Annotated in this window: 85 protein-coding genes and 1 pseudogene; 38 read left to right on the plus strand and 48 right to left on the minus strand. The window is 71.0% G+C overall.

Annotated features, from left to right (window positions below; translation table 11 throughout):
• The 5 genes from ABZU46_RS09005 to ABZU46_RS09025 all read right to left on the minus strand — a co-directional run.
• Window positions 1-620 (minus strand): hypothetical protein (locus tag ABZU46_RS09005; RefSeq protein ID WP_354855899.1); only part of this gene is annotated, 620 nt, incomplete at its 3' end.
• A 177-nt stretch (window positions 621-797) separates the two neighbouring features.
• The gene (locus ABZU46_RS09010) at window positions 798-1,448 is read right to left on the minus strand and encodes a GNAT family protein (protein WP_354855900.1); all 651 of its coding nucleotides are present in this window, start codon (window positions 1,446-1,448) and stop codon (window positions 798-800) included.
• A 79-nt stretch (window positions 1,449-1,527) separates the two neighbouring features.
• A complete protein-coding gene (gene glp, locus ABZU46_RS09015) occupies window positions 1,528-2,841 on the minus strand; it encodes a gephyrin-like molybdotransferase Glp (protein WP_139582488.1) in 1,314 nt (437 codons plus the stop codon).
• A complete protein-coding gene (locus tag ABZU46_RS09020) occupies window positions 2,838-3,800 on the minus strand; it encodes a UTP--glucose-1-phosphate uridylyltransferase (RefSeq protein ID WP_354855901.1) in 963 nt (320 codons plus the stop codon). Before ABZU46_RS09020 ends, glp begins: the two co-directional genes overlap by 4 nt.
• Window positions 3,801-3,809: 9 nt before the next feature.
• Window positions 3,810-6,176 (minus strand): diguanylate cyclase, encoded by a 2,367-nt coding sequence (locus ABZU46_RS09025; protein ID WP_354855902.1) that lies wholly within the window; start codon window positions 6,174-6,176, stop codon window positions 3,810-3,812.
• A gap of 85 nt (window positions 6,177-6,261) precedes the next feature.
• Between ABZU46_RS09025 and ABZU46_RS09030 the strand changes: the two genes are divergently transcribed.
• Entirely contained in the window at window positions 6,262-6,939 is a 678-nt protein-coding gene (locus ABZU46_RS09030; RefSeq protein ID WP_354855903.1) for a 5-formyltetrahydrofolate cyclo-ligase, read from the plus strand.
• Between the two features lie 63 nt (window positions 6,940-7,002).
• Window positions 7,003-7,143 (plus strand): annotated as a pseudogene (locus tag ABZU46_RS09035) (FmdB family zinc ribbon protein); the annotation flags it as partial.
• Between the two features lie 14 nt (window positions 7,144-7,157).
• On the opposite strand, the gene ABZU46_RS09040 reads toward ABZU46_RS09035, so the two are convergent.
• Entirely contained in the window at window positions 7,158-7,400 is a 243-nt protein-coding gene (locus tag ABZU46_RS09040) for a hypothetical protein (RefSeq protein WP_354855976.1), read from the minus strand.
• A 644-nt stretch (window positions 7,401-8,044) separates the two neighbouring features.
• Window positions 8,045-8,227, minus strand: a complete 183-nt coding sequence (locus ABZU46_RS09045; protein WP_354855904.1) for a hypothetical protein — start codon at window positions 8,225-8,227, stop codon at window positions 8,045-8,047.
• 95 nt (window positions 8,228-8,322) lie between these two features.
• Here ABZU46_RS09045 and ABZU46_RS09050 point away from each other — a divergent pair, with 95 nt between their 5' ends.
• Window positions 8,323-8,652: a hypothetical protein gene (locus tag ABZU46_RS09050; protein ID WP_354855905.1), complete on the plus strand. Its 330-nt coding sequence runs from the start codon at window positions 8,323-8,325 to the stop codon at window positions 8,650-8,652.
• Window positions 8,653-8,685: 33 nt separating this feature from the next.
• On the opposite strand, the gene ABZU46_RS09055 is transcribed toward ABZU46_RS09050, so the two are convergent.
• Window positions 8,686-9,168, minus strand: coding sequence for a DUF2231 domain-containing protein (locus ABZU46_RS09055; RefSeq protein WP_354855970.1), 483 nt, complete (start codon window positions 9,166-9,168; stop codon window positions 8,686-8,688).
• Window positions 9,169-9,371: 203 nt separating this feature from the next.
• On the opposite strand from ABZU46_RS09055, the gene ABZU46_RS09060 reads away from it, so the two are divergent.
• Window positions 9,372-9,800, plus strand: coding sequence for a Fur family transcriptional regulator (locus ABZU46_RS09060; protein WP_354855906.1), 429 nt, complete (start codon window positions 9,372-9,374; stop codon window positions 9,798-9,800).
• A 50-nt stretch (window positions 9,801-9,850) separates the two neighbouring features.
• Window positions 9,851-10,714 (plus strand): oxygenase MpaB family protein, encoded by an 864-nt coding sequence (locus ABZU46_RS09065; protein WP_354855907.1) that lies wholly within the window; start codon window positions 9,851-9,853, stop codon window positions 10,712-10,714.
• A 95-nt stretch (window positions 10,715-10,809) separates the two neighbouring features.
• Here the strand turns inward: ABZU46_RS09065 and ABZU46_RS09070 are convergent, their stop codons facing one another.
• The 11 genes from ABZU46_RS09070 to ABZU46_RS09120 form a co-directional block, all read right to left on the minus strand.
• Window positions 10,810-11,637: a PD-(D/E)XK nuclease family protein gene (locus ABZU46_RS09070; protein ID WP_354855971.1), complete on the minus strand. Its 828-nt coding sequence runs from the start codon at window positions 11,635-11,637 to the stop codon at window positions 10,810-10,812.
• A gap of 137 nt (window positions 11,638-11,774) precedes the next feature.
• Complete coding sequence (locus tag ABZU46_RS09075) at window positions 11,775-12,389, minus strand: MarC family protein (RefSeq protein ID WP_354855908.1); 615 nt, start codon at window positions 12,387-12,389, stop codon at window positions 11,775-11,777.
• Between the two features lie 41 nt (window positions 12,390-12,430).
• Entirely contained in the window at window positions 12,431-13,303 is an 873-nt protein-coding gene (locus tag ABZU46_RS09080) for a PHP domain-containing protein (protein WP_354855909.1), read from the minus strand.
• 242 nt (window positions 13,304-13,545) lie between these two features.
• On the minus strand, window positions 13,546-14,748 hold the full coding sequence (locus ABZU46_RS09085) for a hypothetical protein (protein WP_354855910.1): 1,203 nt from the start codon (window positions 14,746-14,748) through the stop codon (window positions 13,546-13,548).
• A 56-nt stretch (window positions 14,749-14,804) separates the two neighbouring features.
• Window positions 14,805-15,536, minus strand: coding sequence for a SigE family RNA polymerase sigma factor (locus ABZU46_RS09090; protein ID WP_354855911.1), 732 nt, complete (start codon window positions 15,534-15,536; stop codon window positions 14,805-14,807).
• Between the two features lie 103 nt (window positions 15,537-15,639).
• Window positions 15,640-16,515 (minus strand): PH domain-containing protein, encoded by an 876-nt coding sequence (locus tag ABZU46_RS09095; RefSeq protein ID WP_354855912.1) that lies wholly within the window; start codon window positions 16,513-16,515, stop codon window positions 15,640-15,642.
• A 6-nt stretch (window positions 16,516-16,521) separates the two neighbouring features.
• On the minus strand, window positions 16,522-16,680 hold the full coding sequence (locus ABZU46_RS09100) for a hypothetical protein (protein ID WP_007455302.1): 159 nt from the start codon (window positions 16,678-16,680) through the stop codon (window positions 16,522-16,524).
• A 116-nt stretch (window positions 16,681-16,796) separates the two neighbouring features.
• Window positions 16,797-17,507, minus strand: a complete 711-nt coding sequence (locus ABZU46_RS09105; protein ID WP_354855913.1) for a DUF6758 family protein — start codon at window positions 17,505-17,507, stop codon at window positions 16,797-16,799.
• A 49-nt stretch (window positions 17,508-17,556) separates the two neighbouring features.
• Window positions 17,557-18,180, minus strand: coding sequence for an RNA methyltransferase (locus tag ABZU46_RS09110; RefSeq protein ID WP_354855972.1), 624 nt, complete (start codon window positions 18,178-18,180; stop codon window positions 17,557-17,559).
• Between the two features lie 53 nt (window positions 18,181-18,233).
• Window positions 18,234-18,758 carry a hypothetical protein gene (locus ABZU46_RS09115; protein ID WP_354855914.1) on the minus strand — a complete coding sequence of 175 codons (525 nt, stop codon included), beginning with the start codon at window positions 18,756-18,758 and terminating at the stop codon, window positions 18,234-18,236.
• 104 nt (window positions 18,759-18,862) lie between these two features.
• Window positions 18,863-19,378, minus strand: a complete 516-nt coding sequence (locus tag ABZU46_RS09120; protein WP_354855915.1) for a MaoC family dehydratase — start codon at window positions 19,376-19,378, stop codon at window positions 18,863-18,865.
• A gap of 548 nt (window positions 19,379-19,926) precedes the next feature.
• Here ABZU46_RS09120 and trxA point away from each other — a divergent pair.
• The 3 genes from trxA to ABZU46_RS09135 all read left to right on the plus strand — a co-directional run bounded on the left by trxA (window position 19,927) and on the right by ABZU46_RS09135 (window position 21,852).
• Window positions 19,927-20,289: a thioredoxin gene (gene trxA / locus ABZU46_RS09125; protein WP_030329190.1), complete on the plus strand. Its 363-nt coding sequence runs from the start codon at window positions 19,927-19,929 to the stop codon at window positions 20,287-20,289.
• A 154-nt stretch (window positions 20,290-20,443) separates the two neighbouring features.
• Entirely contained in the window at window positions 20,444-20,884 is a 441-nt protein-coding gene (locus ABZU46_RS09130) for a hypothetical protein (RefSeq protein WP_354855916.1), read from the plus strand.
• The gene (locus ABZU46_RS09135) at window positions 20,881-21,852 is read left to right on the plus strand and encodes an MFS transporter permease (protein ID WP_354855917.1); all 972 of its coding nucleotides are present in this window, start codon (window positions 20,881-20,883) and stop codon (window positions 21,850-21,852) included. Before ABZU46_RS09130 ends, ABZU46_RS09135 begins: the two co-directional genes overlap by 4 nt.
• Here the strand turns inward: ABZU46_RS09135 and ABZU46_RS09140 are convergent.
• The gene (locus ABZU46_RS09140; protein ID WP_354855918.1) at window positions 21,816-22,235 is read right to left on the minus strand and encodes a DUF393 domain-containing protein; all 420 of its coding nucleotides are present in this window, start codon (window positions 22,233-22,235) and stop codon (window positions 21,816-21,818) included. The genes ABZU46_RS09135 and ABZU46_RS09140 overlap by 37 nt on opposite strands.
• Window positions 22,236-22,327: 92 nt before the next feature.
• Between ABZU46_RS09140 and ABZU46_RS09145 the strand changes: the two genes are divergently transcribed.
• The 3 genes from ABZU46_RS09145 to ABZU46_RS09155 all read left to right on the plus strand — a co-directional run bounded on the left by ABZU46_RS09145 (window position 22,328) and on the right by ABZU46_RS09155 (window position 25,735).
• A complete protein-coding gene (locus ABZU46_RS09145) occupies window positions 22,328-24,394 on the plus strand; it encodes an intein-containing Rv2578c family radical SAM protein (protein ID WP_354855919.1) in 2,067 nt (688 codons plus the stop codon).
• Window positions 24,395-24,420: 26 nt separating this feature from the next.
• Window positions 24,421-24,828: a CoA-binding protein gene (locus tag ABZU46_RS09150; protein WP_354855920.1), complete on the plus strand. Its 408-nt coding sequence runs from the start codon at window positions 24,421-24,423 to the stop codon at window positions 24,826-24,828.
• Between the two features lie 166 nt (window positions 24,829-24,994).
• Complete coding sequence (locus ABZU46_RS09155; RefSeq protein WP_354855921.1) at window positions 24,995-25,735, plus strand: hypothetical protein; 741 nt, start codon at window positions 24,995-24,997, stop codon at window positions 25,733-25,735.
• On the opposite strand, the gene ABZU46_RS09160 is transcribed toward ABZU46_RS09155, so the two are convergent.
• Window positions 25,716-26,912: an acyl-CoA dehydrogenase family protein gene (locus ABZU46_RS09160; RefSeq protein WP_354855922.1), complete on the minus strand. Its 1,197-nt coding sequence runs from the start codon at window positions 26,910-26,912 to the stop codon at window positions 25,716-25,718. The two genes, ABZU46_RS09155 and ABZU46_RS09160, sit on opposite strands and share 20 nt — an antisense overlap.
• 176 nt (window positions 26,913-27,088) lie before the next feature.
• Between ABZU46_RS09160 and ABZU46_RS09165 the strand changes: the two genes are divergently transcribed.
• Complete coding sequence (locus ABZU46_RS09165) at window positions 27,089-27,628, plus strand: DUF4190 domain-containing protein (RefSeq protein ID WP_354855923.1); 540 nt, start codon at window positions 27,089-27,091, stop codon at window positions 27,626-27,628.
• A 13-nt stretch (window positions 27,629-27,641) separates the two neighbouring features.
• On the opposite strand, the gene ABZU46_RS09170 is transcribed toward ABZU46_RS09165, so the two are convergent.
• The gene (locus tag ABZU46_RS09170; protein WP_354855924.1) at window positions 27,642-28,547 is read right to left on the minus strand and encodes an SDR family NAD(P)-dependent oxidoreductase; all 906 of its coding nucleotides are present in this window, start codon (window positions 28,545-28,547) and stop codon (window positions 27,642-27,644) included.
• 117 nt (window positions 28,548-28,664) lie between these two features.
• On the opposite strand from ABZU46_RS09170, the gene ABZU46_RS09175 reads away from it, so the two are divergent.
• Window positions 28,665-29,162, plus strand: coding sequence for a DUF4190 domain-containing protein (locus tag ABZU46_RS09175; protein WP_354855925.1), 498 nt, complete (start codon window positions 28,665-28,667; stop codon window positions 29,160-29,162).
• 76 nt (window positions 29,163-29,238) lie between these two features.
• Here the strand turns inward: ABZU46_RS09175 and ABZU46_RS09180 are convergent, their stop codons facing one another.
• Window positions 29,239-30,195, minus strand: a complete 957-nt coding sequence (locus ABZU46_RS09180; protein ID WP_354855926.1) for a CoA ester lyase — start codon at window positions 30,193-30,195, stop codon at window positions 29,239-29,241.
• Window positions 30,196-30,322: 127 nt separating this feature from the next.
• On the opposite strand from ABZU46_RS09180, the gene ABZU46_RS09185 reads away from it, so the two are divergent.
• Both ABZU46_RS09185 and ABZU46_RS09190 read left to right on the plus strand, forming a co-directional pair.
• Window positions 30,323-31,147: an SDR family NAD(P)-dependent oxidoreductase gene (locus ABZU46_RS09185; RefSeq protein ID WP_354855973.1), complete on the plus strand. Its 825-nt coding sequence runs from the start codon at window positions 30,323-30,325 to the stop codon at window positions 31,145-31,147.
• A gap of 9 nt (window positions 31,148-31,156) precedes the next feature.
• Window positions 31,157-31,432 carry a hypothetical protein gene (locus ABZU46_RS09190; protein WP_354855927.1) on the plus strand — a complete coding sequence of 92 codons (276 nt, stop codon included), beginning with the start codon at window positions 31,157-31,159 and terminating at the stop codon, window positions 31,430-31,432.
• Here the strand turns inward: ABZU46_RS09190 and ABZU46_RS09195 are convergent.
• Window positions 31,410-32,801: a hypothetical protein gene (locus tag ABZU46_RS09195; protein WP_354855928.1), complete on the minus strand. Its 1,392-nt coding sequence runs from the start codon at window positions 32,799-32,801 to the stop codon at window positions 31,410-31,412. The genes ABZU46_RS09190 and ABZU46_RS09195 overlap by 23 nt on opposite strands.
• 178 nt (window positions 32,802-32,979) lie before the next feature.
• On the opposite strand from ABZU46_RS09195, the gene ABZU46_RS09200 reads away from it, so the two are divergent.
• The 7 genes from ABZU46_RS09200 (at window position 32,980) to ABZU46_RS09230 (ending at window position 43,252) form a co-directional block, all read left to right on the plus strand.
• Window positions 32,980-34,029, plus strand: a complete 1,050-nt coding sequence (locus ABZU46_RS09200; protein WP_354855929.1) for an MBL fold metallo-hydrolase — start codon at window positions 32,980-32,982, stop codon at window positions 34,027-34,029.
• Window positions 34,019-34,789, plus strand: a complete 771-nt coding sequence (locus tag ABZU46_RS09205) for a hypothetical protein (RefSeq protein WP_354855930.1) — start codon at window positions 34,019-34,021, stop codon at window positions 34,787-34,789. The genes ABZU46_RS09200 and ABZU46_RS09205 overlap by 11 nt, the downstream gene beginning before the upstream one ends.
• 217 nt (window positions 34,790-35,006) lie before the next feature.
• A complete protein-coding gene (locus tag ABZU46_RS09210; RefSeq protein WP_354855931.1) occupies window positions 35,007-37,394 on the plus strand; it encodes a class I SAM-dependent DNA methyltransferase in 2,388 nt (795 codons plus the stop codon).
• Between the two features lie 10 nt (window positions 37,395-37,404).
• Window positions 37,405-38,619 carry a restriction endonuclease subunit S gene (locus tag ABZU46_RS09215; protein ID WP_354855974.1) on the plus strand — a complete coding sequence of 405 codons (1,215 nt, stop codon included), beginning with the start codon at window positions 37,405-37,407 and terminating at the stop codon, window positions 38,617-38,619.
• The gene (locus tag ABZU46_RS09220; protein WP_354855932.1) at window positions 38,616-41,876 is read left to right on the plus strand and encodes an HsdR family type I site-specific deoxyribonuclease; all 3,261 of its coding nucleotides are present in this window, start codon (window positions 38,616-38,618) and stop codon (window positions 41,874-41,876) included. Before ABZU46_RS09215 ends, ABZU46_RS09220 begins: the two co-directional genes overlap by 4 nt.
• Complete coding sequence (locus tag ABZU46_RS09225; RefSeq protein WP_354855933.1) at window positions 41,873-42,589, plus strand: SprT family zinc-dependent metalloprotease; 717 nt, start codon at window positions 41,873-41,875, stop codon at window positions 42,587-42,589. Before ABZU46_RS09220 ends, ABZU46_RS09225 begins: the two co-directional genes overlap by 4 nt.
• A 216-nt stretch (window positions 42,590-42,805) precedes the next feature.
• Window positions 42,806-43,252, plus strand: coding sequence for an NUDIX hydrolase (locus ABZU46_RS09230; protein WP_354855934.1), 447 nt, complete (start codon window positions 42,806-42,808; stop codon window positions 43,250-43,252).
• Here the strand turns inward: ABZU46_RS09230 and ABZU46_RS09235 are convergent.
• The 11 genes from ABZU46_RS09235 to ABZU46_RS09285 are packed head-to-tail and all read right to left on the minus strand — an operon-like array spanning window position 43,235 to window position 53,605.
• Window positions 43,235-43,822, minus strand: a complete 588-nt coding sequence (locus tag ABZU46_RS09235) for a histidine phosphatase family protein (protein WP_354855935.1) — start codon at window positions 43,820-43,822, stop codon at window positions 43,235-43,237. The two genes, ABZU46_RS09230 and ABZU46_RS09235, sit on opposite strands and share 18 nt — an antisense overlap.
• Window positions 43,819-44,565, minus strand: a complete 747-nt coding sequence (locus ABZU46_RS09240) for an SDR family oxidoreductase (RefSeq protein ID WP_354855936.1) — start codon at window positions 44,563-44,565, stop codon at window positions 43,819-43,821. The genes ABZU46_RS09235 and ABZU46_RS09240 overlap by 4 nt, the downstream gene beginning before the upstream one ends.
• On the minus strand, window positions 44,562-45,695 hold the full coding sequence (locus ABZU46_RS09245; RefSeq protein WP_354855937.1) for a hypothetical protein: 1,134 nt from the start codon (window positions 45,693-45,695) through the stop codon (window positions 44,562-44,564). The genes ABZU46_RS09240 and ABZU46_RS09245 overlap by 4 nt, the downstream gene beginning before the upstream one ends.
• A complete protein-coding gene (locus ABZU46_RS09250; protein ID WP_354855938.1) occupies window positions 45,692-46,768 on the minus strand; it encodes a glycosyltransferase family 9 protein in 1,077 nt (358 codons plus the stop codon). Before ABZU46_RS09250 ends, ABZU46_RS09245 begins: the two co-directional genes overlap by 4 nt.
• The gene (locus tag ABZU46_RS09255; RefSeq protein WP_354855939.1) at window positions 46,765-47,319 is read right to left on the minus strand and encodes a phosphoribosyltransferase; all 555 of its coding nucleotides are present in this window, start codon (window positions 47,317-47,319) and stop codon (window positions 46,765-46,767) included. Before ABZU46_RS09255 ends, ABZU46_RS09250 begins: the two co-directional genes overlap by 4 nt.
• On the minus strand, window positions 47,316-49,223 hold the full coding sequence (locus tag ABZU46_RS09260) for a hypothetical protein (protein ID WP_354855940.1): 1,908 nt from the start codon (window positions 49,221-49,223) through the stop codon (window positions 47,316-47,318). Before ABZU46_RS09260 ends, ABZU46_RS09255 begins: the two co-directional genes overlap by 4 nt.
• The gene (locus ABZU46_RS09265; protein WP_354855941.1) at window positions 49,220-49,789 is read right to left on the minus strand and encodes a DUF4254 domain-containing protein; all 570 of its coding nucleotides are present in this window, start codon (window positions 49,787-49,789) and stop codon (window positions 49,220-49,222) included. The genes ABZU46_RS09260 and ABZU46_RS09265 overlap by 4 nt, the downstream gene beginning before the upstream one ends.
• Window positions 49,790-49,822: 33 nt before the next feature.
• Window positions 49,823-50,476: an N-acetyltransferase gene (locus tag ABZU46_RS09270; protein WP_354855942.1), complete on the minus strand. Its 654-nt coding sequence runs from the start codon at window positions 50,474-50,476 to the stop codon at window positions 49,823-49,825.
• Between the two features lie 22 nt (window positions 50,477-50,498).
• Window positions 50,499-51,179, minus strand: a complete 681-nt coding sequence (locus tag ABZU46_RS09275; protein ID WP_124771930.1) for a GPP34 family phosphoprotein — start codon at window positions 51,177-51,179, stop codon at window positions 50,499-50,501.
• 9 nt (window positions 51,180-51,188) lie between these two features.
• Entirely contained in the window at window positions 51,189-52,202 is a 1,014-nt protein-coding gene (locus ABZU46_RS09280; protein ID WP_354855943.1) for an acetamidase/formamidase family protein, read from the minus strand.
• Window positions 52,199-53,605: an APC family permease gene (locus ABZU46_RS09285; RefSeq protein ID WP_354855944.1), complete on the minus strand. Its 1,407-nt coding sequence runs from the start codon at window positions 53,603-53,605 to the stop codon at window positions 52,199-52,201. The genes ABZU46_RS09280 and ABZU46_RS09285 overlap by 4 nt, the downstream gene beginning before the upstream one ends.
• A 373-nt stretch (window positions 53,606-53,978) precedes the next feature.
• Here ABZU46_RS09285 and ABZU46_RS09290 point away from each other — a divergent pair, with 373 nt between their 5' ends.
• Together ABZU46_RS09290 and ABZU46_RS09295 are read left to right on the plus strand one after the other, a co-directional pair.
• Window positions 53,979-55,448, plus strand: a complete 1,470-nt coding sequence (locus tag ABZU46_RS09290) for a helix-turn-helix transcriptional regulator (protein WP_354855945.1) — start codon at window positions 53,979-53,981, stop codon at window positions 55,446-55,448.
• 14 nt (window positions 55,449-55,462) lie between these two features.
• Complete coding sequence (locus ABZU46_RS09295; RefSeq protein WP_354855946.1) at window positions 55,463-56,095, plus strand: 2'-5' RNA ligase family protein; 633 nt, start codon at window positions 55,463-55,465, stop codon at window positions 56,093-56,095.
• 555 nt (window positions 56,096-56,650) lie between these two features.
• Here ABZU46_RS09295 and ABZU46_RS09300 read toward each other — a convergent pair.
• Window positions 56,651-57,433: a sigma factor gene (locus tag ABZU46_RS09300; protein ID WP_354855947.1), complete on the minus strand. Its 783-nt coding sequence runs from the start codon at window positions 57,431-57,433 to the stop codon at window positions 56,651-56,653.
• Between the two features lie 97 nt (window positions 57,434-57,530).
• The gene (locus ABZU46_RS09305; RefSeq protein ID WP_354855948.1) at window positions 57,531-58,472 is read right to left on the minus strand and encodes a DMT family transporter; all 942 of its coding nucleotides are present in this window, start codon (window positions 58,470-58,472) and stop codon (window positions 57,531-57,533) included.
• A gap of 106 nt (window positions 58,473-58,578) precedes the next feature.
• On the opposite strand from ABZU46_RS09305, the gene ABZU46_RS09310 reads away from it, so the two are divergent.
• Entirely contained in the window at window positions 58,579-59,304 is a 726-nt protein-coding gene (locus ABZU46_RS09310; RefSeq protein WP_354855949.1) for an HAD-IA family hydrolase, read from the plus strand.
• Between the two features lie 15 nt (window positions 59,305-59,319).
• Here ABZU46_RS09310 and ABZU46_RS09315 read toward each other — a convergent pair whose 3' ends face one another.
• Window positions 59,320-59,850 (minus strand): hypothetical protein, encoded by a 531-nt coding sequence (locus tag ABZU46_RS09315; protein WP_354855950.1) that lies wholly within the window; start codon window positions 59,848-59,850, stop codon window positions 59,320-59,322.
• Window positions 59,851-59,862: 12 nt separating this feature from the next.
• Window positions 59,863-60,738, minus strand: a complete 876-nt coding sequence (locus tag ABZU46_RS09320; RefSeq protein WP_354855951.1) for a PhzF family phenazine biosynthesis protein — start codon at window positions 60,736-60,738, stop codon at window positions 59,863-59,865.
• A gap of 33 nt (window positions 60,739-60,771) precedes the next feature.
• Between ABZU46_RS09320 and ABZU46_RS09325 the strand changes: the two genes are divergently transcribed.
• From ABZU46_RS09325 to ABZU46_RS09335, 3 genes are all read left to right on the plus strand, one after another.
• Window positions 60,772-62,058 carry a CBS domain-containing protein gene (locus ABZU46_RS09325; RefSeq protein WP_354855952.1) on the plus strand — a complete coding sequence of 429 codons (1,287 nt, stop codon included), beginning with the start codon at window positions 60,772-60,774 and terminating at the stop codon, window positions 62,056-62,058.
• Window positions 62,051-62,677, plus strand: a complete 627-nt coding sequence (locus ABZU46_RS09330; RefSeq protein ID WP_234584336.1) for a DUF1003 domain-containing protein — start codon at window positions 62,051-62,053, stop codon at window positions 62,675-62,677. The genes ABZU46_RS09325 and ABZU46_RS09330 overlap by 8 nt, the downstream gene beginning before the upstream one ends.
• Before the next feature lie 87 nt (window positions 62,678-62,764).
• Complete coding sequence (locus tag ABZU46_RS09335) at window positions 62,765-63,913, plus strand: Mrp/NBP35 family ATP-binding protein (RefSeq protein ID WP_354855953.1); 1,149 nt, start codon at window positions 62,765-62,767, stop codon at window positions 63,911-63,913.
• 71 nt (window positions 63,914-63,984) lie between these two features.
• On the opposite strand, the gene ABZU46_RS09340 is transcribed toward ABZU46_RS09335, so the two are convergent.
• Both ABZU46_RS09340 and ABZU46_RS09345 read right to left on the minus strand, forming a co-directional pair.
• On the minus strand, window positions 63,985-64,407 hold the full coding sequence (locus ABZU46_RS09340) for a preprotein translocase subunit TatB (RefSeq protein WP_354855954.1): 423 nt from the start codon (window positions 64,405-64,407) through the stop codon (window positions 63,985-63,987).
• A gap of 76 nt (window positions 64,408-64,483) precedes the next feature.
• Window positions 64,484-65,830, minus strand: coding sequence for a trypsin-like peptidase domain-containing protein (locus ABZU46_RS09345; RefSeq protein ID WP_354855975.1), 1,347 nt, complete (start codon window positions 65,828-65,830; stop codon window positions 64,484-64,486).
• Between the two features lie 281 nt (window positions 65,831-66,111).
• Between ABZU46_RS09345 and ABZU46_RS09350 the strand changes: the two genes are divergently transcribed.
• The gene (locus ABZU46_RS09350) at window positions 66,112-66,699 is read left to right on the plus strand and encodes an O-methyltransferase (protein ID WP_354855955.1); all 588 of its coding nucleotides are present in this window, start codon (window positions 66,112-66,114) and stop codon (window positions 66,697-66,699) included.
• A gap of 3 nt (window positions 66,700-66,702) precedes the next feature.
• On the opposite strand, the gene ABZU46_RS09355 is transcribed toward ABZU46_RS09350, so the two are convergent.
• Entirely contained in the window at window positions 66,703-68,190 is a 1,488-nt protein-coding gene (locus ABZU46_RS09355) for a leucyl aminopeptidase family protein (protein ID WP_354855956.1), read from the minus strand.
• Between the two features lie 148 nt (window positions 68,191-68,338).
• Window positions 68,339-68,506, minus strand: a complete 168-nt coding sequence (locus tag ABZU46_RS09360) for a DUF3117 domain-containing protein (RefSeq protein ID WP_007455245.1) — start codon at window positions 68,504-68,506, stop codon at window positions 68,339-68,341.
• A 190-nt stretch (window positions 68,507-68,696) separates the two neighbouring features.
• Between ABZU46_RS09360 and ABZU46_RS09365 the strand changes: the two genes are divergently transcribed.
• Genes ABZU46_RS09365 through ABZU46_RS09380 form a run of 4 tightly spaced genes read left to right on the plus strand, consistent with a single transcriptional unit; the run spans window position 68,697 to window position 72,927 of the window.
• A complete protein-coding gene (locus tag ABZU46_RS09365; protein ID WP_007455243.1) occupies window positions 68,697-69,515 on the plus strand; it encodes a PaaX family transcriptional regulator C-terminal domain-containing protein in 819 nt (272 codons plus the stop codon).
• 4 nt (window positions 69,516-69,519) lie between these two features.
• Window positions 69,520-70,311, plus strand: coding sequence for an enoyl-CoA hydratase-related protein (locus ABZU46_RS09370; RefSeq protein WP_354855957.1), 792 nt, complete (start codon window positions 69,520-69,522; stop codon window positions 70,309-70,311).
• A 59-nt stretch (window positions 70,312-70,370) separates the two neighbouring features.
• On the plus strand, window positions 70,371-71,669 hold the full coding sequence (locus ABZU46_RS09375) for a DUF1800 domain-containing protein (RefSeq protein WP_354855958.1): 1,299 nt from the start codon (window positions 70,371-70,373) through the stop codon (window positions 71,667-71,669).
• 16 nt (window positions 71,670-71,685) lie between these two features.
• Entirely contained in the window at window positions 71,686-72,927 is a 1,242-nt protein-coding gene (locus ABZU46_RS09380; RefSeq protein ID WP_354855959.1) for a DUF1501 domain-containing protein, read from the plus strand.
• On the opposite strand, the gene ABZU46_RS09385 is transcribed toward ABZU46_RS09380, so the two are convergent.
• Together ABZU46_RS09385 and ABZU46_RS09390 are read right to left on the minus strand one after the other, a co-directional pair.
• Complete coding sequence (locus ABZU46_RS09385) at window positions 72,924-73,547, minus strand: hypothetical protein (RefSeq protein WP_354855960.1); 624 nt, start codon at window positions 73,545-73,547, stop codon at window positions 72,924-72,926. The two genes, ABZU46_RS09380 and ABZU46_RS09385, sit on opposite strands and share 4 nt — an antisense overlap.
• Window positions 73,548-73,572: 25 nt before the next feature.
• Window positions 73,573-74,142, minus strand: a complete 570-nt coding sequence (locus ABZU46_RS09390; RefSeq protein WP_354855961.1) for a DNA-3-methyladenine glycosylase I — start codon at window positions 74,140-74,142, stop codon at window positions 73,573-73,575.
• Between the two features lie 138 nt (window positions 74,143-74,280).
• Here ABZU46_RS09390 and ABZU46_RS09395 point away from each other — a divergent pair, with 138 nt between their 5' ends.
• Window positions 74,281-75,174, plus strand: a complete 894-nt coding sequence (locus ABZU46_RS09395; RefSeq protein WP_354855962.1) for a sterol desaturase family protein — start codon at window positions 74,281-74,283, stop codon at window positions 75,172-75,174.
• Here ABZU46_RS09395 and ABZU46_RS09400 read toward each other — a convergent pair.
• Both ABZU46_RS09400 and ABZU46_RS09405 read right to left on the minus strand, forming a co-directional pair.
• On the minus strand, window positions 75,119-75,616 hold the full coding sequence (locus ABZU46_RS09400; protein WP_354855963.1) for an SRPBCC family protein: 498 nt from the start codon (window positions 75,614-75,616) through the stop codon (window positions 75,119-75,121). The two genes, ABZU46_RS09395 and ABZU46_RS09400, sit on opposite strands and share 56 nt — an antisense overlap.
• A complete protein-coding gene (locus tag ABZU46_RS09405) occupies window positions 75,613-76,290 on the minus strand; it encodes a DivIVA domain-containing protein (RefSeq protein ID WP_354855964.1) in 678 nt (225 codons plus the stop codon). The genes ABZU46_RS09400 and ABZU46_RS09405 overlap by 4 nt, the downstream gene beginning before the upstream one ends.
• Window positions 76,291-76,441: 151 nt before the next feature.
• On the opposite strand from ABZU46_RS09405, the gene folP reads away from it, so the two are divergent.
• On the plus strand, window positions 76,442-77,311 hold the full coding sequence (folP, locus tag ABZU46_RS09410) for a dihydropteroate synthase (protein WP_354855965.1): 870 nt from the start codon (window positions 76,442-76,444) through the stop codon (window positions 77,309-77,311).
• A 70-nt stretch (window positions 77,312-77,381) separates the two neighbouring features.
• Here folP and ndhC read toward each other — a convergent pair whose 3' ends face one another.
• A complete protein-coding gene (gene ndhC, locus ABZU46_RS09415; RefSeq protein WP_354855966.1) occupies window positions 77,382-77,759 on the minus strand; it encodes an NADH-quinone oxidoreductase subunit A in 378 nt (125 codons plus the stop codon).
• A 127-nt stretch (window positions 77,760-77,886) separates the two neighbouring features.
• Between ndhC and ABZU46_RS09420 the strand changes: the two genes are divergently transcribed.
• The 3 genes from ABZU46_RS09420 (at window position 77,887) to ABZU46_RS09430 (ending at window position 82,529) form a co-directional block, all read left to right on the plus strand.
• A complete protein-coding gene (locus ABZU46_RS09420; RefSeq protein ID WP_354855967.1) occupies window positions 77,887-79,341 on the plus strand; it encodes a hypothetical protein in 1,455 nt (484 codons plus the stop codon).
• A 313-nt stretch (window positions 79,342-79,654) separates the two neighbouring features.
• Window positions 79,655-81,502 carry a 2-oxoacid:acceptor oxidoreductase subunit alpha gene (locus ABZU46_RS09425; protein ID WP_354855968.1) on the plus strand — a complete coding sequence of 616 codons (1,848 nt, stop codon included), beginning with the start codon at window positions 79,655-79,657 and terminating at the stop codon, window positions 81,500-81,502.
• The gene (locus ABZU46_RS09430) at window positions 81,495-82,529 is read left to right on the plus strand and encodes a 2-oxoacid:ferredoxin oxidoreductase subunit beta (RefSeq protein WP_354855969.1); all 1,035 of its coding nucleotides are present in this window, start codon (window positions 81,495-81,497) and stop codon (window positions 82,527-82,529) included. The genes ABZU46_RS09425 and ABZU46_RS09430 overlap by 8 nt, the downstream gene beginning before the upstream one ends.
• The last annotated feature ends 38 nt before the right edge of the window (window positions 82,530-82,567 follow it).

Raw genomic sequence — 82,567 nt, forward strand, 5'->3', positions numbered from 1 at the left:
GCCGCGCGGCGGCCCGCCGCGCGGCGGGCCTGTTCGCGGCGGACCTCGGCCTGGCGGGCGGCCAGCCACGCCGCCTCCCGGGCGTGGGCGCGGCGTCGACGCCGGCCGGCGAGGGCACGCCCGCGCAGGTGTACGACGTACAGGGCCAGCAGCAGGAAGGTGACCGAGAAGCCGATCCAGAAGCCGGGGCTGACGAACAGCACGCCGATCAACTCGACGACGTTGAGCAGTAGCAGCGCGGCGAGCACCCGGCGTCGGCGGTACACGGCGGGGGTGTGCTGCCGGCGCGGCGGACGACGGCGGGAGCGCTTCGGTGCCGGCGGTACGGCGCGCAGCCGGCCGGAGCGGCGTGCCGCCGGGGGCGCGGAGACCGGCGCAGCCAGCCTTCCTGTAGTCGCATCTTCACTGAGGGTGACGACGAGGGAGCGGGGCGGGTGCACGGGCTGCCGTCCTGGCACAGTGCGGCGCCGTCGACGGCGCTGGAGCACCCGCGCCGTCGACTGCGCCCGCTCCGCCACCAGCCGCTCGGTGGCGTCGTACCGACGAACCAGCGCCGGGGCCAGGGCGAGCAGGCCGGCGGCGGCGAGGACGGCGAGGAGCACCGAGGTCGGCACCCTCACCCCTCCCGTCACCGAATTCGGAGCAAACGCTGCCCGACCGCAGGATCTTCCACCGATCGTGCCTGGGTGCGTAGATCGTCCGGGCGGTGAGCGCTTGCCGCAGCTTGCAGTTACTTGAGGTTACGGCGCACCGACCGTGATGCCGCCGCGCCGCGCCGATCCCGTGCGTGGGACGGCTCACCGCGCGGTGGCGCGTACCCGGTGCCAGCGGGCCAGCAGACCGCCCTCGGCGGCGACCTCTTCGCTCGTCATCGCGTATCCGATGTGGTCCCGCCAGGCGCCGTCGATGTGCATGTAGCGCACGTGGTACGACTCCTCGCGGAAGCCCAGCTTCTCCACCACCCGCCGCGACGGTCGGTTCTCCGGCCGGATGTTGACCTCCACCCGGTGCAGCCCACCCCGGCCGAACGCGTGGTCCACGGCGAGCGCGAGCGCCGTCGGGATCACGCCCTGTCCGGCGACCCGGGCGTCGACCCAGTAGCCGACGTAGCCGGAGCAGAAGGCGCGGCGCACGATGCTGCCGACGTTGAGGTGCCCGACCAACCGGTCCCGGTCGGCCTCCCGCAGGCAGACCGCGAACGGCATACCCTCGCCCTCGCGGGCGGAACGCCGCTGGTCACGGTGCACCCAGCGGAACGCGGCCGGCGAGTTCAGCTCGTCCCAGCTGCCCGGCAGCGACGACTCCCACGGTGCCAGCCAGGCCCGGTTGGCCCGGCGCACCTCCGACCACGCCGCCGCGTCGGAGCGCCGGTAGGGCCGTAGCAGCACCGGGCCGTCGACAAGCACCGCCGGCCAGCCGGGGGCTCGCGCGGGTCCGAAGAGGCTCACCCGCACAGTCTCCCGCGCGGGACCGGATCGTGCGCAAGTGGACCCACCACGCGCACCGTCGAAGAACAGCCGAGCGCACTCACCGGCGCCGGTCGAGCAGCAGGACGTCCACGGTGGAGCCGGCGGCGGCGGTGGTGACCCGCTCGCCGAGCACCAGCAGCCCGTTCGCCTCGGCCAGGCCGGAGAGGGTGAACGGGCCGCCGCGCAGCGGCTGCACGGTGTAACCGCCGCCGCGCCGCTCCGCGACGTGCGCGGGCCGGAACTCCCGCAACCCGCCGGGGGACGACACGGTCTCCAGCAGGTGCGCCCGGACGCTGGGCCGGAACACCGGCTCGGCGCCGGCGAGCAGTTGAATGGCGGGGCGGGCCAGCACCTCGAAACCGATCAGTGCGGCCCCCGGGTCACCGGGCAGGCAGACCACCGGCACCTCCTCGGCGCCGACGGTGCCGAACCCGAGCGCGGTGCCGGGATAGAGCGCGACGTCGGTGAAGGTCACCGGCCCGGCGCGGCCACCCTCGCGGCGGGACAGGATCCGCCGCACCATGTCCCCGGGGCCGGTGCCGGTCCCCCCGGTGGTGATGATCAGGTCGGCGCGCAGGGTCTGGTCCTCCAGCAGCCCGCGCAGCCCTTCCGGGTCGTCGTCGCAGATACCGACCCGGTACGCCAGCGCGCCCACCTCGGCGGCGGCGGCGGTCAGCGCGTGCGAGTTCGCGTCCACCACCTGACCGGGCTGGCTGCCCCGGCCCACGTCGACCAACTCGTCGCCGGTGGCCACGATGACCACCCGAGGGCTGGGCCGGACCACCACGTGCCCGATGCCGGTGGCGGCGAAGACCGCGACGAGCGCCGGCGAGACGTACGTGCCGGCGCGGGCGAGCAGGGTGCCGGCCGGCAGTTCCTCACCGGCGCGGCGTACCCCGTACCCCCGTTTGGGGGTGCGGAAGATCTCCACGGCGGCCATGCCCTGGTCGGTCCACTCCACCGGGACCACGACGTCGGCGGCGACGGGCAGCGGCGCCCCGGCGGCCACCGAGAAGCACGAGCCCGGGGTGAGCCGCACCGGCCGCCAGCTCGCCGCGCCGAGGTCGCCGACCACGTTGAGCCGGATGGTCCGGCCGCCGGGCGTGCCGGAGGGGGCCGGGACGTAGCTCGGGCCCCGGCCCCCTCCGGAAATGTCCTCCCACCGGGCCGCGTACCCGTCCACGGCCGCCTGGTCGAAGGCCGGGAAGGCGTGCGGCGCGACGACGTCCTCGGCGAGGACGTTGCCGTGCGCCTGGGTGAGGTCGAGGTCGAGTGGCGGCAGCGCTCGTAACCTGCGCAGCACGCTGCCCAGGTAGTCGGCGAGCGGCGTCAACTCGTTCGCGGCCGCCTCGGCGTCGGCCGTCGCGGTCATGTACCAGATCCGCCTGCCGCGTCGGCCTTGACGAACTCGGCCAGCCAGGAGCGGAACTCGCTGCCGAGGTCCTCGCGCTCGGCGGCGATCTGCACGACGGTCTGGAGGTAGCCCAGCGGCATGCCGGTGTCGTAGCGGGTGCCGCGGTAGACGATCGCGTGCACCGGTGTGCCCTCGGTGCGCAGCAGCTCCATGGCGTCGGTCAGCTGGATCTCGCCGCCGCTGCCCGGCTTGGTCCGGCGGATCGCGTCGAAGATCTTGCCGGGCAGCACGTACCGACCCAGCACCGCGAGGTTGCTCGGCGCGTCCTCCGGCTGCGGCTTCTCCACCATGCCGGTGACCTTGACGACCTCACCGATGTCGGTCAGCTCCGCCTCGGCCGGCTCGACCGAGGCGATGCCGTAGCGCTTGGTGTCGGCCGGGTCCACCTCGAAGAAGGCGAGCACCACGCCGCCGGTGCGGGCCTGCAGCTCCAGCATCGCCGGCAGCAGCGGCTCGGACGGCTTGACGAACTCGTCGCCGAGCAGCACCGCGAAGGGCTGGTCGCCGACGTGGGACTCGGCGTACCCGACGGCGTGGCCCAGCCCGAGCTGCTCCGGCTGCCGGACGGTGTAGATCTCGGCCAGCTCACTGGGCCGGCGCACGGCGGCCAGCCGCTCGGCGTCGCCCTTCTCCTCCAGCCTGGTCTCCAGGTCGGGGCGTCGATCGAAGTGGTCCACCATCGACGTCTTACCCCGGCCGGTGATCAGCAACACGTCGCCGATGCCGGCCTGGGTGGCCTCCTCGACGATGTACTGCAGCACCGGCCGGTCCACCACCGGCAACAGTTCCTTCGGCACCGCCTTGGTGGCCGGCAGGAAGCGGGTGGCCAGTCCGGCGGCCGGGATAACGGCCTTGACCGCCACGGGACGGCCGGTTGCGGCGACCGTCGATGAGGGGTTCGCTGAGTGCTCCGACATGCCGCGAGACTATCGGCCACGGCTCTGCCGCGGCGGGTGTGGCCCAGAAGACGCGCCGCCGCCCGACCCCGGCCGGGTGACGTCGGGGCCGGCCCGCGCGGCGTCCGCGGCGGAGGCCGCCGGCTCGTCCGCCGGATCCGGGCCGGCGTGCGCGGGCCCCGACCGGTTCGATTCCGGTACGCCAGCAGTCGACTCCGACCGGGCGTGCCCGCCCGGCTCCCGGGGCGCCTGCACGGGCCGGCCGGCACGTGGCAGCCCGTCGGGTGGGCTGACGGCGCAAGCGGGCACCGGTATCTCCCGCGTCGGCACGTCGGGGCGGGCCTCGGCCACGCGATAGGTGTCCCGGCCGGCCGCCTTGGCCGCGTAGAGGGCGTCGTCGGCGGCTTCCAGCACCTCCCGTCCGGTGCTGCCGTGGTCCGGGTAGACGGCGATGCCCACCGACACGGTGACCACGATCGGCCCCGCGTACGCCTCGACCGCGATCGGGGTCTCGCGCACCGCCGCGCCCAGCCGCTCCGCGACGATCGCCGCACCCCGGGCGTCGGTCTCCGGCAGGAGCAGCACGAACTCCTCGCCGCCCTGCCGGAAGGCCAGGTCGACCTCGCGGATCTCACCGCGTACCCGCCGGGCGAACTCGGCCAGCACGGTGTCCCCCGCCGCGTGCCCGTACGTGTCGTTGACGTCCTTGAAGCGGTCCAGGTCGAGGGCGAGGACGCTGAGCATCCGGCCGAACCGGCTGGCCCGCTCCACCTCCCGCCGGATCGACTCGCGCAGGTAGCGGTAGTTCCACAGCCCGGTGAGCGGGTCGGTGAGCGAGAGCCGCTGCGCCTCCTCGTGCACCCGGACGTTCTCCACCGCCACGGCCGCGTGGCTGGCGAAGGTGCGCAGGTTGACCAGGTCGTCGTCGTCGAACTCGTCCGCGCCCACCCGGTCGTAGAGCGCCAGCACACCGAGCGCGGCCGCAGCGGCGCCGGCCTCGTCGGGACTCCTCTCGCCGCCCGCGACGGTCGTTGTCGCGCCGCCCGGTGTGCTCGCGCCGCCCGCTGTGCTCGCGCCGCCCGGGGTGGCGAAGGGGACCGCGACGTAGGTGCGGCAGCGGGGCTCGCCGGTCGGGACCTCGGTCGGTTCCACCCGGCCCCGCTGCGGCTCGCCGGTCGCGGCCACCGCGCCGACCACACCGACGCCCACGGGCACCCGCAGTCCCTGCGACCCGTCCTGGTCCCCCGCCGGCCAGCGCCCGTCCAACCCCTCGCTGCACTGCGCGACGAGCACCCCGCCGGCCTCCACCAGCAGCACCGCGCCGGCCCGCGCCCCGGTGGCCGCGATGGCGCTGTGCAGGATCACCCGCAGGATGCGTTGCAGGTCGTGGGTGCTGGCCAGGGTGTCGCCGAGCACCGCGAGGTGCCCGCGTAGCTGGTCGCGGCTGCTGGTCAGCGCCGCGACGTACGACCCGGTCTCGCGGGTCATCCGGTTGAACGCGGCCGCAAGCCGTCCCAGCTCGTCGCGGCTGCGCACCGGCACCCGGGCGGTCAGGTCGCCGTGCGCCACCCGGTCGACCGCTCCGGCCAGCTCCACCAGTGGCCGGGTGGTCACCCGGGCCAGACGCCAGGCGGTGAACACGGCGAGCAGCCCGGCCAGCACAACCACGCCGGCAAGCGTGACGTGCAGCCCGGGCGGCCGCTCGCTCGGCACCGACAACACCAGCGGCAGCGGCTGGCCCGCGGACGGCCCGATCCGGCGCACGTACCGACCCTTGGTGCTCTCGGTGACGCGCTCACCGCTGGTGGCCCCGGCGGCGGCCAGCACCGCGTCGCGTACCTCCCGGGACTCGGTGGTGTGGGTGACGCGGGCGGCGCTCGCGCCGCTGTCGAGCAGGGTGACCGCGACCCCGGTCACCGCCGCCAGCCGGGCCACGAAGGCCGGGTCGACCAGGTGCGCGGCGGCCACCGTGCCCAGTAGCGCGCCGGCCGGGTCGCGGCGGTCCACCCGGGCGGCCAGCGCGCGGACCGGGCCGGACGACGCGGTGGCCGGCTCGGAGCAGTCCCGCCAGGGGGTCGACGGAGCGCCGGGCGAGGCGTACGTGACGCGTCCGTTCACGTCGGTGACCAGCACCGCTGCGGCCAGCCCACGGCCGACGAGCTGGCCGGCGGCGACGGCCGGGTCACCGGTGAGGGCGACCGCGTCGGCGGCGGCGCGCAGCTGCTGGCAGAGCGCGTCGACCGAGGTACGCACCGTGGAGGCCGCCACCGCGAGGCGCTCGGTGGACCGGCTGCGGTCGACGGCCGTGACGGTGGAGGCCACGAAGAACGCCCCGAGCAGGACCGGGCCGAGCACCACCACGAGGAAGGCTGCCGTCAACCGCCCGCGTAGCGTCACTCGGTCCCCCCGGAAGTTCCGCCTCCGTTGCTTGCGATGCTGACACAGAGCAACCGTGGGAGTGGCGTTGCGTCAGGAGTGTTGCGTGCCGGAATTTTCTGATGAAGCGGAAGTGACCCGAGTGGCGAAGCGGGACACCCGCGTCGACCTGCTCGCCCGCCGTCGGGCCCTGACCGCTCCGGCGCGGGCCGAGGCCGCCGGGCGCGTCCAGGCCGAGCTGGTCGCCCTGGTACGCCGGCTGCGCCCGCGCCGGATGACGGCGTACGTCCCGGTCGGCTCCGAGCCGGGCGGGGCCGACCTGCCGGAGGTGTTGCGGTCGGCGCTGCCGCCCGACGCCGAGTTGCTGCTGCCGGTGCTCCTCCCCGACCTGGACCTGGACTGGGCCGCGTACTCCGGACCCGATGCTCTAAGCGCGGCCGGTCGGGGTATGCGGGAGCCGACCGGCCCCCGCCTCGGCGTGGCCGCGGTCACCGGAGCGGAGCTGGTGGTCGTGCCGGCGCTCGCCGTCGACCGACGCGGCCGACGGCTGGGCCGGGGCGGCGGCTCGTACGACCGGGCGTTGGCACGGGTGCCCACGGCGGCCCTGACCGTGGTCCCGCTGCACGACGGGGAGCTGGTCGAGGCGCTGCCGGCGGAGCCGCACGACCGTCCGGTCCGCGCGGTCGTCACCCCCACCGACGGGATGCGTACGCTTGACGACGGCCCGGGTGCGGCGCAGGGTGTCGCGCCCCACACGTCCGCTGGACGAACCCGGGGCGAATGACGCACCATTGGCACTCGAATACGTCGAGTGCCAACTGGCCGAGCTCAGATACCGGAGGAGAACGTGCCCACGTACCAGTACGCCTGCACCGCGTGCGGTCACCAGCTCGAGGCGGTGCAGTCCTTCTCGGACGAGCCGCTGACCGAGTGCCCGGCGTGTCAGGGGCGGCTGCGCAAGGTCTTCAACTCGGTCGGCATCGTCTTCAAGGGCTCGGGCTTCTACCGCACCGACTCCCGCGCGTCCGTCTCCGAGACCTCCGCTGGAGGCACGCCGAGCAAGCCGGCCAAGTCCGAGTCGTCCTCGTCGTCCTCGTCGTCCTCGTCCTCGGCTGGGGATTCCGGATCGTCGTCTTCGTCCTCGTCGTCCGGGTCGTCGTCCGGTGGGTCGTCCGGGTCGTCGTCGTCCGGTGGATCCTCGACCGGTGGGTCGGGCGGCGGCAAGGCTCCGGCAGCCAGCTCCACGTCCTGACCTCAGCCTTCCCCAAGCTCGCTGACAGCGCCGCCCGCGATCGCCCGGGCGGCGCTGTCCATCCTTGATCCACTCGGGTTCCCGAAAGTCGGCCGGGCCGGGTCGATCGCCCGGATTCCCTTTCCGTGCCATAGCGGGTCCCGCCGGGTGCGATAGCAGATCCAGCCGGTAGATGGGCGTTATCCACAGGCCGGTCAGTTGTCCACAGGCGGGGACGAGGGGTCCGCAGCGCCGGCCGTTGCCGGCCTAACGTGCCGCTCTACGGGTGTCACCACGACGGCACCCGGGACGGAGGCGGCAGATGATCACCCGCAAGTTGGACTCCGCGCGGGCGTTGCGCCCGCTGCGCCGGCCGGCCCTGCCCGGCGGTCGCACCCTGCTGCGGGCCGGGCTGGTCGCCGCGCTGCTCGGCCTCGCCGCCGCGATTCTGCACACCCCAACCGGGATGGACACCCCGTCCGGCCAGCACACCGCGACCGGCTGCCCGGCGACCAACGGCGCGGCCGGGGCGCCGGTCCGGCTAGCCCGACCCGCCGTGCTGACGGTTGTCCGCCCTAGAGTCGCGGTCGGGGTGTGGGCCTGGCTTGCCCGACCCGCCGCGCTGCCGGTGGCCCGCCCCGCAGGCGCGGCGTCGGGGTCAGTCCCAGTGTGGGGGGCGTTGGGCGAGGAGCCAGTCGTCGTTGCCGCTGCTCCGCTCGCCCCAGCCGTGGTCGGTGTCGTCCGTGGTCTGCTCGGGCAGCACCACGAAGTCGTCGCTCAGGTCGACGGTGCGGTCATCATCGCCGCGCGCGCCCTGCGTGCCGGGGTCCTCGGTGCTCACGAGCGGCAAGACTAGCGCAGGCGACCGCTCGCCGACGGTTGGCACATCGACCAGAAGCGACCGGGCCGCCGGCTCCGTTGGTAGCGTCGGACGCCGTGACGACCCCCAGCGGTGGCAGCACCCCGGACGACGACTACTGGCGCCGGCCCGGGACCGGCGACGGCGGGATGGCGGACCAACCCCCACCCGCCACCCCACCCACGAGCGGGTACGCGGGGCCACCCCCGAGCGTGCCGCCCCCGGCCGGCTGGCGTCCCCCGGTGCACCTGGAACCGGCCCCGCCCCGACAGCTTCCGCCACAGGACATGGCCGTCCTGGATGCGGCCGAGCAGCGTTCCCAGCGGGTCACCTACGGCTTCGGCGCCGCAGCCGCCGTGGTGCTGGTGGCTCTTGTCTGCCTGCTCTGCTCGCGCCTCATCTTCTGAGCGGCGTCGGTGGCGCCCACCCCGACCGGCCGCTCAGAGGGTGGTGCCCCAGACGGCCTCGGCGCCGGAGTGACCGGTCAGGTAGACGTAGATCAGGGCGGCGATGGCCAGCGCGACGGTCGCCACCGCGAGCACCGGCGTCACCAGTGCCGGCAGCCGCGGCACCCGCGGGTGCCCACTGGTCGCCACGAGCAGCGCGATGGCCACGATCCCCAGGGGCACCACGATCCGGAACAGGATGTCGCCGTAGCGGGAGTGCTCGAAGATCTGGTCGAGGATCTGGCCCTGGTAGCCGCTGGCGACCAGGGCGTCGGTGAAGGCTTCACCGGATTCCACGGCCACGAACGCGGTCACCGGCGCGACCACGGCGAGGATGGCCAGCGCCCAGTCCAGTCGGTGCCGCCAGCGCGGCAGCCCCACGTATCCGATGGCCAGCACCGCCAGCAGTGGGACCATGACGACCACCGCGTGGACCACGAGGACGTGTACCGGTAGACCCAGGATCTCCTCGAACATCGACACCTCCAGGTGGATCACGGTGAGGGATCGCCAGCGTACGGGCCGCCGGTCGTCCCCGAGCTCTCGCTCGGAGACACGCGCGCGTCGGCGATCAGGTTCAGCACGGCGCGACCCCGCAGGTCGGTCCTGCGGGCTGTGTCCGTGGCCACCCCCAGCGGGCGACGGTTGTCGCTGCTGGTCGTACGTGCTGTCATTGGCGCATGTCCGGTGGCGAGGAGCTGTTGCGGTCGAGGGGCCTGCGCGTCACCCGACCGCGCCTCGCGGTGCTCGACGTTCTCGCCGACGGCGGTCACCTGGAGGTCGACGAGATCACCCGCAGGGTCCGCGAACGCCTCGACTCGGTCTCCACGCAGGCGATCTACGACGTGCTGGGGGCGTTGAGCCGGGCCGGCTTGTCCCGCCGGATCGAGCCGGCCGGCAGTCCCGCCCGGTACGAGGCGCGCGCCGGCGACAACCACCACCACGTGGTCTGCCGGGGCTGCGGCGAGATCGCCGACGTCGACTGCACCGTCGGCAGTGCCCCGTGCCTGGAACCGGGCACCGCGCACGGCTTCGAGGTGGACGAGGCAGAGGTGACCTTCTGGGGCCTCTGCCCGAGCTGCCAGTCGCGCCGCGCCGCCGACAGCTGACCCGGCCCGCACCACCGGCACCGACCGGTGGGCCGTGGCACGCTTGGTCGGTGGACTCCGATGACCTCGGCCTCTTCGGTCCGGGTTCGGTCACGTGGAAGGTGCACGAGGAGCCGATCCTGATCGTCGCGGGCCTGCGCTCGCTCTACCTCCAGGCGTTGCACCCCCGGGCCATGGCCGGGGTCGCGCAGAACAGCAACTACCGCACCGACGCGTGGGGACGGCTGGTGCGCACCGCCACCTACGTGGCGACCACCGTCTACGGCACCACGGCTGAAGCCGAGCAGGCCGGGGCGCGACTGCGTCGCCTGCACGCCCGGCTGCGGGCCACCGACCCCGACACCGGCGAGGACTTCCGGATCGACGACCCGGACCTGCTGCGCTGGGTGCACGTCACCGAGGTCGAATCGTTCCTCAGCACGGCCCGGCGGGCGGGTCTGCCGCTCACCGACGACGAGGTGGACGGCTACTACACCGAGCAGCGTCGGTCGGCCGGCCTCGTCGGGCTGGACCCGGCCACGGTGCCGGGCACCGCCGCCGAGGTGGCGGCGTACTACCGCGCGGTGCGGCCGGAGCTGCGGATGACCCGGGAGGCCGCCGAGACGGCGATCTTCCTCACCGCCCCACCGCTGCCGTGGAAGCTCAGCCTGCCGGCTCGGCTGGGCCTCACCCTCGGCCCGCCGCGCTGGGCGTACCTGGGCATCGCCGGCACCGCGCTCGCGCTGCTGCCTCCGTGGGCCCGACGGATGTACGGCGGGTTGGGGCTGCCCACCACCGAGCTGTCGGCGGACCTCACCGTGCGCGCCCTGCGCCTGGCGCTCGCCGCGGTACCGCGCCGCTATCGGGAGGGGCCGTTGATGCAGGCCGCCAAGGAGCGGGCCGAACGTCACACGGCGACCCCGCTGGCCGGCTGACCAGCCGGACCCCCTCGGGGCGAGGTGCGGACACGCCGCACAGTGTCAGCTGCGGACAGGCCGCACGGAGTCAGGTGCGGGCAGGCCGCACGGGGTCAGGCGTCGGCGGACCGGTCCACGGCCGCCCACGGCTCCTTGCCCGGCGTCTGTGCCCCGGTCGGGCAGTGCCGCCGGAAGTCGCACCAACCGCACCGCGGGCCGGGCGCCACCGGGAACGCCTCGTCGGCATCGCCGCCGTCGGCGACGGCCCGCTCGGCGGCCATGATGTCGCGGGCCGTGTCCTCGGCCCGGGTCAACTGGCGGTTCAGCGACTCGACGGTGTGGTCGTGGCCGGCGACCGTGCCCGTCGGCAGGTGGTGCAGCTCCACCCGGCGACACGGCCGACGGAACACCCGCTCGGCCGCGTACGCGTAGAGCGCCAGCGCCTGCGAGCCCCGAGCGTCGTCGGTGTCCAGCCCGGTGCGACCCGTCTTGTAGTCGACGATGACCAGCTCCGGGCCCTCCGGCCCGGGGCGCGAGTCGATGCGGTCGGCCCGGCCGTTGAAGGCCAGCACCGCGGTCTTGACCGCCACCACCCGCTCGACACCGAGCGGGTCGGACTCCGGATCCAGCGTCTCGACGTACGCCTCCAGCCAGCTCAACGCTCGCCGGTAGGCGGCCCGCTCCTGCTCGTCGTCGCGGTAGCCCTCACGGACCCAGGTGCCCTTGAGCAGGGTGGCCAGCGCCTCGGGGCGGCGTCGGTCGGCGGGCAGCGCGTACCAATTCTTGAGGGCGGTGTGCACGCTGGCGCCGAGCGAGTTGTGTGCCCACGGCGGGCCCTTCGGCGGTGCGGGCCGGTCGACGTAGGAGTAGCGGTAGCGGCGGGGGCAGTCCGCGTACGCGCCGAGCTTGCTCGGGGTGCAGACGAACAGCCGTTCCGGCATCCCCTCGAAGCCGAGCTGCTCGGCGCCACCGGGGCGCTGCTGAGGGGCCCGACCGCCTGCGGCGGGTCGTCCGGCTGAAGAGGCTCGTCGCACGCCTGCGATCCTGCCATCCACCGCCGACATTCCGGGTGTGCCGGTCAGGCCATGTTCACGTACTGGGTCACGAAGGCCGCCACCGCGTCGGCGATGAGCTGTACGGCGATCGCGGCCAGGAGCAGGCCGGCGATCCGGGTCAACACCTCGATGCCGCCGGGGCGCAGGATCTTCACGATGCCGCCGGAGAAGCGCAGCACGATCCAGACCGCGACCATGACGGCGAGGATGGCCGCGGCGATGGCGGTGAAGTCACCCAGCCCGTCGGCCTGCTGGACGAAGAGCATGGTCGCCACGATGGCGCCCGGACCGGCCAGCAACGGGGTGCCCAGCGGCACCAGCGCGATGTTCGAGGTGACCTGCTGGCTGGGATCGTCGGCCTTGCCGGTCAGCAGCTCCAGGGCGACGAGGACGAGCAGCAGGCCGCCGGCGGCCTGCAACGCGGGCAGGTCGACGTGCAGGTAGTCGAGCAGGGTCTGCCCGGCCACCGCGAAGATCACGATTACGCCGAGAGCCAGCGCGACGGCCTGCCAGGCCGCCCGGTTGCGGTCCCGTGCGGGCAACGGCCCGGTCAGCGCCAGGAAGATCGGCATCATGCCCGGCGGGTCGGTGATCACCAGCAGGGTCACGAAAACCTCGCCGAACAGCTTCAGATCCACGTGATCAACCTAGCCGCGCCCTGGTGGGCGAAATACCCGGATCAGCCCGAAGCGACCTCGGTCACCCCGGCGGCGACGATCCGCTCGTACGCCTCGACGCCGGTGGTGAACGCGCCGAGCTGGACGCTCTTGTGGGTGCCGTGAAAGTCGGAGGAGCCGGTGACCAGCAGGCCCAACTCGGCGGCGAGCGCGCGTACGTGGGCCTGCTCGGCCGGGCTGTGGTCCTCGTGGTCGGCCTCCAGGCCGGCCAGCCCGGCGGCGGCCAGCTCGGCGATCAGCTCGTCGGGCACCACCCGGCCGCGTCGGGTGGCGCGGGGATGGGCGAAGACCGGTACGCCCCCGGCGGCCCGGACCAGCCGGACCGCACGGAAGACGTCGATGTCGTCCTTCGGCAGCCGGTACCGCTCGCCCAGCCAGTCCGGGCCGAACGCCTCCCGGGTGCTGGCGACCAGACCGGCGCGGATCAGCGCCTGCGCGATGTGCGGGCGACCCACCGTGCCGCCGCCCGCCCCGGAGAGGATGTCCGGCCAGTTCACGTCGATGTCGTCGGCGCGCAGCAGCGCCACGATCCGTTCGCCGCGTGCCTCGCGGGCGGCCCGCACCCGGGTCAGCTCGGCGACCAGCTCCGGGTGGTCCGGGTCGAACAGGTACGCCAGCAGGTGCAGCGGCACCGGCGGCTGCGCGCCCGACCAGTGGCAGGACAGCTCGGCGCCTCGGATCAGGCGCAGACCGGGCGGCAGCGCCCGTACGGCCGGCGCCCAACCGGCGGTGGTGTCGTGGTCGGTGATGGCCAGCACGTCCAGACCCGCGTCGGTGCCGGCGCGGACCAGGTCGGCCGGGCTCAGCGTGCCGTCGCTGGCGGTCGAGTGGGCGTGCAGGTCGATCCGCGGCGCGGGGCCGGTACGCGAGGTCACCTCCCGACGCTACCCAGCAGACCCGAATCCGGCTCGCGTAGGTGCCGGCCAGCCGTAGAGCGCGGCCCTCAGCGCGCGCCGGCCCGTGCGCCAGGCCGTGGGCCCGCCCGTGCGCCAGGCCGTGGGCCCGCCCGTGCGCCAGGCCCCCGCGGCGCAGGGACGGGAACGCCGGCCAGCGAGCCGAGGCGATCGATCGCAGCGCGGGACGCCGCGACCACTCCGGGGAGCGACCCGGGTGCGGATCAGGAGCCGGTGACCAGGACCGGCCGGTCACCGGGCTGGAGGCCGGCCACGGGCACCGGCTCGGCCGGTTGCCCGGCACGCACCCGTTCGACGTCGACCTGAACCAGCTTGCCGGCGCTGTCGACGTAGGAGACGTCCGTCCGGGTCGTCCAGGCGACAGCGCCACTCAGCGCCGGGCCGGCCGGCATGGCGTTCAGCGTCGTCCCGAGCCGCTGCAGATCGACCAGGAGGGCCCGGTCGCTCGCGCCGACCTTCCCGTTCACCAGAAGCCACCGCCCGTCGTCGGACACGCCGCCCGCGCCGTCCAGGCTCAACTGTGCGCCGCAGGCGGTGCGTACCGGTTTCAGAGCCCGCTTCGGGTCGAGCGCCGCCAGGCAGGTCCCACCCGGCCCGCTCGCGGACACCTGACCGATCAGCCGCCCGTCGGGCAGCGCACCGTAGACGTTCAGGGTGCCCCGCTCGGACACCGCGGTCAGCTCCCCCGTGCCGGGCCGCCACAGGGCGTGGGCCGGCCCGTCCCGGTCGAGCCGGACCAGCACGCTGTTTCCGACGAACCGGACGGGTTCCGCGCCGTCCGGGACCGGAATGCGTACCGTGCCGATGAGCTGGCTCCCGACCACTCCCGCCACGAGCAGGTCCTTGCCGTCGCGCCAGGCGACCTGGCTGGCGTCCGGCGCGAGAACGATCTGGCCCGCGCCGGCCAGCAGCACCTGCACCAGGCCGTCGTCCTGCGCGACCCAGAGGGAACGGCCGGCGGTGGTCGGGGCACCGACCACCAGCAGACCGGCGCCGCTGGGCAGGCTGTGGGCGCGCTCGGCGGGGCCGACGCTGGGCAGCGCCAGCCGCTTGCCGTCGGCGTTGATCAGGGTGCCGTCGAGGAGCAGACCGGCGGGCGTTCCGGGCGACGGCGCGGGTGGGGCGACGGCGGCCGAGGGGAGCGGCCGGACCGACAGATCCGGATCGCCGATCACGACGATGGGCGGGCCCTGCCGGCCGGTCTCGTCGGCGAGCTGCGTCATGCCGGCGCCGATCAGCACGGTGGTGACCATTCCGAGCGCGACACCGACACCGGCACGCCGCCGTCGGATCCGCTTGGCCCGGCGGATGGCCTGACCGGCCGGGTCGGCGGTCAGTGGACGGGCGACGGCGACCTGGTGCGAGAGAGTCTCCCGCACCGCACCTTCCAGCTGGTCACGTCGCACCTGGTTAGGACGCTGCGGACCGCCCGTCAGGTTGTCGGGCCGCCGGGGGAATGCGCTCACTGCTGGTCCCCGGCGCCGGTGCCGACGGGCACGGCCGCCGGAGCGGTGGGCAGCTCGACCGCCGGTGCGATCGGGCGGGGCACGGACGGGCGGGGTGCGACCGCGCCCGGCCCGGCCCGGCCGGCCGCCGGACGCGGCGTCAATGCGGCACGGCCCCCCGCATCCCTCCCGTCCGGACCAGGTCGGGCAGCGTCGGCACCTCGGCCAGCTCGCGCGGCGTCGCCCAGGTCCGGGGTGGCGGCGCCCATCCGTCGGCGCAGCGTGGCCAGTGCCCGGGAGGCCTGGCTCTTCACCGTGCCCGGCGAGATGTCCAGCAGCGCTGCCGTCTGTGCTTCCGACATGTCCTCGTAGTAGCGCAGGACGAGCACCGCCCGTTGCCGGTTGGGCAGCTCCCTGAGGTGCCGCCAGAGCAGGTCGCGGTCGAGCTGCTGCTCGATCTCGTCGACACCGGGCCGTTCGGGCAGCACCTCGGTGGGGCGCTCACCGTGCCAGCGTCGCCGCCACCAGCTCGTCGAGGTGTTGACCATGACACGACGGGCGTACGGCTCGACCGCCTCGATCCCGCCGAGCCGCTTCCAGGCGAGGTAGGTCTTGGTCAGCGCCGTCTGGAGCAGATCCTCGGCTGTCGCCCAGTCGCCGGCGAGCAGATAGGCGGTACGGAGCAGAGCGGCGGAGCGAGCCGCGACGAACTCGCGAAACTCCTCCTCCAACGGGTCCCTGCTCGCCACCGCACACCTCCGCACCCACACCGTCCTGGCAGAGTGCCACGTCAGAGGCGTGTCGGTCCATGACGAAAGGTGCGCACTTGCTCCGATGTTCGGACGAAAACTTTCACGCCCCGTCGTCGGCCTTGGCCTCGTCGGCCTCCTTGCCCAACCGCGCCTCGACCGCCTGCGGCTCGTACATCTCTTCCACGACTCGCAGGTACAGCTCGTTCGGGTTGGGCAGGTTCTTGATCTCGCGCAGCGCCTGCTCCTGGCCGGCGGACTCCAGCACGAAGGTGCCGTAGTTGAGTGCGCGGCCGGTCGGCGTCTGCTCGTACTTCATGTCGGTGACCCGGACCAGGGGCATCATGGCCACCTTGCGGGTGACGATGCCGTTGACCACCATGACCCGCTTGTTGGTCAGGATGAACCGGTCATACCACCAGTCGGCGACTCTCCAGGCCACCCAGCCCATGACGGCGAACCAGAGCAGCACCGCGATGGTCGTCAGCGCGCCCACGTTGTTGCCGGCGAGGAAACCGGACAGGTAGCCGAGCACGAACGTCGCCGCGATGCCGATCAGGATCGGGTTGGTGAGGTGGATCCAGTGCCGCTTCCACTCGCCCCGGTAGCGCTCGGTGGGGAAGAGGTAGCGGGCGACCAGCGAGCTGGGCTCGTCTTCCAACGGAAGCACCCGCCGGGGAGTCGCCCCCGTCGCGTCGGCACGCAGCCCCGCGAGCTCGTCCTCGGAGATCTGCGGTGGCTGGTAGGCGGCCTCGGGATCACGGATCCAGCCCCGGCCGGACCGCCCTTCGCCGGCGTAGCCGGGCCCTTCGCCGTAGCCGACGTCGTCCGAAAGGGACGGCCCGTCGGACAGGCCGGGACCGGCTCCGTAGCCCGGGCCGTCATCCGGCCCGATCCGCGGTATCGGCTCGGTGTCGCGCTCGCGACGTTCCCGGTCGGGGTCGTCCGGGTCGAAGGGTGGACCGGAGGGGCTGCCCATCGACGGTTAGGCGACGAGGCTGGTGAAGAAGTCGCCGAACCCCTGGGCGATGTCCATGATCCCGCCGCCCAGCGACTTGAAAACATCAGCCGCAGAGTTTGGCCGATAGGCGACGAAGAAGATCAAGAATGCGATTCCGGCCCAGGTGAGGACCTTCTTGACCATGGCGGGCCATCCTCTCGCGCGGCGCCGGGTCCCATTACCGCAGCGGCACCCAGAGTATCAGTGTGGTGTCGTACAGTGAAGATCTGCGTCCGTTCTCCGTCAAACCCGGAAGGTTGTCAAGCCCTCCCGGACAGGTACGGGGATGGTGCGCCGTACACGAGCTCGGGCGGAGTCCACTCGGTGAGGTCGTGCAACACGACGTCTTCCGCGAGGAGGTGACCCGCACTCGCCGGCCAGGCTATCGCATGCAGCCACATTCCCCGAGCCTCGCCGGCGTACGCGCTTCGATCCGTCGGAGAATTCACCAGCCACAGTGGAGTCGGGTGCCCGCCGACGCGGATCCTGGCCTGCCCCACGTGCTCCGGATGCCCCGGTCCGGGGTCGGTCAGCGCGTCGACGAGTTCCGGTCCGGGATCCGGGCCGGCCAGGCCGGCGAGCCGGGTGCCCAGGCCGACGCCCGGCTCCTCGGCCACGAAGACCAGATCCGCCGGACCGTCGTCGAGCGGCGCCGGCCCCGCGCAGGCCACCGCGGTCGCCCGCACCCCGGTGCGGTCGTCACCGGCGTACGCCACGCCGGTGAGGGTCCAACCTGGTGGCAGCGGCCACGGGCACCACAGCGGCGTCCCCGGTGGACCCGCGGTCGCGGCGATCCGCTCCACCACGCTCGCGACGATCTCCGCTCCGATGTGTTCGGGCACGTGCAGCGGCGGCACGGGACCGCAGCGCAGGCACCTCGACTCGGTGTGCATCAGATCCGGCGCCCGTACCGGGCCCCCGCATCTCGGACAACTCACCGCGACACTCACAACCCCACCGTCACCCGGCATCGCTGGCACGTCAAGCCGGAAACGCCCGATTGCGCCGACGGGGCGAGGGTCAGTCCGGTGGCGGGCCGGCGTGCGTGCGGATCCACGCGTGCATGGCGATGCCGCTGGCCACACCCGCGTTGATGGACCGGGTGGAGCCGTACTGGGCGATGGAGTAGAGCGCAGCGCAGGCAGCGCGCGCGGGCTCGGACAGGCCGGGCCCCTCCTGGCCGAAGAGCAGCACGCAGTCCCGCGGCAGGACGCCGGTCTCCAGCGGGCGGGAGCCGGGCAGGTTGTCGATGCCGAGCACGGGCAGCCGCCGCCCCGCCGCCCAGTCGACGAACTCCTCGATCGTCGCGTGGTGCCGGACGTGCTGGTAGCGGTCGGTGACCATCGCGCCGCGCCGGTTCCACCGTCGCCGTCCGACGATGTGCACCTCGGCGGCGTTGAAGGCGTTGGCGTTGCGCACCACCGTGCCGATGTTGAAATCGTGCTGCCAGTTCTCGATGGCGACGTGGAAGCCGTGCCGGCGTCGGTCCAGGTCGGCGACGATCGCGTCGTGTCGCCAGTAGCGGTAGCGGTCGACCACGTTGCGCCGGTCCCCCTCGGCCAGCAACTCCGGGTCGTAGCGCGGGTCCTCGGGCGGGTCCCCCGGCCAGGGGCCCACGCCCACCTCAAGCTGGTCGTCGGTCACGGTCATCAGAGGGTACGGGCCACCTCGGCGTCCGCCGCGACGGCCCGCCGACCTCAGCCGAGGCCGAGCGCGTCACCCAGCCGGTCCAGGAACCGTTGGTCGGCGGGGCTGGCCGGACGTCCGCCGGGGCCGGGCACCGCCCGGCAGACGCGGGCCGCGACCGACTGCACCCACTGGCGGTACGCGGCCGAGTCGGCGGGATCAGCGCGCCGGCGCAGGACCCGAACCGCCGCCCGGCACGCAACCAGCAGGTCCACCAGGTCGGTGAGTCGCTCGACGGGCGCCGGGGCGCCGTCGTGGCGGGCGTAGATCGCGGCGACCACGGCACGGACCAGATCACTGTCGAACCCGCGGCCGGCAGCCACCGCGTCCAGACCCGCGAGGCCCGCCATCACCCCCCGCTCCGGGCGGCCGGCGCCTGGCGCTGCGGCGGCCACGAGCACCCGAGCGGGCAGGCTGGTGAGCAGGTCCCACTCGGCGGCGGAGTAGACGGCGGTGGTCAAGGGTGCGGCGCGGCGGCCGGCAGAGGGCGGCTCTCCGGCGACGGAGTGGCTCATCGGAACCTCCGGCGCCAGCATAAGCCCCGAAACGGGCGACGGGCCCCCTCCCCGACAGAACCTGCTGTGCGGGATGGAGGCCCGTGCCTCGGCGGCGGCGACTCCTGCTCAGCGCCGCCGGGGGTTCAGCGCGGGTTCGGGAAGCTGGGCCGCTCCGGGTCCACTCCCTCGGCGACGGCGTCGGCCGCGTACTCCCGCTTGGGGACCATGACCTTGCGGCGGAACACGCAGACCATGGTGCCGTCCTGGTTGTAGCCCCGGGTCTCCACGGACACGACGCCCCGGTCTGGCTTGGAGCCGGACTCGCGCTTGTCCAGCACCGTCGTCTCGCCGTAGATGGTGTCGCCGTGGAAGGTGGGCGCCACGTGCCGCAGCGACTCGACCTCCAGGTTGGCGATGGCCTTGCCGCTGACGTCCGGCACCGACATGCCGAGCAGCAGCGAGTAGATGTAGTTGCCGACCACCACGTTGCGCTTGAACTGGCTGGCCGTCGCGGCGTAGTGCGCGTCCATGTGCAGCGGGTGGTGGTTCATGGTGAGCAGGCAGAAGAGGTGGTCGTCGTACTCGGTGACGGTCTTACCCGGCCAGTGCCGGTAGACCGCGCCGACCTCGAACTCCTCGTAGTAGCGGCCGAACTGCATCCTGGTCCCCTTCGACGGGCGGCGATGGAGTTCGGCACAGCATGCCTTACCGATGGTTAAGGCGACGGTCGGGGCCGGACCCCGGCGGAAATGTCACACCGGTCACTCACCCGAGGGGAGACGCAATGAGCGGCGGGGCCCTCCCCGGCACCCGCCGCCCACGCTCTGATGTGAGGAATTCTGCCCTACGACGGCGTAGGTTCGACAGAGATCGAGGTCACATTTATCTTTTTGTAACACTACTCTGTGTGACGGAGAGCGGGGTGATCAGCGATCTCCGCAGGCCGGATACCTCCTCGTCAGGGCTCAAGTTACCGATTCGTAGCGCTCGATCGGGTGGATCTCCTTGGAACCGCTCCCATCACCGCAGGTCACGCAAGTGCGTCATGCACTTGCGTTCCGCAGGACGGGATGAACTGACGCAGTTCGATGGCCGCCGAGGGCCCCGGGCAGCCCTGCGCACGTTTCGTGCTGGACGGCCCGGGAATTCGATACGGTCAGCCCTGGTTCTACGGGACGCAGACAAACCGCGGTGATCGGAGAGTGCAATGGCAACCGTTGAGCTGACCTCGGCGAACTTCGACGAGGTGACCGGCAACGACGGCATCGTCCTGGTCGACTTCTGGGCCGACTGGTGTGGTCCGTGCAAGCGGTTCGCCCCGGTCTACGAGCGCTCCTCGGAGAAGCACCAGAACATCGTCTTCGGCAAGGTCGACACCGAGGCCCAGCAGGAGCTGGGTGCGAAGTTCGACATCCGGTCGATCCCGACGATCATGGCGATCCGCGACGGCGTCATCGTCTTCGCCCAGCCGGGCGCGCTTCCCGAGTCCGCGCTGGAGAACCTGATCGAGCAGGTCGAGGCGCTGGACATGGACGACGTCCGCAAGCAGCTGGCCGAGCACAACCACTGAGCCGTCCCCGTGACGGCGCGCGAGGGCCGGGCCCGGTTCGGGTCCGGCCCTTCGTCGTACCCGGGCACCGGCGCGTGATCATCGACCTGGGCAGGCGGAACTGGCCATCGGTGGGACCCCGCACGGCCGGTACATCCCGTATCGTCACGACCCGATGGAGACCCTGACCACCCGCGGGCGCGCGACCCGGCTGGGCGCGACCGCCCTCGGTCTCGTCCTGCTGCTGCTCGGCACCTTCTGGGGCAGCGACGACGACTTCCCGTTCGGCCCGTTCCGGATGTACGCCACCTCCAACCCGCCGAACGCCCCCGCCCCGGACACCCGCGTGGAGGGGGTGAACAGCGCCGGCGCGGTGGTCGACCTCGACCAGGGCGCCACCGGCATCCGCCGCGCCGAGATCGAGGGCCAGCAGGACCGGTACGCAGCCGACCCGACGCTGCTCGCCGAGGTGGCCGACGCGTACGCCGAACGCCACCCGGACGCCCCGGCGCTGGTCGAGGTTCGCATCGTCATCCGCTGGCACGGCATCCGCGCCGGCCGACCCACCGGGCAGCACACCGACGAGACCGTGGTCCGCTGGCAGGTCTCCCGATGAGCGGCTGGCTGACCGAGGCGGTGCCGCGCGGCCGGATCGCCGCCTTCCGCACCCTGATCTACCTCTTCGTCGCCGCCGACCTGGTGGTCTTCACCCCATGGGTACGCACCAGGGCCAGCGTGCCCGGTGAGCTGTACCAGCCCCTGCTGATCGGCCGGCTGCTCCCGCTGCCGACGCCGACGCCGACGGTGGTGGCGGTGATCTTCTGGGCGCTGCTGCTGCTCACCCTGCTCGCCGCGACCGGCCGGGCGCCCCGGCTGCTCGGCTGGTCGGTCTGCGCGCTCTACCTCGAGTGGATGATCATCGCGATGAGCTACGGAAAGGTCGACCACGACCGGTTCGGGCTCCTCGTCGCACTGGCCGTGCTGCCCACCGCCGGCCGGGCCCGCCACGGCGACACCACCCGCACCGAGGCCGGCGGCTGGGCGCTGCGGGTCACCCAGATCGCGGTGATCTGCACGTACTTCCTGGCGGCCTGGGCCAAGCTGCGCTTCGGCGGCCTGGACTGGCTGACCGGCTCGGTGCTGGCGCGGGCCATCATCCGACGTGGCACCGACCTGGCGGACCTCATCGCCCAGGTGCCGTACCTGCTGATCGTCGCCCAGTTCGGCATCGTGGCCTTCGAACTGTTCAGCCCCGTGGTGTTCCTGCTGCCGGCCCGCTGGCGACTGGCCATGGTCGGCTTCTTCTACTCGTTCCACGTGGTGACCATCGCGACCATCACGATCTCGTTCGCACCCCACCTCGCCGCGATGACGAGCTTCCTGCCGCTGGAGCGGGTCCGCCCGCTGGTCTGGGCCCGCCGGTTGACCGGCCGCGAGACCCCCGGCGCACCTACGGACGCGCCGGAGCCGGCCCCACCGAACGCCGACCCCGAACCACGCGATCAGGCCCCGGCGGACGCCGGCACGGAGCCGGCGCGGCTCGGGGATCAGGCCCCGGCGCTCGGGCGGCCGGCCGGCCCGTAGAGCCGCTCCCGGGCCTCCTGCGGCAGCGAGCACGCCGCCGTGCCGCCCGGGAGCCGGTGCCGGTTGCGCGCCACCCAGCGGTACGCGGGCCAGGCCACGGCGCGTGCCGGCGGAAACCGCAGCCCCGCTCCGGCGACCCGCCAGAGCGGACCACTCGCGGCGAGCAGCTTCGCGATGGCGTCCGGCCCGGCGGCGCGTGAGCCATCCGCGCCGACCCACTGCACGGCCTCCTCGCACTGGGCGGCCGTGAGGCCGAGCGCGTCCAGATCGGCGAACTGCCAGGGCACCACCCGGGCGGCGGTGGGGATGCGGCGTTCGATGAACTCCGCGCAACTCGTGCAGAACGCGCAGTCCCCGTCGTAGACGAAGGTCGACCTCTCCATGGCGTCCATCCTCCCCCGCGCGACCGCCCGGTGGGCTCCGGTGTCCGGCGAGTCACTTGCGCGGGCCTCGTACACGTGTTCGAATAGTGGCCATGCGCTGGGACAACCTCACCGCTCCCCCGGTTGAGGGAGACCCCGAGCGGGCAGCGCCAGCGACGCCACCCCTGCCGCTGGCGCTGCCCGGCGCCATCGTGCGCACCTTCGACACCCCCGAGTTCGCCGGGATGACCTTTCACGAGGTGCAGGCCAAGTCCATCCTCAACCGGGTGCCCGGCCAGTCCCGCGTGCCCTTCGAGTGGACGATCAACCCGTACCGAGGATGCAGTCATGCTTGTGTTTACTGCGTATCGGGCGACACCCCCATTCTGATGGCGGACGGACGCACAAAACCGATCAGCGAGCTGGCGTCGGGCGACCGCATCTACGGGACCGAGCGACGCGGCGCCTACCGCCGATACGTCGTCACCACCGTCCTCGACAAGTGGTCCACCGTGAAACCGGCTTATCGCGTCACCCTGGAGGACGGCACGACGCTCGTCGCCAGCGGGGACCACCGCTTCCTGACGGAGCGAGGCTGGAAACACATCACCGGCGGCATGTTCGGCACCGATCAACGGCCCTACCTCACCACCAACAATCGCCTGATCGGCACTGGGGCGTTCGAGACAACTCCGAAGGCCTCCCACGACTACCGTCGCGGCTATCTCTGCGGCATGGTGCGCGGCGACGGAACCATAGGCACCTACGCCACAGGCAGGAGCTGGAGTCACCAGTTCCGCTTGGCGCTCGCGGACAGCGAGGCCCTCGATCGTACCGAGCGGTATCTGAAGGAAGAGGGCGTCGACACAAGCCGCACCTCCTTTGGCCAGGCCAGGCCCGACCGGCGGCCGATGGAGGCGATCCGCGCCTCGGGAAAGCAGAAGGTCGATGCAATCAGGGAGATCGTCCAATGGCCGCAGCATTCGACTCCTGACTGGCAACGAGGGTTCCTTGCTGGCATCTTCGATGCCGAAGGCAGTTGCAGCCAGGGCATCCTGAGAATCGCCAACTGCGACGATCAGGTCCTCAGCCACACGACGGAAGCACTGCGCGCCTTTGGATTCGCCACCGTCCTCGAGGACCGGAGGCGGACGAACCGCCTGCGCTATGTACGGCTGACCGGCGGTCTCCCGGCGCGGTTGCGCTTCTTCCACCTGACCGACCCGGCCATCACTCGCAAGCGTTCGATCGCGGGTGCCGCTCTGAAATGCAAGGCCGCACTCAGGGTTGTCGACATTCAAGCGCTCGGGCTGGAGTTGCCGCTGTGGGACATCACCACCGGCACCGGCGACTTCATCGCCGACGGAGTCGTGAGCCACAACTGCTTCGCCAGAAACACCCACACCTATCTCGATCTTGATGCCGGTGCGGACTTCGACCGGCAGGTGATCGTGAAGGTCAACGCCGGTGAGCTGGTACGGCGGGAGCTGGCCGCGCCGAAGTGGCGGGGCGCGCACGTGGCCATGGGCACCAACGTGGACTGCTACCAGAGGGCCGAGGGGCGTTACCGGCTGATGCCGCAGATCATCGCGGCCCTGCGCGACTTCGCCAACCCGTTCTCGATCCTGACCAAGGGCACGCTGATCCTGCGAGACCTGCCGCTGCTGCGCCAGGCCGCCGAGGTGACCAGAGTCGGCATCTCCTACTCGGTGGGCTTCGTCGACGAGCAGCTCTGGCGTGGCGTCGAGCCGGGCACGCCGCACCCGAGCCGCCGGCTCGACGCGGTCCGCCGACTCACCGACGCCGGCTTCGAGGTCGGGGTGCTGATGGCGCCGATCCTGCCCGGGCTGAGCGACGGCGACGAGTCGATCGACGCCACCGTGTCGGCGATCGCGGCCGCCGGGGCGACCAGCGTGACTCCACTGGCGCTGCACCTGCGCCCGGGCGCCCGGGAGTGGTACGCGCAGTGGCTCGCTCGGGAGCACCCGCACCTCGCGCCCCGCTACCGCGAGCTCTACCGGGCCGGCGCGTACGCCCCGCAGGCGTACCAGCGGGAGCTGACCGCCCGGGTGCGGATCGCGGCCCGCCGCCACGGGCTGCACCGGGGCGAAGTGGGTGACAACCGTCGGCTGCCCGAGCCGCCCCCACCGCCGGCCGCCGAGCAGCTGACCCTGCTCTAGCCAGCAGGCGGCGCTACAGTCGGCGGGTGCGCACCGCTCAGCAGATCCTCGCCGACTCCGCCGTCATCGCCGTCGTCGGCGCGTCGCGCGACCCGCGCAAGGCCGCGCACGGCGTGCCGTTGCAGATGCAGCAGTACGGCTGGCGGATCATCCCGGTCAACCCGACAGTCGACGAACTCTTCGGCGAGCGGGCGTACCCGACGCTGGCCGACATCCCGCACCCGGTGGATCTGGTGGACGTGTTCCGGCCGGCGGCCGACGCCGTGCAGGTCGTGCGGGACGCGGCGGCGATCGGCGCTCCGGCCGTCTGGCTGCAACTGGGCATCGTCTCGGCCGAGGCGCGACGGATCGCCGAGGCGGCCGGGATGGACTACGTCGAGGACCGCTGCCTCATCGTCGAGCGCGCCGCCGGAAACCTGACCCGCCTCGGCTGATCGCGCGTCGGTCCGACGGGCTGGCCGACGGCCGGACGGACCGGAAGCCGTCGACAGGCCGGTGGGCACGACGTGAGCGGCCGGCATTGGCACGAACATCTCGTCGTCGAGCGCGCCGCCGGCCTGACCCGCTTCACTGGTTTCCCGGTGGTCGTACGCTGCGGGCATGGTCATCCCGCGGCGCGGCCGCGTACCGGCGCTGGGCGACGGGCTCTGGCCGCGCCGGATCCTGGCTCTGACGGCCGGGTTGGTGGTGACGGCCGGGGTCGCCGGTGGGCTGCTTGCGCTCCCTCGGATCAACCCGTCCACCGCCAGCCTGGCGGTCTGGTCGGCCATCGGCATGCGGTGGCTGACCGGGCGGTGGTGGCCACGGCGGACCGGGCATCTGCGCTGGCGGGAGCGTGTCTCCGGCCTGGACGCCGTCGAACCGGGCCTGGTGGCACGCCGGTCGCTCGCCGGGTGGGTCGACCTGGCGGCCGGTGCGACCACGCTGCTCGCGATCGGAGGGTGGCTGATCGCCAGCCTGCCCCCGCACGGCCGGTGGGTCGAACTGACGCGGCCGGTGCTCGCCGTCGGGGTCGCGGCCTGGCTCGGTCGTGGGGTCTACGAGGAGACGCGCTTCACCGGAAGGCTGGCGCTGACCGCCAGCGAGATCCGGCACGGCCGCCAGATCGTGGACTGGACGAACATCGACCGGGTCAGCCCGCACCGGCGCGACGGCCGGCTGAACGGGGTGCGGCTGCGGCCGGCGGTCTGGCAGTCGCTGCGGCCGGCGCCGGTGGTCGGCGGCCGGGACACGGCGGTGCCGGAGGACCGGCTGATCGCCGCGCTCGAGGACTACCGGTTCCGGCCGAGGGAGTTGGCCATCGAGCCGGACCAGGGGCAGCTCAGAGCTTGTACTCCTTGAGCAGGCCGCGGGAGATGATGGTCTTCTGGATCTCCGAGGTGCCCTCGCCGATGAGCAGGAACGGGGCCTCGCGCATCAGCCGCTCGATCTCGTACTCCTTGGAGTAGCCGTAGCCGCCGTGGATGCGGAACGCCTCCTGCACGACCTCCGCGCAGTATTCCGAAGCGAGCAGCTTGGCCATCCCGGCCTCGACGTCGTTGCGCTGGCCGGCGTCCTTGAGGCGGGCGGCGTTGACCATGAGGGCGTGCGCGGCCTCGATCTTCGTGCCCATCTCGGCGAGCTTGAACGCGATCGCCTGGTGCCTGGCGAGCGGCTGGCCGAAGGTCTTGCGCTGCTGGGCGTACGCGACGGCCAACTCGAAGGCGCGGATGGAGATGCCGCAGGCGCGGGCGGCCACGTTGACGCGGCCCACCTCGATGCCGTCCATCATCTGGTAGAAGCCGCGGCCCACCTTGTCGGCGCCGCCGAGGATGGCCGAGTCGGGCACGGTCACCCCGTCGAGCACCATCTCGGTGGTCTCGACGCCCTTGTAACCCATTTTCTCGATCTTGCCGGGGATGGTGAGGCCGGGCGCGGTCTCGCCGAAGCCCGGCTCCTTCTCCAGCAGGAAGGTGCTCATGTTGCCGTACACCGACTCAGCGCCGGTGTCGGTCTTGACCAGGGTGGCCACCACCGAGGAGTACGCCCCGTTGGTCAGCCACATCTTCTGCCCGTTGAGCACGTAGCTGTCGCCGTCGCGGACGGCCCGGGACTTGATCGCCGAGACGTCGGAGCCGGTCTCCGGCTCGGACATCGAGAACGCGCCGCGCACCTCGCCGGTGGCCATCTTCGGCAGCAGGCGGGCCTTCTGCTCGGCCGAGCCGTGCTGGGAGATCAGGTACGCCACGATGAAGTGGGTGTTGACGATGCCGGAGATCGACATCCAGCCCCGGGACAGCTGCTCCACCACGAGGGCGTACGTGAGCAGCGACTCGCCGAGCCCGCCGTACTCCTCGTCGATGGTGAGGCCGAACAGCCCCATCTCGCGCATCCCGTCGAGGATGTCGGTGGGGTACTCGTCGGCGTGCTCCAGCCGCTGGGCGTGCGGGATGATCTCCTTGTCGGCGAACTCCCGGACGGTCTCCAGGATCGATCGCTGCACATCGGTCAGGCCGGGCGTCTGGGCGAGTCGGGCCATCTCAGCCTCCGGGGATCAGCGCACTACTCATGGGTAACTGAACGCTCGGTCAGTATCGGCCTCCGGGTCGGCAAGGCCAAGGTGACCAGTCCACACAACCGCTGTGAAAAGGTTCACCGCTGCGGGTACCGTCCGGCAAGAAGGACTTTTCCGGCACCGGCAGGAGGAGGACAGCCGTGAGCTACCCGCCACCGTCGGGCCCCCCGGGGGACGAGCCGCCGCCGTCACCCTACGAGCCACCCCGGGACCAGTCGCCGTACGCGCCACCGCCGGCCGGCCAGTCGCCGTACCCGCCGCCGCCGGACCAGTCGTCGTTCGGGTCGCCGGAACGCTCGCCGTACGGGCCCCCCGCCGACGAGCCGTCGCCGTACGAGCAGCAGAAGCCGCACCAGCCGGCGCACTGGGGGCAGCAGCCGCCGTACCCGCCGCAGGGCCCCTACGGCCAGTACGGCCCGCCGCCGTCCGGCGGCCCGGGTCGGGGCACCAACGTGCTGGCGATCCTGTCGCTGGTGTTCGCCTTCGTGTTCCCCCCGGCGGGCGCCGTGCTCGGCCACGTGGCCAAGCGACAGATCCGCACCAGCGGTGAGGACGGCGACCAGCTCGCCACCTGGGGGCTGATCCTCGGCTACGCCTTCACCGCGCTGACCCTGCTGGCCTGCTGCGGCTGGCTGGCGCTGGTCATTTTCAGCAACACGGGCGACAGCGGCGGCTACTGACCCGCCCGGCCGATCAGCGGAAGCGCGCCTCCCGGACGCTGTTGCCGCCGTCCACCACAAGCATCTGGCCGGTGATGTACGAGGCCGCCGGCGAGCAGAGGAAGCTGATGGCCGCGGCTACCTCGTCCGGGGTGCCCGGTCGACCGACCGGTGTGCCCAGGCCCTGCTTGATCTCGGCCATCGTGGACGCCGCCGTGTAGATGGTGCCGGGCGCCACCGCGTTCACGGTCACCCCGTCGGCGATCATCTCCATGGCCAGCGCACGGGTCAGCCCGACGACGCCGGCCTTCGCGGCGGCGTACGCGGCCTCGGTGGGCAGGGCGTTGACCGGCCCGGCGGTGGCCGCCAGGTTGACGATCCGCCCCCAGCCCCGCTCGGCCATCCCGCCGATGAACGCGCGACTGCACAGGAACGCGGTGGACAGGTTGCGGTCGATCTCGCCGCGCCACTCGTCGTAGGTCAGCTGCGCGACGGGACGCAGCACCCCCTGGCTGGCCCGGCTGGCCAGACCGGCGTTGTTGACCAGCACCTCGACGTCACCCAACTGCTCGGCGACCGCGTCCGCCAGCGCGCCGACCTCGGACTCGTCGGTCAGGTCCGCGACGAACCCGGTCGCCCCCAGCTCACCGGCCCGCTCGTGGATGCGCCGGGTGGTGCTGACGATGGCCACCCGCGCCCCCAGGTCGGCCAGCCGCCGGGCGGTGGCGTAGCCGATGCCGTCCGGGCTGCCGGCCCCGGTCACCAGGGCGACCCGACCGTCGAGCCGCATGGTCACCGGGTCCGTGAGTGCGACCGGTTCGTCGGGGCCGGGTGCGCCGGCCGGCGTGGCCGCCCGACCGCGGCGGCCCGCACCCGGACGGCTCACGTCCCGTCGCGGTCGGCTGCCGGAACGGTCCGCGGCGCGCGCGTCTATTGCCATGCCAGGGATCCTGCCCGTTACGACCGGCCCGAGCAACGCGGCACCCGGGAGCGGGGCCATCGGGTTTAGGCACCCCTGGCTACTCTGACGGCGCACCCGAGCCGACGGAGAGTTCGCATGACCAATCCCCCACCCCCCGGCGGTTGGACCGACCCCACCTGGTCGGCTCAACCGTCGAGCGCGCCGCCGGACCCGACCCTGGTGGCCGGCCAGCCGATACCGACCCAACCCGGCCCCGCAAACCCGTACGCGCCGGTCGACCCGTACGCGGGTGGGCAGCTGCCGCCGGGCGCGTACGCGCCGCCCGGCTACCCGCCGCACCCCGGTTACGGGTACCCGCCACCGCCGAAGACCAACGGGCTGGCCATCGCGGCGCTCGTGCTGGCCCTGGCCGGCCTGACCACCTGCGGCATCACCGCGCCGATCGGGGCGATCCTCGGCCATGTGGCGCAGAAGCAGATCCGGGTCAGCGGCGAGGGCGGCGAGGGAATGGCGAAGGCCGGCATCATCGTCGGCTGGATCGTCACCGCGCTGATGGTGCTGGCGATCGCGTTCTACGTCGTCGCGATCGTCTTCGCGGTCACGACGGGCGCCGGCAGCGACAGCAGCTACTGACTCGGTCGTCGGGTCCGCGTACCGCCGGCTGGTAGGCCGGGTCGGCAGCCGGCGGCGACCGACCCGGCCCGAGGCGTCACTGCGCCGGTGGGGTGAACGACGAGGTACGGCTCATCCCGGCGGCGCGGCCCTTGGCGGCGATGACCAACGCCATCTTGCGGGACGCTTCGTCGATCATCTCGTCGCCGAGCATCACCGCACCGAGCTTGCCGCCGGCCTCCGAGGTGTAGTGCTCGTACGCGTCGAGGATCAGCTCGGCGTGGTCGTAGTCGGCCTGGGCCGGCTGGTAGATCTCGTTGGCGGCGTCGATCTGGCCCGGGTGCAGCACCCACTTGCCGTCGAAGCCCAGCGCCGCCGAGCGCTTGGCCACCTCGCGGAACGCGTCGACGTCGCGGATCTGCAGGAAGGGGCCGTCGATGGCCTGCTTGTCGTGCATCCGCGCGGCCATCAGGATCCGCATGAGGATGTAGTGGTACGGGTCGCCCGGGTAGTCCGGGATCAGGCCGCCGACCACCAGCGACCTCATGTTGATCGACGCCATGAAGTCGGCCGGGCCGAAAATGATGGTCTCCACGCGCGGCGAGGCGGCCGCGATGGCGTCCACGTTGACCAGACCCGCCGCGTTCTCGATCTGCGCCTCGATGCCGATCCGGCCGACCTCAAGGCCGATTGTCTTCTCGATCTGGGTGAGCGTCAGGTCCAGCCACTGCACCTGGGCGGCGTTCTGCACCTTCGGCAGCATGATGCAGTCCAGGTTCGCGCCGGCGCCCTCGACCACCTCGATGACGTCCCGGTAGGTCCACGGGGTCGTCAGGTCGTTGACCCGGACCACCCGGGTCTTGCCGGCCCAGTCACCGTCGTTGAGGGCGGCCACGATGTTCTTGCGCGCATCCGGCTTGGCCAGCGGCGCCACGGCGTCCTCCAGATCGAGGAAGACCTGGTCGGCGGGGAGACCCTGCGCCTTGCCGAGCATCTTGACGCTGGAACCCGGCACGGCGAGGCAGGACCGGCGGGGACGACCGACTGCGGCCATGAATGCGCTCCTCTTCCAGCGATCGGCGAGCACGCCGACGCCACCTGACTCCGAAGAAAACTTAACGATCCCAAAGGGCGTGGTGACGTCACGGTAACCTCGCGCCATGACCGGGGTGAATGGACCTGTGGAAGATCTCACTGGGCGTCGGCTGGTGGTGGTGACCGGAGCCAGCTCCGGCATCGGGTTGGCCGCCGCGGTGAGCTTCGCGTGCCGCGGAGACCAGGTGGTGCTGGTCGGACGGGATCCGGCCCGCCTGCAGGCCGCGGCGGAACGGGTACGGGAGACCTCGGGCGAGCGTCCCGAGCTGTTCCGGGCCGACTTCGCGGTGCTCGACGACGTACGCGGGCTCGCCGAGCGGCTGCGCGACGCTTACGACCGGATCGACGTGCTGGCCAACAACGCCGGGGCCATCGCGCTCCAACCGCTCACCACCGTCGACGGCTTCGAGCTGTCGATCCAGGCCAACCACCTGGCCCCCTTCCTGCTGACCAACCTGCTCGCCGACCGGGTGGGCCGGATAGTGGTGACCGCCTCGGGCGCGCACCGCTACGGCGGGCTCGACCCGGCCGACCTCAACAAGCCGCTGCGCCGTTACCGGTCGATGGCCGCGTACGGCACCAGCAAGCAGGCCAACATTCTGTTCGCCGCCGAGGCGGCCCGCCGCTGGCCGCACATCCCCACGCACAGCTTCCACCCCGGCGTGGTGCGTACGCGGTTCGCCAACGACAGTGCGATGGTCGCGTTCGGTATGCGGTTCCTGCCGTTCCGCAGCCCCGAGAAGGGCGCCGAAACGCTCGTCTGGCTGGCCAACCAGGATCCGGCCCGGCTCATCAACGGGGCGTACTACTACAACCGCCGGCCACGCCGGCCGTACCGCAAGGCAGCCGACCCGCGGCTCGCGGCCCGGCTCTGGGAAGCCAGCGCCACGGCCGTCGGCATCGACCGATAGCGTGGCGTCATGCTGACCCTTGTCGCAGTCGTCGAGTATCCGGCCGGGGCCGAGGCCGCCGGGCAGCGCTACGAGGACACCGTGCTGGCGCTGCTCGACCGGCACGGTGGCCGGCTGGAACGACGGCTGCGCGGCACGGACGGGCGGGCCGAGGTGCACGTGATCACCTTCGACGGGCGGGCCGGCTACGAGTCGTTCCTGGTCGACCCGGAGCGGGCGGCCCTGCGCACCGCCCTCGGCGAGGCCGCCCCGACCACCCGCGTCATCGAGGTGCACGAGGGCTAGGCCGGCGACGGCGGCCGCGCCACCGCCGCAGCCACCCCAGCACGGGCAGCGCCACCAGGACCACCAGCACGAACCCCGCCGCGAGCGCCCAGAACGGCAGCGGCCCGTAGTCGGGGCGACCGGATTCGCGTACCGCCCCGTCGATCGCCAGGTCGGCGGCGACCGACAGCTCAGTGATGCCCTCCGGGGTGCGGAAGAGCACCTCCGGCGCGAGCGCGCCCCGGCGCAGCGCCACGAGTTCCACCGCCTCCGTTCCGGGCTCGTGATACGGCTCCCAGGCCACGTCGTGGTCGTCCGGGCGGTCCACCGCCGCCGGCCCCGGCACCCCGACCAACGCGACCGCCTCCTCGGCCGAGCGCCAGCCGAGCAGTTGCACGAACGTGCGGGAAGGCAGCGGGGGGAACGCGGCACCGGCCACGGGCGAACCGTCGACGGTGGATCGCAACGCCAGCGTCCAGGTGCGCCGGAAGGACGGCACCGGGCAGTCGTCGCAGGTGGACCGATCCAGGACCGCCACCGATCCGCCGTCCGGCGACCAGGACCCGGCCCCGGCGAGCCGGCCGCCGGCGAGCGGCAGCTTCCGGTACGGCTCGGCGACCCGATCGGCGCCCGCGTCGGCCACCCGAGTGAGCCAGACCTCGTCGCGGACCTGGAGGGCCAACTCCCCGCCGTCGGGCGAGAGCGCGGCCGTGCGTCCGGGCGGAATCCAGGCCGTCCCGACCCGCACCCGCAGCACATCCGCGCCGAGTTTGCGGTCGTGGACACCGACGTACGGGGTGCCGTAGCTGTTGGGCGGGGTGAACGTCGTGTCGTCCTCGGCGTAGACGAGACGCTCCCCGTTCGGCGCGAACGCGAGCGGGTAGCCGCCCGTGCGATCCGGGGTGAGCTTCCCGGTCCGCAGGTCGAGCAGTGTCGCACCGATCGAGGCGTACCGGCCGTCCTGGGACAGCATCGCCTCGAAGCCCGCGACGGCCGAACCGGCGTCCAGCACCCGATAGCGGTCGGCGTCCGCGGCGAGCACACCCATCCGGGTCTCGAACCAATCGGTGCGCACGGCGGGACCGCCGAAGAGCATCGCCGCCGAGCCAGGTGCCGAGGCCCGCACCGAGGCGGTTCGCAGCGGCGGGTCGACGAGTCTGGTGGGCAGGCCAGGGGCGTCGTGCCTCGGGCCGGCGGGGATCGGCAGGGCGACCGGGCGCAGCGCGTACCCGGTGCCCAGGAGCAGGACCAGGACGGCGAGCGCTCCCGCGACGGCGGCCCGGCGACGGCGGTACCGTGCCACCTCCTGCGGGTCACGGCCGACAAGTTCGGCCAGTTCGGGGGCGAGTACGCGGAGTCGGCCGAGGGCGTGGCGGGTCTGGCTCTTCACGGTAGTCAAGTGTCGTAAGAAGCCAACCGATGCCACCTCAACATCTAACGAGCAACAGGTCGGACGGGTGACGAGCAGAAGATGTCTCTCACAATGACCGACGTCCATGAGGACCGAGGCGTACAGTCCAGCGAGGTTCGATCATGTGTACGACACATCTCGTGGGATTGAGAGAACGATGTTCGAGGTGGACTTTCTGCCGGTGGAGAACCGGGACCAGGACGGCGGCAAGAGTGGCGACGCCATTGCGATCAATTTCACGTGGCACGCCGAGCAGCGCCAGGCCGTTGTGGTGATCGACGGCGGCTTCAAGGACACCGCCGACTCACTGGTCAGCCACATCAGGGAGTATTACGGCACGAACGTGGTGGACTTGATGATCTCCACCCATCCCGATGCGGACCACCTGAATGGACTGGCAGGCGTCGTGGACGCCCTCGATGTGCAGGAGCTGATGGTCCACCAGCCCCGCGCATACGCCCGTGACGTGTCCGACTTCAGCAATCTCGAGGCCCTGGACGAACTCCTGGATAGGGCCAAAGCCCGGAACGTGGTGGTGAGCGAGCCCTTCACCGGAGAGTCGCGGTTCGGTGGTCAGCTGACAGTGCTGGGGCCGACGACCAGCTACTACGAGACCCTGCTGGCGCAGCAGTTGTGGGAAGCCAAGCACTTGGCCGCGTCGGCGACGTCCGCCAGAGGCTGGTGGCAGCGAGGGGTCAACCTCCTCGAACGAGCAGTCGACTGGCTGCCGCTGGAGACGCTGACCGATGACGGCGAGACCAGCCACCGGAACAACTCCTCGGTGATCACGTTGCTGACCCTGGACGGACAGCGAATGTTGTTCACCGGAGACGCCGGCATCCCCGCCATGACGGCCGCCGCCGATCACTACGAAAACACATACGGATCTTTCGCGGCATCCCCGCTGTCCTTCATGCAGGCACCGCACCACGGGAGCAAGCGCAACCTGGGGCCCACCCTCCTGAACCGCATTCTCGGCATGCCCGACTCGCCGCACGCGCCCTCGACGATCGCCTTCATCAGCTCCGCCAAGGCAGCTCCGAAGCATCCCTCACCGAAGGTGGTCAACGCCCTGAAGCGTCGAGGTTGCTTCGTGGGAGCCACCGAGGGGAACCCCATCTGCCATAACTCGGGAACGCTGACGCGTCCGGGATGGGGCACCTTGCAGCCACTCCCGGCGCTGGTCGAGGACGACGATGAAGCTTAGTGAGGCGGTCAGCGGCTTTGACTCCTACAGCCGGCGGGCTCGCATCTATCCAGCGATGCTCGCCGTGCTACCCATCGCGCTGATCTCGGCGTTACTCACGAACAACAAACCGCTCGTAGCGCTGAGCCCGATCTTGTTGAGCGCAGGAACATTGTTCCTTGCCAGCAACATCGTGCGCGTACTCGGCCAACGCACGCAGCAACGTCTGATCGTGACGTGGGACGGTATGCCCACGACCAAGCTGCTCCGATTCCGCGAGGCTCAGAACAGCGTCATGTTGCAGCGGCGTCGACAAGCCTTGGAAGCGCTGTTCGGCGCTCCACTACCCACCCGTCGGCAAGAAGCCGTCAACCCCCAAAAGGCAGACGAAGCCTACATCGCAGCAACCCGCTGCCTGATCACTCACGTGCGTTCGCGACGTGGCCAGTTTCCCCTCATCGATCACGAAAACGCCACCTACGGCTTTGCCCGCAATCTGCTTGGAGTCAAACCGCTCGCGCTCGTCGTGCTCACCGCGTCAGTTGCGGCCGACGCCGTCATCTACCTGCGCGACGGGCTGACGAGTCCGCTCGTCGTAGTCGGCGGACTGCACTTGGGCCTCGCCGCCGTCTGGCTGTCCTTCATCCGTCCCGCGTGGGTCCGCCAGGCCGCCGACACCTATGCCGAGCGGCTTCTCGAAGCCCTGGACCTGCCGCCCGAACCGGCAACAAACGAGCAGAACGGGAGCGCAGGCCAGACACCCAGTCTGTCGGGGGAGTAATTGCGCTGTCCGATAGGGCACGTCTTTATTGCCCGGCATGACCCACCACGTGCACCAGCCACCAGGCACATCCCTGGGTTACCTACTCAAACGATCTATCACGATCGGCACCCTGAAACCCTGCGCGACGCGCGGGTGATCCGCGCGCGGGCGGCGGCCTGCGCGGGCCTAGGCTGAGCGGTTGCACGACCACGGGCGATCGCAGAGGGTGGAGCGGGTGCGGAAGTTGACGTTGCCGCAGTTGGAGCGGCATCTGTTCGCGGCGGCGGACATCCTGCGGGGCAAGATGGATGCCTCGGAGTTCAAGGAGTACATCTTCGGGATGCTGTTCCTGAAGCGCGCGTCGGACATGTTCGACGCCGAACGGGAACGGGTCCTGGCCCGCTACGCCGACCGGGGCCCGCAGGAGGCCGAGCACCGCGCGGAGCAGCCGGAGTCGTACCGGGAGGCGTTCTTCGTCCCGAAAAACGCCCGCTGGGGCCACCTCCGACGGCTCCACGACAACGTCGGCGACGGCGTCAACAAGGCGTTGTCTGCCCTGGAGGACGCCAACCCGGACTCGCTGGAGGGAGTCGTTCAGCACATCGACTTCAACCGGCAGGTCGGCAACTCACGCATCTCGGACAAAAAGCTGCGGGACCTGATCGCACACTTCGGCCGGCACCGGCTGCGCACCGAGGACTTTGAGTTCCCGGATCTCCTGGGCGCCGCGTACGAGTATCTGATCAAGGAGTTCGCTGACACGGCCGGAAAAAAGGGCGGCGAGTTCTACACCCCCCGGGCAGTGGTCCGGATGATGGTTCGGCTAGTTAAGCCGGCCGAAGGTATGAGCGTGTACGACCCGTGCTCGGGTTCCGGCGGCATGCTGATCCACGCCAAAGAGCACGTCGAGGAGCACGGCGGCAACCCGCTCAACCTGGTGCTAGCCGGGCAGGAGAACGCCGGTAGCGTCTGGTCTATCTCCAAAATGAACCTGCTGTTGCACGGTATCCCCGATGCAAAGATCGAGAACGACGACACCCTGGCCAACCCGCGCCACGCCCAGGGCGGCCAGCTCGACCTGTTCGACCGGGTGCTGTCCAACCCGCCGTTCTCGCTGAACTACTCCAGCGACGGCATGCGCTACAGCAACCGCTTCCGCTGGGGCTGGGCACCGGAGGGCGGCAAGAAAGCCGACCTGATGTTCGTCCAGCACATGGTTGCGGTGCTCAGGGCCAACGGCGTCGCGGCCACTGTCATGCCGCACGGCGCGCTGTTCCGCGGTGGCGCCGAGCGCGAGATTCGCACCAACCTCCTGAACGACGATGTCATCGAGGCCGTCATCGGCCTGGCTCCGAACCTGTTCTACGGCACTGGCATCCCCGCCTGCGTGCTGGTGCTGCGCGCGCCCGAATCTAAGCCGCCAGAGCGGGCCGGTCGAGTGCTGTTCATCAACGCCGACCACGAGTACGCCGCCGGACGCGCCCAGAACTACTTGCTGCCCGAGCACATTGAAAAGATTGTGTACGCGTATGAGGCGTTCAGAGACATTCCCGGCTACGCGCGCATTGTGACCCGCGAGGAACTGCGGAAGAACGACGACAATCTCAATATCCGACGGTACGCCGACAACGCCCTGCCGCCCGAGCCGCACGACGTGCGCGCCCACCTCCACGGCGGCGTACCGAGGGCCGAGGTCGCCGATAAGGCGGACCTGTTCGCCGCGCACGGCTTCACCACCGACGCCGTGTTCGTGGAGCGAGACGACGCCTACTACGACTTTGCACCGGGTGTTGACGGCGCCGCGCTCCGCGCCTTGGTCACCGACCATGCCGGGGTACGCGCCCGCGAGGCGACGCTGGCCGCCGCCCAGCGCGACTGGTGGAACGAGCACCGCAAGCTGGTCGTCGAGCTGCCCTCGACGAAGCGGCTAATGGCCGCCCGCACCGAGCTGATCGACTCATTCACTACCGCCCTGCTGCCCGTCGGGCTACTCGACCGATTTCAGATTGCGGGCGTGATTGTGCGCTGGTGGGATGCCAACCAGTTCGACCTGCGAACCTTGGCCACGCACGGCTTCGGCGGCGTGATCGACGGTTGGGTCACGACGATCGGCACCGCTCTAGAAGACGAGAAGTCCCGAACCGATCCGCTGGAGCACCGCCTCGTCCCGAGGCTGGTCCCGGAGTACTTGGACGAGTTGGCGAAAGTGGAGGCCGAGCGCGCCGAACTCGACGCCCAAGTCAAGGCGGCCACCACCACCGCGAGCGAGGACGACGAATCAACCGACGATGCCGTTAGTCCTGCCGAGCTGAGGCGGTTCAAGGCCGAACTAGTCAAAGCCAAGAAACGGCAGCGCGAGCTAAAGACACAGTTCATCGCCACCCTCGACAAGGCGCGTGCAGCGCTGACAGGTGCGCAGGAACAGGATCTAGTGATGGCTATCTGGCACGAGGGCCTGACCGCCCAACTCGACGGCTACGCCAGCACCCACCGGCGTCAGCTCGTCATCGCCTTGGAGATCTGGTGGGACAAGTACGCTGCCTCCCATGCCTCTATCCAAGCTCAGCGCGAAGCCGCAATTGTTCGACTTAATGGCAGCCTTAGGGAGCTCGGCTATGCGTGAGCCGATCCCTATGTGGCGCCACTCCAGCATTGGTCAAGAGTTTGACATTAAGGCGGGAATCACTCTCGGGCCCCATAGGGCACCACGGGCGGGTGCTGCGCCTTACCTCCGGGTGGCGAACGTTCAGCGTGGATACATTAATCTTAGCGACGTCTCCCACCTGCAGGCTTCGAAGTCCGAGATCGTACAGTATGCCACCCAGATCGACGATCTATTGATCGTAGAAGGACACGCGAACCCCCGCGAGATCGGAAGATGCTCGATCGTTGGACCGTCGAGCGCCGGCCTGCTATTCCAAAACCATCTTTTTAGGCTGCGATCCAAGTCACTGCACCCGAAATTCGCCCTTGCCTGGCTAAATTCTGAAATTACAAAAGCTTATTGGCGGCGGATGTGCGCAACGAGTTCCGGCCTCTACACGATCAACTCCCGACAGCTGAACGCCATGCCGATCCCCGTGCCGCCTCGGCGAGAGCAGTTCAGGATTGCTGAAATATTGGATTCCGCAGACGCGTCGATTAGCACCACCGAGCGCCTTATTGAGAACCAGACAGCAACCTTCGAAGCTGTTCACAACGATCTTCTCGCTCGGGGATTCGAGGTGGACCAGCTTGCCAATCGCCTCGCATTGAGCCCCGGAGCGGTCGTACAGACGGGACCCTTTGGCAGTCAGCTTCACGCACATGAGTACGTCAGGCATGGCGTACCTGTCGTCATGCCGCAGGACATCGCCGGCGGGCGCATCGACGACAGCGGCGCTGCCCGTGTCACTGAGGCGCGCGCGTCCATGCTGAGCAGGCACCGGCTGCGCGCGGGTGATGTCGTGCTTGCGCGACGAGGTGATCTCACTAAGTGTGCGGTGGTCTCACCAGGGCAGCAAGGATGGCTTTGTGGTACGGGCTGCCTGCTGCTGCGCCCGGGAGTAGCGGTAAATTCCGACTGGTTGGCGGCGATGTATAGGCATGACATCTGCCAACGACAAATTGCTGCAGTCGCTGTGGGATCAACAATGGTCAACCTTAACACTGGGATCCTGTTGTCACTGAAGATTCCTTGGCCATCGCGGCAGGAACAGGACCGGATCGCCGACGCCCTGCGCACACACGAACAATCAATCGACCGGACACGGTGCGAACGTGACAAGCTTAGGCACCTAAAGCAAGGGCTAATGGAAGACCTGTTGACGGGGCGGGTGCGCAGCGTTGGGGAGGATGTGGCGTCGTGACATCCGGGCCGGAGTATAAGCGGGTAGAGCTGCCTTTGGTTAGGCAACTCACGGCGATGGGATGGCAGCACATTGAACCGACGAGATCCGATCCGCCGTCGGTGACCGGGCGGGAGAGCTTCCGGGAGGTACTACTGCTCGACAGGCTCCGGGCCGCTATGCGCCGGGTCAACCTGGACGACGACGGTAACGAGTGGCTCGACGACGGCCGGATTAGCCAGGCGATCTCTCAGCTCACCCGGCCCCAGGCGACATCCCTGCTTGAGATCAACGAGGAGTTGACCGAGCGGCTGCTGCTCGGCGCCACCGTTGATGGCGTGGACGGCTGGGACGGCGGCCGGGTCCGTACCGTCCGCTTCATCGACTGGACTAGCCCCGATCCGCTTGCCAGTAACGACTTCTTTGTGGTCAACCAGTTCCGGGTGGATACGCCCGGCGGGCGGGCGTCCATCTGGCCGGACGCGGTGCTGTTCGTGAATGGGATCCCGCTCGTAGTGGTCGAGGCCAAGTCGCCGATGAAGCCGGATCCGGTCGGTGAGGCGGTCGAGCAGCTTCGCCGGTATGCCAATCAGCGGGAGTCGGTGGAGCCGGAGGGCAGCGAGCAACTGTTCCACACCAATCAGTTCGTGGTGGCGACGTGCTTCGAGGAGGCGAAGGCCGGTACATTCACCGGGCTGGTGGAGCACTACGCCGAGTGGAAGACCACGGCGCCGGTACCCGAGAAGGATGTTAAGGCCCGCCTCGGTGTAGCGCGGCTGTCTTCGCAGCAGCGCTTGGTCGCAGGGATGCTGCATCCGGCCCGGCTGCTGGACCTGGTGCGGCACTTCACGCTGTTCATGCAGCCGGAGGATCGCAAGATCAAGGTTGTCGCGCGGTACCAGCAGTACCGCGCGGTCTCGACGACGATTGAGCGGCTGCTGACCGGCCCGACCCGGGCGCAGGACGGCGAGCACGATAGGCGCGGCGGGATCATCTGGCATACCCAGGGATCGGGCAAGAGCCTGACCATGGTGTTCCTGGTTCGGGCCATGCGATCGCACCCAGCGCTGGTCGGGTTCAAGGTCGTAGTGGTGACCGACCGCAAGGATCTGCAGAAGCAGCTCGCCGACACAGCGGAGCTGACAGGGGAAACGGTCCATACGGCGACCAAGGTGGCCAAGGCCAAGGAACTGCTTGCTATCCCAGGCAAGGCACTGACATTCGTGATGGTGCAGAAGTACCGCAACCCTCAGGCGAAGAAGACCGACGACGCTGCACTGAAGAACATTGGCGAGCTGGACAAGTCCCCCGAGGTGCTGGTGTTGGTCGACGAGGCGCACCGGTCACACTCGAACACGCTGCACGCGGCGTTGCAGAAGGCGCTGCCCAACGCGGCCAGGGTTGGGTTCACCGGAACGCCGATCATCATGGGCGCAAAGAAGAAGACCCATACGATCTTCGGTGAGTACCTGGACCGGTACGACATCCGCCAGTCCGAGGCCGACGGGGCGACCGTGCCAATCCTGTACGAGGGCCGTACCACCCGTGGCGGTATCAAAGACGCTGACGACATCGACGAGTTTATTGACCTCTACGGGCTCACACAGGAGCAGACCGAGGAGCTGAAGAAGCGGTACGCCACCAAGCGGCACGTCGCCGAGGCCGAGCAGCTCGTCGCCGCAAAGGCGGCGAACATGCTGCGCCACTATGTCGAGGTGGTGCTGCCGAACGGCTTCAAGGCGCAGGTGGTCGCCACCAGCCGACTCGCCACCGTCCGCTACCGGACCGCGTTCCTGGCTGCCCGGGACGCCCTGACCGCTGAGCTGGATGCACTCGATCCGGCGTGGAAGACCCCAGACGCCCTGGAGCGGATCGATCGGCTGGCCGCCAAGCGTGCCCTACTGGTGCGGGCGTGGCCTTATCGGGACGTCATCGCGCAGCTCGACTTCGTACCGGTGATCTCTGGCACGCAGAACGACAAGGCACCCATCGTGGAGTGGACCAGCGGGTACGAGCAGGTAGTCGACGACTTCAAACAGAAGAAGCTGCCCATGCCGGGCGTACCCGCCGACCAGACCAGCCCGGTGGCGATGCTAATCGTCAACGCCATGCTGCTGACCGGCTTCGACGCACCTCGCGAGCAGGTGCTCTACCTGGATAAGGCGATTCGAGAGGCGGACCTGCTACAGGCCATCGCACGGGTCAACCGCACCACCTCGGGCAAGAGCGTCGGCTACATCGTGGACTACTACGGCGTCGCGCACCACCTTGCGCAGGCGTTGGAAGCGTATGCAGACGACGACATCGACGGCGCGCTGACCAGCCTCAACGACGAGGTGCCGCGGCTGGCCGCCGCGCACGCCGCGGTGCGTCAGCTCTTCGCGGGCATCAGCGATTTCAGCACTGTGGCGGCGCAGGACGCCTGCGTGGAGGCGCTGGCCGAGGAGCGGCTGCGGGCCAGGTTCGAGGCAGCACTCAAGGCGTTCAACCGCAGCATGGAGATCGTTTTGCCGTCGGATAAGGCCCTGCCGTATGTGGCCGACGCGAAGGCGTTCGGCACGATCGCGCTGCTGGCCCGCCGCCGCTACCGCGACCACACGCTGTTCGACGTTCGGGTCTACGGCGAGAAGGTCCGAGCGCTGATCGACGCGCACGTCCAGTCCCTGGGCATCAGCCAGAAGATCCCTCCGATCTCCATCACCTCGGCCGACTACGCGGAGAAGGTCAGCGGACTGACCAGCCCGCGGGCCAAGGCATCGGAGATGGAGCATGCCATCCGGCACCACATTGGCGAGCGCATGGACACCGACCCGGCTCACTACCAGCGGCTGTCCGAGCACCTGGAGCAGATCATCAGCCAGCTGCGGGACCAGTGGGAGCAGCTCGCGCTGGTGCTGGCCGACTTTCTACCGGTGGTGACTTCTGGGCGAACCGAGGACAGCAACGGACTCGACCCGGGTATCGAGGCACCGTTCCACGACCTCATCGCTCAAGAGTTGGCCGACTACGGCCGACCGGTCGCCGCCGAGATCACCGGACCATTACGGCAGGCCACCATCGATGTCGTACACCTCATCCGCGACGACATACGCCTGGTCGGCTTCTGGGACAACCCGCACAAGCGCGAACAGCTCCGCCGGGCGATCATCGCGCGACTGGACGACAGCCGGCTGGAGGACGGCAGCGACCTGTTCAAGTACGCCATGCTGCGACCGCTCGCCGACCGGCTGCTCGAGCTAGCCAAGCACAACCACCACCGGCTGGCGTCGTCGCCATGAGCGTGGCCGAAGCGCTACCCGACACGATGCTCATCGGTGACCTGCACTTCGCGGTCCGCGAGTCGCCGCGCCGCGCCACCGTCGGCATCACCGTCGACCGGGACGGGTCGCTGTACCTGCAGGCACCTACCGGATGCCCACCTGATGCGTTGGCCGCATGGGCGTACTCCAAACGGATGTGGGTCTACCGCAAGCTGGCCGAGAAGGACCTCCTGCTATCCGCCCGGCCAGCAAAGGAGTTTGTCAGCGGGGAGGGGTTCGGCTACCTGGGTCGTAGCCACCGCCTGCTCCTCGCAGACACCGATGAGGTACGGATGGAGCGCGGTCGGCTGCTTCTTCCCCGAAAGGCGGCGGCCGGCCCAGACCCGAGCGGATATCTGGTCCGCTGGTATCGCGCTCGGGGCCGCCAGTGGTTGCCGGGCCGGATCCGTCCGTGGACCGACCGGATGGGGTTGTTTCCGACCGGGCTGGACGTGCGGGACCTCGGCTATCGGTGGGGATCCTTGAGCGCCAATGGTCGGCTCAACATCCACTGGGCAACTTTGCAGCTACTGCCGTCGCTGATCGACTACGTGCTAGTGCACGAACTCGCGCACGTGGCGCACCCGCAGCACACGCCCGCGTTCTGGGCGATGGTGGAACGGGCTATGCCCGACTACGAACGCCGCAAGTCCGATCTGCTCGGCGCCGGTGCCCGACTATGGATGGGTTGACGTTCGATGAGCATTACTTGGCGAGAGTCACTGCCATCTGCAGCTATGGTCGTCGCACGGGAACTGTTCATCCTCGCCTGAATCGGGTCGTCTGCCCCGCCACTCTCGAGACCAGGTCACGCTCACGGTACGCAATCTGAGCATTTTGTGCTTGCACTACGTCACGGTGTAACTTCAGATCGCCCGCGCCTTGAGCAAGTGCTGATAGGGGTCTACATGCGTGAGGTCGTACGTCGGTCGGTACGGGCGATCCTGTGGGACGAACGCAATCAGCTCGTGTTGATCAAGAGGACGAAGCCTGGCCAAGCTCCTTACTGGACTGCGCCCGGTGGCGGCCTTGAACCGACTGACGCATCCCTCGATGCAGCCCTGCAACGTGAGCTGCGGGAGGAACTGGGCGCGGAGGCAGAGCGGCTTAGCCAGGTGTTCTTGTTCAGCTCGCCGTCGGGCGAGGGAGTGTCCGTACAACACTTCGTTTCCTGCCGGCTCACCCTGGTAGACGAGAGTGCCCGTACGGGTGCGGAGTTCACTGATCCGGGCCGTGGTGGCTATGCACTGGACCGGGTGGCCGTCGACCGCCTCCCTGAGGTGGACCTGAAGCCTGAAGCCCTGAAGGAGTTCATCCTCGCGAACGCCGATGCCTTGCTATCGGAGTTCAGCTAAGGCGGGCCAGATCCCAGCCGGTGCGAGCGTGAAGCGGCAGGCGGCTTGGAATACATCCTGAGGGTCGCTCGCTCCTGCGGTGATCGCCGCGACGGCGCCGATGAGCACTCGGTGCGAGACGATCAATGCTGTGATTCCCTCACTCGCGTGTCCGAGGATCGCCGAGGCAGCCGTCGCCCGTTGGTAAAGCGCTGTAAGGCTTTCGCCGCCGATCAGGGTTGAGTCCGGGTCGCGGAGCCGGTGCGTGCGCCAGGTCCGGTACTCGGGTGGGTAGTCGTCAGGTTCTTTACCGAGGACGCAGTCGGGGGCCCGCCACTCGGCGTACAGCGGGTTCGGCGCGGCGAGCGGCACGCCGAGCAGCGCAGCCAGGATTTCCGCGCTAGTGGTAGCGCGCGGATGCGGGCTGGTCAACACGATCGCAGGCCGGATACCGCAGTCACGAAGTGCGTGGGCGGTGGCGGCGATCTGTGCCGCGCCGCGCGCGGTGAGCGGCGTGTCGGGTCGGGCATGGGCGTGGGGTCGGGTGATTCCGTCGAGGCTGCTTCCGTGGCGGATCCAGAGGGTGGTCATGACAGGTGCCAGCCGCCGTCGACGTTGATCGCTTGGCCGGTGATGAACCCCGCTTCCGCGGTGGTCAGAAAGGCGATGGCGGCGGCGACATCTGAGGGTTGACCCCGTCGTTTGATGCACTGTCGGTCGAACTGGCGTCGGACCATGGCGGCGTGATCGGTTACGACGTGGTGTTCTGCGGGGACCTCAATCGAGCCGGGCCGCACGGTGTTGACGGTGATGCTGTGGGGGCCGAGTTCGCGGGCGAGCGCGCGGACAAGTCCTTCCAGGCCGCTTTTCGCGGCGATGTAGCCAGCGAGGTCGACGCGTCCGAGCTGGGTCATGACTGAGGAGACGGCGACAATGCGCCCGTAGTTATTGCTGATGAAGACGGGCGTGGCGGCGCGGATCACGGCGGCGTGCGTGACGAGGTTGAGTTCGAGCTGGTCGCGGAGGACGTCGGGGTCCGTCCGGCTCCATGGGATGCGGGGGTACGCTCCGGCGTTGCTGATCAGGGCCGTGAGTTGGGTGGCATGTTGCTCGATGGTGGCGCGGAGTGCGGTCTGGGTGTCGGCGACGGTCAGATCGCCGGTGACGGTGTGGGCCTGTGCGCCGTGACGGCGGGCGGCCTCGACGACCGCAGCGAGGTCGGTGTCGTCGTGGCGGTGGGTCAGGACGAGGTCGAAGTCGGCGGACAGCCGGGTGGCGGTGGCCGCTCCGATGCCTGTGCCTGCTCCGGTGATGACGGCGATGGGGCGGCTCATGAGGGCGGCTCCGTTGGCATCTGAGTGGTGAGCCCGAGGATCTGCTCCAGGTCGGCGTCGGGTGCGTAGAGGTCGGCGAGCAGGCTCAGCGACAGAGCGGCGTCGCGGGGTTCCAGGAGCTGTAGTGGGTAGACGGCGAGGATCCGCATGGCGAGGTATGGGCGTATCCAGGTGAGTAGGTCGGTGGCGGCGGAGAGTGCGAGCGGCCGGGCGAGCGTCGTGAGGTATCGGGTGATGGTTTGCTGCCGGGCCGACGATGGTTGGTGCTGGTAGTCGATGCCGACCGATCGCCGGGAGAGTCTCTTGAGCCGCACGGTGGGCGCGACAGCTTCGGCGAGTGCCATCGTGTGGTCGGCGTAGGCGCCGGTGTTGTAGTGAGGGACGAGCCAAGCGCCGTGCAATCTCTGGTACCAGAGGAAGCAGGCGATCTCGCCGGGCAGCGCGTTGAGGCCTGCGGTGTCGTAGTCGAACCAGACGGGCCTGCTGTCGGCGTCGAGGCCGATGTTGAAGTCGGTGGGGTCGCCCTGGGTTATCGCGGCCCAGACCTGCTCGTCGGGGTGGAAGTCGTCGCGTAGCTCGCTGACGAGGGCAGGAAAGTCGAGCCGTCGAGGCTGTCCGTTGACCACGAGGGTGGTCTCCCGCAGCTCGGAGGGTCGGAGACCGTCGGCGTCGGCCAGTTTGAGCACGATCGGGTCGTGGCCGTAGTAGTGGTCCAGCCTTCCGCCTGGCTGGGCCCGGTCGCGGTAGAGCTTGCCGTTGGTGCGCGAGGCGGGGACGCGGCAGATTGTCGCGTCGATGGTGCGGCGGTAATGCCGGAGGATTGCGTCGAGCCCGCGATCGAGGTTGGCCGTGCTGTCTGCATCGGTCGATGTGAAAGCGTCGAGGAGCAGGCCCGTGTCCGGAAGGTCGGGTTGGTGGCGGTCGTACAGGGTGATGGTCCACTGGCCGAAGCGGTGTTGGGAGTGCAGCCTCGGGACCCGGTAGTGGTGGCGGATTCGTTGGTATCCGGCGGCTTCGGCGGCGGCCTCCACCAGGTTCGGGTTCACCTTGGCGAAGAGGCGGTGTGAGCCGATGTCGAGGTGGAACGTGCGGTTCATGGTGAATCGGCGGTAGCGGGCGACCCGGATCATCGTTGCCACCACCCGGCGCACTGCCCCGCGAAGTCGGCAATGTCCTTGGCGGGAATGGCCCGAAGGTCGCTCGCGGTGGACCAGACGGTGTCGTCGTAGCGGTCCCGCACGGGACACGCGTCGGCGAGCGACATCAGGTGCGAGAACGGGGTGGCCACCGCGTGGTGGTGTGGCGATCCGGTGATCCACTTGGCGTAGCCGTGTCGTCCGTAGAGGCCGACCACATGCGGCTGGGTGCCGTCCGCTCGGAGAGTGAGCGCGGCGAGATGGGTCAGGCCGGTGTCGTTGCCGATGACCAGCTCGGCGGTGGCGAAGAGGTCAATGCAGTCGACCGCCGTTGGTGAATGAAGTACCTCAATCCGCCCTACGGATGCCGGAGGCTGGTGGCCCGGTGGTGTCACCAGCCTGAAGCGCCAAGCGCCCGAGTGGCGGGCCGACAGGTGTTCGGCGATGGAGCCGAAGTTGTCGATGCCGTAGTCCTTGCGGTCGGGGCGACTCGTCGTGGCCACGAAGACCACGTGGAATGCTTCTGGCGCTGTGACGGTCGACCGGAACCTGGGGCACGGGTCATCGGATGCGGGGAGCCTGACGCCGAGGGTTTGCTCGATGTCGAGGTAGTAGCGCATCGGCAGGGCGGCATGGACCTCGACCATGTCGGCGTCGACGAGGTCGAGCAGTGTTGGAGGCGATTCCGGGACCGCGTCGAACTCCAAGGCGTTGTCGCTTCCGAGCGTGCCCAGTTGGTGCCCGTTGCCGTCCGTGACCGTGACTGGAAGGGTGCACCGGGCGATCAGGTCCGCCCGGCTGCCCGCGTACTCCAGGGTTTCGAACTGATCGTGTGTGGCGTCGTGAAGCGCCTGTGCAATGGCGAGGCCGAGTAGCAGATCGCCGAGTCCGCGAGAGCCGAAGTCGACGCGCCACCCGTTCTCACGTACCGCGTCGAGGCATGCCCGTCGGGGCGGGGTCTCTCCGTTGGCCCTTCGGTACGGCAGGAGCCGGCCGAGCGGTGCCTGTTCACGTCGGACGAGGTACCGCCCGCCGCGGTGGCGCACCGGTTCCTCGACGAGGGTCACAGCGTGGTCAGTACGCACAGCGGGACCCCGTTGCCTTCGAGTAGCTGTCGGCCCTCACCAGCGGTGTCTTCGACGAGGCAGAGCGCGCCGGTGATGTCGGCGCCGGCCGCGCGAAGCGCCTTGACGAGGTTGGCCAGAGTGAGTCCGGTGGTGATCTCGTCGTCCACGATGAGGACGCGTAGTCCTGTGAAGTCGCCGTAGGCGAAGACCTCAAGACGCCGGGCATGCGGCTCGTGGAACACGAGCTTCCCGGGTAGGTCGAGGTTGACTTTCCAGGCGAGCCGATACTGGCTACCGCTGGCCCAGGCCAGCGCGATCGTCGGCACGATGCCGCCGGCGTCGAGGCCCAGGAGAAGATCGTGCGGCCGGTACGCCGGGTGCTCGCACCATCGCTTCCACAAGCTGCGCCCCGTCGCAAGTACCTGATCCGCGGCCACGTCGGTGCGGATGCCATCGAGACCGTGGACGACGCGGACCGGACGAGTGGTGTCTCCCACCCCGAGCCGGGTCACTCGCTCGGCGTGCAGAACGTTGTCGAAGGCGGTGGTCATTGAAGATCTGATCCTTCCGTTTGGGGCGTGTTGGGCGCGACCGAGCAGCCGAGCACGTCGTGGTAGGCGAGGATTTTGGCGGCGGCTCCACGGACCCGATAGGAGAGGGTTTCGTCCTGTCGCCACCGGTCGCCGCTGACCTCAGCCACTGCCGGGAGCTCGACGTCGGCGTCCGGATGGCTGGTGGCGAAGGCGAGGCGGACCTCCTCGCTGCCGTCGAGGTCCAGCCCGTCGGCGCGCAGGATGATCTTCATGATCAGCACGACGTGCTTGTAGACAGCGCGGACATCGGGTTCGGGGTTCGCGGCGAGTCGCCGCAGTACCATCGCCACGAGCGGCAGTTCACCTCGTGAGGCGCGGTCGTCGGCTGGTGCGTCGAAGGCGTTGAGTACGAGGCCGCTTCGGCGGTAGAGCACGCCGCAGCCGTCGTGGGCTATCTGCCGCACAGCGTGCAGTACTCGGGGTGGGACCGATCCGGTGAGCATCTCCCGGGTGGTGAACGACGACAATGCGATCTTCTCCCCCGCCGGTCCGCTCTGGGGTATGCGCCTGGTCTGGAGCCAGTCCAGCGGCAGCGTGTCGCGTACGACAAGGAGGTCAATGTCGCTCCATCCCGATTGCCAGCCCTGATGGGCGAGGCTCCCGGTGGCGGCGACGAGCGCGGTCTCAGAATCGGTCAGTCTGGCGACGCAGTCCGCGAGTACCGGTTGCAGGGACTCAGGGATCGCCGCGTCCGAGTGCGGCGGATCGATGGCCCCGGACCTGCGGTGAACAACTTCCGTGACTGCCCTCTTCAGCGCGGCCAGGCTGCGGCCGTTGTCGATGACCGTGTCGGCGATCAACGCGATCCGGTCTCCGCCCCGGCTTTGCTTGATCGCGTCGCGGGCGGAGAGCGACTCCATGGTCTCGGTGGCGCGCTGCGCGCGAAGCCCGTCCGGAAGGCGAAGGAACAGGATCTCGCAGCGCTGGCCCCAGATCCTGCGGAGGTGTGCTGTGGCGTCGAAGCGGTGGGCACTCTCCAGACTGATCCGGTGTGAACCCGGGTTCAGCGCGGCGAACCGCAGGATCTCTTCTGTGAGAATCTGCGCCTGGGTCGGCTCGTCCCATTCGCGATACGGATCTGCCCTACCGAGCCGATCGGCGGCAAGCTGCATGAGGTAGCCGATCTTCAGGCGGGTGGCCGTGTGCTCCGTGCGGAGCAACTCGCCGACAGTGCTCTTGCCGCTCTCGGACATGCCAGCGAGCACCCATAGGTGCTCGATCCGGTCCGGTGGGAGCGGGGCGACGGGCACGTCGAGTTGCGCCACGGCCTCGCGGATCTCACGCTGCACATCAAGGAGCGGGCGGTCCCCGCGCACCACGATGGCCTGGTACTCCCCGCCATCGACTTGAAGATCAATCGCCTCGGCCAGCCGCCGCTGATACTCGACGTAGCGCTCGGTGGTCGGCACAGGCTCACGCGCCACGGCGTGGTGCGCCTCGGCTACCGCCTGGTCGCTGTGGCGCAGCAGCAGGTGCAGCTCGCGGCGCGGCGTAGGGGCGTAGCGACGTGCTTTGGTCTCGACCTGCGCGAGCGCCTCGGCGGTGGATATGCCGTCCTTGACGGCCGCCGTCGCCGCGCAGGTCGCCACAAGCATCGGCCAACCGCGGTCCTCCAACGCCAAGGGACCACCACCGGCGCACCGCGCGGCATGGGAGCTGAACACCAGGTCGATGTGTTCGTCGGTGGTGCTGTCGACGAACCACCACTGACTGAAGTCTCGTCGGGACACCTCGGCCCATCGCCGGTCCCACCGATCGACTGTCCCGGTGAACTCGACGTCCGGCAGCGCCGAGGCCAACCAGCGGGCGTTCGTGGTTTTGCCGACGTTGTCGGCGCCGTTGAGGGTGACGGCGATCCTCATCGCGGCTCCCGATAGCTCTTCAGCGTCCGCCAGGGAGGAACTCGGCGGCGGCCTTCATGGATGTCGAGCACAAGGGTGTCGAAGGCCTCGGTGAGTTCGGTGAACTGCTGGAGCGCCAGCGGAGGATCGACGTCGCGCAGGCCCAGGTGGGCGGTCTCCGAGAATCTCCTCCACCGAACCCAGGCGATGGCCAGGCGGTCGATCACGGAGCCGATCGTCTCGGTGTGCAACGGTGCCCCGCGCGGAGGCTGGATCACCTGCTCGACCCATGAGTCGATCTCACCAATGAGAGCGATGCGGGTGGCGTTGAGGCGGTCGATCGACCTTTTGGCGTCAGCCACTGCGTGATCGTCAGCGGATGGGTCGCGGGAGATCGTCTCCGCCGCCCATTGTTCGCGATGGTGTGAGGCGAGCCGGGATGCCACATGAAGGGGTACCGCCCAAACCTTTGGCGGAACCTCTGGGCGGCCATCGAACGTACTGATGATCAGGTCTGAGCCGGGCAGCATTGGACAACACTGCTGGTCAGGGGCGCTTGGTAAGTCACCGACGGAATGGAGGGACATGGTTGAGCCTCTGTCCGTTGAGGGGTGGACGGGTTAGGCGTGCTGGTCTTGCCAGCGGTTGCCCACCGGTCGCGTGGGATTGATCGGCGTCGGGCTGCTGGCTTGGTGAAGGTTCCGGCGCATGGGGCGCAGGCTCGGCCCGTCCGGCACGGTGAGGGGCGGGCGGGGTGTGTACCCGTAGCGGGTGAGCAGGTGCTCCGCGTCTGCGGTGACGGCGGTCCAGGACGGCAGGCCGATGCGGTCGAGGCGGGCGCGGTGGTGAGCCAGCAGGGCACCGCCGCGACCGGTCTGCTGATGGGTTGGGGATGCGGCGAGGAACGCCAAGTGGTAGTGCGGCTCGGTGGGCTGCTGCTGCGCGAGTAGGCCCTCAAGGGCGATGAAGCGGTCAGCATGTGATCCGGCGGCCTTCACGAGGCGGGTCGTGTAGTTGGCCGGCGGCGGGATCGGCCGGTAGCGGTGGAATCCGACGATGGCGGCGGTGAGGTCGTCGGCGAGGTGTACGTCGCCGAAGAACATGGCGTGCTCTACCCATACCGCCAGGACGTCGGTCAGCACTTGGCGGCGCTGCGCCGTGTCGGGGACCAGCCAGGCGGCGAGCGGGCTGGGGTGTAGGGCGTCGGCGATCAGTGCGGCGACGGTCTGCCTGTCTGGCCAGCGGGCGGCACGGATACGAAGGCTGGGGTCCACGGTGGTGTTGTCTCCTCGGCGGTCATCGGTAGGTGGCGGTGGCGAGGTCACCGACTGCTGCGTCGACGGCGGCGGTGATTTCCCGGATGGGTCGGTGGTGTTGGGCGGCGATGGTCTTCAGGTGCGCGGTCACTGTGGTGGTGTCGTCGTCGAGGTAGAGGTGGTCGGCCAGGCCGAGGACGGCGACGAGTCCGGCGAGGGCGGCGGTGTGGTTGTCGGGAGGTTCGCGGCCGGCGGCGAGGTAGCGCAGGCGGGAGCGGGCGACGACGGCCCATTTGGTGTCGGTGGCGAGGTAGGCGTCGGCACGGACCAGGCCGCCGAGGCGGCGGCGGGCGGTGTGGTGCAGGATCCCGGCGGCGACGAGTCCGGCGCGGGTGCGCTCGTACAGGTCGTCGGCGAAGCTGCGCAGGAACGCCTTCATGGTCGGGGTGGCGCGCGAGTAGTGGATCGCGGCGAGGGCGGTGTCGGCGATCAGGTCGCCGACCGGCTGCTCGGAGTTGAGGCGTAGCCACCGGTCCGCGGCCGGGCGGTCGGCGTAGGAATCGAGGGTGATACGCCCGGCGAGGAACAGGTCGATCAGAACGCCGCCGGCCATGCCCAGGGCCAGCGCTTGGCGGTGGAGGTGGGGTTGGCCGGTGTCGTCGTGGTGTCCGAGTAGGAACAGCTCATCCCGCAGCGGCAGTTGGGGTATCGAGGCGGTCATCAGATGTCCCTACTCCCGAGCGCCGGCAAGGTTCCGCAGCCGGGCGTGTGCGTCGCGGTAGGCGGGCAGCGATTGCGGGATCAGGGCTTTGTCGACGGCGGCGAGGACGGTGTAGTTGGGGTCGCAGACGTTGCCGATGGGCGCCCGCCCGGCTTGGGAGATGAGTTGGTAGGCGTCCAGGGTCTGTAGGCCGCACAGGTCGACGGTCCAGGCGGTGAGGTCCTGGTGGGCGATGCGGTAGGCGTCCTCCAGGGGCCTCGCGCAGCCGACCGACATGATCGCTGTGTCCGTTTCCAGGCGTGGCCAGGCGGTGTCGGCACCTTTGATGACCTCGACCGCCAGGGTCGTCATGGTGGCGATCTCCACGCCGACGCCGCACGCCTCTCCCTGGCCCTGTCGGGCGTGTCCGTCGCCGAGGGCCAGCATCGCGCCGTGCACGTTGACCCCGAGGTACAGGGTGGTGCCGGCACGCAGTTCGGGGGTGTCGAGGTTCCCGCCGTAGTGGTCGGGGACGATCGTGGACCGGGACTCCATGCCACCTGGGGCGACGCCGATGGTGCCGATCATTGGATCCAGCGGCAGGTCGACAGTGTGCTCGCTCGCGGTGGCGTGATAGCGGACCACCCCCGCAGCACGGTCGATGTCGTACACCCACACCCGCTCATCCAGCGGCGGTTGCAGGGTGGCCGTGTGCGAAGTCGAGGTCAGCGCCCCGAAGTAGGGGAACGTCGCCGACACGCCCCAGTCCCTCGCGGGGACGATGGAGGCGATGTGCACGGCGAGGGTGTCGCCGGGTTCGGCATCCTCGACGAAGAACGGCCCCGACACCGGGTTCAGGTACGGCATGCGGCACACCTGCGATGGCAGGTCCGCAGGTCCCCGTACGAGGCCGCCGAAGCAGTCCTCGGTGTGCACCTGCAGGATGTCCCCGGAGTGGACGTGCGCGACCGGGAGACGCCCGCCGAAGGTGTAGGCCAGCTCGTCGCGGGCGGGCCGGTAGGTGAACTGGTCCATCGCGATCACACCCGCGCCATGTCGCGCCCGGCGGCCTCAGTGGCTGCCATGCCGGACAGCACGGGCCGCCGACCGGTCAGGTAGAGGCCGGCGAGGACCAGCACGCCGAGGGCGAGCCAGGCCAAGCCGAGACGCTGGGCGGCGATGTTGGCGTTCACCACCACGTACGCCAAGATGGCGAACCCGATGCCGGGCATGACCAGGTGCGCCCACCAGTTGCCGCTGCGCTGGCGGATCAGATGGTGCACGACCACGGAGACGTGCAGGACGAGGAAGGCGACCATCGCCCCGAAGTTGATCAGCGACGACAGCAGCGTGATCCCGTCCGCCCGGGTCGCCAGGTACAGGCCGAGGGCGAGGGACACGGCGCCGGTCAGCAAAGTGGCGTTGATCGGCACGCTGCGGCGCACCGACACCCTCGCCAGAAAGGCCGGGAGTTGTCGGTCGCGGGCCATCGCGTACAACAGCCTGGACGTGGCGACCTGAGCGACCATCGAATTCGGCAACCCCCACGCGACCGCCGTCGCAACAGCGCACAAGGTGGCCAGCCACCCTCCGCCGGCTACCGCGGCGGCGTCGTAGAAGGCAGTGCCGTTCACATCACCCTCAGCTAGCAGCGCGTCGGAGGCGGGGACGAGCATCGCCGCGAGCCAGGTCTGCGCGATGAACAGCACTCCGGCCAGGATCAGGACGCCGGCCATCGCACGACCCACCTGCCGGGACCCGCCCTTGGCCTCCTCGGCCAGCATGCTGATGCCGTCGAAGCCGAGGAACGACAGCACCGCGATCGACACCGCCCCCGCGACGAGAGACCAGGTAAAGGTGTCGGAGTTGTAGAAGGCGTCCCAGCTGAACCGGCCCTTGCCGGAGGCAAGAGCCCAGCCGGCGACAGCGAGGAAGACCGCCAGGACGATCAACTCGCCGACCAGCATCACCCGGGTCACCATCGCGGTCAGCCGGATCCCGACCGAGTTGATAATCGTGTTGACCGCGACGAACCCGAGCAGCCAGACCCACACCGGCACCGCCGGCACGGTGGCGTGCATCGCCACCGACGCCACCAGGTACAACAGCCCCGGCACGAGCACGTAGTCGAGCAGGATCACCCAGCCGGCCAGGAAACCCAGCGGTGGGCTGATGCCCCGGCCGGCGTAGTTGTAGACGCTGCCCGACATCGGGAACGCCTTCACCATCTGTGCGTAGGAGAAGGCGGTGAACACCAACGCCACCACACCCACCGCGTACGCAAGAGCGACCATGCCCCCGGAGCCGGCGTACACGCTGCCGAAGATCGCCATCGGCGCGATCGGCACCATGTACACCAGTCCGTACGCCACCAGGTCCCGCGATCGGAGCTGGCGGCTGAGTTCCTGTCGATAGCCGTAGCGGGTCAGATCATTCGAAGTTGTCATTGAGGATCCTCACGAGGGTGAGAAGCACGAGCGGGGAGCGGAGGGACGCCTGCCGGTGGTCGAGAGAAACCTGACGGCAGCGGCGCTCCGATTGACGGTGCTTGGCAGCGACTTGATGTAGTCACCGGTGGTGGCTACGTCCGGACCGACGGTGATCCGGTGCGGCAAGCTTGCCAAGCGCATCCACGCAGATGGATCCCCACGAGTGGCGAGAATTTCCCCCACCCGGCCGCGCCTGCGACCTGCACGAATATTGATCAACTGAGGTGGATCTACCCAGCCGAGGGCCGTTGGCCTCGCCAGGACCCGTACCGGACCTGGCCAGAGCGGCGATACCGTGCGACGGGAGGCCACACGGAGGAGGTGTCCGACGATGGCGAGGACGACTGGCACCAAGGCACAGCGCGATCACGTCCGCCAGACACTGGCCGGATTCGGCGCGACGCCGACCGCCATCGCGGCCGAGCTGCAGCGACGCTTTGGACTGCGTCCTCGGGATGCCTTTCGACAGGCTCACGGTTGGACCCAGGACGCGGTGGCAGAGAAGCTGAACACCAATGGAACCGGTTCGGCGACGTTCACCGGGGCACGGATCAGCGATTACGAGCGGTGGCCCTTCGGCGGTCGTCGACCCACCTTGGCCGCCTTGAACGCCCTGGCCTATGTCTTCGGGACCGAACCGAGCTGTCTGGTCGACCTCGACGACTTGGCCGCTATGCCGGACGCGGACCGAGAGGTTCTGAGCGGCCGGAACGCCGCCCCGATGCCCAATCGATCCGTCGCAGCCTCAGCACCACGTGGCGCGATGACTGAGCCTCTGCGGTGGGACCTCGGCGCTCTGCAGGACGAGACGGAATTGGTGATAGCAGTGTCAGAACGTACGGCCAGCTTCGGAGAATGGGCGCAAGCCTCCAACGTCGGGCCCTTCACCCTTGACGATGTCGCCGCTTCCACCCGCAGAATCGCTGTCGACTATCTGAATGAGCCACCCGTCATCGTCTACGCCCGAGCGGGTCTCCTGGCGGATCGCGTGTTTCGCCTCTTGCAGACCGGGCGTCAGGATCCCGACCAGACTCGGGAGCTCTACACCTGGGCGGGTTACCTGTGCACATTGCTCGCCTGGATGGCCGGCGACCTCGGTCACCCAGCCGCTGCCGAGTCCCAGGCCCGCACCGCCTGGATGTGCGCTGAAACCGTCCGCGACAACACGCTCCGCGCCTGGGTCCTGTCGACAATCAGCAAGATTCACCTGTGGGAGCAGCGGTTCGAGGACGCGGCCAACGCCGCCGTACGCGGCTTAGGCCACGCCGCCGAGGGAAGCGCGGCGGTCATGCTGGCTTGCCAGGAAGCCGACGCGTGGGCGGAGATCGGCGCTGCCGAGCCGGCCCGAGCGGCACTGCAACGGGCTGAGGAGGCCCGCCAACATGCCAGCCGCGACCCGGTAGGTGGCCTCCTAGCTTGCGGCACGGTGCGCCAACACAACTACGCCGGTTCAGTGCTGCTTCGCATCGGCGATGCCGCCAACGCCATCGAGCACGCCCAGCACGCCCTCACGGAAGCCGCCGCCGATCCCTCGGTCGCGTACGGCACACTGGCGCAAATCCGCATCTGGGCCGCCGCAGCGCACCTCAAAGCCGGCAGCCTCGACGGCGCGGTGTCGGTCCTGTCTCCGGTGCTCGCTCTGCCACCCGAACAGCGACTCGACCCGCTGGTGCACCGCCTGCGCGGCGTCGGCCGAAGTCTCGCCGGCGACCCGTCGCTGCGCACGAGCATCGAGGCCCGCAGTGTCCACGCAGCCATCACCGAGTTCTGCGCCACCGGCGCCGCCCGCCAACTTCCGTGATACCTGGAGAACCCATGGCAGTCCCGCACGCCACCGACGTCCGCAACCACTGGTACTGGCGACCCGGTTGGGGAATCGGCTCCCGCTTCTACACCTGGCACATCACCTTCGACGGGCAGCCCGAGGTCGAAGAACTCGCCGACCAGTACCGGTCCCTGCTGTCCTCGCAGCCCAGCCTTGATGTCATCCCGAACCAATGGCTGCACCTCACCATGCAGGGCATCGGCTTCGTTCAAGACGTCGCTATCGACGACGTCGACGCCATCGTGGCTGCCGCCAAGAACCGCTGCGCGCGTCTGGCACCCTTCAAGCTCACCATCGGCACCCCCCACATCGATCCCGAGTCCATCCAGATCGCCGTCGACCCGGTCGAGCCCGTGCGGCAGCTACGCGCCGCCATCCGCACCGCCATCGCGGACGTCTGGGGACAAGATCGAGTACCCGAGCCGGCCGAGCCTTACAACCCTCACCTCAGCCTGGCCTACACCAACACCGACGGCCCTGCGGCACCGCTCATCGAGGCTCTCTCCTCCGCTCCGAACCTCAGCGCGAACGCAATGATCAACTCCTGCCAGCTCATCGTCCTCAACCGCGACGAGGGGATGTACGTGTGGGAGCCGTACGCGACCATCGATCTTGGATCCTGAGGCCGATCTCCAGCGCCCCCTGCCGCGCTAGCTGGTCGCCGCTGGCAGTGTGGAGGTTGACGATGTTGCAGCCGGGGCGGGGCCGGCCGAAGACTTGCTTCGGCGCGGTCTTCTGGTCACGCAGCTTGGGCGACAGGTGGTAGGCGTTCCCGCGTCGGCGTGGGGCGTCCGGGACTCGCATAGTGGTGTGGCCGCGACGCGGGGGTCGCCCTCTGCCGCGCGATGTGGACGGGACCAGCGTTCGGGGTGAGGCGAGCTGCGCCCGCCCCTACGGGGGCGGGCGCAGCTCACGCGGCGCGTGGCGGTGCGGGTTGGTGCAGGCGCAGCAGGCGGGCGAGAGTGGCGGCTTGGTCGACGGTGGGAAGGCCGGCTTCGGCGGCCAGTGCTTGAATCTCGGTTTCGGTGTCGGGATCGGTCAGGTAGCGGGCTATCGACAGCGTCCCCGGGAGAACGGCAGGTTCGGAGTCGGGGTTCGCGGTCGGGGCCTTGGCGTCGGCTGTCCGCGTGGGCGGGGTCGGCGGCGACGGGTGGCGTGTGTTCGCACGTGATCTCTGGTCACGGCGTGTGGCCATATGTCCCTCCCAGGACGGCTCGTGGCGTGAGGTCAACGTGTGGGGCCATGGGCATCTCCTTCGTTTTGGCTGTAGGACTCGCTGGGAATCGATCGCGGGATTCCGTCGGCCGGAGTCGGCGGCGGCTCCGACGTGTGTGAAGGGCTGCGGACGGTACCTCTGGTGGCCACGGAAGTGAAGATGTTCGCCACTCACCGCGACTCATAGCGGCGGGCCGCTGGTGTGAGTGCGAGCGCGAACGCTGCGCCGCACGGCGCGGCAGACAGACTCTGACAGCTCCCGTCCGACGCGCGCGCAGTCCGCTCCGGTCGCCTCGGTGCATGCCCTCACGGTGGGCGACGGCACCGCCCGGCGGGGAGTTTGCGCGTGCGGGCGGGGTTCGGTGGCGTGTGCGGCCTTCAGGCCGCCGCACACGCCACGTGTCCCGCTTCCACTCATCAGGCGGACCGCTCATCCGGGGCGGGCTGGTCGTGGGTGGGGTATTCGTCGTCGTGGTCGGCGTCGCGCCCCGCCCAGCCGCTCCGCCGGACGGGCCCGCCGCCAGCGCCACCAACTGGCGGGCCTGGGTGCAGAGCACCCGGCGCAGATAGGCGGGAGGATCCTCGATCCGCTCCCAGCGCACCGCGGCGCGAGCCAGCGCCACCTGGACCAGGTCCTCCGCATGGTGCCGGTCACCGGTCAGCAGGTATGCGAACCGGGTCAGCCCGGCGGTCTCGGCCCGGACGAAGTCGGCGAAGCCGTCCCGGGCGCGGTCCCCAGTCGTCAACGGATCGCCCTCCTCACCCGGACAGACGCCGGGCGACCCCGCCGCGGAGGGAACCCGTGTCCATGTTCCTCACGTCGTCGCGGCACGGTGTCGGGGATCAGTCGGCCAGCGGTGTCGGGTCGGCCGGCAGCGCGGTGGGTTCGCTGCGCCGGCCGCCGAGCACCACCGCGACCCCGACCAGCAGCAGCGCCATCCCGAGCAGCGCGTACGGGCGGGGCAGTTGACCCAGCCAGGCCCATCCGAGCAGGGCCGCGCCGGGCGCCTCCAGCAGGATCAGCACGCTCACCGTGGTCGCCGGGATCTTCTGCAGGGCGTAGTTGAACATCGAGTGCCCGAGCAGTTGGGCGCCGGCCACCAGGGCCAGGATGGCCAACCACGTACGCCCGTCGAACCCGGTCAGCCGGACGCCGCCGACCAGGCAGATGGCCAGCAGGATCAGCGCGCAGATCCCGTAGCAGATGGTGGTGTAGGTGGTGGTGCTGATGCTGGTCCGCGCGCGCTCGCCGAAGGCGGTGTAGACGGCGGCGAACAGGGCGCCGACCAACGCCAACACGTCGCCGAGGACGGCCCGGCCGGAGACGCCCACGTCCACCCCGGTGGCGACCGCCGCGCCGCCGACCGCCACCGCGATGCCGATCCAGACCACCCGGGGCAGCGGACGCCCCTGAGCGCGGGCGATCAGCCCCTGCCAGACCGGCTGGGTGGCGACCAGGGCGGTGGACGTGGCGACCGAGGTGAGCTGGGCGCTCGGCACCCAGGTCGCGAAGTGCCCGGCCAACGCGACCCCGGACAGTACGCAGAACAGCCCCTCCCGCCGGCCCGCGCCCACGGTCAGCCTGCGGAACTCGGCGCGCCGCCGGGCCAGCGAGAAGGGGCTCAGCACGGCCACCGCGAGCAGGTTGCGCCAGAACGCGATGGCCAACGCGGGAGCGGCGGCGTACGCGATCAGCGGCGCGGACGACGACACGGCGACCACGGCCAGCCCGACCGCGCCGGTGGTCAGCGGATCCAGGGTCGGCCGATGTGAAGGTGGGGGCACGGGACGTAATCCTCACACGTATGACGGTCAGCACCGAGGGTCATCACTCCGTTACGATCACGCGGTTCCGCGCCGGCGAACCTCGACCGCCCGGAGGCGTTCCCCCATGTCCAGCTACCAGGCGGTGCTGTTCGACTTCTTCGGCACCCTGACCCGTTCGGTACAGCGCGGTGCCGCGCACCTCGGCACCGCGGAACTGCTCGGCTGCCCCACCGAGACACTGACCGAGGTGTTGAATCGCACCTACTACGAACGGGCCAGCGGCCGACTCGGCAACGCGGAGGCGACCCTGCGGTGGGTGTGCGCCCAGGCCGGCGTACACCCCAGTGACCGTGCGCTGCGGGCGGCGGTGGCGTCCCGGCACCGGGCGATCCGCGCGGACACCCGGCTGCGGGCCGACGCGGTGCCCGTCCTGGCGGCGCTGCGCCAGCGCGGCCTGCGCACCGGCGTGGTCAGCGACTGTACGCACGAACTGCCGGCCTTCCTGCCGCAGCTCGCGATCGCGCCCCTGCTCGACGTGCGGGTCTTCTCCGTGCAGGTCGGACGCTGCAAGCCGGACGCGGCGCTCTACCTGACGGCGTGCCGTCGGCTGGGGCTCGCGCCGGACGAGTGCCTGTACGTCGGCGACGGCGGCAGCCAGGAGCTGACCGGCGCCGAACGGGCCGGGATGACCGCCGTGCGGCTGGCCGCGCCCGACCTGGCCGAGCACATGGTGTTCAACGCGGACCGGGACTGGCGCGGCCGCACGCTCGGCACCCTGCGCGAGGTGCTCGACCTCGCGGGCACCGCCGTGGGGGTCGCTGCCGTCGGGGTGGGTGGTCCGACGGGCTGACCGGCCGGGCGGCGGTCAGCGGCGGCGGACCCGGTGCAGGCGGAACGGCTTGCGGGTGGCGCGGACCGCCGGTGTCTCCCGAGGCTGCTCGGCCTGCGCGTCGGACGGCAGGCCGGCGCCGGTCAGCGGCTCGCCGGCCTGCACGAGTCGGTTCACCGCACAACCCTCGGCGGCCCAGCGGGCCACCAGATCGGCGGTCGGGCCGGGCGCGTTCAGGCGCTTGGCCGCCACCAGCGGCGCGGTGGTGTCCCACGCGTCGGTGCCCGGTGCCAGCCGGGTCACCCGGGCCGGCCAGGTGACGATCCGTCCTCCGTGGTCGCCGCGCAGGGTGACCTGCGCCTCGGTCGCGTCGGCCAGCCCCGGCGCGGCCTGCTCGCCCGGCCCGCTCACCACGAAGAGCGCGCCCTCCAGCGGCGCGCACCAGAGCGCGAGCGCCGGGCCACCGGACACGCTGACCCAGGCCACCGCGGCCTTCTTCATCGCCTCGTCGACCAGCGGCGTGCCACCGGAGGCATCCTCGTCCGTCACACCCGCATTCTCCCGCATCGGCACCGTCACTCAGCCCACGAACGGCGGCACGGCGATCTCGCCCCGGGCCACCGGCATCACCTGACCGGCGACTGTCGCGCCGACGGCCACACCGTTCGCCGCGGTCACCGTGCAGGCGAGCGCGGATGGGCGGTTCATCTCGATGCCCTGGCGCACCGCGTAGTGCGCCAGACCCTCGCCCGGCAGCAGGCCGGTCGCCACCAGCCAGACTCCGAGCCCGAGCGCCGCCGAGCCGGTCGCCGGGTCCTCCGGAACGCCGAGCCCCGGCACGAAGACCCGGGCGTGCGCGGTTTGCGTGCCGGCGTCCCAGGAGAAGACGCTGACGTGCGCCACCCCGTACCGTTCCGCTGCCGCCGGGTTCACCCGCGCCCTGGCCACCGCATCCGGACGGACCGGCAGGTAGGGAAACTCCAGCCCGCAGCCGGCCACCCGAGGGGCGGGCCCGGCATGGTCATGGTCGTCCGCGACCAGCCCGGCGATCTCCAGCAACGGCTCCGGGTCCAGCTCGGGGCCGAGGGTGGGGCTGCCTCCGGTGAGCGTCGCCCCGGTCGCGGTCACCTCGACCGGCAGCACACCCGCGCCGCACTCCTGGGTGACCTGCCCCACACCGAACAATCCGCGCCGACTCGCGGTGACCGCCGCGCCGACACTCGGGTGCCCGGCGAACGGCAACTCTTCGGCCGGAGTGAAGATGCGGGCCCGATAGGTGGCCCCCACCTGGGTCGGTGGCAGCACGAACACCGTCTCGGAGAGGTTGAACTCCAGCGCGAGCGTCTGCATCTGCTCGGTGGCCAATGCCTCCGCGCCGAACACCACGGCCAGCGGGTTGCCGGCGAACGGGCGGTCGGTGAAGACGTCCACGATCTCGTAGGCCAAGGTCGACATGTTGATAAACACTAGGCGCTTAGGCTGGTGCCCGTGAGCACGCCGACCCGGGTCTACATCGCCCGCCTCGCCGGAGTCGCCGTCTTCGATCCGAACGGCGACCAGGTGGGGCGGGTCCGTGACGCCGTGGCACGGCTGCGGGCGACCAAGCGGCCCCCCGAGGTGGTGGGTCTGGTCGCCGAGATGCCGATGCGCCGACGGATCTTCCTGTCCATCAACCGCATCACCTCGATCGACGCGGACGCGGTGGTCCTCGGCTCCGGCACCCTCAACCTGCGGCGCTTCGAGAAGCGCCCGAACGAGCTGCTGGTGCTCCAGGAGCTGCTGGACCGGCGCGTACAGCTCGAACCGGGCGGCCAGCCCGGCTCGGTGGTGGACGTCGCGATGGAGTGCACGCGCGGCGGCGAATGGTCGCTCAGCCGGGTCGCGGTCCGCGAGCAGACCGGCCGGCTCACCCGCCGCGGCCACCTGCACCAGGTCGAGTGGGACCGGGTGCGCGGGCTCAGCGGCATCGCCGACAACCGGGGTACGGCGAACCTGCTCGCCGTCCTGGAGGACATGCGCCCGGCCGACCTGGCCAACGCGCTACAGGACCTGCCCGACGCGCGGCGCAACGAGGTCGCGGCGGCGTTGAACGACGAGCGGCTGGCCGACGTGCTCAGCGAGCTGCCGGAGCACGACCAGGTCGAGATCCTCGCCGCGCTGGACCGGGAACGGGCCGCGGACGTGCTGGAGGAGATGGATCCGGACGACGCGGCGGACCTGCTCAACGAGCTGCCCCCACCGGAGCAGGACGTGCTGCTGGACCTGATGGAGCCGGACGAGGCCGACCCGGTACGGCAGCTGCTCAAGTACACTCCGGGCACGGCGGGCAGCGTGATGACCTCGGAGCCGGTCATCCTGCCGCCGGACGCCACCGTCGCCGAGGCGCTGGCGCGGATCCGGGAACCGCAGCTCTCCCCCGCCGTCGCCGCCCAGGTCTTCGTGACCCGGGCCCCGCAGAACACCCCGACCGGCCGCTACCTGGGCATGGTGCACTTCCAGGCGTTGCTGCGTGAACCGCCGGCCGACCTGCTGGGCAAGGTGGTGGTCAACGACATCGACCCGCTGCGTCCCACCACCCCACTACCGGAGATCACCCGCCGGATGGCCACCTACGACCTGGTCGCCATGCCGGTGATCGACCGCAGCAACCGGCTGGTCGGCGCCGTGACGGTCGACGACGTACTGGACCACTCGCTGCCCCGGGACTGGCGCGACCGGGACGCCCTGGCCGCCCCGGGCACCTCCGACGCGGCGCTGGACGGCGACGGTGGCTGAGCAGCGGCGCACGGAGCGGCTCGACCAGCCCCGCGAGCCCCGGGGCATCAAACTCCCCCGGTTCGACGCGGAGGCGTTCGGTCGCTGGTCGGAGGGCATCGCCCGGGGCATGGGCACCGCGAACTTCATCGTCGTCATGACGGTGGTGATCGCGATCTGGTTCGGCTGGAACACCCTCGCCCCGGCCGAGCTGCGCTTCGACCCGTACACCTTCACGTTTCTCACGCTGGTGTTGTCGTTGCAGGCCAGCTACGCCGCGCCGCTGATCCTGCTGGCCCAGAACCGGCAGGCCGACCGGGACCGGTTGGCGCTGGAGGAGGACCGGCGGCGGGCCACCGCCCAGAAGGCGGACACCGAGTACCTGGCACGGGAGATCGCCGCGCTGCGGATCGCCCTCGGCGAGGTGGCCACCCGCGACTTCCTCCGTTCCGAGCTGACCCGGCTGGCCGAGGAGCTGGACGAGGCGGGGCAGCGCCGGCAACGCCTGGAGCGCCGGCAGCAGGAGAAGGACAGCCAGCAGGAGCGGCGCGCGCAGCGGGCGACCGACGGCCTGGGTCTGGACGAGCCGCGCGACGACCTGGACGGGGACTTCGCCCGCGACGCCCGGCCCGACCGCTGATCAGCGGTTCGGGTTCGCTCATCGTTTGGCTCACACCACTGTCGGCCAGCGGTCGGAGCGGATGCCCCGCGACGTAGCATTGCGGGCATGTCAGCACCCGTGAGCACGGTCGAGGACGCGATCCAGGCCGCCCTGGCCACCGTCAACGACCCGGAGATCCGCCGGCCCATCACCGAGCTGGGCATGGTCCGCTCCGCCACGATCGGCGCCGACGGCGTCGTACGCGTCGAGCTGCTGCTCACCGTCGCCGGCTGCCCGCTCAAGGACAAGCTGCGCACGGACATCACCGCTGCCGTCGCGGCGGTGCCCAGCGTGACCGGCGTGGAGATCGACTTCGGTGTGATGAGCCCCGAGCAGCGGCAGTCGCTGCAGTCGCAGCTGCGCGGCGGTGGCGCCAGCGAGGAGCCGGTGATCCCGTTCGCCCAGCCCGGCTCGCGCACCCGGGTGTACGCGGTGGCCAGCGGCAAGGGTGGTGTCGGCAAGTCCAGCGTGACGGTCAACCTGGCGGCGGCGCTCGCCGCCCGTGGGCTCTCCGTGGGCGTGGTCGACGCGGACATCTACGGCCACTCGGTGCCCCGGATGCTCGGCGCGGACGGCCGACCGACCCGCGTCGAAGACATGATCATGCCGCCGCAGTCGCACGGCGTGAAGGTCATCTCGATCGGCATGTTCACCTCGGGCAACGCGGCCGTGGTGTGGCGCGGCCCGATGCTGCACCGGGCGTTGCAGCAGTTCCTGGCCGACGTCTACTGGGGCGACCTGGACGTGCTCCTGCTCGACCTGCCCCCGGGCACCGGCGACGTGGCCATCTCGCTGGCCCAGTTGCTGCCCAACTCGGAGATCCTGATCGTGACCACCCCGCAGACCGCCGCCGCCGAGGTGGCGGAACGAGCGGGTGCGATCGCCCTGCAGACCCACCAGCGGGTGGTTGGCGTCATCGAGAACATGTCCTGGCTGGAGCTGCCGGACGGCTCCCGGATGGAGATCTTCGGCGCCGGCGGTGGCACGGCTGTCGCCGAGTCGCTGAGCCGGACCATCGGCGCCCAGGTGCCGCTGCTCGGTCAGATCCCGCTGGACACCCGGGTCCGCGAGGCCGGCGACGCTGGCACCCCGATCGTGCTGGCCGAGCCGGAGTCCCCGGCCGCGCAGGCGCTCGGCACGATCGCCGACCGGCTCGCGCTGCGCCGCGAGTCGCTGCTCGGCAAGCCGCTCGGCCTCAAGCCGGCCGGGCGCTGACCCCCCGATCGACGACGCCCCGCCGGCCCACTCGGGCCTGCGGGGCGCTTTCGTCTCGGTGCCGTACCCGCTCAGGTGGCGTCGTCGTAGCTGGCCCGCGGAGCCGGTGCCGGCGAGGCGCCGGTGGCCGTGCCGGACCGGGAACCGTTCGACCGCGGGTCCGCGGCGTTGGCCACGTCCTTCAGCTCGTCGTGCACGCCGCTGACGTCCGCGCGCAGGTTGTCGTAGACGCCCTGCATGGGCTTGCGGATCGCCGCCTCGTCCTCCTCGCTGAGGAGGTGCTTGCGGATGAAGGCCTTCGGGTGCAGATCCTCGAGCTGGATGTCGGTGCCCAGCTCGCGACTGAGGTCGCCGGTGGCGTTGCGGGCCATGTTGCGCAGATTGCGCACCATCCGCAGGCCGTCGTTGATCACGGCAGGCAGCCGGTCACCAAAGATCAACAGCGCCAGGAGCAGCAGCGCCCCGACTTCCCACATGTTCAGGTTCTCGAACATCCCGCGGGCCTCCTCTCGGCGTCAGCAGCAAGACTACGCACGTCGGACGGTTTTCCGGCAGGGGGTGACCCGCTGTTCACTTGGCATCCGCGGCGAGGGTCACCGACGTGTTCTGCCGAGCGGCCCCCCGCCGGAACTCGACGGTCACCACCGAACCCGGAGCGAACTTGCGGACCAGGGCGATCAGGTCGGTCGGCTCGGTCATCGGCCGGCCGTTGAGCTTCAGGATCACGTCGCCGACCTTCAGCCCCGCCCCGGCCGCCGGCCCGGAGGGCTCCACGGCGGCCAGCCGTACGCCGCCGTTGGCACCCGCGCCCGGGCCGCCGACCTGGGCGCCGATGACCGTACGCCGGGCCTTGCCGGTGCCGATGATGTCCTGGGTGACCCGCTTGGCCTGGTTGATCGGGATGGCGAAGGCGAGCCCGATGTTGCCGGCCTCCTGCCCCTCGGCCACCAGCGACTTGATGGTGGAGTTGACCCCGACCACCCGCCCGGCGCCGTCGACCAGCGGGCCGCCGGAGTTGCCGTGGTTGACCGCGGCGTCGGTCTGGATGGCCGCGTAGTAGCGCACCGGGCCACCCGGCTCGCCGGCCTGCATCGTCCGGTCCAGGGCGCTCACGATGCCGGCGGTGACCGTGTTGGCCAGCGACAGGGGTGAGCCGATAGCGAGCACCGGGTCGCCGACGGCCAGCGCGTCGGAGTCGCCGAACTCCACCGGTCGCAGCCCCGTCCGGTTCACCTTGATCACCGCGATGTCGGACTCCGGGTCCTGACCGACGACGGTCGCCGGAGCGGAGGTGCCGTCGTTGAAGATCACCGACGCCTTGCCGTTGCTGCCGGCCACCACGTGGTCATTGGTGATCACGTGACCGTCGGCGCTGGCGATGAAGCCGGAGCCCTCGCTGGTCCCGCCCAGGCTGCTCACCCGGACGGTGACCACGCTGGGCAGGACACGTTCGGCGACTCCGGCCAGTGACTCCGGCTTGCGCTGGGCCAGCACCGGCGGCTCCGCGGCCTGCGCGCCGAGCACCGTGCCGGCGGCGCCACCACGCACCGCGAACGCGTAGCCCAGCGCGCCACCGAGGGTGCCCGCCAGCAGCGCGGTGATCACCGGAATGAGCAGCAGGTGACGCAGCGTCGGTCGGCCCGGCGCGTCCGGGTCGGTGACCGGCTCGGGCTCGGTGCCGGCCGCCACCACCCCGGGCACCACCACCGCGGCGGGCGCCGCCGGGTCACGCCACGGGTCGCCGAGCGCGTCGGACCACCAGGGCGACGCACCGGCCGCAGCCGCGGGCGCGGTGTCGCTCCCCGGCGTGGTCGGCGGCCCCGTCGGTGGGGCCCCTGCCCCGGGCGGGCTCGCCGGAGCCGGAGTCTCACCGCCCCGGCGCCAATCCCAGCCGTCGGTCACGTCGGTGCCTCCCAGTCCGTCCCCGGATCCCGCGCGGCGTCGCCCGGCCACGGTTCGGCGCGGTCGAGGCTGACGGAATACCGCTTCCAGGATTGCACGGATGCGCGCGGTGGAGTCAGCGGTTGCCTCCGGCGATCGCGAGGGGACGGAGGCGCGGCTGCGCCTCCCGCCGGTCGCCTCTACGCTCACAGTGCCAACCCGCCCCCGCACCACGCACCGCCCGGAGGTGCCCCATCGCCACGGTCGCCGGTTCCGGCAGTTCGACGACCCAGGCTCAGCAGTTCGCCGAGTCGTACGTGACCGAGGATCTCGTCCTACGGACCGCCCGCAGCCTGGCCCACGAGGTGGGCCTCGACGCGGTCACCCCCGGAGCGGGTGCGGCGCTGCGGCTGCTGGCCGCGGCCGGTAACGCCCGCGCGGTGGTGGAGATCGGCACCGGCACGGGCGTGAGCGGTGTCTGGCTGCTGCGAGGCATGCGCGCCGACGGCGTGCTCACCACCATCGACGTGGAGGTGGAGCACCAGCGGATCGCCCGGCGGATCTTCACCGAGGCGGGCTTCGCCGCCGGCCGTACCCGGATCATCACCGGTCGTGCCCTGGACGTGCTGCCGCGGCTCGCCGACGGGGCGTACGACCTGGTCTTCGTCGACGCCGAGGCGACCGGGTTCCACGCCTGCGTGGAAGCGGCGCTGCGGTTGCTGCGCCCGGGCGGCGTGCTCGCGCTCAACGGCATGCTGGCGCACGGTCGGATCGCTGACCCATCCGCCCGGGACGCGGAAACGGTGACGGTCCGCGAAACGATCAAGGCGGTCCGGGAGTCGGAGCATTGGATTCCCGCGCTGCTCCCGGTCGGGCACGGGGTGCTCGCCGCCGTGAAGTGCTGATGGTCAGTCGACGCCGGCCAGCCAGCGCAGCAGGGAGCGGACACCCCAGCCGGTCGCACCGCGGGTGAGCTCGGCCTGGTCGCCATCCGCCCAGGACGGGGCGGACATGTCCAGGTGCAGCCAGCGATCCCGGAGGTCGCCGGTGAACTCGCGCAGGTAGAGCGCGGCCGTCACCGATCCGGCGCCCTGCGCGGGCGCGCTGTAGAGGTCGGCGATCTCGCTGCCCAGGTACTCGACGTAGTCGGTGTGCAGCGGCATCCGCCAGGCCGCCTCGCCGGCCGCCCCGATCGCGTTCAGCAGGTCGGCGGCCAGGTCGTCGTTCTCGCTGTAGAGGGCCGCGGTGCGCTTGCCCAGCGCCACGGCGTTGGCACCGGTGAGGGTGGCCAGGTCGATCAGCAGATCGGGCTTGAGCTGCCGCACCGCGTACGCCAGGGCGTCGGCGAGGACCAGCCGGCCCTCAGCGTCGGAGTTGGTCGTCTCGCTGGTCGTCCCGCCGTAGTGCCGGATGACATCGCCGGGGCGGAACGCCGAGCCGCTGACCATGTTCTCGGCGAGCGGGGCCAGGGTGGTGACGCGGACCGGCAGGCGCAGCGCCGCCGCGCCGAGGGTGGCGGCGACGACCGCCGCGGCGCCGGCCATGTCCTTGCGCATCAGCTTCATCGCCGGCACCGGTTTGATCGAGATGCCGCCGGTGTCGAAGGTGATGCCCTTGCCGATCAGCACCACGTGGGTGCGCGCGTTCGCGGGATGCCAGTCCACCTCGACCAACCGGGGGCCACTGGCCGATCCGCCGCCCACGGCGAGGATCCCACCGAAGCCCTCCGCGGCCAGCTCGGCCGGGCCACGCACCGTCAGGCGCAGGTCCGGCAGGTCGGCGGCGGCGGAGGCCACCTGGTCGGCGAACCACTGCGGGGTCTTCACCGAGGAGGGGGTGTTGGTCAGATCGCGGGCGAGGCGGGTCATCGCGGCGGTGGTCCGCGCCGTGGCCACGGTGCTCTCGTACGCCGTCGGATCGGCGAGCAGCAGATCGACGCCGGCGAGCGCGGGCGGGTCGTCGGCGTCGGTCAGCCGGAACCGGTACGAGGCGAGCAGGAGCCCCTCGGTCAACCCACGGACCGCGTCGGGGGTCACCTCGGCCGGCAGCGCGATAGTGATCTGCGTCTCATCTGCCGCCGAGCGGGCCAGAGCAGCGCCGGCAGCCCGCCAGGACGACTCCCCGCCGTCGCCGATACCGAGCAGCACCAGCCGACCAGGGCTGCGCCCGGGACGCAGGTGGGTACGGATCTCGCCGGCCCGGCCGCTCAGTCGGGCGACCGGCACCAGCGCGGCAGCCTCCTCGGCGGTGCCGTCCGGCGGCCTCACGGCGGTGGGCGCCAGCTCCGCCGGGGCGTCACCTCCCGCCGCACCTCCCGCCGCCGGATCGGTGGGGCGGACGGGCAGGACGAGGACGTCGAGCCTGTCGGGCTCGGCGAGCGGACGGATGGCGAGCACGCGGAACCGTACCTCCAGGAAATGTCGCAGAGTGGGACCGAGCCATCGCCCGCCCACGCCGATGAAGACCCTGAGCCACCGGCGAATCCGGTGGCTCAGGGTCCAAGAAACGCTCCGAGCGGCGTACGCCGTCCGGGTCGCTCCTCACTCAGCCGGCGGCTGCCTTCAACGCGTCACCGAGCGCGTTGGCCTCGTCGGGAGTCATCTCGACGACGAGCCGGCCACCGCCCTCCAGCGGGACCCGCATGACGATGCCCCGACCCTCCTTGGTGACTTCCAGCGGACCGTCGCCCGTCCGCGGCTTCATCGCCGCCATGTTGTCTCCCCTCAGACCTACACCAGGGTCGGTGGGTTGCCCCACAGCCACTTCGTCACGACCTCCCGCAACTCTCGCGGGGGTGTCGACAGACGATTTTCCCTGATGAACACCGCCGGACCCAAACCGGAGCAGCATTGATGTAACAGCATCTAGCTTATCTTGAGAAGGCCTGTCACAATGTGCGGTCATGCAGGCACGGTCGGCTCTCTTCGACCTGTACGGCGACCACCTCCGACCGAGGGGTGGCCGGGCACCGGTCGCCGCCCTGGTCAAGCTACTGGCGCCGTTGGGAATCGCGCCGCCCGCCGTTCGCACCGCCGTGTCCCGGATGGTGCGTCAAGGCTGGCTCGACCCGCTCCGGCTGGCCTCCGGACCGGGATATTCGATCACACCAAAAGCCGCCCGACGACTCGACGAGGCGGCGGCCCGGATCTACCGAACCGGTCGGGTCACCTGGGACGGCCGGTTCGATCTGCTCGTGCTCGACGCCCCGGGTTCCCGGCGGGACCGGCAGCGACTCGCCGCCACCCTCAGCTTCCTCGGCTACGGCACGCTCGACGAGCAGACCTGGGTGGCGACCCGGCCCGCCGAGGACGTCGACCTGTTGCTGGCCGAGGCCGGCATCCGGTTCGAGCGGTTCACGGCCTCGCACTTCTCCGGCACCCCCGGCGCGATGGGCGTCGTCCGCCGCGCCTGGGACCTGGCCGAGATCGGCCGCGCGTACGAGCGGTTCGTCGCCGACCAGCGCCCCCTCCTCGGCGCGGTCACCGTGCGCAGCAGCGACGAGGAGGCGTACGCGGCCCGCTTCCGGCTGGTGCACGCGTGGCGTACCTTCCTGTTCCGGGACCCGCAGCTGCCCCCGGCGCTGCTGCCCGAGCGCTGGCCCGGCACCGCCGCCGCCAGCTTCTTCGACCGGCACGCGGCCCGCCTGCGTCCGGCCGCCGACCGGTACGTCGAGCAGTGCCTCGACGCCGGCAACCGCATCGTTCGACAGAAGGGTCGTTAGACACGTGACCGAGCCGTTGCTCGTCGACCGGACCGACGCCGTCGTCACCCTCACCCTGAACCGGCCGCAGGCGATGAACGCGCTCGACCTGGCGCTGAAGGAGGCGCTGCGGGACACGCTGGCCGAGCTGGAGACCGACCGGTCCTGCCGGGCGGTCGTGCTGGCCGGGGCCGGTGGAGCGTTCAGCGCCGGGCAGGACCTGCGCGAGCACGTGGCCACCCTGGGCAACTCCTCCGCGCCGCCGCTGGACACCGTGCGGGCGCACTACAACCCGATCGCCGCCCGGCTGGCCAACCTGCCCAAGCCGGTGGTGGCCGCGGTTCGCGGGATGGCCGCCGGCGCCGGCGCGTCGCTGTCCTTCCTCGCCGACATCCGGATCGGCGGCCCGAGCACCAGCTTCCTGATGGCCTTCGCCAAGGTCGGCCTCGCCGCCGACACCGGCGCCTCCTGGACGCTGCCCCGACTGGTCGGCCACGCCAAGGCCGTGGAGCTGCTGATGCTGGCCGAGCCGGTCCGCGCCGAGGAGGCCTGCCGGCTGGGGCTGATCACCCGCCTGACGGACGACGACGAGCAGGTGCTGCCTGTCGCGCAGGACCTGGCGGCCCGGCTCGCCGCCGGCCCCACCGTCGCGTACGGGGCCATCAAGCGGCAGCTCTCGATCGCCGACGCCGGCACGCTCGCCGACGCTCTCTCGGCCGAGGCGCAGGCTCAGGCGATCTGCGGCGCCACCGCCGACCACCGGGCGGCCACCCTCGCGTTCGTCGCCAAGCAGAAACCGGTCTTCGAGGGACACTGAACGCGATTCGCACCCCGCCCTTACCGTCCTCGTACGCGGGCCGCCTAGCGTCGGACCGCATGAGCGATCGTGAAGCGGTGGCGCACCTGCTGCGTCGGGCCACCTTCGGGCCGACCGCCGACGAGGTGGACGCGGCCGAGCGGGCCGGGCCGGCGGCGACCCTGGACAACCTGCTCGCCCCCGGGCGAGCCGACCGGGGCGCCGCGGCCACCCCGCCGCCGACGCTGCCGGCGGACCCGTACGCCGCGCTGACCAAGGAATCCACTCGCGAGCAGCGGCAGAAGGCCAACGCCCAGCGCCGGGAGCAGCTCCAGCAGCTGACCCTCTGGTGGCTGGACCGGATGGTCGCCGCCGAGGACGGGCTGACCGAGAAGCTGCTCTTCTTCTGGCACGGGCACTGGGCGACCAGCGCGCAGAAGGTCAAGTCGGCGCGGGTGATGCTGGGCCAGTTGGAGACACTGCGCCGCCACGGGCGCGGGCCGCTGGCCCCGCTGGTCGCCGCGATGGTGCGCGACCCGGCCCTGATCATCTGGCTGGACGGGCAGAAGAACACCCGCAAGGCGCCGAACGAGAACCTGGCGCGCGAGCTGATGGAGCTGTTCACCCTCGGCATCGGCGCCTACACCGAGGCCGACGTGAAGGCCGGCGCGCGGGCGTTGACCGGCTGGGTGGTGGACCGGCGCACCGGCGTCGCCCGTCTCGAGGCCAAACGGCACGACCCCGGGGAGAAGACGATCCTGGGACAGACCGGCCGCTTCGACGCCGAGGCGTACGCCGGGCTGCTGGCCGCCCAGCCGGCGGCGGCGACGTTCGTGGCCGGGCGGCTCTGGTTCCGCTACGCCGGCACCGACGTCCCGGCCCCGGACGGCCTGGCCGGCGCGGACACCGTCGCCACCCTGCGCACGCTGTTCTCGTCGCCGGCCTTCGCCCAGACCCGGGGCACCCTCGTGAAGCAGCCGGTGGAGTGGATGGTCGGCGCGCTGCGACAGCTCGGCGTCCGGCCCTCCGCCCTGCCGGAGCAGCAGCGCAAACAACTGCTCTCCGGCCTGAACGCGCTGGACCAGGTGCCGCTGCGGCCGCCCAGCGTGGGCGGCTGGCCGGCCGGCGCCGCGTGGCTGACCACCTCGTCGTTGCAGGCCCGGCTCCGGATGGCCGGGATGCTGGCCACCGCGGCCACCCCGGCGGTGCTGGCCCGGCTGACCGCCGCGCCCGTCGCCGGCCGGCCGGACGCTCTGGCCCGGCTGCTGGTCGTCGACGGCTGGGGCGCCCGGACCCGGGCCGCCCTCACACCGTTGGCCGGCGAGCCGCGCAAGCTGCTGGCCGCCGGCCTGGTCAGCCCCGAATACACCGTCAGCTGAGCGGAGGAGTCGAGAAGTGGACACCCTGACCCGACGCAAGTTCCTGCTCACCAGCGGGGTGGTCGGCGCGGGCGCGCTGGCCGCCGGCGCCGGCGCGTACGGCCTGCGGGACCTGCTGGACACCGCCGGGGACCGTGACCCGCAGTCGCGCACGCTGGTGCTGGTCACCCTCTACGGCGGCAACGACGGCCTGAACACCGTCATCCCGTACGGCGACCCGGCCTACCGGGCGGCCCGCCCGGAGCTGGCGTACCCCGACGGCGAAGTGCGGCGGCTGGACGACGATTTCGCCCTCAACCCGGCGCTGGCCGGGCTGCACCAGCGCTGGTCGGGCGGCGGGCTCGCGATCGTGCGCGGGGTCGGCTACCCGAAGCCGGACCGCAGCCACTTCCGGTCGATGGACATCTGGCACACGGCGCAGCCGGACCGGCCGGGCAACACCGGTTGGCTCGGCCGCTGGCTGGACGGGGCGGGCGGCGACCCCCGGCTGGCCGTCTCGTTCGAGCCGGCGCTGCCGCCGCTGCTGGCCGGGGCGCACAGCGCGGGCGCCGCCGTGCCGGTGACCGACCGCAAGGCCGCCAAGGGGCTGTCGGCGGAGACGCTGAAGGCGTTCTCCGCCGCCGAGGCGGGCGAGTCGGCGGCCCGGGGCCGTGCCGCCGCCTGCTTCGCCGACCTGCGGTCGGTGGACGAGATGATCCGCCAGGTACGCGACTCCGCCGCCGCGGAGGCGGACGACCCGGACGGCGAGCAGGCGCCCGCCACGGCCACCGGCGGGGCACGAACCCCGCTGGACGCGCAACTGGACCTGGTCGCGCAGTGTGTGGAGGCGAACGTGTCCACCCGGGTCTTCTCGGTGTCGCTGGGCGGCTTCGACACGCACGCCGACGAGAAGCAGTTGCAGGCCGTCCTGCTGGGGCAGCTGGACCGGGCGTTGACCGCGTTCGCCGACCGGATGAGTCGCAGCGAGGCGGGCCGGAAGGTGGTGGTGGCGGTCTACTCCGAGTTCGGCCGTCGGGTCCGGGCCAACGCCTCGGACGGCACCGACCACGGCACCGCCTCCGACATGTTGCTGCTCGGCGCGGGGGTGCGCGGCGGCTGGCACGGGGACGCGCCCAGCCTCACCGACCTCGACGACGGCGACCTGAAATACACCACCGACTTCCGGGACGTCTACGCCACGCTGCTGGAGCGGGTGTTGGACACCGACCCGGGCCCGGTGCTGGCCGACTGGCGGGGGCGACTCGACAAGCTGGTCTAATCGTCCTCTTCCGGGTCCTGGTTGGCCTCCGCGCCCAGCACGAACGCCTGCATGGCCAGTTCGTCGCCGGCCGGTGACACGAAGGCCGGCAGCTCGCGCGGCCCCAACTCCTGCACGTACGACCAGAACAGGCGCACCGCCTCGGCCGGTGTGCCGGCCTCGATCGGCAGGTCGAGGCTGACCAGCCAGGTGCGCCGCGCCGGGGGCGGGCCGAGCTGGTCGGCCAACGCCCGGAAGGCGGCCGGCTCCAGTGCGGTGACCGGCCCGTCGAGGGTGAGCAGGTCGGTCGGCACCGGCTCGTCGAAGGCCCGCCGGGTGTACGTCACGACGAGCGTTTCCGGCTCGACGTCGGACTGCGGATCGTCCGGATCCTCGGAGTGCCGCTGCGTCGGCGCGGTGACCCGGCCGAGGGCCACCAGTCGCGGCGGCGCGTCGGCCAGCACCGCCACCCGGTCACCGGGGCCGGGCCGCCCGACGTCGGTCAGCCCGGTCAGCTCCAGGGAGTCGTGGTGCACGAGCCGCTCGGCCTCGTAACGCTCCGGGGGCAGCAGCACGGCCCAGGTGCCCGGCCCGTCGGCGTTGCCGGCCGCACCGGCCCGGTACGCGGTCTCGGTCGTCATGCCTGCCATCCCATCACGCCGCCGTTCAGCGGGTGACGTGACAGCCGACGATGTGATCGTCGACCATCCCGGTGGCCTGCATGAGGGCGTACGCGGTGGTCGGGCCGACGAACCGGAAGCCGCGCTTCTTGAGTGCCTTGGCCATCGCCGTCGACTCCCCGGTGATCGGCGCCAGCTCGGCGAACGAGGCGGGGCGGGCCGGCCGGCGCTCCGGCGCGAATGACCAGAGCAGCGTGGAGAGCCCCTCGGGCAGCTCCAGCGCGGCGCGGGCGTTGGCAATCGCGGCCTCGATCTTGGCCCGGTTGCGGACGATGCCGGCGTCGGCGAGCAGCCGGGTCACGTCGGCCTCGCCGTAGTCGGCCACGGCCGCGATGTGGAACTCGTCGAAGGCCAACCGGAACGCCGGGCGTTTGCGCAGGATGGTCAGCCAGGACAGGCCTGACTGGAACGCCTCCAGGGTCATCCGCTCGTAGAGCGCGTCGTCGCCGCGCAGCGGCCGCCCCCACTCGGTGTCGTGGTAGACGACGTAGTCCGGGGTGCTCGCCCCCCAGGCGCAGCGGGCCAGCCCGTCGGCGCCGATCACCAGGTCACTCACGTCGCACACGCTAGGCCATCGCACCGACAGCCCATTGCCACCGGCCACTTCGCTGCCTATCGTGCTTGTTACCGACCGGTAGGTCAGGGTCACCCAGCGGGGCGTCCCCGGCCGACGACGGCGAGTGGAGGCGGCGCGATGAAGGAATTTCCGGACGTCATCGCCTGGTCGATCCCGGCCTTCCTGCTGCTCATCGTGCTGGAACGGGTCTCCTACCTGCTGCACCGCGACGACGACGAGGTCGGCTACGGCGGCGCGGACACCGCGACGAGCCTGGCGATGGGGCTCGGCAGCGTCTTCACGGACCTGCTCTGGAAGGTGCCGATCGCCGCCGCGTACGCGCTGCTCTACGCGCTCACCCCGCTGCGGATCGCCGCCCTCTGGTGGAGTTGGCCGCTGATCCTGCTGGCGCAGGACTTCTGCTACTACTGGTCACACCGGGGCCACCACGTCATCCGGATCCTCTGGGCCTCGCACGTGGTGCACCACTCGTCGCAGCGGTTCAACCTCTCCACCGCGCTCCGCCAGCCGTGGACCGGGCTGACCAGCTGGGTCTTCTACATCCCGCTGGTCCTGGCCGGCGTACACCCGGCGGTCGTCGCGTTCTGCGGCTCGGTCAACCTGCTCTACCAGTTCTGGATCCACACCGAGCGCATCGAGAAGATGCCGCGCTGGTACGAGTTCGTCTTCAACACCCCGTCGCACCATCGGGTCCACCACGCTTCCCAGGGCAGCTACCTGGACCGCAACTTCGGGGGCATCCTGATCGTCTGGGACCGGCTGTTCGGCTCGTTCGCGGCCGAACGGGAGCGCTGCGTCTACGGTCTGACCAAGAACGTGGGCAGCTACAACCCGGTGCGGGTGGCCTTCCACGAGTACCTCTCGATCGCCCGGGACCTGCGCGCCGCCGTGACGTGGCGGCACCGCGTGGGGCATCTCCTCCGAGCGCCGGGCTGGCAGCCGGCGCCGGGCGTGGTCAGGGCAGTCGGCCCTGCTCGACCAGACGGCCGAACCTCTTCAGCGCCTGGGTGAGACCCAGCTTGGAGCCGGGCCAGAGCACCGGCCACGCCAGCCGGCCGGCCCGGCCGCCCGGCAGATGGAACCACTCGTGCCAGACGACCTGGGTGCGAGCCTGGCCGAGTGCGGTGCAGCGCAGGACACCCGGGCCGCGCAGCACCTGGCCGTGGTGCACCACGCCGATCTCGTACGGCTCGTCGACCCGGACCACCCGCATCTCGTCGCGCAGCGTCGCCCGGCCGAGCGCGGTCACCGCCTCGATCCGGCTGCCCTCGCGCCCGTCGCCCTCGACGACCCGCACCTGGGTGAACGGGATCCAGTCCGACTGCCGTTCCCAGGCGAGCAACGCGGCGAAGACCCGGGCCGCCGGGGCGTTGACGATGACCGTGGCGGTCACCTCACCGGCGCCGGGTTGCGCCGCCTCCTGAAGATCGTCGGCGCCCTCCGGACCGGTCACGCCGACTCCGACCGGACCACCGCGCCGTGCTGCCCGACCCCACCAGCCGGCTCGTCCTCGGCCGGCTCGTCAGCCGTCCGATCGCCGTCGGTCGGCGTGCGGTCGCTCGAATCGCCGTCTACCGGCTTGTGCGCGGTCGGCTCGCTGTCGGCCGGTCCGTGGGCCGGCTCGCTGTCGGTCGGCTTGTGGGCGGTCGGCTCGCCGTTGGCCGGTGCCACGCCGTCGGCGTCGGCCGCCGAGGAGGTGGGAGCGGGCAGGTCGTCGGCCGGCGACACCTCCGCATCCGACTCCGCCGTGGTCGCGCCCGGCACCGCCCCGGCGGCTTGCTCGCGGGCCTGGCGCAGCACGTCCGCGTCGTCGGTGCGGCCCTCGCGCAACGCGATGACCTCCGCCTCCAGGACGCCGATCAGCTCGGACTTGTAGCCGATGTCGTAGGCCGCACGGCGCATCGCCTGGTCGACCTGGGCCATCCGGTACCCGCGCAACCCGGTGTCGAAACGGACCGCGCCCACATCGGATTCCCGCAGTGGCCGGGTGCCCGGCAGCGGGATGGCCTGCGAATCCGGTTCGGTCGGCGCGAGGCCGGGATCCCGGCCACTGACCAACACCGTCACGCCGAAAACCACCGCCGCGACGGTCAACGCCACGACCAGGAGGAGCAGAAGCTGACCCATGCACTGATCGTGGCACGACAGCCGGCTGGGAGCGACCCCACCACCCCGATCGCGATCCACGCCCACGCCCGCCCCGCGCGTCGGCCGACCGACCGGCTAGCGTCGGTAGCGGCCGGAGCGGCGGCGACGGTGCGGACAGTCGGGAGGCGTCATGGCCGGGGCACTTCGGCTTGGTGGGCGGACGTTCGCCCCGGGTGAGCTGGTGGTGATGGCCATCGTCAACCGCACACCGGACTCGTTCTTCGACCGGGGCGCCACCTTCGCCGCCGACAGCGCGCTGCGCGCCGTCGAGCGGGCGGTAGACGAGGGCGCGGCGATCATCGACATCGGCGGGGTCAAGGCGGGGCCGGGCACCGAGGTGGACGTGGCCGAGGAGATCCGGCGCACGGTGGACACCATCGCCGCCGTACGGGCCGCGTTCCCGGAGGTGGTGATCTCCATCGACACCTGGCGTGCCGAGGTGGCGACGGAGGCCGTGGCGGCGGGTGCGGACCTGCTCAACGACACCTGGTCGGGCGCCGACCCGGCGCTCGCCCGGGTCGCGGCGAGCACCGGCGCCGGCCTGGTCTGCTCGCACGCCGGCGGGCTGGTCCCCCGGACCCGGCCGCACCGGGCAGCCTTCGACGACGTGGTCGCCGACGTGGTCGAGACGGTGACCGGGCTCGCCGAGCGCGCGGTGGCGGCCGGGGTACGCCCCGACGGCATCCTCATCGACCCGGCGCACGACTTCGGCAAGAACACCCGGCACTCCCTGGAGATCACCCGCCGGCTGGACGAGCTGACCGCGACCGGCTGGCCGGTGCTGGTGGCGCTCTCCAACAAGGACTTCGTCGGCGAGACGCTGGACCTGCCGGTGGCCGAGCGGCTGGAGGGCACGCTCGCCGCGACGGCGGTCTCCGCCTGGTTGGGCGCTCGGGTGTTCCGGGCCCACCAGGTCGGGCCCACGCGTCGGGTGCTGGACATGGTCGCCTCGATCCGCGGCGACCGTCCGCCCGCGGCGACCCGGCGGGGTCTGGCCTGAGTCGCCCGGTCGGTGCGGCAACCGACGTGAACGGTCGGCGGAGCGGCACGATCGCCGGAGGTCGGGGCGCTCAGGTCCAGCGCAGGATGTTCCTACGCCAGGCGTAGAGGATGCCGAGGGCGAGCACCGCCACGAACACCGCCATCTCCACCACCGTGACCAGGCCGAAGCCCGGTCGGTCGAAGACCACCGCCCACGGGAAGAGGAACACCGCCTCGACCGCGAACAGTACGTACAGATAGGCGTACACGTAGTAGCGGATCTGCATCTGCGCCCAGTCGGCGCCGACCGGGTCGAGCCCGCACTCGTAGCTGGTCCGCTTGCCGAACGGCTCAGCCGGACGGGCGGGACGTAACACCCGGTTGGCCGAGAACGCCGTCACAAAGAACAGGACACTGGCGAGCAGCAGGAGCCCGAGCGTCGCGTACGAGCCCAGGTAACCGGTCACACCGGGAGCCTACCGCCCACCCGGACAGGCCGTCCCAAACACGTTACGGATTTGTTTCCAGGTGGGACTAGTGCACTGTGGCAACTGTTACCAACATTGGACTTCCACCCATGGCACCGGAGGACAGATGGCCCGCGTGAAGGTATCGCCCGAACGCCGGGCTGTGGGGCGGCCTCCCACGCCCCTGCTGGCGGCCTCGCTCGCGCTCGGGCTGCTCGCGGCGCTCGCGGCCGCTCCGGCCCTCGCCAGCGCGGCGGTGCCGCGCATCCACCCGATCGCCGCCGTGACGGAGTCGGCGCCCGAACCCGATCCGGACCCGGAGACCACTCCGGCCCAGGAGCCCACCCCGACCCAGGATCCGGGCGGCGATCCCGTGCCGACCAACCCGGCCCCGGAGACCACCGCGCCACCGCCGGCGACGACGCCGCCGGCGCCTCCGCAGACCACCGCGCCGAACGTGCCGCCGCCGCCGACCACCACCGCTCCCGCGCCGGGGGGCAGCACCCGGCCGCCGACGCCCGGGCCGCCGGCTCCCCCGGTGCCCCCGGTTCGCCCGCCCGCGCCGGGTGGCACCCCGCCGGCGGCGCCGAGCCCGCTCGGCGTGCAGGTGACCACCGAGGACGTCACCCTGCCCGAGGCGTACTGGAACGCCGCCAGCACCACCACCACGCTGCGGGTCACCGTGGCGAACACCGGCACCGCCGCGCAGCGGGTCCGGCTCTCGTACACCCTGCCGGCCGGGCTGACCGACGCCGGGACGAAGGGGTGCGTCGCCGCGGGCGGTGGCGCGTACCACTGCGGGGCCTGGACGGCCGAGGCGGGCGTCCGGTTCAGCAGCCTGATCCGGCTACGGGTCGCCGGCAACGCCTGGGAGCGGATGCCGCTCAGCGGCTCCGTGCAGGTCGTCGCGGACGCGCCGGGGGTGTCCGGCGAGGTGGCCGACGACCAGGGCTTCGCGGTGCTGTTCCCGCCCGGCCCGCCGGTGCCCGGGATCTCGCTGGCCGCCGACGAGGTCGCGTTCGACATCAGCGGCGCGGCGAGCACCCTCGCGGTGCGGCTGGTCAACACCGGCACGGTGGACGCCGCCGGCCTGGTGGAGGTGATCCTGCCGGCCGGGGTGAGCGTGCCGACCCCACCGACGGGTTGCCTGCCGGTCGAGGCGTCCCGCACCCGGTGCGACGGGGGTCTGCTGTCGGCCGGCGAGACCCGCGAGCTGCGGCTGCCGGTGGAGGCGACCCCGCAGGCCCAGCGGGAGGCGCCGCTGTCCGGAGCGGTGATCGGTCAACTCGACCCGCGCAACGGCGCGACCCGGCGGGTGCAGATGAGCTTCCGCATCACCGCTGCGGCCGCGCTGGCCACGCCGGTCGTCTCGCCGCCCGCGCCGACCGGCTCCCAGGGCGTACTCCCGGCGGGCGCCACCACCGACGACGACGGCGGCATGACCTCGGTGCAGCGCACCGCGGTCATCCTGATCGCGGTCTCCGCGCTGCTGGTGGTGCTGGCCCTCACGCTGGCGACCACCTCGCTGCGCCGCCGCCTCGGCGAGCCGACGGCCGAGCCCACGGCTCCGCCCACCGACTGACCGATCGACGACCCTGGCCGTCCCCGACCGGGGTCGCGGCCGGCCGGGGACGGTGATCTGAATTACGGCGGGCGGGGCGAAACCCCGCAATCACGGGCGAATATCACGTTGATCGGGTCTCAGTCGGCGGACCTCCGGGGAGGGTCGGGGGTCCGTTCGACGTAGGCTCTCGGTGAGGAACGACAGCGGACCGGACCAGCCTGGGGCGGTGCGGTGCAGCGTTGCGTCAAGGAGGTCCCGTGGCCGGGCAAGGCGAGGTCACCATGATGTTCAGCCGGCCGCGCGACCGCGCGCAGCGAACGAAGGTGGCACAGTGACCAAGCAGATCCGTCAACTCGACCGGGTGGTCATCCGGTTCGCCGGTGACTCCGGCGACGGCATGCAGTTGACCGGCGACCGGTTCACCTCGGAGACGGCGCAGCTCGGCAACGACATCTCCACGCTGCCGAACTTCCCCGCCGAGATCCGGGCTCCCGCCGGCACCCTGCCCGGTGTGTCGAGCTTCCAGGTGCACTTCGCCGACTACGACATCCTCACGCCGGGCGACGCGCCCAACGTGCTGGTGGCGATGAACCCGGCCGCGCTCAAGGCCAACCTGGCCGACCTGCCGCGCGGCGCGGACATCATCGTCAACACCGACGAGTTCACCCGGCGCAACCTGGCCAAGGTCGGCTACCAGACCAGCCCGCTGGACGACGACTCGTTGGCCGGCTACGTGGTGCACCCGGTGGCGCTGACGTCGATGACGGTCGGGGCGCTCGCCGCGCACGAGGTGTCCAAGAAGGACGCCGAGCGTTCGAAGAACATGTTCGCCCTCGGTCTGCTCTCCTGGATGTACTCCCGGCCGTACGAGTCGACCCTGCGCTTCCTGGAGCGCAAGTTCGCGGCCCGCCCCGAGCTGGTGGCCGCGAACGTGGCCGCCTTCAAGGCCGGCTGGAACTTCGGCGAGACCACCGAGGATTTCGCGGTCCGCTACGAGGTCAAGCCGGCGAAGATGCAGCCGGGCACGTACCGCAACATCACCGGCAACGCCGCGCTCTCGCTGGGCCTGGTCGCCGCCGGGGTCCGCTCCGGGCTGCCGGTCTTCCTCGGGGCGTACCCGATCACTCCGGCGTCGGACATCCTGCACGAGCTGAGCAAGCACAAGCGCTTCGGCGTGCTGACCATGCAGGCGGAGGACGAGATCGCGGCGGTCGGCGCGGCGCTGGGCGCGTCGTACGGTGGGTCGCTGGGCGTCACCACCACCAGCGGTCCGGGTGTGGCGCTCAAGAGCGAGACGATCTCCCTGGCGGTGGCGCTGGAGCTGCCGTTGGTGATCGTGGACGTGCAGCGGGCCGGGCCGTCGACGGGCATGCCGACCAAGACCGAACAGGCCGACCTCAACATGGCGTTGTTCGGTCGGCACGGCGAGGCGCCGGTCGCGGTGATCGCGCCGAAGTCGCCGTCGGACTGTTTCTTCGCGGCGTTGGAGGCGGCGCGGATCGCGTTGACCTACCGCACGCCGGTGATCCTGTTGTCGGACAACTACGTGGCCAACGGCTCCGAGCCGTGGCTGCTGCCCGACGTCGAGTCGCTGCCCGACCTGCGGGTCGAGTTCGCCACCAAGCCCAACGGCGAGGACGGCATCACCTTCCTGCCGTACCTGCGCGATCCGGAGACCCTGGCCCGGCCGTGGGCGATTCCCGGCACTGCGGGGCTGGAGCACCGCATCGGTGGGCTGGAGAAGGCCGACAAGACCGGTGACATCTCGTACGACCCGGCGAACCACGACTTCATGGTGCGCACCCGGGCGGCCCGCATCGAGACGATCCCGGTGCCGGACATCGAGGTGGAGGACCCGGACGGTGACGCCCGGGTGCTGGTGCTGGGCTGGGGCTCGACGTACGGCCCGATCGGCGCCGCCTGCCGCGGGGTGCGCCAGCGCGGGCTGTCCATCGCCCAGGCGCACCTGCGGCACCTCGCCCCGATGCCGGCCAACCTCGGCGAGGTGCTGCGCTCCTACGACAAGGTCGTCATCCCGGAGATGAACCTGGGTCAGCTGGCCCACGTCATCCGGGCCCGCTACCTGGTCGACGCGATCAGCTACAACCAGGTCCGCGGTCTGCCGTTCACGGCCGCCGAGCTGGAGACGACGCTGGAAGAGGTCCTGAAGAATGTCTGAGCCTGTCGCCCTGAAGCTCACCGCGAAGGACTTCAAGTCCGACCAGGAGGTGCGCTGGTGCCCCGGGTGTGGTGACTACGCGATCCTGGCGGCCATCCAGCAGTTCATGCCGGAGTTGAACATCCCTCGCGAGCGGACCGTGTTCGTCTCGGGGATCGGCTGCTCGTCGCGTTTCCCGTACTACATGAACACCTACGGGATGCACTCGATCCATGGTCGGGCCCCGGCGATCGCGACCGGCCTGTCGGTGTCGCGGCCGGACCTGTCGGTGTGGGTGGTCACCGGTGACGGTGACGCGCTGTCCATCGGCGGCAACCACCTGATCCACGCGCTGCGACGCAACGTCAACCTCAAGATCCTGCTGTTCAACAACCGGATCTACGGCCTGACCAAGGGCCAGTACTCGCCCACCTCCGAGGTCGGCAAGGTCACCAAGTCGACGCCGGCCGGCTCGGCCGACGCGCCGTTCAACCCGCTCTCGCTCGCCCTCGGCGCGGAGGCCAGCTTCGTCGGTCGCACCATCGACTCCGACCGCAAGCACCTGCAGTCGGTGCTGCGCGCCGCCGCCGAGCACGAGGGTTCGGCGTTCGTGGAGATCTACCAGAACTGCAACATCTTCAACGACGGGGCGTTCGACCAGCTCAAGGACCCATCCACCCGCGACGACTACCTGATCCGCCTGGAGCACGGGCAGCCGATCACCTTCGGCGCGGACGGGCAGTTCTGCGTGGTGCATCCACCGGGCGCGTTCGGCCTGGAGGTCCGGGAGACCGGCTCGGTCCGCCCGGAGGAGATCGTCGTGCACGACGCCACGGTGACCGACCCGGCGTACGCCTTCGCGCTGTCCCGGCTGCCCGGCCTGGACCTGCGCAACACCCCGATCGGGGTGTTCCGGTCCGTGGACCGGCCGTCCTACGACAGCGTGGTCCAGGGCCAGCTCGCGGCAGCCAAGGCGACGGTCACCGAGACCCCCGAGAAGCAGCTCGCCGGCCTGTTGGGCAGCGGCGACACCTGGACGATCCTCTGACCCGTCCTAGCTGAACGAGAGCGGCCGTCCCCGATACG

Source organism: Micromonospora sp. NPDC005197, assembly GCF_040608295.1.
Lineage (GTDB): Bacteria > Actinomycetota > Actinomycetes > Mycobacteriales > Micromonosporaceae > Micromonospora.

Coding starts and splice junctions, on each gene's coding strand:
- trxA (WP_030329190.1), top strand. CDS start 19,927: ATGGCAACCGTTGAGCTGACCTCGGCGAACTTCGACGAGGTGACCGGC.
- ABZU46_RS09265 (WP_354855941.1), bottom strand. CDS start 49,789: ATGTCCCTCCATTCCGTCGGTGACTTACCAAGCGCCCCTGACCAGCAG.
- ABZU46_RS09095 (WP_354855912.1), bottom strand. CDS start 16,515: ATGGGCAGCCCCTCCGGTCCACCCTTCGACCCGGACGACCCCGACCGG.
- ABZU46_RS09070 (WP_354855971.1), bottom strand. CDS start 11,637: ATGCCGGAACGGCTGTTCGTCTGCACCCCGAGCAAGCTCGGCGCGTAC.
- ABZU46_RS09310 (WP_354855949.1), top strand. CDS start 58,579: ATGTCCAGCTACCAGGCGGTGCTGTTCGACTTCTTCGGCACCCTGACC.
- ABZU46_RS09100 (WP_007455302.1), bottom strand. CDS start 16,680: ATGGTCAAGAAGGTCCTCACCTGGGCCGGAATCGCATTCTTGATCTTC.
- ABZU46_RS09115 (WP_354855914.1), bottom strand. CDS start 18,758: ATGCTGGCGCCGGAGGTTCCGATGAGCCACTCCGTCGCCGGAGAGCCG.
- ABZU46_RS09200 (WP_354855929.1), top strand. CDS start 32,980: ATGTTCGAGGTGGACTTTCTGCCGGTGGAGAACCGGGACCAGGACGGC.
- ABZU46_RS09020 (WP_354855901.1), bottom strand. CDS start 3,800: ATGTCGGAGCACTCAGCGAACCCCTCATCGACGGTCGCCGCAACCGGC.
- ABZU46_RS09190 (WP_354855927.1), top strand. CDS start 31,157: ATGCTGACCCTTGTCGCAGTCGTCGAGTATCCGGCCGGGGCCGAGGCC.
- ABZU46_RS09215 (WP_354855974.1), top strand. CDS start 37,405: ATGTGGCGCCACTCCAGCATTGGTCAAGAGTTTGACATTAAGGCGGGA.
- ABZU46_RS09255 (WP_354855939.1), bottom strand. CDS start 47,319: ATGACCACCGCCTTCGACAACGTTCTGCACGCCGAGCGAGTGACCCGG.
- ABZU46_RS09365 (WP_007455243.1), top strand. CDS start 68,697: ATGCAGGCACGGTCGGCTCTCTTCGACCTGTACGGCGACCACCTCCGA.
- ABZU46_RS09240 (WP_354855936.1), bottom strand. CDS start 44,565: ATGAGCCGCCCCATCGCCGTCATCACCGGAGCAGGCACAGGCATCGGA.
- ABZU46_RS09315 (WP_354855950.1), bottom strand. CDS start 59,850: ATGCGGGAGAATGCGGGTGTGACGGACGAGGATGCCTCCGGTGGCACG.
- ABZU46_RS09420 (WP_354855967.1), top strand. CDS start 77,887: ATGGCCCGCGTGAAGGTATCGCCCGAACGCCGGGCTGTGGGGCGGCCT.
- ABZU46_RS09175 (WP_354855925.1), top strand. CDS start 28,665: ATGACCAATCCCCCACCCCCCGGCGGTTGGACCGACCCCACCTGGTCG.
- ABZU46_RS09320 (WP_354855951.1), bottom strand. CDS start 60,738: ATGTCGACCTTGGCCTACGAGATCGTGGACGTCTTCACCGACCGCCCG.
- ABZU46_RS09055 (WP_354855970.1), bottom strand. CDS start 9,168: ATGTTCGAGGAGATCCTGGGTCTACCGGTACACGTCCTCGTGGTCCAC.
- ABZU46_RS09295 (WP_354855946.1), top strand. CDS start 55,463: ATGGCAGTCCCGCACGCCACCGACGTCCGCAACCACTGGTACTGGCGA.
- ABZU46_RS09180 (WP_354855926.1), bottom strand. CDS start 30,195: ATGGCCGCAGTCGGTCGTCCCCGCCGGTCCTGCCTCGCCGTGCCGGGT.
- ABZU46_RS09205 (WP_354855930.1), top strand. CDS start 34,019: ATGAAGCTTAGTGAGGCGGTCAGCGGCTTTGACTCCTACAGCCGGCGG.
- ABZU46_RS09145 (WP_354855919.1), top strand. CDS start 22,328: ATGCGCTGGGACAACCTCACCGCTCCCCCGGTTGAGGGAGACCCCGAG.
- ABZU46_RS09275 (WP_124771930.1), bottom strand. CDS start 51,179: ATGACCGCCTCGATACCCCAACTGCCGCTGCGGGATGAGCTGTTCCTA.
- ABZU46_RS09430 (WP_354855969.1), top strand. CDS start 81,495: ATGTCTGAGCCTGTCGCCCTGAAGCTCACCGCGAAGGACTTCAAGTCC.
- ABZU46_RS09120 (WP_354855915.1), bottom strand. CDS start 19,378: ATGCAGTTCGGCCGCTACTACGAGGAGTTCGAGGTCGGCGCGGTCTAC.
- glp (WP_139582488.1), bottom strand. CDS start 2,841: ATGACCGCGACGGCCGACGCCGAGGCGGCCGCGAACGAGTTGACGCCG.
- ABZU46_RS09405 (WP_354855964.1), bottom strand. CDS start 76,290: ATGGGTCAGCTTCTGCTCCTCCTGGTCGTGGCGTTGACCGTCGCGGCG.
- ABZU46_RS09160 (WP_354855922.1), bottom strand. CDS start 26,912: ATGGCCCGACTCGCCCAGACGCCCGGCCTGACCGATGTGCAGCGATCG.
- ABZU46_RS09140 (WP_354855918.1), bottom strand. CDS start 22,235: ATGGAGAGGTCGACCTTCGTCTACGACGGGGACTGCGCGTTCTGCACG.
- ABZU46_RS09225 (WP_354855933.1), top strand. CDS start 41,873: ATGAGCGTGGCCGAAGCGCTACCCGACACGATGCTCATCGGTGACCTG.
- ABZU46_RS09230 (WP_354855934.1), top strand. CDS start 42,806: ATGCGTGAGGTCGTACGTCGGTCGGTACGGGCGATCCTGTGGGACGAA.
- ABZU46_RS09105 (WP_354855913.1), bottom strand. CDS start 17,507: ATGCCGGGTGACGGTGGGGTTGTGAGTGTCGCGGTGAGTTGTCCGAGA.
- ABZU46_RS09340 (WP_354855954.1), bottom strand. CDS start 64,407: ATGTTCGAGAACCTGAACATGTGGGAAGTCGGGGCGCTGCTGCTCCTG.
- ABZU46_RS09130 (WP_354855916.1), top strand. CDS start 20,444: ATGGAGACCCTGACCACCCGCGGGCGCGCGACCCGGCTGGGCGCGACC.
- ABZU46_RS09235 (WP_354855935.1), bottom strand. CDS start 43,822: ATGACCACCCTCTGGATCCGCCACGGAAGCAGCCTCGACGGAATCACC.
- ABZU46_RS09335 (WP_354855953.1), top strand. CDS start 62,765: ATGTCAGCACCCGTGAGCACGGTCGAGGACGCGATCCAGGCCGCCCTG.
- ABZU46_RS09375 (WP_354855958.1), top strand. CDS start 70,371: ATGAGCGATCGTGAAGCGGTGGCGCACCTGCTGCGTCGGGCCACCTTC.
- ABZU46_RS09135 (WP_354855917.1), top strand. CDS start 20,881: ATGAGCGGCTGGCTGACCGAGGCGGTGCCGCGCGGCCGGATCGCCGCC.
- ABZU46_RS09155 (WP_354855921.1), top strand. CDS start 24,995: ATGGTCATCCCGCGGCGCGGCCGCGTACCGGCGCTGGGCGACGGGCTC.
- folP (WP_354855965.1), top strand. CDS start 76,442: ATGGCCGGGGCACTTCGGCTTGGTGGGCGGACGTTCGCCCCGGGTGAG.
- ABZU46_RS09395 (WP_354855962.1), top strand. CDS start 74,281: ATGAAGGAATTTCCGGACGTCATCGCCTGGTCGATCCCGGCCTTCCTG.
- ABZU46_RS09285 (WP_354855944.1), bottom strand. CDS start 53,605: ATGACAACTTCGAATGATCTGACCCGCTACGGCTATCGACAGGAACTC.
- ABZU46_RS09290 (WP_354855945.1), top strand. CDS start 53,979: ATGGCGAGGACGACTGGCACCAAGGCACAGCGCGATCACGTCCGCCAG.
- ABZU46_RS09060 (WP_354855906.1), top strand. CDS start 9,372: ATGTCCGGTGGCGAGGAGCTGTTGCGGTCGAGGGGCCTGCGCGTCACC.
- ABZU46_RS09385 (WP_354855960.1), bottom strand. CDS start 73,547: ATGACGACCGAGACCGCGTACCGGGCCGGTGCGGCCGGCAACGCCGAC.
- ABZU46_RS09170 (WP_354855924.1), bottom strand. CDS start 28,547: ATGGCAATAGACGCGCGCGCCGCGGACCGTTCCGGCAGCCGACCGCGA.
- ABZU46_RS09245 (WP_354855937.1), bottom strand. CDS start 45,695: ATGATCCGGGTCGCCCGCTACCGCCGATTCACCATGAACCGCACGTTC.
- ABZU46_RS09360 (WP_007455245.1), bottom strand. CDS start 68,506: ATGGCGGCGATGAAGCCGCGGACGGGCGACGGTCCGCTGGAAGTCACC.
- ABZU46_RS09260 (WP_354855940.1), bottom strand. CDS start 49,223: ATGAGGATCGCCGTCACCCTCAACGGCGCCGACAACGTCGGCAAAACC.